We start from the raw sequence: 114,330 nt of genomic DNA on the forward strand, positions 1-114,330 counted from the left end.
GTAGCTGGCCGGGATGCCGCGGTCGCCGAACAGCCAGGTCACCTGGTGGGTGGCCTCGGGCGACAGGCCCCAGAAGTCCCAGACGTTGTCGGCCTCCTGCGACCCGGTGTACGGGTCGCGCTTCTGGGTGTGGATGAAGTCCGGGAACTTGATGGCGTCCTTGATGAAGAACACCGGGGTGTTGTTGCCGACGAGGTCGTAGTTGCCCTCCTCGGTGTAGAACTTCAGCGCGAAGCCGCGCGGGTCGCGCACCGCGTCGGCCGCGCCGAGATTGCCGGCCACGGTGGAGAAGCGCAGGAAGACCTCGGTCTGCTTGCCGACCTCGGACAGGAAGGCCGCGCGCGTCCAGGGGGTCACGTCGGCGGTCACCGTGAAGGTCCCGTACGCGCCCGCGCCGCGGGCGTGCACCACGCGCTCCGGGATCCGCTCGCGGTTGAAGTGCGCGAGCTTCTCGAACAGCAGCTGGTCCTGGATCAGGGCCGGGCCGCCGACACCGGCGGTCTCGGTGTTCTGGTTGTCGGCGACGGGGGCGCCGGCCTCCGTGGTGAGCGTCGGGCGCAGCTCGTCCTGCGTGGTCATTACGGGTTGCCTCCGAGGAATCCGGTCGTGATGACACGATCCTAACTTGGACTTTGTCTAAGTCAATACTGGAACCAATCTCAGAGCGTGACTTACTCTGGTGTCATGAGTGACCTGCTGGAGAGACTGCGCGGACGCGGCTGGCGGCTGACCTCGCAGCGCCGGGTGGTGGCCGAGGTCCTCGACGGCGAGCACGTCCACCTCACCGCGGACGAGGTGCACGCCCGCGCCGCCGGCCGCCTGCCCGAGATCAGCCGCGCCACCGTCTACAACACGCTCGGCGAACTCGTCGCCCTCGGCGAAGTGCTGGAGGTCGCCACCGACGGGCGCGCCAAGCGCTACGACCCCAACGCCCACCGCGCCCACCAGCACCTGGTCTGCTCCGGCTGCGGCGCGGTCCGCGACGTCCACCCCCACGGCGACCCGCTCGCGGCCCTGCCCGCCGCCGAACGCTTCGGCTTCGCCGTCACCACCGCCGAGGTCACCTACCGCGGCCTGTGCCCCGACTGCCGGCCCTGACCTGCCGGCCCTGCCCCGCCGGCCGCCTGACCGCCGTTCCCGACGCCCCGCTCCGGGGGAACGACTACGCGCTCAGCTCCGCGTGCAGCGCGCCCAGCAGGCGCCCGGCCCGCTCCGCGACCTCGGCCGGCCCGTAGTCGATCGCCCGCCGGCACCAGTTCTCGGCCTGCACCGGCTCGCCCCGGCGCAGCGCCAGCAGCGCCAGGCGCAGCGCCGCCCGCCCGTGCCCGGCGTCGGCGGCCCGGGTGTACCAGAGCATCGCCTCCGCCTCGCTGTCCTGCCGGGCCAGCAGCAGCCCCAGGTTGAACGCGGCGCTGCGGCTGCCCGCCTCGGCGGCCCTCCGGTACCAGCTCTCGGCGATCTCCAGCGCCCCGCGCTCGGCCGCCCGCACGCCCATCCGCACCTGCGCCCGGCGGTGACCGGCGTCGGCCGCCAGCGCGTACCAGTGCTCGGCCTCGGCGTCCGCGTCCCCGCGCCGGTCCAGCACCGAGGCCAGCCGGAACGCGCCCTCCGCCGAACCGCCGGCCGCGGCCTGCCGGTAGCGCTCCAGGGCGCCCGGCAGGTTGCCGCGCTGCTCCTGGGCGACCGCCAGCTGCAGCGCCGCCTCGCCGTGGCCCTCGGCGGCCGCCCGCGCGTACCACTCCTGGGCCTGCCGCGCCTCGCCGCGCCCGGCGTGCAGCACGCCCAGGTTGAAGGCGCCGTCCACGCTGCCGGCCTCGGCCGCCTTGGAGAACCACGGCTCGGCGCCGGACTCGTCGCCGCGCTGCAGCAGCACCACGGCCAGCGCGTTGCAGGCCTCCCGGTGCCCGGCGTACGCGGCCCGGCGGTACCACTGCTCGGCCTGCTGGTCGCGGCCGGTCCCGGCGCAGAGCAGGCCGAGGTTGAAGGCGCCGTTCTGGTCGCCCGCATCGAGGGCGGTGCGGTACCAGTGCTCGGCCTCCTTGGCCTCGCCGCGGCTCGCGTGCAGGGCGCCGAGCGCGTTGGCGGCATTTCCGTCGCCGGCCTCGGCGGCCTCCTGCCACCACTCGGCGGCGGCGGCGACGTCCCCGGAGTCGCGCAGCAGGAAGCCGAGCGCGCAGGCCGCTCGGGGCTCGCCGTTCTGGGCGGCCTGCCGGTACCAGCGGGCCGCCTCCTCCAGCAGCGACCGGTCGGTGCGGGCGCGCTCCTCCAGCAGCACGCCCAGGCGCAGCGCGGCGCGGGCGTGGCTGCGGGCCGCCGCGGTGCGGTACCAGGCCTCGGCGGTCTCCTTGTCCCCGGCGGCCTCGCGCATCCGGGCCAGCCGGTAGGCGGCCTCCCGGTGCCCGGCGTCGGCGGACACCTTGAACCAGCGCTCGGCCCGCACGTCGCGCCGGTGCTCCATCAGGTCGCCGAGCGCGTAGGCGCCCAGCGGGTGGCCGTGGTCGGCGGCGAAGTGCAGCCAGTACTCGGCGGCCTCCTCCTCGCCCTGGTCGCGCAGCTGGAGCCCGAGCGCGTGCGCGGCGGGGGCGCTGCCCGCCACCGCCGCCTGGCGCCACCACTGGCCGGCCTCGGCGCGGTGGCCCTGCTGGTGCAGCAGGACGCCAAGGTTGTTGGCGGCGGCCCGCACCCCGGCGGCCGCGGCGGCGCGCAGGTAGGGCTCGGCGTCCTCCAGGTCGCCGCGGCGCAGCAGCAGGGCGCCGAGCCGGCTGGCGGCCTCCGCGTCCCCGCCGTCGGCGGCCTGCCGGTGCCGGGCCTCCAGGGCGGCGGACTCCTGGGCGGCCAGCGCGGTCTCGAAGCTGGTCGGGTCCAGCCCGGCCGGGTCCAGCGCGGCGCCGGAGGGCGCTTCCTCGACGGCCGCCCCGTACGCGCCGACGGCTGGAGCGAACTGACGGGTGGACACGTGGACGAGGCTGTCGGGGCCGAAGCCGCCGGCCGCGGGACGCTCGGACAGTCCGCTGGTGCGCTGGGCGGGCAGGGCCCCGGGGCGGTCGTCGGGGCTCTCGGCGCTCTCCGCCCAGGCGTCGGTGTCCGCCTCGACGGCCGCACCGGACTTGGTGCCTGACTTGCCGATCAGCCTCATGCCGACTCCCGCTCCCCCAGAGTGTCGCGGCATCGTGCCCCGGCCGACGGCCGGGGGGACTTCTCCCAGGAGAGGCGCCGGACCCGACGGCCCATCAGCGGCCGTGCACCGTCCCCCGTGTGTCCCATCGTCGCATCACCCGCTACCCGCGTACACCTGCCCCGGCCGAATTCGGGCGAGGCAGCCCTGAAGCCGACGAAATTGCTTCGGCGCTTTGTCGATTTCCCGACACTTCAACCCCACAAACCCCGGTGCCGTCCCCGTTGGCGACGGTCGATAGTACCGGAGCGGTTCCCCCCGCTTCCGGACGGAAACATGACGGGAAACGCCAGAGGCCCGGAGGAATGATCCTCCGGGCCTCTGACACTGAGTAGCGGGGACAGGATTTGAACCTGCGACCTCTGGGTTATGAGCCCAGCGAGCTACCGAGCTGCTCCACCCCGCGTCGGTGACTGAACCGTAGCACGGACACGGGGTGGAACCAAAAACGGTTACCGCAGCTCAGCGGGGGCTAAGGGTGCGGGCTGGGCGCGCCCGACCCGGTCGGCGCCGCCGTCGCCCCCGGCGCCGGGCTCCCGCCGCGGGCCGCGTCGGCCGCCTTCAGGGCGTCCCCGAGCGCCTTCTGGGCGTTGCCGTAGGCCACCCAGTCGCCGTTCTTGAACGCGGCCTGGCTGTCGCTGTACGCCTTCGCCGCGTCCGACAGCGCCTTCTGCAGCTCCGGCGAGATCGTCCCGCCCGGCGCCGGGGTGCCCGGCCCGGTCGGCGTGGACGTGGGCGCCGGCGTCCCCGGGGTCGGCGTCGTACCGCCGCCCGGCGTCGCACCGCTCCCCGGGGACGTCCCGTTGCCGGGGGCCGTCCCGCCGCCCGGGCTGGACGGCGCCACCGGAGTGGCCGGCGGGGCCTGCCCGGCGAACAGCTTCTTCAGCGCGTCCTCAAGGGTGTTCTCGAACGCCACGTTGTCGTCCCCGTACACCGCCAGGACCTTCTGCAGCGTCGGGTACTTGGCGCCGCGCCCGCGCACGTACACCGGCTCGACGTTCAGCAGCCCGCCGCCGACCGGCAGGGTCAGCAGGTTGCCGTACTCCAGCTCGGTGTCGCCGCCGGTCTTCAGCGCGTAGATCTGCGAGGCCACCTCCTGGCGGGAGTTGAACTTCGACTGCACCAGGCCGGGGCCGGGGGCTCCGCTCTCGCCCGTCATCTTCAGGATGCGGATCTTCCCGTAGTCGTCGCCCGGATCCGCGTTGACGGACATGAAGGCCGCCAGGTTGGGCCGCTGGTTGGGCACGAAGGTGCTGGTCAGCGAGAAGCTGGCGGCGGCGGCGTCCGGTGTGCGCACCGTCACGTAGTACGGCGGCTGGACCTGCTTGGTGTCACTGGTCGGATCCACCGGGACCTGCCAGATGTCGCTGCCGTTGAAGAAGGAGTTGGCGTCGGTCACGTGGTACTGGCCGAGCAGGTCGCGCTGCACCTTGAACATGTCCTGCGGGTAGCGCAGGTGCGGCAGCAGCGACGCCGGGATGTCCGCCTTCGGCTCGACCGTCCCCGGGAAGGCCTTCATCCAGGTCTTCAGCACCGGGTCCTTCTCGTCCCACTGGTAGAGCTTCACCTCGCCGGTGTAGGCGTCCACCGTGGCCTTGACCGAGTTGCGGATGTAGTTGACCTGGTTGGCGACGGTCAGCAGCTCACCGCGCTGGTTGGTCAGCGAGTCCTTGGTCGCGGTGCCCAGCGTCGTCTTCGACGAGAACGGGAAGCCGTCCGAGGTGGTGTAGCCGTCCACCACCCACACCACGTGGCCGTCCTGCACCACCGGGTACGGGTCGGCGTCGATCGACAGCCACGGCGCGACCTTCTCCACCCGCTCCTTCGGCGTCCGGTCGTAGATCACCTTGGCGCCGTCGGTGATCGCCCCCGCGTACAGGATCTGCGGCTCGACGAAGCGCACCGCGTACGCGGCCCGGGTGATCGGGTTGTCCAGCGAGACGCCGCTGTCACCGGCGTACGTGTACTCCACGTTCTGGCCGGTCTTGACGTCGGTGTAGTCGATCTCCTTGTTCGAGCCGCCGACGATCGAGTACGTCGTCGTCTTCTCGCCGTAGTAGATCCGCTGCTCGTAGCCGCCCAGCGCACCGGTCGTCGGCAGGCCGGACTCGGTGAACACCGGGCCGCCCTTGTCGTCGACCTGGTTGCCCTTGGCGACCGCCGCGCCGTAGCCGTGGGTGTACTTGAAGTGGTCGTTGATCCAGTTGCGCTGCACCCCGTTGAGGTCCAGCTCGCGCAGGCCGATCACGGTGTCCTGCTTGTCCGCGCCGGTGCCGTAGCGGTCCACCGACAGCGTGCTCGGGAACGCGTAGTAGTTGCGCTGCTGCTCCAGCGACTGGAAGGTCTGGGAGACGATGTTCGGGTCCAGCAGCCGCACGTCCGCGATGGTCTGCGCGTCCGGCTTCAGCGCGTCACCCGTGGTCGAGCCCTGCGGGCTGTACGGGGTGGTCCGCGCGTCCGCGATCCCGTACGCCTGCCGGGTCGCGTCGATGTTCTTCTGGATGTACGGCGTCTCCTTGGCCTGCTCGTTCGGCTTGACCTGGAACTGCTGCACGATCGCCGGGTACAGGCCGCCGATCAGCACCGCCGACAGCACCATCAGCCCCAGCCCGATCAGGGCCGGCGCCCAGGTGCGGCGGATCGGCGTCAGGAAGAACAGCACCGCGCAGATGATCGCGACGAAGAAGAGGATCGTCTTGGCCGGCAGGAACGCGTTGGCGTCCACGTAGCGCAGGCCCGTCCAGCCCGACACCCCCTTGTAGGAGCCGGTCTTCACCGCCAGCGCGTACCGGTCCAGCCAGTACGCCACCGCCTTCAGCAGCACGAACACGCCCAGCAGCACCGCCAGGTGCCCCTGCGCGCCCGCGCTCGCCCGCCGGCCCGGGCCCTGCAGCCGCAGCCCCCCGTACAGGTAGTGCACCAGCGCCGAGGTCAGCAGCGAGACGATCACCGCGCTGAACGCGAAGCCCAGCACGAACTCGTAGAACGGCAGGTCGAAGGCGTAGAACGAGACGTCCATGCCGAACTGGGCGTCCTTCTCGCCGAAGGACGTCGCGTTCGTCCACATCAGCCAGGTCCGCCACTGGCCCGACGCCGCCGCGCCCGCCACCAAGCCGATCACCAGCGAGACGCCGATCAGCGCCCAGCGCTTGAACGGCGCCAGCCCCGCCCGGTAGCGGTCCAGGCTCTGCTGCTCCACCGACATCGCCGACAGCGGCGGCCGCAGCCGGTGCGCCAGCCAGACGTTGGAGCCGACGATCACCGCCATCAGCAGGCCGAACACCGCGAACAGCCCGATCTTCGTCCACAGCTGGGTGGTGAAGACCGAGGAGTAGTGGACCGACCTGAACCACAGCCAGTCCGTCCAGAACCCGGCGAACATGACGAACAGCAGGAACAGCACCGCGAGCACGCCCAGGGTCAGCAGGGCCACCCGCGCCCGCCGGGAGGGCGGGCCCACCCTCCGCCGGAAACCCGGCCCTGAGCGTTCCGGCATCTGGAATACCACGGTGGCACCTCAGCTGTGTCGTCTGGATTCGGTCGGTCGTCAGAGAAACTTAACCAGGCTTCGGCCGAGTTCCCACCGTTAGCGGACGGTTACTACGCCGCCCCCACCGCGCCCGCCCGCACCTCCCGCCGGCTGCCCCGGCGAGCGCCCGCCGCCCGGCGTGTGAGGATTGAGTCATGTCCGACGCGTCTGCATTCTTCAACTCCCCCGGCTCTGCCGACGATGTGTCCAAGCTCCCGGCCGCCACCCCGCTCACCCGGGCCGCGCTGGAGATCGACGAGTACGCCGCCACCCTCGGCTGGGACCTCCCGGCCCGACTGTTCGCCCTGGTGGACAGCGCCGCCCTGCTCAAGGCCGACCCCCGGATCGCCAAGCAGCTCGGCCTCTCCGAGGGCGACGAGCCCGGCCTCACCCCGGTCGAGCAGGACGAGATCCCGGCCGGCACGGAGCTCGACAAGTTCCTCGGCACCATCGCCTGGCCCGACTCGGTGGCCGGCTGCGCCCTGGTCGTCGAGCGGCTGATGCTGCCGCCGGGCGCCGAGCAGTCCCGCCCGCGCGGCGCCTCCGACGCCCAGCTCGCCGAGTGGGTCGCCAACCACCCCAAGCGCGAGGAGGTGCGGATCACCGCCGCCGTGCTGCGCGACGGCCGGAAGGAGATCGCCCTGCGGCTGCGCTCCAAGGACGTCGCCCGGGAGGTGCTGACCGGCCCGGACCTGGTGCCCGGCCTGACCGACGCGCTGCTGGCGACCTTCTCCTGACGCCTTACCCGGAGCAGGACGGCAGCGCGGAGGTCTGCCCGGAGCGGATCTGCTCCAGCGACTTCAGCGCGCCGTCCAGGGTGTCCGTCTTGATCAGGGTCAGTCCGGACGGCACGTGCTTGCCGGCCTCGGCGCAGTTCGAGGACGGGGTGAAGAAGTACTCGGCCCCGGCATCCCGGGCGGCGATCAGCTTCATCGATATCCCGCCGATCGGGCCGACCTTGCCGTCGTCGTCGATGGTGCCGGTGCCGGCCACGAACTTGCCGCCGGTGAGGTCGCCGCCGGGGGTGAGCTTGTCGACGATGCCGAGCGAGAACATCAGCCCGGCGCTGGGCCCGCCGACGTCCTGCAGGCCGATGTCGATCTGGAACGGGTAGGTGTGCCGGATCCCGGTGCCGATGCCGACCGCCGCGAGCTCGGCCCGCTCGGCCGGGGCCTTAGGGTCGAGGTCCTTGGCCCGCACGGTCGGGACGGTGACGTCCGTCTTCGTGCCCGGGGTGGCCGAACCGCTGCCGGAGGTGTCCTTGACCCGCGGCACCACGGTGAAGACCACCGACTCGCCGGGCTTGTGCTTGGTGACGCCGGCGACCACCTGGTCGACCGAGTCGACGGCGGTGCCGTCCACCGCGACGATCTGGTCCCCCGCGTGCAGCCGGCCCTCGGCCGGGGCCCCCGCGGTGACCGACTTGACGATCAGTTCGTTGCCGATCGGGACGCCCAGCTGCTTGAGCGCGGCGGTGCGGGCGCTGTCCTCGGAGGAGGCGAACTCCTCGGCGTTCTGCTTCTTGGCGTCCGCGTCCGACTGGCCCTTGGGGTAGACGTTGTCATGCGGCACCACCAGCACGTCGTCGCGCATCCAGCCGATCACCGCGTTGATCAGGCTGGGCTCGTACTTCGCCCCGGTCACCTGCACGGTGGTCATGTTGAGGTGCCCGGAGGTCTTGTACGAGTCGTGGCCGGTGACGGTGATCACCGGCTTGCCCCCCTGGTCGCCGAGCGTGTTGTACGTCGGCCCCGGGCTCATCTCCGTGTACGGCACCTTCATCAGCACCGAGACGCAGAGCAGCGCTATGAGCAGCAGGGTGGCAGCGAGCATCGTCGCGGAGCGGCGTGGCATGCCTCGACAGTACGGGACGCGGGTGACGCGGCGCCCGCCGGGCTACCGACCCGGGCGCTCCCCGGGGGCGGCGGTACCGGCGGTGGTGCGTTCCATCGCGGCCATGAAGCGCCGGTGCTCGGCGAGGGAGGCCGGGTCCCCCGTCGCCTTCGGAGCCCGCTGGGCCCAACCCGCCCAGGCGGCGGCGACCAGGACGGCGACAACCGGAATGATCAACCAGGCGAGCGCACCCATGTCAGTACTCCCAGCTCGTCGTGTCTATGAGCAGATTAACCACTCCGGCGGACAACGCGGCCAGCGCCGTCCGGGTTACGGGACGGCCGATCGGCTCACTTCCAGGGAGTATTCGGCCCATCGCGCCGGACCCTTTCGGGTGAGGCCGCGGCGCGCCTGACCCGAGGGACGCGCTCCGTGTGCGGTCGGTTCCGCCTCACCCGGCCGGCGGCGGTGCCGAGGAGGCTGCGGGGCGCGGGACGCCGGGCGGAGCTCAGCAGCCGCCGGCGCCGACCCACTCCTCCTCGCCGTCGGCGAAGACCTGGTGCTTCCAGATCGGCACCTCGTGCTTGAGGTCGTCGATCAGCCGCCGGGCGGCCGCGAAGGCCTCCCCGCGGTGGGCGCAGGAGACGGCGACGATCACGGCCTTGTCGGTGACCTCCAGCCGGCCCACCCGGTGCACCGCCGCGAGCGCCTTGACCGGGAAGTCGGCGGCGACCTTCTCGGCGACCCGGCGCATCTCCTCCTCGGCGGTGGGGTGGCAGCTGTACTCCAGCGCGGAGACCGACTTGCCGTCGTCGTGGTCCCGGACCGTCCCGACGAAGACGGTGGTGCCGCCGGCCGCGTCGTCGCCGACCGCCTCGTACACCTCGTCCAGGGAGAGCGGGGTGTCGCGGATGGCGAGCAGGCGGATGGGGTCGTGGTTCTCGGACATGAGCCCATGATTGCCCATCCGGGGCCGACTGCGGCAAGGGGCTTCCGCATCACGATTGCGAAATTTCGCATCGCGAGAATCGTGGTGGCCGGTCGCTGCCCGCCCGCCCGGTGACGGCTCGGACCGGATTCGGAAGCCCCCGGATCAGCCCCCCGGATCAGAAGCGGCGCCGCTTGCGGGCCCGGCGCACCAGCGCCGCCGTACCGACCAGCGCCACCGTCGCCCCGGCCGCGCCCAGACTGGTCGCCGCCTCCTTGCCGCCCAGCCGCCGCCCCGCCACCGCGTGCTTGCCGGACACCTGCGCCAGCAGTTCCGCCAGCACCTGCTCGTTGGTGAACCCCGGCCGCCAGCCCGCCTCGTGCAGCCGGCTGCCGGACACCACCCACGGGTACATCGTGTACGCCAGGTCCCCCGCCGGAGCCGGGGTCAGGCCCAGCCGGTGCAGCCGGGCCGCCGTCCCGAGCGCCAGCGCGGCCGGAAGCTCCATCCGCCGGATCCCCGACAGCCGCTCCACGTCCTCCTGCTCCAGCCAGCCGTCGCAGCCGACCGTGACCTCGCCCTCGACCAGGCCCAGCGCCGCGTACTCCAGCGCCGTCGCCAGGTCCTCCACGTGGCAGAACTGCCAGCACGGACGGGAACCGGCCACCACCAGCAGCCGGGGCGCCTCGAAGTGCCGGGTCAGTACGGTGTCCACCCCGGGGCCCACCACCACCGCCGGGCGCAGCACCGTCACCTGCAGCCCCGGGTGGGCCCGCGGCGCCCGCCGGGCCAGCCTCTCGATCTCCAGCAGGTCCCCGACCAGCGAGGCCTCCTCCGTCGCCCGCAGCTCCGAGTCCTCGGCCAGCGGCACCTCGTTGTCGGCCAGCGCGCCGTAGACCATCGCCGAGGTGCACAGCACCACCCGGTGCACCCCGGCGGCCGCGGCCGCGGTCAGCACCGTCTGGGCACCGCGCACGTTGTAGGCGCTGCGGGCCCGCGGGTCGGACTCCATGCCGAAGTCCATCGCCAGGTGCACCACGACGTCGACCCCGGCCAGCCGCTCGGCCACCGCCGGATCCCGCACGTCCAGCACCCGCCACTGCACGCCCGCGACCTCACCGCGCCGGTCGTCCACCGCCAGCACCCTGCGCACGTGCGGCGAGGCCACCAGCCGGGCCGCGACCCGCTCGCCCAGCACGCCCGCGGCGCCGGTGACGGCCACGGTCAGCGGCCGCCCGCCGTAGGCTGGAGGCGGCGACACCGTGGTGTCCGGGTCGTCCTCTCCTGCGGTCAGCCCAGAGCGAACGTCCGAGGGCGGGGAACTCACCGGCCATCCTCCACGGTTAGCTTATGTGCGTACGGACGTGTGTCACGTACGTCCATCCTGCCCGAGGCGAAGGCCCGGCGGTGCACCCGGCGCGGGCCTTGCGCGCGGGAGCCGCCCACGAGTCCCCCGCTCCACCGGACCCCCGGGCGGCAGCACTTCCCGCCACACCCGCATGACGGCCGACCGGATCGAGGACCCCGTGAGCGACCTTCCCTTCGGATTCGGCGTTCCGCCCGAGGAGCCCGAGGACGGCAAGGCCAAGCCCGACGACGCACACAAGAAGGAGCAGGGCCAGGAAGGCACCGGCGGCGCCCAGCCGTTCGGCTTCGGAGCCGGCAACCCCTTCGGTGCGATGTTCGGCATGCCCGGCGCCCCGGGCGGCCCCGGCGGTGCCGGAGCCGACAACCCCTTCGCCGCGATGTTCGGCGGCCTGAACCCCGGCGACCTGGGCGCCGCCTTCCAGCAGCTCGGGCAGATGCTCTCCTTCGAGGGCGGCCCGGTGAACTGGGAGCTCGCCCAGAACATCGCCCGGCAGACCGTCGTCGCCGAACCCGCCGAGGGGAAGAGCAAGGACCGCTCCGTCGGCGCCGCCGAGCGCGCCGCCGTCGAGGAGGCCGTGCGCCTGGCCGACCTGTGGCTCGACGGCGTGACCGAGTTCCCCTCCGGCGCGGGCACCGCCGTCGCCTGGAGCCGCGCCGAGTGGATCGAGGCCACCCTCCCGGTCTGGAAGGACCTCGTCGACCCGGTCGCCGAGCGCGTCGGCACCGCCATGGGCGGCGTCCTGCCCGAGGAGATGCAGGCCGTGGCCGGCCCGCTGATGGGCATGATGCGCTCCATGGGCGGCGCCATGTTCGGCACCCAGATCGGCCAGGCGCTCGGCGCCCTGGCCGGCGAGGTCGTCGGCTCCACCGACGTCGGCCTGCCGCTCGCCCCCGCCGGCAAGGCCGCCCTGCTGCCGCAGAACGTCGCCGAGTTCGGCGAGGGCCTCAACGTGCCCGCCGAGGAGGTCCGGCTCTACCTCGCCCTGCGCGAGGCCGCCCACCAGCGGCTCTTCGCCCACGTGCCGTGGCTGCGGGCCCACCTGCTCGGCGCCGTCGAGGCCTACGCCCACGGCATCAAGGTCGACACCTCCCGCATGGAGGAACTCGTCGGCCAGCTCGACCCGAGCAACCCGGAGGCCCTCCAGGAGGCGCTCGCCGGAGGGCTGCTCCAGCCCGAGGACACCCCCGGGCAGAAGGCCGCGCTCGCCCGCCTGGAGACCGCGCTCGCACTGGTCGAGGGCTGGGTCGACGCGGTCGTCCACGCCGCCGCCGCGCCCCACCTGCCGCAGGCCGGCGCGCTGCGCGAGACCGTCCGCCGCCGTCGCGCCGCCGGCGGCCCCGCCGAGCAGACCTTCGCCACCCTGGTCGGCCTGGAGCTGCGCCCGCGCCGGCTGCGCGACGCCGCCCGGCTGTGGGCGCTGCTCGCCGACGCCCGCGGCGTCGAGGGCCGCGACGCCCTCTGGGAGCACCCCGACATGCTGCCCACCGCCGCCGACCTGGACGACCCGGACGCCTTCGTGCACCGCGGCAGCGGCGACCTGGAGGGCGGCTTCGACTTCGACGCGCTCGACAAGCTGCTCGGCGAGGCCGCGGCCGGCAAGCCCGACCTCACCAAGGACGACCGCCCGGAGGGCGACTCGTCGGGGAGCGACCAGAACGGCACCGACGGGAAGGGCGAGCCCACCGCATGACGGCCACCGGGACGGGCACGTCCGCCCTGCACGCGGACGCCGTCCGCACCCTGACCGACTGGCGGCCCGCCGACCAGGCCCAGGAACAGCTCCGCCTCGACTACCTCGCGCACCTCGCCGAGCAGCCGGAGGGTGTGTACCGGTCCTGCCTGCCCGCCCACCTCACGGCGAGCGCGGCCGTCGTCGACCCGGCGGCGGGGCGGGTGCTGCTCACCCTGCACCCCAAGGTCGGCATGTGGCTGCAGATGGGCGGGCACTGCGAGCCCGGCGACACCGACCTCGCCTCCGCCGCGCTGCGCGAGGCCGTCGAGGAGTCCGGCATCCCCGACCTCACCCTGCTGCGCGAGAACGGCGTCCCCGTCCCCGCCAAGCTGGACCGCCACCGGGTCCGCTGCACCGGCAAGGACCAGCCGGAGAACACCCACCTGGACGTCCAGTACATCGCGCTGGCCCCGGCCGGGGCGCAGGCGCTGATCAGCGAGGAGTCGCTGGACCTGCGCTGGTTCGACTTCGATCGGCTGCCGGAGCTCACCGACCACTCGGTGCGCGACCTGGTCGCCCGGGCACGGCGGCTGACCGCCTGACCGACTGAGGTGAGACGCGCCGAGGGGGCGCGGGCCGATACGGCCCGCGCCCCCTTTTCGGTCGCCCTTCTCCGCACCCCGCACCGCCCCCGCGCTGGCCCGCTCCGCCTTGGCCGCACCGCTCCGCCTCGGGCCTCCTCGGGCCGCCTCAACCGCAGGAGGTCGCCGGCTCCGGACCCGGCCCGCCGTGCCGGGCACCCGGAATGTGCGGCAGCCGGGCGGCGGACACCACTCCCTCCAGATAGCCGCGGGCCCGCTCCGTCCGGGGATAGGCCTCCAGCAGCGCCCAGAACGCCGGGCCGTGGTCCGGCACCAGCAGGTGCGCCAGCTCGTGCAGCAGTACGTAGTCCAGCACGTACTCCGGCATGCCCTGCAGCCGGTGGGACAGCCTGATCGTCCCCTCACCGGGAGTGCACGAGCCCCAGCGCGAGTTCTGGTTGGTCACCCAGCGGACCTGGACAGGCTGGGCACGACCGCCGAGGTAGGCCGCCGACAGCTCCCGGGCCCGGGCCATCAGGGCATCGTCCCCGAGGATCCGGCGGCGCTCCTGGGCGGCGAGCTTCTCCAGCATCTGCGCGACCCAGCGCTGCTCCTCGGCGTGCGACATCCGGGCCGGGATCAGCACGACGGTGCGGTCGCCCTCGCGGTAGGCGGAGACGGTGCGGCTGCGGCGGGCGCTGCGCCGCACCTCGACCCGGCTGCGGTCGTGCGCCTCCGGGGGCACGGCGCCGGAGGACGGGTGCTGCGGCCTCGGCTGCTGCTGCTCGTGCCGGCTCTCGCGCTGCTGCTCGCGCTCCTGCTCGTCCGGGCGCCCGCGCGTGCTCGGCGCCGCCGACTGCGACCCGGTCGCTGCACGGGCACGCCGACGCGACGCCGGTGGATGGGAGTCCCGCTCGGCTGCCATGGCACACGACGTTACCCGGTACAGCTGACAGAAGTCCGGTGCCGTGGCCGAAATCTTTCATGGAGCGATCGGGAACGAAAGGCCGACGAGGGGTGTCCGGAAGCCGACGCCGGGGAGGACGGGCAGTTATCCACAGGGTCCGCGAACAGATGGTGTGATCATGCGCCTGGACCTGTGGATAACTTTCTGCACGCGGTCGGGGCGATGGGGCATGCTGCGGTCAGCCGTCCGGAAACGATCGGAAGGGAGATCGTCGTGCGCCTCGTGTTGAAGCCCGCTCTGTCCCGCAGCTGGCGGGACTCCGAGACCCTGCAGTTCGGCACCGTCACCCGGCACGCCGGGGTGGTCGGCAACGCCGACAAGACGCTGTGCGCGTTCCTCGAACTCGTCGACGGGACGCGCGACCGACCCGAGCTGCTCTCCGCCGGCGAGCGGATCGGGCTCGGTCGCGAACCTGCCGACACGCTGCTGAGCGAACTGGAGGAGACCGGACTGCTGGACGACGCGGAAGCGACCGACCGGGCGCTCTCCCGCTTCCCGCGGCCCCACCGGGACCTCCTCGCGCCCGATCTCGCCTCGCTGTCCCTGGTCCACTCCGGCCCGGGCGCCGCGCCGGCGGTCCTGGCCCGGCGGGCCGATTCGCGGATCGAGGTGCGCGGCGCGGGCCGGGTCGGGGCGGCCGTGGCGGCGGTGCTCGCCGCCGGTGGCACCGGCACCGTCACGGTGGCCGACACCGGGCGCGTCCAGCACGGCGACTGCTCCCCCGCGGGGCTGCCGCCCGCGGACGTCGGACGGCTGCGCTCGACGGTCGCCCGGGAGGCGGTGCAACGGGCCGCGGGCCGACCGCTGGTCCCGGTCCCGCGGCAGAAATCCGACGACCCACCACCCGACTTCGTGGTCCTCGCCCCCAGGGACGGCAGCGCCGCCTTCGCGGGCGGGACGTACGAGGCCCGACTGCTGCTCCGGGCCGGAGTGCCTCACCTCTACGTCGGCGTGGTCGAGGAGTTCGGCATCATCGGACCGCTGGTGATCCCGGGGCGCTCGGCCTGCGGGCACTGCCTGGTACTGCGGCGGGAGGACGAGGACGCGGCCTGGCCGCGCGTCCTCGCCCAGCTGGCGGACGACGGCCCCGGCCGGGCCCGAACCCCGGCCTGTGACACCGCTCTGGCGACGGCCGTCGCCGGCCTGGCGGCACTGCACGTCCAGGTGTACCTGGACGGCGGCCGACCGCCCAGCGTCGACGGCTGGTGCGAGATCTCGGCGGCCGACGGGATGCCCCGCCGCCTGCGGCTACGAGGACACCCGGACTGCGGCTGCCTGTGGCAGCCACTGCCGCCAGGCTGAGGAGGGGGGAGGAATCAGGAAGGCGCGCGGTCCCCGAGGAGCAGCAGGGCGAGATCTCCGGCCTGTCCCGGAGCATCTCCAACCTCGGCTCCTCCTTCGGCACCGCCATCGCCGGCACCATCCTCGTCGCCAACCTCACACAGCACGCCTACGCCGCCGCCATGGCCACCCTCGCCCTCGGCGCCCTCATCGGCCTCGCAACCGCAACCCGCATCCCCCGCTCCACCCCCACCGCACCGACCCCGGCCGGCGCCCGGCCCCGCCCGTGACCCTGGGGTCGACACGGGGCGGAGCGGCCCGGCCGGGCCCAGCTGGCTCCCGCTTCTCCCGGCCCGCGCCCTGCGCCAGGCAGGACGCGGGCCATGCGGGGGCGAGGGCAGGGGGGAAGGGGGCGGCCCCCGAGTCTCGACAATGTGACCGGGATCACTGCCTACGGGGCGATGAGTCTCACCCGGTCCCCCGGTCTCCCTTGCACAACCCCGAACGAGCAAGCCACCGAAGGAGCACCCGTGCGCATCGTGATCAGCGAGTTCATCAGCCTCGACGGCGTCGTCCAGGCCCCTGGCGCCCCGCAGGAGGACACCGACGGCGGCTTCGCCCACGGCGGCTGGTCCCACCCGTTCTTCGACCCGGAGACCATCGGCCCGTTCATCAACGAGGCGATGAGCGGCACCGAAGCCCTGCTCTTCGGCCGCCGCACCTGGCGCACCATGGCCGCCGCCTGGCCCGAGCGGGTCGGTGACCCGTTCGCCGACCGGATGAACTCGATCAAGAAGTACGTCGTCTCCGACACCCTCACCGAAGCCGACCTGACCTGGACGAACAGCACTCTCGTCCCCGGCGCCGGGGCCGTCGAGTGGGTCGGGCGGCAGCGCGCGGCCGACGGCGGGGACCTTCTGATCATGGGCAGCCCGACCCTCGTCCGCACGCTTCTCGGCGAGGACCTGGTGGACGAACTCCGGCTCATGGTGATGCCCGTACTGCTCGGCGGCGGCAAGTCGCTCTTCCCGGCCGACGGCGTGCTGCGCACCCTGGAGCTGACCTCCACCACGATCGCCAAGACCGGCGTCCAGCTGGCCACTTACCGCCGCACCCGCGAAGCCGGGGCCTGAGTTCCCACCCGCGCGGGGAGTCGGCCCGCCGACTCCCTTCGCGCCGCCCGGACAGCACCGCCCCGGGCCCGTCCCGCACCCGATCGCCGACCGAACCACCGACCGCACCACCGGCGACGCCCCGCCGGACCAAGCCGCCCAACTCCCCGCAAAGGGAGGCCACCGCCCGCCGGCCCCCGTGGAATACCGGCGGAAGCAGCCCAGGGACCGGGCACAATGGCCTAGTGATGGTGGGCCGTCCGGTGTCGGGGGGCCAGGGGATTGGAGGCCCGGGTGAGCGATCTTCCGCGCAAGGCAGTGACCCGCACGGCACGGCTCGCCGCCCTGCCGCTGGGGATAGCCGGCCGCGCCACGCTCGGACTGGGCAGGCGCATCGGCGGCCGCTCCGCCGAGGTGGTGACGGCCGAGCTCCAGCAGGCCACCGCCGACCAGCTGTTCAAGGTCCTGGGTGAGCTCAAGGGCGGGGCCATGAAGTTCGGGCAGGTGCTGTCCGTCTTCGAGGCCGCACTGCCCGAGGAGGTCGCCGGGCCGTACCGGGCCGCGCTCACCAAGCTGCAGGACGCCGCTCCCCCGATGCCCGCCGCGAAGGTGCACACCGCGCTCGCCCAGCGGCTCGGGAGCAACTGGCGCGAGCTGTTCCTGGAGTTCGACGACCGCCCGGCGGCGGCCGCCTCGATCGGCCAGGTGCACCGGGCGGTCTGGCACGACGGCAGGCAGGTCGCGGTCAAGGTGCAGTACCCGGGCGCGGGCGACGCACTGCTGGCCGACCTCTCCCAGCTGAGCCGGGTGGCCTGGCTGCTCGGTCCGCTGATCCCCGGGCTGGACATCAAACCGCTGATCACCGAGCTGCGCGAGCGCGTCTCGGAGGAGCTGGACTACGAGCTGGAGGCCCAGGCCCAGCGCCGGCACGCCGAGGAGTTCGCGGGCGACCCGGACATCGTGGTGCCGGTCGTGGTGGCGCAGGCCGACCAGGTGCTGGTCACCGAGTGGATGGGCGGCACCCCGCTGGCGGAGGTGATCGCGAACGGCACCCAGGAGGAGCGTGACCGTGCCGGGCAGCTGCTGGCCCGGTTCCTGTTCGCCGGCCCGTCCCGGACCGGCCTGCTGCACGCGGACCCGCACCCGGGCAACTTCCGGCTGCTGAAGGACGACGGACCGGCCGAGGATTGGCGGCTGGGGGTGCTGGACTTCGGCACGGTGGACCGGCTGCCGGGCGGGCTGCCCGCGCCGATCGGGGCCTCGCTGCGGATGGCGCTGGCCGGGGACGCGGCGGGCGTGCTGAAGATGCTCCGCGAGGAGGGCTTCGTGAAGCCCTCGATCCAACTGGACCCGGACGCGGTGCTGGACTACCTGCTGCCGATCATCGAGCCGGCCGCCGTGGACAGCTTCCACTTCACCCGGGCCTGGATGCGCGCCCAGGCGGCCCGGATCGCCGATCCGCGCTCGCCCGCCTACAACCTCGGCAAGCAGCTGAACCTGCCGCCCGCCTACCTGCTGATCCACCGGGTGACGCTCAGCACCATCGGGGTGCTGTGCCAGCTGGGCGCCAAGGCGCCGTTCCGCGCCGAGATGCTGGAATGGCTGCCCGAGTTCTCCGACGAGCCGTCGGCGGAGCCCGCGAAGGCCGCCAAGACGGCCGATGCGACGAAGACGGTCAAGGCCGGGCTCGCCGGGCGCCCTCCGGCGGCCAGGAAGAGCACCAGGCCTGCCCGCCCCTGAGCCGGCCCGCAACGGCCGCAGGCCGCTCCCCGCGAACGGGGGGCGGCCTGCGGCACGACGGGGGTCAGTCGGATCGGCGGCGGTGCGCCTACATCAGCGCGACGGCGAGCGCCTTGCGGGCCCGCATGGAGGCCCGCTCGGCCCGCTGCCGGAGCTTGCGCGCCCGGACGACCCGGCTGACGAGGCGTTGCTCCTCGGCCTCGTGGAGCCTGTCTTGCATATGGGCACGGGCCAGGGATTCGTGCAGGAGTTGCATTTCGAGGGTCCTGTTCTGGATCTGAAGTTCGGTGGTCTGCTCGGCGCGGACGGTGGGATCGATGGCGGCGGGGGTCATGTGGTGGTCCTGCTCGTGGTGCGTGCTCGGGAATGGGCGGGTGCTGGCCGCTGAGTCGGCCTTGGCGGCGGCGATCCGTACGGACCGGCGGAGGGCGGTATCCAGCGGGGGCTGCTCTCCCCGGCGGACGGCCCTGACGTGGTCGGCGGGGCTCACGCCATGACCTCGGTCTTGCGCGGACGGCCACGCGGCCGCTTGCGGGCCACGACGACACCCTGGACGAACAGCTCGCCGCCCCAGACGCCCCACGGCTCGCGGCGCTCCAGAGCACCGGCAAGGCAGGCCTCCTTCACCGGGCAGGTGCCGCAGAGGGACTTCGCGTACTCGACGTCGGCGGGCGTCTCCGCGAAGAAGACCTCGGGGTCGAAGGCGCGGCAGGGGATGGGGAGACCGAGCGCCTCGGCCTGCTCGATCGAGTTGAGCTGCATGAACGGAACCTCCGGGGGGTCGGCCTGGTCGGCCTTGGTGATCTGGCTTGTCGGCGGTACGGACGGGATGGGCGGCGTGATGACCGTGGACACTGTGGGCGTCTTCCTCGTCTTCTCAGTGGTTCCGGCCCAGTGGACTGGTGGTGCTGGGCCGGAGGCCCCGGGGGGCCTGGATGGTCTTGCGTACCGGACAAAACAGAAGGGCCGCGGATCCCGGTGTGACGGGTTCCGCGGCCCTGGAGGTGCCGACCTGAGGCTGACTCAGGTTCGTTCTCTCCAGGGTTCAGGCCCGCGGAAGGCCCGCATCCGGATGGCCTTGGCGCCGATAAAGGCGGCCGTGGCCTGGTTGATCTGCTGCTCGTTCTGCTTCTGGGCGTTTCCGGCACCGATGACCTGCGCATAGCCGCCATGCATGGCGGCGGCTACGGCCGCCTTCGGTGCCTCGGTCGGTCGCACATCGCACTCGGGGCGCGAAGCGTCGACCGACGCCCAGTCACGGGACAGACCGGTCTCGACAACGGTGCCTTCGACACTCCTGCCGCCCGTGAGGCACAGATCAGTGTGTCCAAGACCACTGACAGCGGAGGCGACGGAGACACCGGTGGCGTCGAGACCCAGACCGGTTCCACCGAGCTCGGCGAGCGCCCGCAGACGGGCGGCACGCAGGGAGGCAGCGACAACGGTCTGGCCAGTCATTTTGGTGATCATGATGTTTCCCACTGTCTTCGCCTCCTCTCGGCGTCTCGCGGAGCCTGGTTCCCCGGGCTTCGAATGTTCGGATGTCTGTCTCGGTAAAGCTGTGGGCGAGGGGGATCGGCACAGGTGTCACCCCGTGCGACCGCGTCCCCTTGACCGCTCCGGCAGGCTATTGCGCTCCCGGTATGCCGCGCAAACTATTTTTCACGCGAGTTCACGCGACGCCGTCCGCGGCACGATCCGCGCAACGTTCCGCAGCGGTTGCGAAGTCCCCCGAGCAGTCCCCTGGACCGCGCCCGTGCCGGCTCACGCCGGATCGACCGGACCGTCGTCCTCGACGCCGTCCGGATCCTCCTCGGGCTCCTCCCCCGCACACAACGAGAGCACGGCGGCCCCGTACTTGTCCAGCTTCATGGCGCCGACCCCCGAGATGAGGGCCAGCTCCCGGCGGCCGGCGGGCACGTCCTCGGCGATCGCCATCAGGGTCGCGTCGGTGAACACCACGTACGCCGGGGCCCCCTGCTTCTTCGCCTGCCGGGCGCGCCACTCGCGCAGCCGCTCGTACAGCGCCTCGTCCATCGCGGACGGGCAGTCCTCGCAGCGGCGCAGCTTGCGTTCGACGGCGTCGGTGAGCGGCTTGTCGCAGACCCGGCACTTGACCGGGCCGCGGACCCGCCGGGCGGCCGAGCGCTCACCGGGCTCGACGCTCCCCCGCCCGCCCCGCGCGCCGGTGCGCGCGCCCGAGGCGGAGGAGCCGGGGCGCAGCCCGTCCATGAAGCGGCTGGGTTTGCGGGAGGCGCGGCCGCCCGGGGAGCGGGAGAGGGCCCAGGAGAGGCTGAGGTGCTTGCGGGCGCGGGTGACGCCGACGTAGAGGAGCCGGCGTTCCTCCTCGATCTGTTCGTCGGTCTTGGCGTAGATGATCGGCAGGGTGCCCTCGGTGAGGCCGACGAGGAAGACGGCGTCCCATTCGAGGCCCTTCGCGGCGTGCAGGGAGGCGAGGGTGACGCCTTCGACGGCGGGGGCGTGCTGGGCGGCGGCGCGGGCGTCGAGTTCGGCGACGTAGGCGGCGAGGTCGGTGCCGAGGCCCTCGGCGGTGCGGGTGCGCTCGAACTCCTCGGCGAGGCGGACGAGGGCGGCGAGGGACTCCCAGCGGTCGCGGACGGCGCCGGAGCCGGCGGGCGGCTCGGGGGTGAAGCCGCGGCTGGCGAGGACGGCGCGGACCTGGCCCGCGAGGTCGGGGGCACCGGCGGTGAGCGGGTCGGCCGCGGCGCGGGCGGCGCCGCGCAGCAGGACACCGGCGTCGCGGACCTCGGGCCGTTCGAAGAACCGTTCGGCGCCCTTGAGCTGGTAGGGGACGCCGAGGTCGGCGAGGGCCTGTTCGTAGACCTCGGACTGGCCGTTGGTGCGGAACAGGACGGCGATCTCGCTGGCGCGCACGCCGGTGGCGAGGAGGTCCTTGATCCGGCGGGCGGTGGTCTCGGCCTCGGTGGGTTCGTCCTCGTACTCGGTGTAGACGGGGTCGGGGCCGGCCTCGCGCTGGGAGACGAGTTCGAGGCGGTGGCGGGCGGCCTCGCCGCGGGCCTGGGCGAGCAGTCCGTTGGCGAGGTGGACGACCTGGGGGGTGGAGCGGTAGTCGCGGACGAGCTTGACGACGGTGGCCTCGGGGTGGCGGCTGCGGAAGTTCAGCAGGTAGTCCGGGGTCGCGCCGGTGAAGGAGTAGATGGTCTGGCTGGCGTCGCCGACGACGCACAGACTGGCGCCGCCGCCGGGGCCGGTCCACTGGTCGAGCAGGCGCTGCTGGAGCGGGGAGACGTCCTGGTACTCGTCGACGGTGAAGTGCCGGTACTGGTTGCGGACCTGCTCGGCGATGTCGGGGCGGTCCTCCAGGATGGCGGCGGTGAGGAGCAGGACGTCCTCGAAGTCGATGTTGCCGCGGCGGCTCTTGGTCTCCTCGTAGACGCGGTAGACCTGGGCGGTCTCGGCGGGGTCGCGGGGGGCTTCGCGGCCGGACTTGGCCACGGCGGCGGGATAGTCCTCGGGGGCGGTCTGGGTGACCTTCGCCCATTCGATCTCGGCGGTGAGGTCACGCAGTTCGGTGCGCTGGACGCGCAGTCCGCAGCGGCCGGCGGCTTCGGCGACGAGCTGGACCTTGCGTTCGAGGAGCTGGGGCACCGGGCCGCCGACGGCGCGGGGCCAGAAGTACTGGAGCTGGCGCAGGGCGGCGGCGTGGAAGGTGCGGGCCTGGACGCCGTCGGCGCCGAGCTGGCGCAGTCGGCCGCGCATCTCGCCGGCGGCTCGGGCGGTGAAGGTGACGGCGAGGACCTGCGCGGGCTGGTAGACGCCGCTGCGCACGCCGTAGGCGATGCGGTGGGTGATGGCGCGGGTCTTGCCGGTTCCGGCACCGGCGAGGACGCAGACGGGGCCGTGCAGGGCGGTGGCGACGGCGCGCTGTTCGGGGTCGAGCCCGGCGAGCACGGCGTCGGGGCCGGTGGCGGCGCCGGGGTCGGCCCAGGGGGAGCCGTGGGGGCCGTCGTACGGGCTGCCGCTCAAGAGGTCTTCCTGCATGCGTTCCATCCTCTCAGCCCGCTGGGACAACGGGGGCGGGGTTGTCCACAGGCCCGGTGTGATCGCAGGATGATCCCTCCGCGCCGCGCTCCGCGTTCCCTCGGTACGGGCGCCGGAATGTCGGCCGCCCCGTGGACGTTGCGGCTGTGAGACCGTACGAACCCCTCTTTCGAAGGAGCCCCCTCGATGTCCGGCACCGTGACGATGTACAGCACGACCTGGTGTGGGTACTGCAACCGACTCAAGAGCCAGCTGGACCGCGAAGGCATCGGCTACACCGAGATCAACATCGAGGAGGACCCGGAGTCGGCGGCCTTCGTGGAGTCGGTGAACAACGGCAACCAGACGGTGCCGACGGTGCTGGTCCAGCCGGTGGGCGGCGGCGAGCAGGTCGTGATGACGAACCCGAGCCTGATCCAGGTCAAGAAGGCCCTGGCCGCCTGACCGGACGCCGGGACGGCCCGCCGGGGTCGGCGCGCCTACGGCGCGTCGGCCCGGGCCGGGTCGACGGGGGCGGCGGGGGCGGGCAGGGTGGTGCGCGCGCCGAGGTCGCCGACGCCGTAGACGAGCCGGCTGCGGTCGGCCGAGTAGCGGGTCTCGATGACCCGGACGGGGCCGCGCCGGTCGTAGGTGACCCGGGTCTGGACCATGAGCGGGACGCCGGGGCCGCCCTGGAACCACTGGGCCTCCTCGGGGCCGGGCATCCGGGCGACGAGGTGGTCGACGGCACCGATCTCGGTGCGGCCGAGGGCGGCGAGGACGGTCTCGTCCCCGCCCTCGACGGGGTCGGGTTCCATCAGCGGGGTGCCGGCGGCGAGGCCGGCCCGGTAGTGGCTCTCCTCGATGGAGTACGGCTCGCGGTCGAGCAGGCGCAGCTGGCGGCGGACGACGATGGCCTCGCCGGGGCGCAGCCCGAGGCGTTCGGCGATGTCGACGCGGGCCCGGACGATCATCATCTCGAAGTCGGTGCCGAGTTCGCGCCCGGCTTCGTCGGCTTCGCCGAGGTAGACGGCGGAGGGTGTGGCGAGGCAGTCACGGGGCGCCGGGGGCAGGGTGGGGCCGTAGGCGTGGTGGTCGAGGACGGGGTGTTCGCGCAAGTAGGTGCCCTTGCCCTGGAGGCGGACGAGGCGGCCTTCGTTGACGAGGACGTCGACGGCGAGCCGGACGGTGTTGCGGGCGACGCCGTACTGGCGCTCCAGTTCGCTCTCGACCGGGAGGGCGGCGTCGGGGGTGAACTCGCCTTCGGCGATCCGGCGGCGCAGGTCGGCGGCGAGGCGCTGGTATTTGGGGGATTGGGCGGTGCCCCGGGGGATTGTCACCCGAGTGAATGTAGCGAGCGCGGTGACGCGGTTTCAGCCGTTTCCGGCAATGTCGTCCGCGCGGGTCGACGGTGGGGGCCCCGAAGTGCCCGGCGGTAGCAGAACTGGCCCGTCCGGCCACGAACAGCCGGTCGTGGCGGATTCGGGAGGGGAGGGAAAAGAAAAGCGGGGGCGCGTGGCATAAGCCGCGCGCCCCCCTGGACGCGGAACTGCCCGGGCGGAACTGCCCGGAACCCGCCGGAGCTGCGCGGCACTCCCCCGCAGGTGCCCGGGAATCCGTGCGGGATTACCAGCGCGCCGCCGACGGCAGCCGCTCGCCGTACCAGAGTTCGACCAGGTGGCGGGCGATCGAGATGCCGGAGGGCGGCAGGATCTCGCCCGCCTCCATCCCGGCGCGCAGCTCCTCCCGGGAGAACCAGCGGGCCTCGGCCAGCTCCTCGCCGTCCACGGTGATGTCGGTGCCGCCGGGCAGGGCCTTGCCCATGAAGCCGAGCATCAGGCTGGACGGGAACGGCCAGGGCTGGCTGGCGACGTAGCGGACCTCGCCGACCCGCACCCCCGCCTCCTCCTGGACCTCGCGGGCCACCGCCTGCTCGATCGACTCCCCCGGCTCGACGAAACCGGCCAGCGTCGACCAGCGGCCCTCCGGCCACAGCGCCTGGCGGCCGAGCAGGCAGCGGTCCTGCTCGTCGGTGATCACCATGATCACCGCCGGGTCGGTGCGCGGGTAGTGCTCGGCCGCGCAGGAGGTGCAGCGCCGCACGTGCCCGGCGCCGGCCTTCTCGGTCGGGTGGCCGCAGCGCGAGCAGAAGCTGTGCAGCCGGTGCCAGTGCTCCAGGGCGACGGCGTGCACCAGCAGGCCGGCGTCGCGGTCGGACAGCAGCGCGCCGACCTCGCGCAGCCCGGCCGGGCGGGCGTCGCCGTCCAGCCGGCCGGGCAGGCTCTCGCCGGCCAGCGCGAAGTAGGAGACGCCGTCCTCGTCCGTGCCGAGGAAGTAGCGGTCGCCGGTCTGCGGCGCCTCGAAGGAGGGCAGCAGGACGAGCTCGGTGCCCTGCGCCGTGTCGACGACGAAGGCCTCGCCGCCGGCGATCGGCAGCACCCGGGTGGCGGGGTGGCTCCAGGCGGCGGCCAGCCAGGGCTCGTCGAACCGGTGCTCGGCGGCCCGGTCCACCCCCGCCCTGGCCAGGGCCAGGGCCTGCGGGCGCTCGGTCTCAGGCACGGTGCTCACTTCGTTCCATCCCCACGTGGTGAATCATTTGGATGAGTGATCTGACTGCGATGTGCGCGGAAGGGCCCGGAGCGGAGGGACCCGCGGCGCACGGGCCCACGGCACACGGGCCCTCAGCCGCGGGTTCACGCGCCGGGCCGGAAGTTCTCGGCCAGGTCGCCCCACAGGTAGGCGGCCGTCTCGACGCCCTTGGCCAGCAGGTCGAGCTCGACCTTCTCGTTCACCGAGTGCCAGCCGTCCGAGGGCACCGAGATGCCGAGGAACAGCACCGGCGCGCCCAGCACGTCCTGCAGGTCGGCGGCGGGGCCGGAGCCGCCCTCGCGGGTGAAGAGGATCTTCTGCCCGAAGGCGCGGCCCATCGCACGGACGGTGGACTGCAGCGCCGGGTGGTCCAGCGGGGTCAGACAGGGCCGGGTCGCGCCCGGGAAGACCAGCTCGTACCGGATGCCCTCGGGCACCTGCTCGGCGACCCAGGCCCGGACGGCCTCGCGGACCTTCTCCACCTCCTGCCCGGCGACCAGCCGGAAGGACAGCTTGAGGTGGGCCGAGGACGGCACGATGGTCTTGCCGCCGGGGCCGGTGTAGCCGCCCCAGATGCCGTTGACCTCGGCGGTCGGCCGGGCCCAGACCCGCTCCAGGGTGGAGTAGCCGGCCTCGCCGCGGGTGCCGTACGACTTGGCGACGCGCAGCCACTGCGCCTCGTCGAAGGGCAGTTCGGCGAAGAGCTCGCGCTCGCGCTCGGTCAGCTCCACGATCCCGTCGTAGAAGCCCGGGATCGCGACCCGGCGGTCCTCGTCGTGCAGGGCGGCGGCCAGTTCGGCCGCGACCTGGGCCGGGTTGGGGACGGCGCCGCCGAAGGAGCCGGAGTGGATGTCGGTGTCCGGCCCGTACAGGTCGAGCTGGGCGTCCGCGAGACCGCGCATGCCGGTGCACACGGTCGGGGTGGTCTCGGACCACATGCCGGTGTCGGAGATGACCACCACGTCGGCGGCCAGCCGCCCGGCCTCGCGCCGCACCAGGTCGGCGAAGTGCGGCGAGCCGGACTCCTCCTCGCCCTCGATCAGCAGCTTGAGGTTGACGGCCGGCGCGGTGCGGCCGGTGGCGGCCAGGTGGGCGCGCACGCCGAGGGTGTGGAAGAAGACCTGGCCCTTGTCGTCGGCCGCGCCGCGCGCGTACAGCCGCTCGCCGACCACGGTCGGGGTGAAGGGCTCGGTGTCCCAGCCGTCCTCCTTGGCGGCGGGCTGCACGTCGTGGTGCCCGTAGACCAGGACGGTCGGGGCGGACGGGTCCCCGGACGGCCACTCGGCGAACACCGCGGGCAGCCCGTCGGTCTCCCACACCTCGGCGACCGGGAAGCCGGTCTCGCCCAGCTTGGCGGCCAGCCACTCGGCGGAGCGGCGCACGTCGCCGGCCCGCTCGGGGTCGGCGGAGACCGAGGGGATGGCCAGCCACTCGGAGAGGTCGGCGAGGAAGGCGGCCTGGTGCTGGTCGATGAAGGAGCGGACGGCGCTGTCCGGGGTTCTCGTCATACCGACGACTGTAGTTCGCCCGTGCGGGTGCCCGCCCCGGCCCTCCGGGTGCCGGACGCCGTAGGGGCTGTAACCTCCGTCACCCCCGAACCTCCGCCACCCCCGCCGCCCGCACCCCCGGCAACCGCCGTCACCCCCGCCGCGGCGACCGCGCGGGCGAGGGTGACCGGGGTGACCGGAGTGACCGGCGTCGCCGGGGAGCGGCCGCCGCACTCAGCCGGTGCGGCGCAGCAGCGAGATCCGCGACCGCGTGAGCAGCGCCGCCAGGGCCGCCGCGAGCAGCGGCAGCACCACGACGGTCGCGGCGATGGTGGGCCAGGGCAGGACCACGGACGACTTGTCGGCGAGTTCCTCGGGGCTGATGCCGGGGTAGTCGGCCGCGAGGCCCTGGACCTTGCGCAGGGCGACGGCCGGCAGGAGGCCGCAGACGGCGCCGAGCAGGGTGCCCATGGCGGCGATGACGCCGCACTGGAAGCCGGACAGCGAGCGGCGGATGCGCGGTTCCGCGCCGACCGCGGCGAGGGTCGTCAGGTCGCGCTGGGAGTCGGCGGCGGCCAGTCCGGTGGCGATGCCGGCCGCGCCGAGGGCGACGAGTCCGGCGAAGCCGGCCAGGCCGAGGCCGACGAGTCCGGCCTTGGACTGGTAGCCGCGTTCGACGCTGAGGACGGTGCGGTCGATCAGCTTGGCGAGGGCGCCGTCGGCCTTCTGCTGCTCTCCGTCGGAGGGGGCGGTCCCGGGGAGCCAGACCGAGCCGGCCGGCGTGGTGGTGAAGCCGAGCCGGGTGGCGGTGTCCGGGGTCATCACGATCTGGCCGGGGGCCGGCATCGCGGAGGGGGCGAGGGCGGCGTCGACGGTGGTCTCGACGGTCCTGGGCTTGCCGGGGGCACCGCCGGCGCCCGTGGTGGCCGGCTCGCTGAACCGCAGGACGACCTTGCCGTCCTTGAAGTAGCGCGGGTCGAAGACCACGGCCTTCCCGGCGGCGAGGGCCTGGCCCGCGGCCGGGTCGGTGACGCCGTACAGGTTGCGCAGCAGGGTGGCGTCGCCGGCCGTGAGGTCGCCGTACTGGCTGCCGCGGCGTTCGTGGACCTGGCAGCGCGGGTCGGTGCTCATCACTCGCTTGGTCTCGCCGGGGTCGACCGGGGTGTCGGTGTCGCGGTCGAAGACCGGGCAGCGCCGTTCCTTGGGCGGCATGACCTGGACGTAGCCGCAGGAGCTGCCGTCCTGGCAGTCGCCCTTGTAGTCGACGTGGGAGACGTCGGCGCGCGGGCCGAGGGCGGAGATGCTGCGTTCGACGGTGTCGCGCATCTGCGGCAGCAGCTTGGTCTCGGTGCTGGTGCCGTAGCCGGCGCTGAGGATGACGGCGCCGGGCGGGCCGGCGGCGACGTACTCGCGGCGGTACTGGTCGTCGTAGCTGGCGAGGTAGACGTTGACGGCGACGGAGCCGGCGACGGCGGCCATCACGGCGGCGACTGCGGGCGCGGTGCGGCCGCGGTGGCGGACGGAGTCGCGCAGGGCGAGCCGGGGGCCGAGCGAGAGCCAGCGGCCGAGCTTGCCGAACAAGCCGACCAGGTACGGGGTGAGGGCGACCATGCCGAGTTCGGCGATGAGCGAGCCGCCGAGGACGGCGAGGGTGCGGCTGGAGAAGCCGCTGGTCGCGCCGACCAGGGCGAGGGCGGTGCCGGCGCCGAGCATCAGCACACCGAGCAGGGCGAGTTTGCGGCTCGGCGGCTTGAGCGAGTCGCGCCCGGTGAGGGCGGAGACGACGTCCTGGCGGGAGGCCTGGACGGCGGGCACGACGGCGGCGAGCAGTCCGGTGACGAGGCCGACCAGGAGCACGCCGAGCAGGTCGAGCGGCTGGAGGTTGAAGTGGCCGAAGCGGGCGCCGGAGTACTCCTCGGCGCGGGTGCGCAGCAGGGCGACCAGGGCGATGCCGAGGCCGAGGCCGATGGCGGCGCCGGTGAGGCCGAGGACGACGCCGCCGCCGAGGACGACCGCGCGGACGTTGGCGCGGTCACCGCCCGCGGCGGCGAGCAGGCCGAGCTGCCGCCGTGAGCGTCGGGCCCCGACGGCGAAGGCGGGGCCCGCGAGGAGGACGATCTCCAGGAGGGCCATGCCGACCACGGTGGCGAGGATGACGACGTAGGTGCGGTCGAGCAGGGCGGTGCCGCTCTCGCCGCGGACGCGGTCCATCTCGACGTAGTAGGGCACGTCGGCGCGGGCCGGCGGGTGGAGGACGACGCTGCGGGAGGCCATGACGAAGCCGTAGCCGTTGAGTTCGGTGACCTTGGCCCAGTCGAGGGTGGCGCCGGCCGGGAGCTTGACCAGCCAGCGGGTGGCGGTGGCGGTGGCGCGGCCGGAGGCGTCGGAGAGCTTCCCGATCAGGGTGCCGGGGCGGGTGATGAGTTCGGTGCCCTTGAGGTCGTCGGGGTACTCGACGACGGCGGTGATGGTGAAGGGGGTGGACTCCAGGCCGCGGACGGTGGTGCGGTCGCCGATCCGCAGGCCTGAGCGCTTGAGGAACTCGCGGGTGACGGCGGCCTGTCGGTCGTCGGCGGGGGCGCTGCCCTCGACCACGTCGAGCCGGCCGTGCCAGACCGGGTCGGTCAGGTCGGCTTCGCTGGTGCGGGTGGTGAGCAGGCCCTCGGTGCTGCTGGCGGCGGTGTCCGGGCCCGGCGATTCGGCCAGCAGGGTGCTGCCGGGCGGCAGCAACTGCTGGGCGAGGCGGGTGGGTTCGGTGTCGCGGGAGCGCTGCTGCTCGGGCGTGTACTGGGGGGCGGCGCCGTCCTTGGCCTCGTACTTGGGGTCGAAGACCATGTAGGAGTGGTCGCCCGGGTCGGGGGCCTGCTTGACGGAGGCGCCGCGTTCGACCATCTCCAGTCGGCCGTCGGCCTGGCCCATGGTCCGGGTGACGCGTTCGGCGGGTTCGAGGGTGGCGCTGCGGAAGAACACGTCGGCGCCGGTGACGCCGAGGACGGGCAGCGCGACCATGGCGATCACCAGGGCGCTGCGGCCCTTGGCGCGCAGGGCGTCGCGGCGGGCGATGCGCAGGGCGAGCCGCCAGGCTCCGGGCTTCACTCGTCCACCTTCCGGCTGTTGGCGGCGGCGCTGACGAGGAGGCTGGCGGCGTCCTGGCTGACGGACTCGTCGACCATGCGGCCGTCGCGCAGGAAGACGACGCGGTCGGCCCAGGCGGCGTGACGGGCTTCGTGGGTGACCATCATGGCGGCGGCGCCGGCGTCGCAGCGGGCGCGCAGGACGGCCAGAACGGCTTCGCCGGTGGTGGAGTCGAGGGCGCCGGTGGGTTCGTCCGCGAGGACGAGGCGGCGGTCGCCGATCAGCGCGCGGGCGATGGCGACGCGCTGCTGCTGGCCGCCGGACATGTCGTCGGGGAAGCGGTCGGCGAGTTCCGGGATGCCGAGCTCCTCCAGGGCGGCCAGGGCCTCGCGGCGGGCGGCGCGGGCGGAGACGCCGTCGAGTTCGCGGGGCAGTGAGATGTTCTCGGCGGCGGTGAGGGCCGGTATCAGGTTGTAGTCCTGGAAGACGTAGCCGACGGAGCGGCGGCGGACCTGGGCGAGCTTCTTGCGGGTGAGGGCGCCGAGGGCGACGCCTTCGACCAGGACCTGGCCGGTGGTCGGGGTGTCGAGGCCGCCGGCGAGGGTGAGCAGGGTTGACTTGCCCGAGCCGGAGGGGCCCATGACGGCGACGAACTCGCCGGGGTGGACCTTGAGGTCGACGCCGCGCAGGGCCTGGACCTCGGCGGCGCCCTGGCCGTGGACGCGGGTGACGTCCTCCAGGTGCAGCACCGGCGCCTGCCGGGACTGGTCGGTGTGGGACACGGTTCCCCCCTTGTACTGGGTGCGGGCCGGGCGCTCGGGGCGCCGGGCCCTGTGGATCGGATGCCCGAGGGCCCGTCTCAGGCGCGGGTCCGGCGGCCGAGTCGGCCGGGCTTCTTGGCGGCGCCGTCGCGCGCGGCCTCGGCGGCACGGGCCTGCTGGAGTTCGGCCTGCTGGGCGAGCCGGGTCTCGCAGTGGTCGAGCCAGCGGATCTCGGCCTCGGTCTGGAAGATCAGCTGGTCTAGGACGAGCAGCCAGGCGAGGTCGTTGCTCTCGGAGGGCACGGTGCCGGGTCTGGTCTCGCCGGCGAGGGCGCGGCCCTTGAGCCGGGTGTAGTCCTGCAGGGCTTTGATGCTGTGCCGGCGCTGACCCTGGACGACGGCGGAGACGTCCACTCCGGGGACGGTCACGGCCATGGCGAGCTTGATCGCCAGTTCGTCGCGGGGCGGGCTGGTCCGGGGCACCGGGGTGTCGAACCAGGCCCGCAGTTCGGCGCGGCCGGCGTCGGTGACGGCGTAGAACTGGTGGCCCTCCTCGTCCTCCCCGGCGGCTTCGACCAGGCCGTCGCGTTCCAGCCGGGACAGTGTGGTGTAGACCTGCCCGACGTTGAGCGGCCAGGTGGCGCCGGTGCGCGCCTCGAACTCGGTGCGCAGCTGGTAGCCGTAGCGGGGGCCCTGGTCGAGCAGGGCGAGCAGGCCGTGGCGGATGGACATACTCAGTATGTATACCCGGTATGCCCTACGGCCTCAAGCCGCGCCCCTCGGGTACCGTCGTGCGGTGTGAGCCAGTTGCGCATCGCCACCTTCAACCTGTTGCACGGTCAGCCGCTCGCCCCGGACGGCGTGCCGCGGCCCTACCCGGCCGACGCGGGGGCCCCGCTGGCCGAGGCGATCGCCGCGCTGGACGCCGACGTACTGGCCCTGCAGGAGGTGGACCGGCACCAGCCGCGCTCGGGCGGCGCCGACCAGGCCGCGGTGGCGGCCGGGGCGATGGGTGCGGGCGACTGGCGCTTCGCCGCCGCGCTGCACGGGCGCCCGGCGCCGGTGGCGGGCTGGGTGCCGGACCCGTCCGGGCCGAACGGCCTGCAGGTGTACGGGCCGGGCGAGGTCGGCGACGGCGCCCCGCCCTCGTACGGGACGGCGCTGCTGACCCGGCTGCCGGTGCGGCACTGGCGGGCCCGGCGCTTCGCCCCGGCGCCGTTCGGGCTGCCGCTGCGGGTGGCCGGGCGGCGCGGGCTGACACCGGTGCCGGACGAACCGCGGGCGGCGCTGGCGGCGGTGCTGGAGGGCGGGCGCGGGCCGTTCACCGTGGTGGCCGCGCACCTGTCCTTCGTGCCCGGCTGGAACATGGCGCAGCTGGCCGGGATCCGGCGCTGGATCGCCGACCTGCCGCAGCCGCACCTGGTGCTGGGGGACTTCAACCTGGTCGGCGCCGTCCCGCGCACGGTGCTCGGCGGGGCGACGGCGCTGGAGCGCACGGCTCCGCGGGTGCGGGTGCGGGAACTGCGGGCGGCCCGGCCGGCCCGGCCGACGGTGGTGGAGCCGCGCCGGCGGCGGGTGCGCGAGCCGCGGGCGCGGCTGCACGGCTGGTACGACCTGGCGCGCACGCCGACCTACCCCTCGCACCGGCCGGCGGTGCAGTTCGACCACGTGCTGGCGGTGGGGGTGCCGCGCGCGGCGGTGGGTCCGGCGGCGGCGCCGCGCGCCACGGTGTCGGACCACCGGCCGCTGCTGGTGCGGGTCTCGCTGTAGAACTGCCGGCGTCCTAGCGGTTGGACAGGACGCCCGCCTGCTGCGGCAGGTGGGCGATGGCGGGCGGCGCGGGGTCGTACTGCAGGAGCAGCATGGCCGCGTCGTCGCCGAGCTGGCGGCCGACGTGGCGCACCACGTCCTCGTGCAGGCGCTGGAGGACGTCGCCGGGGCGGCCGTCGGCGCAGTGCGGGAAGCGTTCGGCGAGCGGGTAGAAGGCGCCGGAGCGGTCGCGGGCCTCGATCACCCCGTCGGTGAACAGCAGCACCCGGTCGTCGCCGTGCAGCGGGACCCGGTGCACCGGGGGGTGGACGTCGGCCGGATCGAGGACGCCCAGCGGAGGTACGGTCTCGGCGAGTTCGAGCGGGCGGACCAGTCCGGCGCGCAGCAGCAGCGGTGAGGGGTGGCCGCAGTTGACGAGTTCGGCGGTGCCGTCGGGCCGCACCCCGATCAGGACGAGGGTGACGAACTCCTCCTCCACGCCGGGGTGGTCGTTCTCGTGCAGGGCGCGGTCGAGGCTGACGGCCAGCCAGCCGGCGACCCGGTCGAGGGCGGGTTCCTGGTGGGCGGCCTCGCGGAAGGCGCCGAGGACGGCGGCGGCGGTCTCGACCGCGCCGAGGCCCTTGCCGCGCACGTCGCCGACCACGGCCCGGACGCCGTGCCGGGTGCTGACGACCTCGTACAGGTCGCCGCCGATGCGGGCGTGGGCGGCGGCGGCCTCGTAGTGGACGGCGGCGCGCACGCTGCCGACCCGTTCGGGAACGGGCCGCAGCAGCACCCGGCGGGCGATCGAGGCGACCAGCTGGGCGTCGGCCAGGGCGCGCTCCTGGCGCAGTCTCAGGGTGGCGCTGACCCAGCCGATCGTGGCGACCAGCAGGATCGCGATGACGCTGGCGGCGTGCACGGACTCGCCGAGCGCGTCGCTGCGGAAGGCCATCAGGAACGCCGCCGCCTCGGTGCACAGGCCGATGGCGAGCGGGTACCAGGTGCGGCGGCTGACCACGGCGGCCAGCGCGGGTACGGCGGTGAGGGCGGGTTCGACCGTCACCTCGGTGCCGCTGAGGTGGTCGAGGACGACGATCAGCACCATGCCGAGGAACGGCAGCGCGAGCGCCGTCCTCGGCCAGGTGCCGGTCGCGCCCGGTGCGGGTCCCGGGGTCGGCCCGGTGAACCGCTCTCTGATCCATCCGGTCGCGCTCAACTTCGGTCTCTCCAGCTGATGGCGCCGATGCCCGGGGGCACCTGCGGTGATGACTGAGGGTCAGGGAATGCGGGCCTCGCTGGCGGCCGGAGCACGGGGGTTGACCGGTTACCGACCCCACAATAGGCACGAAACGTGCACGACGCACAGGTTTCGGGCGTCGGCGCGATGACTTGGATGCTCTGCGTGACTCATTAGTCACTGTTCCCGATCAGGAGCCGTTCCAACTCTTTTCGGTCGGGAAGTCCTTCCGGGCGCACGATCCGTCCGCTGCGGACGTACAGGAACGAAGCCGTGACCTGCTCGGGATCGACGCCCGCCTGCTCGGCCCAGGCGAGCCGGTAGACCGCGAGCTGCAGCGGGTCGGCGGTCTCCTCGCGATGGGTCTTCCAGTCCACCACTTCGTAGCGTGACACACCGCCGGATTCCGTCACCCCGTCACCGTCCCGGTAGACCGCGTCGATCCGGCCGCGCACCACCCGTCCCGCGAGCACCAGTTGGAACGGCGCCTCCACCCGGTGGGGCCTGCGCTGGGCGTACGGGGTGCGCAGGAACGCCTCCTTGAGCCGCTCCAGGTCCTGCTCGTCCTCGATGCCGTCGTCGTCGGCGCCGGGCAGCGCACCGGGCTCGATCAGCAGCAGCGGCTCGATCCGGGACTGCACCCAGGCGTGGAAGCGGGTGCCGCGCCGGGCGGCGGGCTGCGGGGGGCGCGGCATCGGGCGGGCCAGGTCGCGGGCGAAGCCGTCGGGGTCGGCGGCCAGCCGCAGCAGTTGGGTGGCGGACAGCGCGGGCGGCAGCGGCACCTCCCGGGCGGTGCGCCGGGAGCGCTCCAACTCGCCCAGCAGCGCGGTCAGATCGCGGTCCCAGGAGGCGACCTGGCGCTGGTCCTCGGCCGCCATCGGCTCCGGTTCGGGGGCCGGCGCCCCGGCCACCCGGGCGCGCACCACCTCGGCGACCCGGCGGCGGGCGTGCTGGGCGGCCGGGTCCAGCGGCAGCGGCCAGGGGCGTTCGACGGCGGTGGCGAGCGCCGGGTTCACCGCCCCCTTCTCCGGCTGCTCGGCCCAGTGCTCGACCTCGCCGGCGCCGGGCCGCTCGCAGTGCGCGCGCAGCTGCTCCAGGAAGACGGACGGGCCGCGGACGGTCTTCTGGTTCGGCCCCCACCAGTGCCCGGAGGCCAGCAGCAGGGAGCGGGGGCGGGTGAACGCGACGTAGCCCAGGCGCAGTTCCTCGGTGCCGGAGTGCTCGGCCAGCTCCTTCTTGAAGGCGGCCATCGACTTGCTCGTCCAGCCGCCGCGCACGTCGGGCAGGGTGGCGGCGTCGCCACGCAGGGCGTGCGGGAGCACCCGCTTGGTGCTGGTCCAGCGCTCGCGCGCGGTGCCGGACGGGAACACGCCCTTCACCAGGCCGGGGACGGCCACCACGTCCCACTCCAGGCCCTTGGACTTGTGCGCGGTGAGCACCTTCACGGTGTCCTCGCCGCCGGGCAGGCTGCTGTCCAGGCCGCGCTCGTACTCCTGGGCGGCGCGCAGGAAGCCGAGGAAGGCGGCCAGGCCCGGGTCGCCGTCCAGGTCGGCGAAGGAGGCGGCGACGTCCAGGAAGGCGTGCAGGGTCTCCCTGCGCCGGGCCGCCAGCGCCTGCGGGGAGGCGGCGAGCTCGACCTCCAGGCCGGTGACGGTCAGCACCCGGTGCAGCACGTCCATCAGCGGGTCGGCGAGCGAGCGGCGCAGTTCGCGCAGTTCGGCGGCGAGCCGGGCGAAGCGCACCCTGGCCTCGGCGGAGAACGGCAGGTCGTCGCTCCGGTCCCCCTGCTCACCGGTCGAGGAGGTCAGGAAGGTCTCCACCGCGTCGGCGAGCGACACCACCTCGGTCGGGTCGGCCTCGGCGACGGCCGCGGCCAGCGCCTCCACGCCCTCGGGGCGCTCGGTGCGCACCAGTTCGGCGGCCCGGCGGCCGAGCAGGGCGAGGTCGCGCGGGCCGATCCGCCAGCGCGGGCCGATCAGCAGGCGCACCAGGGCGGCGTTGGCGGTCGGGTCCTGCAGCACCTCGCAGACCGCTACCAGGTCAGCCACCTCGGGCAGTTGCAGCAGCCCGCCGAGGCCCACCACCTCGACCGGCACCTCGCGGGCGACCAGCGCGGCGTGGATGTCCGGGAAGGCCGCGCCGCCCCGGCACAGCACGGCGATCCGGCCGGGCGCGGTGCCGGTGCGCACCAGGTGGGCGATCGAGTCGGCGAGCCAGTCGACCTCCTCGGCGTGGGTCGGCAGCAGCGCGGCCCGCACGTAGCCGTCCTGTTCGGCGCCGGGGGCCGGGCGCAGCGCCTCGACGCCCTCGTGCGCGGCCCGCAGCGGTGCGGCGAGTTCGTTGGCGAAGGCGAGCAGGCGTCCGCCGCTGCGGCGGTTCTCGCTGAGCGCGTAGCGGTCGGCGGGGCGGCCGTCGGCCTGCGGGAAGTGCCGGGGGAAGTCGTCGAGGTTGGCGACGGAGGCACCGCGCCATCCGTAGATGGCCTGGCAGGGGTCGCCGACGGCGGTCACCGGGTGGCCGGTGGCACCACCGCCGTCCCGGGAGGCGCCGAAGAGGCCGGCGAGCATGAGCCGCTGGGCGACGGAGGTGTCCTGGTACTCGTCGAGCAGGACGACCCTGAACTGGCCGCGCAGCAGGGCGCCGACCTCGGGGCGCTGCTGGGCGAGGCGGGCGGCGGCGGCTATCTGGTCGCCGAAGTCCATCAGTCCGGCGGCCTGCTTGCGGCGGCGGTACTCCTCGACCAGGCGCAGCAGTTCCAGCCGGGCGCGGGCGGTGACGGGGACGGCCCGCAGGTCGTCGTTGCTCAGCTTGACGGTGGCGAGGGTGTCGAGCAGTTCCTCGTCGTGGGCGCGCAGCGCTGCGGGCTCGACCAGGTGCTCGGCGAGTTCGCCGTCCAGGGCGGTCAGGTCGGCGACGAGGTTGGCGAAGGTGCCGGTGAGGGCGGGGAAGGGGCCGCGGGCGGTGCGCAGCACCTTGGCGGCGAGCTGGAAGCGGGTGGCGTCGGCGAGCAGCCGCACGTCCGGCTCTATGCCGATGCGCAGGCCGTGCTCCTTGAGCAGGCGGCCGGCGAAGGCGTGGTAGGTGGAGATCTCCGGTTCGCCGAGCGGTTCGGTGTGGTCCCGGTCGGCGACGCCGGCGCGCAGCAGGGCGGTGCGGACGCGTTCGGCGAGTTCGCCGGCGGCCTTGTTGGTGAAGGTGAGCCCGAGCACCTCCTCGGGGCGTACGGCGCCGGAGCCGACCAGCCAGACGACCCGGGCGGCCATCACGGTGGTCTTGCCGGAGCCTGCGCCGGCCACGATCACGGCGGGGGCGAGGGGGGCGCCGATGGCCGCCATCTGCTCCCGGTTGAACGGGATGCCCAGCAGCTCCTTGAGCTGGTCGGGATGGCTGAGCACGGCGGTCACCCCGCAACGGTAACGGGCGGGGCGGACACTCCGGGCGCCCGGCCGCCGTGACCCTGGCTACCCCCGCCCCGGGGCGGACGGGTGGGTCACAGCAGCTGTGCCCCGTCGCGCTGGGCGGAGCAGCTGCGGCGGAAGGCGCAGCGGTCGCAGCCGCCGCCGGTCTGCGGGACGAAGCGTTCGGCGAGGACCTTGCCGGCGGCCTGGGCGAGCAGGTCCTCGATCCACGGTTCGCCCTCCGGCGGCTCCTGCCGCTGCACCTTGGGGGCGTCCGGGGCGGTCCTGGCGGCGGCCTCGCGCAGGTGGACGAGTTCGGCGCCGCCGGTGGCCGGCGGGCGTTCGGTGAAGCCGGGCAGCTCGTTGAGGGCGCCGGCCCGGACGGCGAGCTGGTAGACGGCGAGCTGCTTGTGCTCGGGCAGCGACCTGTCGGTGGGGATCTGCTTGCCGGTCTTGAAGTCGACGACGTACGCGCGTCCGGCGTGGTCCTTCTCGACCCGGTCCATGGAGCCGCGGATGCGCACCGAGACGCCGCCGACGTCGAGGGTGACGTCGAAGCCGTGCTCGGTGGCGACGACGTCGCGGCCGCGTTCGAGGACGTGCCAGTTGAGGAAGCGCTCCAGGGCGGCGCGGGCCTCGGTCTTCTCCTGGTGGGACTTCCACGGGGCGTCGAAGGCGAGGGCGTCCCAGACGGTGTCCAGGCGGGCCATGAGGACGGCGAGGTCGGCGGGGGTGCGGCCGGAGCCGACCTCGTCCGCGAGGGCGTGCACCACGTTGCCGAAGCCCTGGGCGGCGGTGCCGACGCCGCGGGCCCCGACCTCCTTGTCGAGGAACCACTGCAGCGAGCAGTTCTCCAGCTGTTCCAGGCCGCTGCCGGACAGCCGTACGGGCGCGTCGGCGCTGCGCAGCGGCTCGGGGGCGGCGGTGGGGTCGTCCAGGCCCCACCAGCGGTCGGGATGGGCGGCGGGCACCAGCGGCAGGCCGTCCTCGTCGGTGGCGGAGGCGAGGACGGCGAGGCGTTCGGCGGCGGCCCGGCGCAGTTCGGGCGAGCGGGCGGGGTCGACGGTGACGGCGCGCAGTTCGGCGACCAGGGCGGCCACGGACAGGGGTCGGCGCGGGCGGTGGGTGACGTCCTCGACGGTGACCGGCGGGGTGCGGCGCACGACCTTGCCGGTGCGCGGGTCGACGTCCTCGCGGTAGAGCTCGCGCAGGAAGCGGGACGGTTCGTCGCCGTCGTCGGCGGGGGCCTTGACGGCGGTGACGATCAGCCGTTCCCTGGCGCGGGTGGCGGCGACGTAGAAGAGGCGGCGTTCCTCGCCCAGCAGGGCGGCCGGGGAGAGCGGTTCGGCGAGGCCGTCGCGGCCGATCCGGTCGGCCTCCAGCAGGGAGCCGCGGCGGCGCAGGTCGGGCCAGAGGCCGTCCTGGACGCCGGCGACGACGACCAGGCGCCATTCCAGGCCCTTGGAGCGGTGGGCGGTCATCAGCCGTACCGCCTCGGGGCGGACGGTGCGGACGGTGAGGGTGTCGGCGGCGATGTCCTGGGCTTCGAGTTCGGCGAGCAGGTCGAGGGCGCTTCGGTGGCCGGTGACCTGCTCCTCGGCGCGGGCGGCGGTCTCGAACAGGGCGCACAGCGCGTCCAGGTCCCGGTCGGCGTTGCGGCCGGCGGCGCCGCCGCGCAGGGCGGCCCGCTCCAGGCGTTCGCGCCAGCGGCGGCTGCCGTCCCACAGTTCCCAGAGGGCCTCCTCGGCGGTGCAGCCGCCGGCCAGCAGTTCGCGGACCTTGCGCAGCAGGGTGCCGAGGTCGCGGGCGCGGCGGGCGGTCGCCGGGTCGAGGGCGATCAGGCGTTCGGGTTCGGCGAGTGCCTCGCGGATCAGCTCGCCGGCCGGGCGCGGGGCGGCGGCGGGGCGGTCTTCGGCACGCAGGGCGGCGCGTTCCTCCTCGCGCAGCGCGCGGCCGAGGCGGCGCAGGTCGGAGCCGTCGAGGCCGCCGAGCGGGCCGGTCAGCAGGGTGTGGGCCAGGTCGGTGGTGAGCGGGTCGGGGGCGTCCGGGTCGCCCTGCTTGTCACGGGCGGCCTGCTCGGCGCAGACCCGCAGGGCGAGCAGCAGCTGGGCGACGGCTGGCTCCTCGCGCAGCGGCAGGTCGTCGCCGTCGATCTCCAGCGGGACGCCGGCCGCGCCGAGGGCCCGGCGCACGCCGGGGATGGAGCGCGCGCCGGCCCGGACGAGGACGGCCATCTCGCCCCAGGGCACGCCGTCCTCCAGGTGGGCGCGGCGCAGCAGGTCGGCGATCGAGTCGAGTTCGGCGCCGGGGGTGGGGTAGGTGTAGACCTCGACCCGGCCGCCCTCGCGGGAGGGCAGCAGGGCGCGGTGCTGGGCGAGTTTGTCGGCGGGCAGCCGGCCCATCGGCATCCGGCGGGCGATTTCGCGGGAGGCGGCGAGCAGGACGGCGCCGGAGCGGCGGGAGACCCGCAGCACCTTGACGTCGGCGGGGCTGCCGTCGGCCTGCCGGAAGGCCTGGGGGAAGTCGAGGATGCCGTTGATGTCGGCGCCGCGGAAGGCGTAGATCGACTGGTCGGGGTCGCCGACGGCGACCAGGTCGCGTCCGCCGCCGGCGAGCTGGCGCAGCAGCCGGACCTGGGAGGGGTCGGTGTCCTGGTACTCGTCGACGAAGACGACCTGGTAGCGCTCGCGGAGCCGTTCGCCGACCTCGGGGCGTTCGGCGAGCAGGACGGCGCGGTGGACGAGTTCGGCGTAGTCGAGGACGCCGCGCAGGTCGAGCACGTCGAGGTAGTCGGCGAGGAAGTGCGCGGCGGCGGCCCAGTCGGGGCGCTGGACGCCCTGGGCGAAGCGTTCGAGTTCGGCCTCGCCGAGGCCGAGTTCGCGGCTGCGGGCGAGGACGGCGCGGACCTCGTCGGCGAAGCCGCGGGTGGTCAGGCAGGCGCGCAGGTCGAGCGGCCACTTGATGCGGGGGCCCGCGGCGGAGCCGCTGGCCGACTCCGTGTGCCTGGCGTCCTCGGCACCGCCGGCCAGCAGTTCGCGGACCATGACGTCCTGTTCGGGGCCCGAGAGCAGCCGCAGCGGTTCGGCGTAGTCCTCCGGCTCCTGGTGGGCGCGCAGCAGGGCGTAGCAGAAGGAGTGGAAGGTGGTGGCCTGCGGAGCGGCGGCGGAGCTGCCGAGCCGGCCGGACATCCGGTCGCGCAGTTCCACGGCGGCCTTGCGGCTGAAGGTGAGGACGAGGATCCGCTCGGGGTCGGTGCCGTCCTGGATGCGCCGGGCGACCGCCTCGACGAGGGTGGTGGTCTTGCCCGTGCCCGGTCCGGCGAGGACGAGCAGCGGGCCGCCGGTGTGCTCGACCACGGCGCGCTGGTAGGCGTCCAGCTCGGGCGGGTCGGGCTGGACGAGCGGGCTGCGCACGAGCCGGAAGGGGGAACTCACGAACAAGGTCCTGGGTGGGGCGGAGGGGCATGGCCGGGCGGGCCCGTCGGGGCCCGCCCGCATCGAGCCTACGATCCTGCCCCGTCAATCCCGTCCGTGCGCGGGGTTCGGTGAAATCTCCTCGCCGTCCCAGCGGGCCCGCCTCAGGTCGACCCGGGGCGGATCGGCGAGTTCGCGCAGCGGGGTGCCCTCCTCGCTGTAGTGGGCGAGGGCGCGGTGTTCGTGCCCGGGCAGGAAGCGGCCGTCGGCGCGGACCACCCGCCACCAGGGCACCGAGCCGCCGTACAGGGCCATCACCCGCCCGACCTGCCGGGGGCCGCCCTGGCCGAGGTACTCGGCGACGTCGCCGTAGGTCATCACCCTGCCGGGTGGAATCCGCTCGGTCAGGTCGAGCACCAGTTCGGCGAACGGTGGTAGGGCGCCCGGGACGCCGTCGTCTGTTACGTCCGTCACCTGCGGCATTCTTCCTTACAGGGGCGCGTGCGAGGCCCCGTACGAACGACCCGCCGCGCCCGATCCGGCCCCTGTCCAGCACGGGGGGTCGGGGCATGCCACCATCTTCGGGGCGGTGAGTGGTGATACGAGGACAAGACCAGATGACCGGGACGGCTGACGTGGGCGTGGACAGGGACTCCGACGAGTCCGGCTCCGCCGTGCCCCCGGCTCCCGGTGACGAGTCCGAAGGGCGGCCCGACGAGGGGCCGACGCCGGAAGTCTCCCTGATCAAGGACCTGACGATCAAGACCCCCACGCCCGAGAAGGCCCCCGAGTCGCAGCCGCGGCCACCCGCCGCGGCGCCGCCCGCCCCGCGGACCGAGTACCACGAGCCGCTGGACGACGCCCCGCACCTGGACGTCGACGAGCCGCTGCTCGCCGCCCGCGCGCACCGCCCGTCCGATCTGATCCGCTTCCTGGCCGGGGTCCTCGGGATAGTCGCCGTCTTCGTCCTGGCCGGCATCGCCACCTCGACGACCACCGGCATCGAGCAGGACATCGCCACCAACGCGCCGCACTTCTCGGCAGTGCTGTCCACCATCACCGGCCTGGTCTCCAGCGTCGCGGTGCTCGCCGTGCCGCTGGCCTTCGCGGTCGAGCGGCTGATCAAACGCGACGGCCTGCGGGTCGCCGACGGCGTGCTCGCCTCGGTGCTCGCGTACGGCGTCTCGCTGGGCATCGACTGGTGGGTGGCCGAGGGCGCCTCCATGCACATCCGGGACGCGCTGACCCGGCTGCCGCTGGACAGCAACAGCACCCTCACCGACCCGGTGCACGGCTACCTCGCCCCGGTGATCGCCTACATGACCGCCGTCGGCATGACGAGCAGACCGCGCTGGCGGGTGGCCCTGTGGGTGGTGGTGATCTTCAGCGGGGTCACCGAGCTGCTCGGCGGCTACACCACCCCGCTGTCGCTGATGCTCACGGTGCTGATCGGCTGGTCCGTCGCGTACGGCACCCTGTACGCGATCGGCTCCCCCAACATCCGGCCCACCGGCCAGCACCTGATGATCGGCCTGCGCAAGGTCGGCTTCACCCCGGACAGCGCCCACCGCGCCCCGGACGCCCCCGGCGGCACCCGGCGCTACTACGTCACCCAGCAGGACGGCCCGCCGCTGGACGTCCACATCATCGACCGCGAGCAGCAGGCCTCCGGCTTCTTCTACCGGGCCTGGCGGCGGCTGCGGCTGCGCTCGGTCGCGGTGCGCCGCAGCCCCCAGTCGCTGCGCCAGGCACTGGAGCAGGAGGCCCTGATCGCGTACGCGGCGGCCGCCTCGGGCGCGCGCGCGCCGCAGCTGGTGGCCACCTCCGAACTGGGCCCGGACGCCGCGATCCTGGTGTACGAGAACGTCGAGGGCCGGACCCTCGACGAGCTCGCCGACGAGGAGGTCACCGACCTGGTGATGGCCTCGCTGTGGCGCTCGGTGGCGGCCCTGCACGAGCGCCGGATCGCCCACCGCCGGCTGACCGGCGAGTCGCTGCTCGTGGTGGACGACAAGTCGGCCTGCCTGGTCAACCTCTCCGGCGGCGACATCGCCGCCACCGACCTGACGCTGCGCATCGACGTCGCCCAGCTGCTGACCACCTTCGCGCTGCGGATCGGCCCCGAGCAGGCCGTCGCCACCGCCAACGCGGTGCTCGGCGCGGACCGGGTCGCCCAGGCGCTGCCGCTGCTCCAGCCGGTCGGGATGAGCCGCTCGACCCGGATCGACCTCGCCAAGCTCACCAAGGAGCGCAAGGCGGCCGCCCGGGCCAAGGCCCTGGAGCAGGTCGCGGCCGGCGAGCGCACCCAGCAGCAGGCCGAGGAGGACATCGCGGCGGCCGGCGAGGACCTGCTCAGCCGCATCCGCGGCCAGATCCTGCAGATCGCCCCCGAGGCGCCGATGGAGCCGGCCAAGCTGGAGCGGCTGAAGCCGAAGAGCCTGATCATGGTGATCGCGCTCACCTTCGCCGCCTACCTGGCGCTGACCACCATCAAGCCCGCCCAGCTCAAGCTCTCCCAGATGAACTGGGCCTGGGCGGCGGCGGCCCTGCTGGCGGCCGCGTTCAGCTACGTCGCCGCCGCGATGAGCCTGACCGGTTTCGTCCCCGAGCGGCTGCCTTTCCGGCGCACCGTCGCGGCCCAGCTGGCCGGCTCCTTCGTGAAGCTGGTCGCCCCCGCCGCGATCGGCGGCATCGCGCTCAACACCCGCTACCTGCAGAAGGCCGGCATCCGCCCCGGCCAGGCGGTCGCCTCGGTCGGCGCCTCCCAGCTGGCGGGCCTGGCCGGGCACCTGCTGCTGCTGTTCAGCTTCGGCCTGATCACCGGCAGCCAGACCAACGGCGACCTCTCCGCCTCCCGGGCGGTGATCATCGGGGTGCTGACCGCCGCGGTGCTCGCCCTGGTGGTGGCCGCGGTCGCGCCGCTGCGCCGCTTCGTCCTGGGCCGGCTGCGCTCGCTGTTCTTCGGCGTGGTGCCGCGCATGCTCGACCTGATGCAGACGCCCAGCAAGCTGGTCACCGGCTTCGGCGGCATCCTGCTGCTGACCCTCTCCTTCACCGCCTGCCTGGACTTCTCGGTGCAGGCCTTCGGCGGCAACGTCAGCTTCTCGGCCGTCGCGGTGGTCTTCCTGACCGCCAACGCGGCCGGCTCTGCGATCCCCACCCCGGGTGGCATCGGCCCGGTCGAGGTCGCCCTGATCGGCGCGCTGACCGTCGCGGACGTCTCCCCCGCGGTCGCCACCCCGGCGGTCTTCCTCTACCGGGCGCTGACCTTCTGGCTGCCGGTGCTTCCGGGCTGGATCGCCTACAACGTGCTGCAGCGCAAGCACGCGCTCTGAGCCACGCAGTCGTACGGAACGAACGGAGGAGGGCCCCACCGCCGAGCGGTGGGGCCCTCCTTCGCGTACCGGCCGCCTAGTAGACCGGCTTGTGCGGCTCGATCTGGTTCACCCAGCCGAGCACGCCGCCGCCCAGGTGGACGGCGTTGGCGAAGCCCGCGGCCTTGACCACGGCCAGCACCTCGGCCGAGCGCACGCCCGACTTGCAGTGCAGCACGATCTTCTTGTCCTGCGGCAGCTTCTCCAGGGCGTCGCCCATGAGGAACTCGTTCTTCGGGATCAGCACCGCGCCGGGGATGTTGACGATCTCGTACTCGCCCGGCTCGCGGACGTCGATGAGGTAGATGTCCTCCTCGTCGTCCTGCCACTGCTTGAGCTGCTGCGAGGTGACGGTCGAACCGGCGGCGGCGGCCTGCGCCTCCTCCGAGACGACGCCGCAGAAGGCCTCGTAGTCGATCAGCTCGGTGACCGTCGGGTTCTCGCCGCAGACCGCGCAGTTCGGGTCCTTGCGGACCTTCACCTGGCGGTAGTTCATCTCCAGGGCGTCGTAGATCATCAGCCGGCCGACCAGCGGGTCGCCGATGCCGGCCAGCAGCTTGATCGCCTCGTTCACCTGGATCGAGCCGATGGACGCGCACAGCACGCCCAGCACGCCGCCCTCGGCGCAGGACGGGACCATGCCCGGCGGCGGGGCCTCCGGGTAGAGGCAGCGGTAGCAGGGGCCGTGCTCGGCCCAGAACACGCTGGCCTGGCCGTCGAAGCGGTAGATCGAGCCCCACACGTACGGCTTGCCGAGCAGCACCGCAGCGTCGTTCACCAGGTAGCGGGTGGCGAAGTTGTCGGTGCCGTCCACGATCAGGTCGTAGCCGGAGAAGATCTCCATCACGTTGGAGTTGTCGAGGCGCTCCTCGTGCAGCACCACGTCGACGTAGGGGTTGATCTCCTTGACCGAGTCGCGGGCCGACTCCGCCTTGGAGCGGCCGACGTCCGACTGGCCGTGGATGACCTGCCGCTGCAGGTTCGACTCGTCGACCACGTCGAACTCGACGATGCCCAGCGTGCCGACACCGGCGGCGGCCAGGTACAGCAGCGCGGGCGAGCCCAAGCCACCGGCGCCGACGCACAGCACCTTGGCGTTCTTCAGCCGCTTCTGCCCGGCCATCCCGACCTCCGGGATGATCAGGTGGCGGGAGTACCTGCGGACCTCGTCAACGGTGAGCTCGTCGGCCGGCTCGACCAGGGGTGGCAACGACACGGGGACTCCGATGGGTGTCTTGTTCAGGTGGCCAAGGGCCAGCCTCGGACGGGGTTGCTGCTCCGCCACGCGGGTGGCTCTCTAGGCCAACAGTGTCACGTCCCTCCGGTATTCCGAGACAGCCCGTCCGATGGGCGAGACGGGCCGCGCCGGATCGTGGAACCGGCCACCGGGCCGCTCAGGGCGCCCCGGGCCCGGAATCACGGGCCCGGGAGGCCGCCGGACCGACTCAGACCCGGCAGGCCGTCTCCAGCCAGACGTCCCCGAGCGACTCCTCCAGCGGCACCTGTGTCCGCCAGCCGAGACGGTCCCGGGCGGTGCGCACGTCCGCCTGCCGCCAGGGCACCGGCTCGCCCGGCGCGGGCCGGCCCTCCGGCCGCCGCTCCTCCGCCCGGTGGCCCGGCAGGTGGTGGCCCGGCAGGTGGTCGCCACCCTGCCCGCCGACCTGCGCGGGCAGCAGGACCTGCCGGTTCTCCTCCACGATCGCCCCCTCGAAGCCCGACGCCCGGACCAGCAGCTGGGCCGCGTCCCGGGCCCGCACGGCGTGCCCGCTGCCCACGTTGATCACCCCCGTGGCAGCCGAGACCGCCGCCGCCTGGATCGCCCGCGCGACGTCCCGCACGTCCACGAAATCCCGGTATCCGGACAGGTCCGGCATCCGCACCTGGTTCTCGTCCCGCTCCAGCGCCCGCCGCAGGCCCTCCGCGAGCCGCCCGAACAGCGAGGCCGTCGGCGCCCCCGGGCCCACCACGTCGAACACCCGCAGCACCGCCGCGTCCAGCCCGGAGGCCAGCACCAGTTCCGTCCCGGCCAGCTTGGACACCCCGTACGGGCCGACCGGCCGCGGCTCGGCCTGCTCGGACACCGGCACCCCGCCGGGCACCGGCCCGTACTCGGCGGCCGAGCCGACGTGCACCAGCCGGGCCGGCTCGCGGCTGCGCCGGATCGCCTCGCAGACCGTCGCGACGGCCAGCGTGTTCGACCGGATCAGGGTCCGCGAGCTGCCGTACGTGGCGCCCGCGCAGTTGATCACCACCTGCGGCGCGACCGCGTCCAGGAAGCGGGCCAGCGCGCCCGGACTCCCGGTGGTCAGGTCGAAGCGGATGTCGGCCGAGTCGCGCCGGCCGAGCACCGTCACCTGCAACTCCTGGTCCATCAGCAGACGATCGGTCACCCGGCGGCCGATGAAGCCGTCGGCGCCCAGCAGCAGCACCCTCATCGGGGGCGTCCTTCCACGAAGCGAGGTCGCGGACGACCTGGCGGACTGAAAAACAGCGGGAACAGCGAACGAGATCTGACAGGGCTTCACCGGGCCGGCGCTCAACGGTGCGAGCCCGCCCGGCCGAGCACCGCCCAGCCGTGCACCAGCAGCACCGCCGCGACCGCTCCGCCGCCCAGCAGGACGGCCGACGGCCAGGGGCGGCCCAGGGCCAGCAGCACCGCCGTGGCGGCGGGCCCGGCCGCGGCGCCCAGCGCGGCGGCCGCCGACCGGCCGCAGCGCGCCAGCAGCGCGGGCAGCACCAGCAGCAGGCCCAGCACACCCTGCGCCGCCCACGCGGTGGCGCCGGCCCGCTCGGCGGCCAGTTGCAGCAGCCCGCCGCCGTGGCCGGGCCCGGGCCGCGGGGCGACGACCGCGATCACGGCCAGCGCGGCGTAGGTCAGCACCCCGAGCACCGCCAGGTGCAGCGCCACCGCGACCGGCAGTACCGGCCGCATCCGGGCCCGGAAATCGGCCAGCGTGCGGGCCGCCCCGAGGTGCTCCCGGCCGACCCGCCGGTACCAGCGGGCCGCCCGCTCGGCCGCGCCCGTCGACACCGCGGCGGCCAGCACCAGTGCGGCGGCCAGCGGCCGGTCCGCGCCCGGTGCCGCCAGCGGGAGCAGCAGCAGCGCGGCCAGGCCCAGCCCGTACCCGAGCGCGGCCGGGCGCCACCGGGAGCCGGCCGGCCCGACCGGCGCGCGCACCGGGCCGAACTCCGCCGGACGGGCCGCTCCGCACGGCGGCGGGCCGGACCCGGCCGGGGGCGGCGCGGTCAGCGCGGGCAGCAGCACCAGCGGGACGGCGGCGGGTAGCAGCACCGGCCAGCCGGCGCCCAGCGCCACCACCCCGGCGCAGGGCAGCACGGCCAGCACGGCCGCGGCCGGCGCCGCCCGTCGGGCGTCCCCGCCCGGCCGCTCGCCGGCTGGCTCCGGCCCCGGCGGCCGCCGGGGCACCCGCGCGTACAGCTCCTCGGCCAGCGAGAACAGGTCGGCGTGCCGGCAGCGCGCGGCGGCCTCCGGGCCGAGCCCGGCCTCCTCCAGCCCGGCGGCGATATCCAGCGGGTCGACGGCGCGCTCGCACAGCTCCCGGTACTCGGCCATCACCTCGCGCACCGGGTCGGCGCTGGAACCGCCGACCGCCGAGCCGGGCATCAGACGGCCTCCACGAGGGCCGGCCCGGCGGGTCTCGCCGGCTCGGGCAGCACCTCGGCGGGGGGTGTACGGGCGGCGAGTCGCCCGTGCCTGTCCTCGGGAGCCCCCGAGTCCTCGCCCTCGGCCTCCGGGTCGGCCTGGTCGGCCCGCTCAACCCACCCATCCTGCCCGTCCCGGCCGTCCTGCCCGTCCCGGCCGTTCCGCCCATCCTGGCCGCGCGGACCGTCGGCGAGCCAGTACTCGGCGGGGCGGGCGAACGGGCGCGGTGCGCGGCCGCCCTCGCCGGCGCCGCCGCCCTCGGGGAAGGCGGGGTACTGCGAGACCAGCTCCAGGTAGATCTCCCGGAAGGCGCCGATCACCGGCTCGACGGCGAAGCGTTCCTGCGCCCGCAGCCGTCCCGCCAGGCCGAGCCGGGAGCGCCGCTCCTCGTCGCGCAGCAGGGCCAGGCAGGCCCCGGCCAGGGCGCGCGGGTCGCGGGCGGGCACCAGCAGTCCGGTCGGGCCGACCACCTCGCGGGCCACCCCGACGTCGGTCGCGACCACCGCGCGGCCGCTGAGCATGGCGTCGGCGAGCAACCGGGGGCTGCGCTGGGAGAGCGCGGAGAAGACGGCGAGGGTGCCCCCCTGCCAGGCCTCGGCGAGCGAGCCGGGCCGCCCGGCGAAGTCCACCGCCCCGGCCACCCCGAGCCGCTCGGCGACCGCCGCGCAGTGCGCGAGGTAGCCGGGGGCCGCCTCGTCGCCGTGCACCACGAGGCGCGCCGCGGGCAGTTCGGCGCGGACCCCGGCGAAGGCGTGCAGCATGAGTTCGGTGTCGCGCCCGGGCTCCAGCGCGCCCGCCCAGACCAGGGTCGGCCGCGCGGGCTCCGCTCCGGCCGCCGGGCGGTCCACGTCCGGGATGCCCTCGTACACCACCCGGGTGCGCGCCGGATCGGCCCCGCAGCGGCGCTGCCACTGCTGGTCGTGGGCGCTGCCCGGGGTGAGTATCGCGGCCTGCCGGTAGGTCTCCTCGGTGAGCGCCCGGAAGAAGGACAGCAGCAGCGCCCGGACCGGCGTCGAAGGCTGGGGGAGGTACGGCGCCCCGCGGTAGCCGAGGTACTGCTCGCGCAGGTGCAGGCCGTGCTCGGTGACCACGAACGGCACCCCGTGCAGGTGCCGGGCGACCAGGGCGGGGAGCGCGGCCGGGCCGCCGCCGACCACGTGGCACAGGTCGGCGCCGCCGAGGCCGCCGGGTCCGGTGCCGTACCACGGCGCGGACAGCGGGCGCAGGCACTGCTCCAGCAGGTCGGCGGCGACCAGGACGTCGCAGACCAGCGGCTGTCCGGCCGAGGTGTCCGCGCCGGGCAGCCGCCAGGTCCGCTCCAGGACGCCCCGGGCGTGGGCGGAGGCGAGGAAGGCGGGCAGCGCGCCCCCGTCCTCCCGGGCCAGCCCGGCCAGCCGGTACAGCCCGGCCCCGAAGCCGGCCCGCTCCCCCGGCAGCACCAGGGCCCGAACCAGTTCCTCGTACGCCCGGGCGTACTGGCCTCTGCGCAGCGCCCCGGGGGCCCGGCCGCGCGGGCTGCGGGCCCACAGCGCCAGGTGGTGGACGCCCCGCCAGACGGGCGAGAGCCGCCAGACGGGCCCCGGGCCGGGCGGGCCGGACAGCAGGTAGAGCTCGAACCCGTGCTCCGGCAGGCCTTCGGCCAGCCGCTCGCACCAGGCTCCGGCGCCACGGTGCGGATGCGGACGGGCACCCTCGGTGAGCAGGGCGACGCGCACGGGAGACCTCCTCTGGTTGCTACCCCTCCGAGGGGCTACCGGAGCCGCGGGGCCGTACGCCGGGACCCATGCTGTTGCCCGCCACCCACCGAGTGGTCCGGTGCCTGCGGCTCTCCCCCACACCTGTTCGGTCCGGCAGCAGAACGGTAGGACCGGCCTCCGGTCACCCATCGCTCACATGCCTGCGTGCCACCTGAACGAGTGAACCGCCGTGACCTCGCCCGGAACCAGGGCGTTAGCGGGCGCTATACGGCGGGCCCCGCCCGCCCCGGGCCGCCGGACGGCCCCTCAGCGGGCGGTGGCCGCGATCAGCTCGCGCACGGCCCGGGCGACCGCGTCAGGGTGCTCCAACATCGCCACGTGCCCGGACTCCGGCAGCACCAGCAGCCGGGCGTCGGCGAAGGCCGCGCAGGCCCGGCGGGCGGAGCGGTAGGCGACCAGCTTGTCGCGCAGCCCGTACACCAGCAGCACCGGCGCGGCCACCTGCTCGGCCTGGCGCCACAGCGCCTGGTCGCCGCGCTCGGTGTACGCGGAGACGATCCCGCGGGCCGAACCGACCAGGGCCGTCATGGCGTGCGGCAGCTCCATCCGGCGCCGGTACTCGGCCACCGCCTCGGCCCGGGCTACCGGGCTCAGGCCGGCCGGGTCGCCGTAGACCAGGCGCAGCAGGTCCTCGGTGGCCGCCTCGGCGTCGCGTCGGCCGCCGGGCAGCCGGCGCAGCAGTGCGGGCACGCCGGGCAGGGCGAGCAGGCCGGTGGACCAGGCGGAGCGCTGCGGGGGCAGTTCGGGCAGGGCGGGCGAGACCAGGGTGAGGGAGCGGACGAGGTCGGGGCGCAGCGCGGCGAGGCGGACGGCGACGGCGCCGCCGAGCGAGTTGCCGAACAGGTGGACCGGGCCCCGGCCCGAGGCCTCCAGGTAGCCGATGACGGCGCGGACGTGGCCGGAGAGGCCGAGGTTGCCGTCGGTGGGCGGCTCTGAGCGGCCGAAGCCGGGCAGGTCGACGGCCTCCCCGTCGACGAGGCCGGAGAGCCGGTCCATCAGGGCGGTCCAGTTGGCGGCCGAGCCGCCGAGTCCGTGCACGAAGAGCCCGGGCTCCCGCCCGTCGGCGCCGCCGGCTGCAATCTGGGGCGCCTCGGCAGGCCGGTGCACCGCGAGCACCGCGCCGGGGACCTCGACCGTACGTACCTGCTGCTCAGCGCTGCTCATGGTGGACGATGGTAGTGAGCCCCTGGCCGGGGGCGGCGGGGGGTGGTGCGGCTGTCCCATCCCTCGTCACACCACTGCCGAGGCCGAGGTCAGCGCCGTATTGTGGGCTCCTGACAAGGGGATCGGGCACCTTTTCTCGCCTTCGCCGAACGCGGGCGCGGTTACCGAAAAGTAGAATCGGCCCTCTTGCCAGCCCCGAAACAAGCCCGAAGTGAGGAGCGCCGTGACGGCCATCCAGGAGGCGCAGGAGCGCCCGCGCGGTGCCCGCCTGCCGCGAAGCGCCCGCCGTGAACAACTGCTCGGTGCCGCCCAGGAGGTGTTCGTCGCGCAGGGCTACCACGCGGCCGCCATGGACGACATCGCCGACCGCGCCGGGGTGAGCAAGCCGGTGCTGTACCAGCACTTCCCCGGGAAGCTGGAGCTCTACCTGGCGCTGCTGGACAAGCACTGCGACGCCCTGGTCGAGTCGACCCGCGAGGCGCTGGGCACGACCACCGACAACAAGCTGCGGGTGGCCGCGACGATGGAGGCGTACTTCAACTACGTCTCCAGCGAGTCGGGCGCCTTCCGGCTGGTGTTCGAGTCGGACCTGACGAACGAGCCGGCCGTGCGCGAGCGGGTGGAGCGGGCCTCCGAGGCGAGCGCGACGCTGGTCAGCAAGGTGATCCAGGAGGACACCGACCTGCCGGAGGCGGAGTCCAAGCTGCTGGCCGCCGGGGTCTGCGGCCTGGCCCAGATCACCGCCCGCTACTGGCTGTCGCAGGGCCGGGAGATCCCGCGCGACGAGGCGGTGCGGCTGGTCGCCAGTCTGGCCTGGCGGGGCCTGAAGGGCTTCCCGATGCACCCGGGCGACGCCGCCGCGGAGGGTTCCGCCCAGCGCTGACGATCCACTGACCTTCGCCGGAGCGGTGATCCGGTGCTCTATGGTGAAGCCGTACGGCGCGGTCGCCGCGAACGCTTGTTCCAGGCGGTCCGGTGCCCGCGCGTGGAGGCTGCAACCCCGGAGGGACGGAAGCCGTGGAGGTCAAGATCGGCGTGCAGAACGCGCCGCGCGAGATCGTGATCGAGAGCTCGCAGACTGCCGATGAGGTCGAGAGCGCGGTCGCGAAGGCGCTGGAGGGCTCCACCAAGCTCTTCTCGCTCACCGACGAGCACGGCCGCCGCGTCATCGTCCCGGCCGAGCGCCTGGCGTACGTGGAGATCGGCGAGCAGGCCGCCCGCAAGGTCGGTTTCGGCACCCTCTGAGGCGCCGCCGCTCATCCTTCGGTGCCCCGTCCCCTTCCGGGAGCGGGGCACCGTCGTGTGTACGGGCGGATCGGCCGGGGTACGGCGACAGGGACGGCACCGGTGCCGTACGTCCGCCCCCGGGAGGCCCCGCCTTGCTGGTCGAATCGATCGTCTTCGCGCTGATCGGCCTGGTCGCGGCCGCGGCCGCCCTGCTGGGCCTGCCGGCGTACTTCCGGGCCTCCCGCCGGACGGTGGCGGGGACGGCGCTGGCGGCGGCGCTGCTCGGCGGGGCGGTCGCGCACTTCTGCCTGAACGGGCGCTACCCGGTGGTCGCGGTGGCGTTCTCGGCGCTGGCCGCGGGCGTGCTCACCTCGCTGCTGGCCCGGCCGGACCTCGCCGCCGGGCGCGCCCCGGCGCACCGGCACCGCCCGCACCGGGCCGGCGCCCACCGCACGCCGCGGCGGCACCGGCCGGCCTGAGGCCCGTGCCACCGGCCGGCCTGAGGCCCTGCCGCTGCCGAAGGCCCGTCGCCCAGGAGGCCGTCGCTCTGAAGGCCGTCGCTCTGAAGGCCGTCGCTCAGGAAGCCAGGCCGAGGGCGGCCATCCGCTTGGTGTGCGCCTCGGTGATCCGGTTGAACATCTTGCCGACCTCGACCAGGTCGAAGCCCTGCACGTGGACGCCGCCGACCAGCAGGTTGGACAGCGCGTCCCGCTCGGCGACGACCCGCTGGGCCTGGCTGAGCGCCTCGCCCATCAACCGCCGGCCCCACAGGGCGAGCCGGCCGCCGGCCCGCGGGTCGGCCTCGATGGCCTGGCGGACCTTGTCGACGGCGAACTGGCCGTGACCGGTGTCCGACATGACGCCGAGGACCAGCTCGCGGGTGTCGTCGTCCAGCCGGACGGCCACCTCGCGGTAGAAGTCGGTCGCGATGGCGTCGCCGACGTAGGCCTTGACCAGGCCCTCCAGCCAGTCCGAGGGTGCCGTCATCCGGTGGAACAGCTCCAGCGGCTCGACGAAGGGGCGCATCGCCTCCTGCGGGTCGGCTCCGATCTCGGCGAGCCGGTCGTGCAGCCGCTGGTAGTGCTGGAACTCGGCGGAGGCCATCCGGGCCAGGGCCGCCTTGTCGGCGAGGTCGGGCGCCAGCTTGGCGTCCTCGGCGAGCCGCTCGAAGGCGCTCAGCTCGCCGTACGCGAGCGCGCCGAGCAGATCCAGCACCGCCGCGCGGTAGCCCGGCTCGGCCGAGCACGTGGCCCAGTCGCCGATCGAGCCGGCGCCGTCCTGCGTCTCACCATGGGTCTCCATGACCCGCCACCTTAGTCCCGCCCGGCCACCGGCCCCACCACCCGGCGCGACCGGGTGACCTGCCGGATCGGCCGGTCGCGGGCCGGTCGCCGGGGGCGGTGTCAGACGCGTCACGTGTTCGAGTCGTCGCCTGACTGTATGGTGGTACGGAGCCCCGTCGTGTTCGCACGGTGTCGCCGCCGTCTCGGTGACCCGCACGAGCCCGCTCCGTAGCGGCGCCGTCCCCCTCGGACGTGTCCGCACCGGAGGCACGGGTACTCACGTACGCGGATGCCCGGTCGGAGAGCCGATCGGCTCCGACCATGGCTTGGACTTCAAGCCTTGGCACCGCATCAGTGGCCGAGCGAGGGCCGCCGAGACCACGCCCACCTGGCGCAGGTCCCGCGCAGGTCCCTCACGGGAACCCTCCCCGACGCCGCCGGCGACGCGCCCCGCCATCGGGCCGCGCGCACCGGCCGGCCGCAGGGACCGGCGCGGTTGTGCGTCCGCGCAGCTGTAATCGGGGCCGCCCAGGCCCGTACGCAGCCGCGCGGCTGCCCGCCCGCCGCTCGCTCTCGGCCCCTCCGAAAACGGAAGAGGCAGCACCCTGTCCACCACCGCTGAAACCATCAAGACGACCTTCCGGGAACTGGGGATCCTCCCGGAGACCGCCGAGGCACTCGAATCCGTCGGCATCGTCCATCCCTTCCCGATCCAGGAGATGACCCTCCCGGTCGCGCTGACCGGCCACGACGTCATCGGCCAGGCCAAGACCGGCACCGGCAAGACCCTCGGCTTCGGCCTCCCGCTGATCGAGCGGGTCACCGTGCGCGCCGACGTGGACGCCGGCCGGGCCACCGAGGAGCAGCTCTCCGACTTCCCGCAGGCGCTGATCGTCGTCCCGACCCGCGAGCTCTGCACCCAGGTCACCAACGACCTGCAGACCGCCGGCAAGGTCCGCAACGTCCGCGTGCTCGCGGTCTACGGCGGCCGGGCGTACGAGCCGCAGGTCGAGGCGCTCACCAAGGGCGTCGACATCGTGGTCGGCACCCCGGGCCGCCTGCTGGACCTGGCCGGGCAGAAGAAGCTGAACCTGTCCAAGGTCCGCGCGCTGGTCCTGGACGAGGCCGACGAGATGCTCGACCTGGGCTTCCTGCCCGACGTCGAGAAGATCATCACCATGCTGCCGGCCAAGCGGCAGACCCTGCTGTTCTCGGCCACCATGCCGGGCCAGGTCATCAGCCTCGCCCGCCGGTACATGAGCCAGCCGACCCACATCCGGGCCACCGCCCCGGACGACACCGGCACGACCGTCGCCAACATCGAGCAGCACATCTTCCGTGCGCACTCGCTGGACAAGGTCGAGATGGTCTCGCGCATCCTGCAGGCCGACGGCCGCGGGCTGGCGATGATCTTCTGCCGCACCAAGCGCACCGCCGCCGACGTCTCCGACCAGCTGACCCAGCGCGGGTTCGCGGCCGGCGCCGTCCACGGCGACCTCGGCCAGGGCGCCCGCGAGCAGGCGCTGCGCGCCTTCCGCAACGGCAAGGTCGACGTGCTGGTCTGCACCGACGTGGCCGCCCGCGGCATCGACGTCGAGGGCGTCACCCACGTCATCAACTACCAGTGCCCCGAGGACGAGAAGACCTACCTGCACCGGATCGGCCGCACCGGCCGGGCCGGCGCCTCCGGTACCGCCGTCACCCTGGTCGACTGGGACGACATCCCGCGCTGGCAGCTGATCAACAAGGCGCTGGACCTGCCGTTCAACGAGCCGGAGGAGACCTACTCCACCTCGGCGCACCTGTACGAGCTGCTGAAGATCGCACCGGGCACCAAGGGTGTGCTGCCGCGCTCGGAGCGCACCCGGGCCGGGCTCGGCGCCGAGGAGATCGAGGACCTCGGCGAGACCGGCGGACGGGGCTCCCGCTCCGCTCGCGGCGCCCGTGGTGGGCGCGGCGGCTCGGGCCGCCCGGCCGTCGAGGCCCCGGCGGCGGAGGAGAAGCCGCGCCGCACCCGTGAGCGCCGCCGCACCCGCCGTGGTGCGGAGGTCGCCGAGGGCGCGGCCGCCGTGACCGCCGCGGTGACCGAGGCGGCCCCGGCCGTCGAGGGTGCCGAGGGCGACAGCGCTCCGCGCCGCCGTCGCCGCCGCTCGCGCGGTGGTGCCGCAGTGGGCGAGACCGCCGCGGTGGCGGCCGAGGCCGTGGCGGCGGAGGCCGTGGTCGAGGCCGCCGCGGTCGTCGAGGCCGCCGTGGTCGCGGCGGAGCCGGTGGCCGAGGAGAAGCCGCGCCGGACCCGCACCCGCAAGCCCAAGGCGGAGGCCCCGGCGGAGGCCGTCGAGGCGGCCGCGGTCGTCGAGGCTCCCGTCGAGGCCCCGGCCGAGAAGAAGGCCACCCGGACCCGCACCCGCAAGCCCAAGGCGGAGGCCCCGGCGGAGGCCGTCGAGGCGACCGCCGTGGCCGAGGCTCCCGCCGAGGCCCCGGCCGAGAAGAAGGCCACGCGCACCCGGACCCGCAAGCCCAAGGCCGAGGCTGTCGAGGCCGCCGCGGCGACCGAGGCCCCGGCCGAGGAGAAGCCGGCCACCCGGACCCGCACCCGCAAGCCCAAGGCCGTCGCCGAGGCCGCCCCGGAGGCCCCGGCCGCCGAGGCGCCGGCCGCCGAGGTGCCGGCCCCGCGCAAGCGCACCCGCGCCCGCAAGGCCGCGGCCACCCCGGAGGCCACTCCGGAGGGCTGACACACCCCACCCCCGAGGGGGCGGACCGGGCCACCCGAGCCCGGCCCGCCCCCTCGGGCGTTCCCGCCCCGGTCGCGCCACTGGGCTGCGACGCACCCGCGACACGCCCCCGGCAGGGGCGTCCCGGCTGGTGGGGCGCGGTGCCGGGACGGCATAGGCTCGGGGCGTCGCCTGTCGCGGGAGGGAAGCCGTCCATGAGTACTCCGCCGTTCCTGACCCTGCCCGAGTGCGCCCGGGCGGAGCGCGTGGTGACGGCGCGCGGCGAGTTCGCGGCCTTGCGGGCGGAGCCGGCCGGGCCGGTGCGCGGCTCGGCACTGCTGGTGCCGGGGTTCACGGGCAGCAAGGAGGACTTCATCGCGCTGCTCGAACCGCTGGCGGCCGCCGGGTACCGGGTGACGGCGGTGGACCAGCGGGGCCAGTACGAGACCGGCGGGCCGGACGACGCCGCGGCGTACACCGTCGACGCGCTGGGCGCCGACGTCCGGGCGCTGACCGACGTGCTGGCGCAGGACGGGCCGCTGCACCTGCTGGGCCACTCCTTCGGCGGCCAGGTGGTCCGGGAGGCGGTTCTCGCGGCGGCCGCCGAGGGCCCGCTGCCGTGGCGTTCGCTGACCCTGATGGCCACCGGCCCGGGCCCGATCGACCCGGCCGAGGCGGCCCGGACGAAGCTGCTGCTGGACGTCCTGCCGGTGATGAGCCTGGAGGAGATCTGGCAGGTGATGCGGCAGATGGACGAGAGCGGAGGGGAGCCGAAGCCCGTCCTGGAGCCGGCCGTCGCGCAGTTCCTGCACCGCCGGTGGGTGGCCAACGTGCCGCGCGCGCTGGCCGTCACCGGCGGGCACCTGGTGGCCGCGCCGGACCGGGTGGACGAGCTGGCCGCGGCGACGGCCGGGACGCTGCCGGTGCTGGTGCTGTCCGGAGAGCGGGACTACGCCTGGCCGGTGACGGAGCAGAGCGGGATGGCGGAGCGGCTGGGTGCCCGCCGGGTGGTCGTCGCGGCCGCGGGCCACTCCCCCAACGCCGAGCAGCCGGCCGCCACGGCCCGGGCGCTGGCCTCGTTCTGGGCCTGAGCCGCGTCGCCGGGCGGCAGCCCCGGCGGAGTGGTCTCTACCACTTTCGGCAGTCCGACCGGTCCCGGCACGGGACAAAATTCGTTAGTTACGGTAATCTTTGATTCTGTCCGGGAATCATCGCCGGCCCGCGCACGGGCACCGATCAGCCGAAACCTGGACGTTACGGACGGGCAACGGCCCAGTAGCACCGCCACGACACCGTGGTTCACGAGGCATTGGACGCACCAGGCAAGCAGGGGGAGCCCTTGCCGCAGCAGACCGCCGCACGTACGACCCGCCCGGTCCGGCTCCAGCGCCGGATCCGCAAGACCCCGAAAGGGCTGATACCCACTCAGCCGCAACCGCCCCGCACGCCGGGGCCCGGAAAGGAGACGCCCATGACCAAGCCCATGCGCTTCGAGATCCTCCGACTGGACGACGCCGACGGCTCCGCGACCGACCGCGTGATCGCCGACGCCGAGACCGTCCGCGAGTTCGTCCAGGACGCCGCCCGCACCGGCGAACGCCTGCTCATCCGCCCGTGCCCGACCGTCTGACCCAGCGCGGCGCCTCCGACCGGGAGGCCTCACCCGCCGCCGACGAGCCGGACGCGTCCGATCCGGACGTACCGATACCCGACTGACGCCCCGTCACCGCGATCGCCGATGACGGGGCGTCAGTGCGTCCGCCCCGGGCCCCGACCCGACCCCCGGGACGTTTGCCGCCACCCGCCACGGGACATCCCCCAACGGGAACCGCCGCCCGCGCCGCACCCCGCCCGCACCGGCAGGGCGTCCAGCACCGGCAGGTGCCGCCGAGCCGTCCGTACGGGTGATCGTCCTTGACGCGGCGGTCCGGAGGGAGGAGCGTTGTCGGCTATGAGGGGCGAGCCAAGCTGCCCGAGGTGCGCCGGTCGGGTCCGCGCCCCCGGTCTTTTTTCGGACACCTGGCAGTGCGACCGGCACGGAGCCGTGCACCCGATGCAGCCCGTGCTGCCCCCGAGTGTGGAAGCCCTGGGTGTCGCCGTCGCCCGCTCGCAGGTCCCCGTCTGGCTGCCCTGGCCGCTCCCGGTCGGCTGGCTCTACACCGGCATCGCCCACGTCGGCGACGACGTCTCGGGCGCCCGGGCCACCGCCGTCGCGTGCTCCGGGCCCGCGCCGCTCGGCGGCTTCGGCGAACTGGTGCTGGTCGCCGAGGAGCTCGGGGTCGGGCTCGGCGCCCGGTACTCCGGACTCCCGGGGCCGGACCCGGGCGACTCGGTCGGCCTGTACAAGCCCGCCGACGCCAAGCTGATGGCCGCCGGGCGGCCCACCCCGATGTTCCACGTCCCCGACGCCCCGGCCGACCGCGCGGTGTTCGTCGGCGAGGCCCGCGGGCTCTGGCTCTGGGCGGTCGCCTGGCCCGAGCAGTCCGCCCTGGTGATGTACGACGAACTGGTGCTCACCGACCTGCGCGAGGCCGGCGCCGAACTGGACCTGCTGCCCTGCGGGGCGCTCTCCCCCCGGCTGCTGGGCTGACCGCGGGACGACCGGACGGCCTATCCTGGGCGGCACCCACGAGCTTCCAGGAGTCCGCCCCGTGCGCATCGACCTGCACGCCCACAGCAACGCCTCCGACGGCACGGACAGCCCGGCCGAGCTGGTCGCGGCGGCGGTCGCCGCCGGCCTCGACGTGGTCGCGCTGACCGACCACGACACCGTCGCCGGCCACGCCGAGGCCGCCGACGCGGTGCGCGCGCTGGCGGACCGCGCCCGGCTGACCGTCGTTCCGGGTGCCGAGCTGTCCTGCGTGGTGGACGACGTCAGCATGCACCTGCTGGCGTACCTGTTCGACCCGGAGGAGCCGGAGTTCGCGCGCGAACGCGAGCTGGTGCGCACCGACCGGTTCCGGCGCGGCCGGGCGGTCGTCGAGCGCTGCCGGGAGCTCGGGGCGGACATCAGCTGGGAGCAGGTGCAGCGGATCGCCGGGGCCGGCTCGGTCGGGCGCCCGCACGTCGCCAGCGCGCTGGTCGAGGCGGGCGTGGTCTCCACCGTCTCGGACGCCTTCACCCCGGACTGGCTGGCCAACGGGGGCCGGGCGGACGTCCGCAAGCACGAGACCGACCCGGTGGAGGCGGTCCGGCTGGTCCGGGCGGCCGGCGGGGTGCCGGTGTTCGCCCACCCCGGCGCGGTCAAGCGCGGCCGGACGGTCCCGGACCAGGTGATCGCCGACCTCGCGGCGGCCGGGCTGGCCGCGCTGGAGGTGGACCACACCGACCACGACGAGGAGACCAGGAAGCGGCTGCGCGGTCTGGCGGGCGAACTCGGCCTGCTGGTCACCGGCTCCAGCGACTACCACGGCGGCCGCAAGACCGTCCGGCTCGGCGAGCACACCACCGACCCGGAGGTGTACGAGGCGCTGCTGGCCCAGGCCACCGGGGCGAAGCCAATCGCGCGCTGACGGCGTGTGAGGCCGCGCTCCGGCGTACCGGAGCGCGGCGAGGGCGTGCGGGCGAAGCTGTACGCCCCACCTCGGACGGGCCCCAGGGGGTCAGTCGAGCTTGACGCCCCGCCGCCGCGGGTCGCGCAGGTCGGTGCCCTGGTCCAGCCAGCGCTCCTGGAGCGCGGCCGCGCCGTGCACCCGCTTCCACCCCGCCTCGTTGGGCGTCATCGGCAGCAACGGCAGGAAGCGCACCGGCTCGGCGGGCTCGGCCAGTTCCAGGTCCTCGACCAGGCCGCCCGGTTCGGCGGCCAGCACCGAGGTGAAGGGGGCGCCCTCCCACAGCGGGGCGCCGAGGTCCAGCGAACCGCCCGGGGCCACCACCAGTCCCTCGACCTGCGGGGTCGCGGCGAAGGTGGCGAGGCTGCGCAGCACGCCGTCGCGTCCGCCGCGCACCGTCAGCACCAGTTCGGCGCGCGGTCCGCGCAGCTGGTCGGCGACCAGCGCGGTCGGGTCGGCCATCGGGGCCGCGGACATCCCGAGCGTCGCGTAGCGGACCAGGCCCTCGGCGTCCGGGCCGAAGCGCAGCACCTCGATCCGGTCGGTGCCGAGGAAGGTGACGGCGGCGCGTCCGCTCGGCTCGCCGAAGGTGGTGGTCAGCCGGGCCTCGACGGCGGCCAGCACCGCCTCCCGGGAGAGTTCCGGAGAGCTGCCGCCGTGGGGGTCGCCGAAGGACGGGAAGTCGTGCGCCATGCCGGTGAGCGTAACCCGCGCGGTCCCCGCGTCCACGCGGGGGCGTACGGGCGAAGCGCGGGGGCGTACGGGCAAAGGTCCGGGAAACCCGTGGGCACCGATGCTCGGTCAGATGTTAGGGTGAGCGACTGGCCACCGGGATCGTTCGTCCCGGGGCGGCGGCGCGAAGGAGGTGGTTGCGGTGGATACCGGCCGACCATGCAGTACCGGCAGCTCTGCCCGGCCCCGACTTCCCCGCATTCCACACCCCGCAGGCCTCGGCGGCTGATCCAGCCGTAGTGGCCCGGGGCGGCTCGGCGGCGGACGGACCGGCCGGGAGAGCACCCCTCATCCCCTTCACCGGTGTTACGCGCCGTCGCACCACGGCCCTGCCCCGCGGCCCTTCCGCGCCGCCGTGCGACGGCTCCTTCCCAGGGAGCCTGCCATGTCGATGATCAACAGCCTGCGTGCCGCCGTCCGCACCAACCGCCGCCGGGGTGCCACCGGGGCGTACGACGCCGTGCCGGAAGGCAGCGGCTCGGCGGTCGTGGACTGCGCGGTGTACCAGCACGGCCGGCGCAACGGGGAGATCTGCAGCCCGCGCGAGGCCGCTCGACGCGTCAAGGCGGCCCACCAACTCCCGGACAGCGAGGGGTCGTTCAGCTGGATCGGGCTGCACGAGCCGACCGAGGCCGAGTTCGAGGGCATCGCCCAGCGCTTCGGCCTGCACCCGCTCGCGGTGGAGGACGCGGTGCACGCGCACCAGCGGCCCAAGGTGGAGCGCTACGACGACGTCCTGTTCGCCGTCTTCAAGACCATCCGCTACGTCGAGCACGACCAACTCACGCCCACCAGCGAGGTGGTGGAGACCGGCGAGCTGATGGTCTTCGCCGGGCGGGACTTCGTGATCACCGTGCGGCACGGCGGCCACGGCTCGCTGCAGGAGCTGCGGCACCGGCTGGAGGCGGACGCGGACGAGGCCGGGCTGCTCGCCAAGGGCCCGGCCGCGGTGCTGCACGCGATCGCCGACCACGTGGTGGACAACTACCTGCTGGTCGCCGAGCGGCTGCAGAACGACGTGGACGAGATCGAGTACGGCGTCTTCTCGGCCAAGGGCGCGCGCAGCGCGGACGTCGGCCGGGTGTACCAACTCAAGCGCGAGGTGCTGGAGTTCAAGCGCGCGGTGGTCCCGCTGCTGCGTCCGATGCAGCAGCTGTCCGAGCCGCTGCAGCGGCTGGTGGACCCGGACATGCAGAAGTACTTCCGGGACGTCGCCGACCACCTGGCCCGGGTCACCGAGCAGGTGCACGGCTTCGACGAGCTGCTGAACTCGCTGCTGCAGGCGAACCTGGCGCAGGTGTCGGTGGCGCAGAACGAGGACATGCGCAAGATCACCGCCTGGGCGGCGATCTTCGCGGTGCCGACCATGATCACCGGCGTGTACGGCATGAACTTCGACTACATGCCCGAGCTGCACCACGCTTACGGCTACCCGATGGTGCTCGGCGCGATCGCGCTGATCTGTGTCGGGATGTACCGGGGCTTCCGCCGCAACGGCTGGCTGTAGCCGGCCGCCGCCTGCGCCACCCGCGCCCGGCTACCGGCGCCCGCCACGGGCGACCAGGACCAGGCCGAGCAGGATCAGCACCACCGCCGGATAGGCGGCCGCCGGGGGCCACTGGCCGAGCCACAGGGCGGCGATCAGGGCCGCGCCCGGGGTCTCCAGCAGGATCGCGGTGGAGGTGATCGACGGGCCGAGGTTGCGCACCACCCGGTTGCTCAGCGAGTGTCCGAGCAGCTGCGCGGTGACCATCAGCAGCACGATCTGCCACCAGGCCCCGGCCGACCAGCCGGACAGCCGCGTCCCGGTGGCCAGGCAGATCACCAGCAGGCCGACCGCCGTCGTGGTGTAGCAGACCAGGGTGTAGGCGGTGGTGCTGACGCTCCTGCGGACCTCGGCGCCCAGCAGCACGTACCCGGCCGCGGCCAGGCCAGCGGCGAGGGCGAGGGCGTCTCCGACCAGCGCGCGCGGGGACATCGAGAGGTCCACGCCGGTCAGCACCAGCACGCCGGCGAAGGCGACGACCGTGCCGAGCCAGACCGTCCGCGGCGCGCGGACGCCGAACAGCCGCATCAGCAGGATCGTCCACAGCGGCGTGGTGGTGACCAGGGCGGTGGCGGAGGCGACCGAGGTCATCCGCAGGCTGGGCATCCAGAGCGCGAAGTGCACCGCGAGCAGCGCCCCGGCGGCGACCGCGAGCAGCAGCGCCCGCCGGCCGATCCCGCGCAGTTCGGCCCGGTGGCGCAGCAGCGCGTACGGGCCGAGGGCGCCGACCGACATGACGTTGCGCCAGAAGGCGATCGCCAGTGCGGGCGCGGCGGTGGCGGAGATCAGCGGGCCGGACAAGGAGATGCCGCCGATCGAGACGGCGAGCAGCAGCAGGTCGAGGGTGGGGAGCGGCTGCGCGGGCCGCGAGTCGGCGGCGCTGGCGGGGGCGGGGGCGGGGGCGGTCGCGGGCCGGGCGGCGGGCACGGCGCTCCTTCGCTGGTCGCGGGGATGGGCGAACATAAGGTAAGGCCCGTGGCCCGCCAATGGAACTGTCTCCCGGAGGCTGAGACATCCGCCGGGGCTCCGACGGAGGTCCGTCCGGCGCCCGGCGGACCTCCGCGGACATCCGCCCGACGGACGGGGGCCGGAAGCCCGTACGCTGTGCGCCATGGACCGCAACTCCGCCGCCACGCCCGCCGACGACTTCCTCGACCAGGCCCTGCTGGAGGAGGCCGCGAAGAAGTCCGGCCTGCTGTGGGTGCGCGCGGACGGCGAGTCCCAGGCCCGCCCGCTGTGGCACGCCTGGCACGACGGTGCGGTGGTGGTGGTCGGCGGGGGCGCCGAGCAGCCGCTGCACGGCCTGACCGCGGGCGCCGGGGCCCTGGTCACCGTGCGCAGCAAGGACAAGGGCGGCCGGCTGACCGGCTGGAACGCCGAGGTCGTCGAGCTGGCGCCGAACGGCGAGGCCTGGCTGGGCGCCGTCGAGGAGCTCAAGGGCAAGCGGCTGAACGCACCCGACACCGACGCGATCGCCGAGCGCTGGGCGCGCGAGTGCCGGGTCCTGCGGCTGCAGCCGGCCGGTGCGCTGACCGAGCGTCCGGGCGCGATGCCGGACGGCTCGCACGCCGCCCGGCCGATGCCCACTCCGGCCACCACCCGCCGGCCGGTCCCGGCCGGGCTGCCCAAACTGCTCTTCAAGCGCCGCTAAAGGTTCACGCCCGGGGCGCCTGCGGCCGCTAACGTGCCCCACCGGGCCGTGCGTACCCCGCGCGGGTAGCCTTGGCCGAACGTGCGCCCCGGCGCGCGCCGGACGGAGTCGAGCGAGTCGAGGGAGTTCATGGCAGGGCCAGGCACCCGGGTCTTCATCTCCCATCTCTCCGCCATCGCGGTCTTCGACCCGAACGGTGACCAGGTCGGGCGGGTCCGGGACGTGGTCATCTCGCTGCGCCTGGGCGGCCACCCGCCGCGGGTGCTCGGCCTGGTGGTCGAGGTCGTCGCCCGGCGCCGGATCTTCCTGCCGATGACCAGGGTGACCAGCCTGGAGTCCGGCCAGGTGCTCACCACCGGCCTGATCAACCTGCGCCGCTTCGAGCAGCGCCCCTCCGAGACCCTGGTGCTGGCCGAGCTGCTGGACCGCACCGTCACCTGGTCCAAGACCGGGGAGGAGGTCACCGTGCTGGACGTCGGCATGGTGCAGACCCGGCTGCGCGAGTGGGAGGTCAACAAGGTCTTCGTCCAGGTCGGTCGGGCCTCCCGGCTGCGCAAGGGCAAGGGCGAGCGGCTCACCCTGGACTGGCAGGACGTCACCGGCTTCGCGCTGCCCGAGCAGGACCAGGGCGCGGCCAACCTGCTCGCCACCTTCGAACAGCTGCGCCCGGCCGACCTCGCCAGCGTGATGCACCACCTGTCCGCCAAGCGCCGCGCCGAGGTGGCCGCCGCGCTGCCCGACGAGCGGCTCGCGGACGTCCTGGAGGAGCTGCCCGAGGACGACCAGGTCGAGATCATCGGCAAGCTCCAGGAGGAGCGGGCGGCGGACGTCCTGGAGGCGATGGACCCGGACGACGCCGCCGACCTGCTCTCCGAGCTGCCCGGCGACGAGGCCGAACGGCTGCTCGGGCTGATGGAGCCCGAGGAGGCCGCGCCGGTCCGCCGCCTGCTGTCCTACGAGGAGGACACCGCCGGCGGTCTGATGACCACCGAGCCGATCGTCCTGGAGCCGGACGCCACGGTCGCCGAGGCGCTGGCCCGGATCCGGATCCGCGACCACAAGCCCGCGCTGGCCGCCCAGGTGTACGTCTGCCGGCCGCCGAACGAGACCCCGACCGGCAAGTACCTGGGCACGGTGCACTTCCAGCGGCTGCTGCGCGAGCCCCCGTACGTCCTGGTCGGCGAGCTGGTGGACGACGACCTGGACGCGCTGCCGCCGGACACCCCGCTGTCGCTGGTCACCAGCTACCTTGCGACGTACAACCTGGTGGCCGCACCGGTCGTGGACGAGGCCGACCACCTGCTCGGCGCGGTGACCGTCGACGACGTGCTCGACCACCTGCTGCCCGACGACTGGCGCGACGCCGCGCTGCACGACGGGGACGAGGACGGAGAGGAGCCGCACGGTGGACAGTGACCGCAACGCACGGCCGAGCGACTCCGCGCGCCGGCGCCTGCAGGGTGAGCTGCGCGAGCTGCGCCAGCTGCGCGAACTGCGCACCCGCGAGCGCGGCGGCAGCCGGGACCGCCTGGAGACCTCCCCCATCACCGGCTCCAACCGCATCCGGCTCGACCAGCCGCGCACCGCCCGCCCCGGCCTGCTCACCCTGCCCTCCTACGACCCCGAGGCCTTCGGCGTGCTGTCGGAGCGGATCGCCCGCTTCCTCGGCACCGGGCGGTTCATCGTCTGGATGACGGTGTTCGTCGTCGTCTGGATAGGGTGGAACACCCTGCTGCCGCCCGGCGTGCGCTTCGACGAGTACCCGTTCATCTTCCTGACGCTGGCGCTGTCGCTGCAGGCCTCGTACGCGGCGCCGCTGATCCTGCTGGCGCAGAACCGGCAGGACAACCGGGACCGGGTCAACATGGAGCAGGACCGGGCCCGCAGCGACCGCAACATCGCCGACACCGAGTACCTGGCCCGCGAGGTCGCGGCCCTGCGGCACGGGCTCGGCGAGGTGGCGACCCGCGACTTCATCCGCTCCGAGCTGCAGTCGCTGCTCAAGGAGATCGACGAACGACGCGACGCCGCCGGGTCCTTGTGACCGGCGGCACGCTACCGGCCGGTTAAGCGGTTCGCCCGGCGCCGTACCATCAAGGCATGGCCAACGAGACAGAGGTCGCGGCCGGCGTCACGGAGGACTCCGTACGCCAGGCGCTGGCGACCGTCAACGACCCGGAGATCAACCGCCCGATCACCGAGATCGGCATGGTGAAATCGGTCGAGATCGCCGAGGACGGCGCGGTGCGCGTCGCGGTCTACCTGACCGTCTCCGGCTGTCCGATGCGCGACACCATCGTCACCCGGGTCCGCGAGGCGGTCGGCAGGGTCGCCGGTGTGACCGGCGTCGAGGTCGAACTCGACGTGATGAGCGACGAACAGCGCAAGGAGCTCTCCCAGCTGCTGCGCGGCGGCGCCCCCGAGCGGGAGATCCCGTTCGCCAAGCCGGGCACGCTGACCCGGGTCTACGCCGTCGCCTCCGGCAAGGGCGGTGTCGGCAAGTCCTCGGTGACGGTCAACCTGGCCGCCGCCATGGCCGCGGACGGGCTGAAGGTCGCCGTCGTGGACGCCGACATCTACGGCCACAGCGTGCCCCGCATGCTGGGCGTCGAGGGCCGGCCCACCCAGGTCCAGGACATGATCATGCCGCCGCAGGCGAACGGCGTGAAGGTCATCTCGATCGGCATGTTCACCCCGGGCAACGCCCCGGTGGTCTGGCGCGGCCCGATGCTGCACCGCGCGCTCCAGCAGTTCCTCGCCGACGTGTGGTGGGGCGACCTGGACGTGCTGCTGCTGGACCTGCCGCCCGGCACCGGCGACATCGCGATCTCGGTGGCGCAGCTGGTACCCAACGCGGAGATCCTGATCGTCACCACCCCGCAGATGGCCGCCGCCGAGGTGGCCGAGCGGGCCGGCACCATCGCGGTGCAGACCCACCAGAAGATCGTCGGCGTGATCGAGAACATGTCCGGCATGCCGTGCCCGCACTGCGACGAGATGATCGACGTGTTCGGCACCGGCGGCGGCCAGACCGTCGCCGACGCGCTGACCCGCACCGTAGGCGCGACCGTGCCGGTGCTCGGCTCGATCCCGATCGACGTCCGGCTGCGCGAGGGCGGCGACGACGGCCGCCCGGTCGTGCTCGCCGCCCCGGACTCCCCGGCCGGCGCCGCCCTGCGCGCCGTGGCCGGCAAGCTCGGCGGCCGCCAGCGCGGGCTGTCGGGGATGTCGCTCGGACTGACGCCCAAGAACAAGTTCTGACCGCACGCGCCCCGGGCCGAAGGGGCGCGCCGGTGCCGAAGGGGAGAAGCGACCGGCGCGGAACGGGCGCCGGAGCGACGACCGTCGGCACCGGGCCGGGAGCGCCCCGGAGACGAGCGGGCGGGTAGCGGCCGAGGGGCCGGGTGGTGACCACCCGGCCCCTCGGTGCGTCCGCAGGCGGGAGGGCGGGTCCGACGGTTCCCGCCGGGCGTGCGACGCGAATCGTCCGGCACGCCCTACGGCCGGGTGTAGCCGCCCAGGTCCGGGACGGTGGAGAAGCCGATGCCGTAGGCACTGACACCCCGGCCGAAGGCACCGAGCAGCACGCCGGGGGCCTCGCCCGCGAGCACCCAGCCGTACTCGGACTCGCGGTAGCGGAAGGGCTGCGGCAGGCCGTTGACCGGCAGGCTCAGGGTGGACCAGCCGGGGCCGGCCAGGTCGTCCGCGAGGTCCCACGCGAGGGCGCTCTGCTGCTCCAGCCAGTCCTGGCGCAGCGTCCGGTCCAGCTGGCCGGGCCAGGTCGCGGCGAGCAGGCCGGAGCCGGCCAGCCAGGCGGCGGAGGAGGCGGAGGTCGCCTCCAGGGTGCCGGTGTTGTCGGCGCTGCGGCGGCTGTCCCTGCGGGCCACGGTGACCACGACGGCGAACTTCCGCACGTCGCGCGGCTCGAACTGCTTGGCCGGCTCGTCGCCGTGGCCGAGGGTCCCGTAGTCGACGCCGCCCGCCCCGGCGCGGCGGCCGCCGACGCCGGCCTGCATCAGGAAGCGGCGGCCGGTCCAGCCCTCGTCCAGGCCGTACCAGGGGAAGTCGGCGGACAGGTAGGGCAGCAGCGGGTCCGCCGGGCCGGCCTGCCCGCCGACCACCGGGCCGCCGGCCGTGGCCGTCGCCCCTCCCGCCTGACTCGTCGCGTCCATCCCCGGGCCTCCTCAAACGCACGTGTGCCTGCCGTGGCGCGCTCCCATGGTGGCGCACCTCGGCGTTCCCGGGGGCCGTTCCTGATCCGCGCGGACGCGGATGTGACGGACGGCTCAGCGGGAACAATCAGCACAATAGCGGCGCACGCGCCGCCGCCCCGCTCAGCCGGGCGGCCGGGCGGGGCGGTGGCGCCGGGTGCGCACCCGGTGCGCTCAGGTGGCGTCGGGGTCGAACGGGGGCCGCTCGCCGGGCTGCAGGGGGGCGCCGGCGGAGGCGGGCGCCGGGGCACCCTTGTCGAAACTCACGCTGCCCGCACGGCCGTTCACCGGCGCCGCGGGCTTGTCGTCCAGGACGGAGCGGATGTCGAGCGACTCCTTCATGCCCTTCAGGCCCAGCGGGTCCTGCTCGTCGCCCATCAGCTGCTTGCGGACGAAGGTCTTGGGGTTGAGGTCCTCGAACTCGAAGTCCTTGAACTCCGGGCCCAGCTCGCTGCGGATGTCCTCCTTCGCGTTGTCGGCGAAGGAGCGGATCTTCCGGATGAAACCCATCGTGTCCTGGATCAGCTTCGGCAGCTTGTCGGGGCCGAAGATGATGATCGCCATCACGATCAGGGTCAGGATCTCCAGCCCACCTACGTCGCTGAACAACCTCTGCTCCCTAGCTCGTCGGACGACGGTCCCTACAGCGTAATGGCCACCGGCTGGTCCCAGGTCCACGACGGGATGAAGCCGTGGTAAAGACCGGCCGATGGCCCGGGGCGAACGCTGTTCTAGCGGATCTGCTGGCGCAGGGCGGCGATGTTGCCCGGGAAGCGCTCCGGCGACGAGGACGGGTTCGCCTCACGGGTGGCGGCCACCGGGCGGGCCGGGAAGTCCACCGGGACCTGCGCGGTCATCGGGACCAGTCCGGTGCGGCCGCTGCCGCCCACCGGGCTGACCGTGGTGCCGTGCTGCTCCTCGCCCTGGGTGAGCCCGCCGACGCCGCCGAGGGTCACGGCGGCGACCGAGAAGGCGCCCGCGGCGGCGAACACCAGCCGGCGTCCGCGGGCCGCCGAGGGGCGGACGGCGGCCGCGGCGGGCTGCGGCCCGGCCGCGACCTGGGGGCGGGCGGTGCGCCGCCCCATCAGCGGCCGCAGCACCGAACCGCGGCCGAAGGCGCGCGGGTCGACCCCGGGCACCGGGGAGTCCGCGCCGAGCGCGCCCGCGCCGAAGGAGGCGCCGGCGCCGCGGCCGAAGGAACCGCCGGTGAGCCGGCTGCCGCCGAAGGTCCCGGCGGAGGGGACTCCGCCGCCGGGCAGGTCGTCGTCGTCGCGGCCGCGCCGGGGCGGCCAGCCGGCGTCCGCGGGGGCGTCCTCGGGCAGGTTGCCGACGGCCATCAGCCGGGCCATCAGCGCCGAGGAGGGGCCGGGGGTGTCGGTGCGGGTCAGCAGGTGCTTGACGGACCGGCTCTCGTCGGCCTCGGCCTTGCACTGCGGGCAGGTCGCCAGGTGGGCCAGCACCCGCTCGCGGGAGTCGTGGCCGAGTTCGCCGTCCAGGAAGGACGACAGCCGGTCGCCGAGGTGGTGCTCCTCGGCCGCGGGTTCGGCGGGCCGTACGGGCACCGCGCGCAGTGCCGTGTCGGCGGGCAGCGGGACGGCGGGCAGCACGGGGTCACCGGGTTCGCCACCCGCCGGGTCCCCGGCGCCGCGGCGGCCCGGCAGGGCCCAGCCCCGCCAGGTCGAGGACCGTTCGGACGCATCCGAACGGTCCGGACCGGACCGGCTGGTTCCGCTCACGATCGCCTCCGTCCGCGCCCGCCCGGTGCGGCCGCGACCTCGGCGACGGCGCCCACCGGCACCGGCTCCTCCGAGCCGCCGCGGCGCTCGCGGCCCGGCGCCGAGCCGGGGGCCCGGTGCTTGAGCGCGGCGCGCAGGTGGGAGCGGCCGCGGTGGATGCGGCTGCGGACGGTGCCGAGCTTGACGCCCAGCGTGGCGGCGATCTCCTCGTAGGACAGGCCCTCGATGTCGCAGAGCACCACGGCGGCGCGGAACTCCGGGGCGAGGGTGTCCAGGGCCTGCTGCACGTCGGCGTCGAAGTGGGTGTCGCTGAAGTGCTGGGCCGGGCTGGGCTCGCGGGAGGGGAGCCGCTCGGCCGCGTCCTCGCCGAGCGCGTCGAAGCGGATGCGCTGGCGGCGGCGGACCATGTCCAGGAACAGGTTGGTGGTGATCCGGTGCAGCCAGCCCTCGAACGTGCCGGGGGTGTAGGTCGACAGCGAACGGAACACCCGGACGAAGACCTCCTGGGTGAGGTCCTCGGCGTCGTGCTGGTTGCCCGTCAGACGGTAGGCGAGGCGGTAGACGCGGGCGCTGTGGGCCTCGACGATCTCCGCCCACGAGGGCGGAGTCCAGGTCTGCGCGTCGGGACCCTCGGCGAAGGTCGCGAGGACAGGGGCCTCGGTGGTACCGGCGGCCGGCGTCCCGGCGGCGGGCTGGTCCAGGTCGGAGTGCGCAGGCTGGTTCATCACGGGCTTCGGCGTACGGGCCGACGCGGTGCCGCGGAAGTGCCGCCGCACAGGGACGTCGCCCTCGGCCACACCTCCTCGGTCGGCTCTTCTGCCCAGCAGGGCCACCACCATATCCACCTCACCCGTCAAGCCCGGATAAAAGTGCCCGGGAGGCCTTGTGCACCCGGTCCTGAGTGACAACGGCCCGCCGCCGTACGCGGTTCCCGCCCGGCCAGTAATCTGTGGCAGGAAATATCGACATCCCTCCGCGCCGGGCCGCCGCCCGGGGTTCCGAAAGAGGCAGCCATCAGCGAGTTCGGGCCCGCGCGAGCGGCCCTCGCCGACACCTACGTGGGCGAGGACGCGGTGCTGACCTACGCCCGGGCGCAGTCCGCGCGCACCGGCATACGGGCCATCGGGCCGAGCGGCGGGGCGTGCCTGCGGCTGCTGGCCGCGGCGCTGGACGCCAAGGCGGTGGCCGAGATCGGCACCGGCACCGGGGTGTCCGGGGTCTACCTGCTGCGCGGGATGCGGCCTGACGGCGTGCTCACCACGGTGGACTCGGAGCCGGTGCGCCAGCAGCTGGCCCGCGAGGCCTACCAGGCGGCCGGGTTCGCGGCCAACCGCTCGCGGTTCATACCGGGCCGGGCCCTGGAGGTGCTCCCCCGGCTCGCCGACGGCCAGTACGACCTGGTGTTCTGCGACGGGGATCCGGCCGAGTCGCGCGAGTACCTGCTGGAGTCGCTGCGACTGCTGCGGCCCGGCGGGATGGTCTGCTTCGAGGGGGTCTTCCAGGAGGGCCGCCTCGCCGAACCGGAGCTGCAGGACCCGCAGACCGGCGCGGTACGGGACCTGGTCCGGGACGTGCGGGAGAGCGAGGCGCTGCTGCCCGCGCTGCTCCCGGTCTCGGACGGGCTGCTCTGCGCCGTCAAGCGCTAGGCGCGCCGACCGCGGAGAACGCGCGGGCCCGGGCCGACATGACGTCGTACCCGGGCCCGGCGGTACGTCTCCAGGAGACGACGAGCACCCGCTGCGGTCAGCCGGTGACCTCCATCAGGGCATCGCCCAGGGCTTTGGCCTCGTCAGGCGTGAGCTCCACCACGAGGCGTCCGCCGCCTTCGAGCGGAACGCGCATGATGATGCCCCGCCCCTCTTTGGTGACTTCGAGCGGGCCGTCACCCGTCCGCGGCTTCATGGCCGCCATGCTCGTTCCCCTTCCTGCAACCGCTCAGCTACGCACCGGCAGTCCGTCCACCGCCGGTATCGAACGCATTGATCGGAAGCCATTATCCCGCATGCCACGGCCTGATGACCAACATCACTCTCGGTGCAACCACGGCCGGACCGGCCGCAACCGCCGCAATTGGCGTCATAAGCCCCGGCGTGGCGGTGGTCCCGGGACGGCCGGAAGGTGCGATACCTCACACTCCCCAGGCCGCCCCGCCCTCCGGCATCCTGGCACCACCACCCACGCGACGATCACCGAGGGAGCCCTCGCCCATGTCGGATTCCGTGCTGTACGAGCTGGACGGCGGCCTGGCCGTCATCACCATCAACCGACCGGAGGCGATGAACGCCCTCGACGTCGCCACCAAGGTGGCGCTGCGCGACACCGTGACCGAGGCGGCCGAGGACCCTGGGGTGCGCGCGGTGCTGCTGACCGGCGCGGGCGAGCGGGCCTTCTGCGTCGGGCAGGACCTCAACGAGCACCTGGCGCTGCTGAAGCGCTTCGAGGAGACCGGCGAGGGCGCGCTGGGCACCGTCGCCGAGCACTACAACCCGCTGACCCGCGCGCTGGCCGGGATGCGCAAGCCGACCGTCGCCGCGGTCGGCGGGGTGGCGGCCGGGGCGGGCGCCTCGCTCGCCTTCGCCTGCGACTTCCGGATCCTCTCCGACCGGGCCGGCTTCAACACCGCCTTCACCGGGATCGGCCTGACCGCCGACTCCGGCGCGTCCTGGACGCTGCCCCGGCTGGTCGGGCACGCCAAGGCCACCGAGCTGCTGATGCTGCCCCGGACGGTCAAGGCCGCCGAGGCGATGGAGCTGGGCCTGGCCACCAAGGTCGTGCCGGCCGACGAACTCGCGGCCACCGCACGGGTCTTCGCCCGCGAGCTGGCCGAGGGCCCGACGGTGGCCTACGGCGCCGTCAAGGAGTCGCTGGCGTACGGCGCTTCGCACTCGCTGGACGAACTGCTCGACAAGGAGGACGAGCTGCAGACCCTGGCCGGGCAGAGCGAGGACCACAGGATCGCGGTGCGCGCCTTCATCGCCAAGGAGAAGCCGAAGTACGTCGGGCGCTGACGCCCGGCGCCACCGCCTCCTACCGCTTCCCGCCGCCGGTGCGGACGTGGCAGTCCGCCAGGTGGTCGTCGACCAGGCCGCAGGCCTGCATCAGGGCGTAGGCGGTGGTCGGGCCGACGAAGCGGAAGCCGGCCTTCTTCAACGCCTTCGCCAGCGCCGTCGACTCGGGGGTGATGGCCGGCACCTCGCCCAGCGTGCGGGGGGCCGGCCGGGCCGGGTCGGCGGCGAACTGCCAGATCAGCGCGTCCAGTCCGCCGTCCAGGTCGCGGGCGGCCCTGGCGTTGGCGATCGCCGCCTCGATCTTGGCCCGGTTGCGGATGATGCCGGTGTCGGCGAGCAGCCGCTCCTTGTCGGCCTCGCCGAACTCGGCGACCTTGCCGATCTCGAAGCCGGCGAACGCGGCCCGGAAGCCCTCCCGGCGACGCAGGATGGTCAGCCAGGACAGGCCGGACTGGAAGGCCTCCAGGCAGACCCGCTCGAACAGGGCGTCGTCGCCGTGCACCGGGCGGCCCCACTCGGTGTCGTGGTAGACGCGGTAGTCGTCGGTGGAGTCGCCCCAGCCACAGCGGCGCAGGCCGTCCGCGCCGAGCACGGCTCCTGCGGAGACCCCGGTCACCGGTCCTCCACCGGCTTCGCGTCCTCGGCGGCCGGCTCCTTGCCGAGCACGACGGTCGGCTTGACCACCTCGGCGAAGGACTCCAGGCCGGGCAGCGGCTCGGCGGCCGGGTCGGGGGCGGTGGTGGCCTCGACCGCGCCGCGCAGGTGGGCGGCGGCCTCCAGCTCGGCGATCCGCGAGTCGCGGTAGGCGAGTTCGGCGCCGAGGCGGTCCAGGACGTCGTCCACCTCGTCCATCCGGTAGCCGCGCACGGCCATCGGCAGGCGCAGGTCGTCGACGTCCGCCTTGTTCAGCGGTCGGTCCTGCGGCAGCCGCGCGGCGATGCGGTCGGGCACCGCCTCCGGCATCGAGCCGCCCCCGCCGAGCGCCACCAGCGCGGCGCCGCCGACCACCACGGCCATGGCGACCACGATCACCCAGAACACGAGCTGTCCTCCCGAACTCCCGGTCGGCCTCCTCCGAGGTGCCAGGGAACCGGGCCGATCATGACAGCATGGTCCCTGGTGAGGCCGGGGGCCATCATCGCACCCGTGGGAGCTGTGGAGGAGACATCGGTGGCACTGCGCCTGGGACCGCGCGAATTCGGTGACGACGAGCTGGTGATCATGGCCATCGTGAACCGGACGCCGGACTCGTTCTTCGACAAGGGCGCGACCTTCGCCGACGAGGCCGCGTTCGCCGCCGCCGACCGCGCGATGGCCGAGGGCGCGGCGATCCTGGACATCGGCGGGGTGAAGGCCGGCCCCGGCGACGAGGTCACGGTCGAGGAGGAGCTGCGGCGCACCGTGCCCTTCGTGGCCGAGCTGCGCAAGCGCCACCCCGGGGCGGTGATCAGCGTGGACACCTGGCGGCACGAGGTCGGCGAGGCGGTCTGCGAGGCGGGCGCGGACCTGCTGAACGACGCCTGGGGCGGGGTGGACCCGAAGCTCGCCGAGGTGGCCGCCCGCCACGGCGTCGGGCTGGTCTGCACCCACGCGGGCGGCGCCGAGCCGCGCACCCGGCCGCACCGGGTCGGGTACGAGGACGTGATGGCGGACATCCTGCGGGTCACCGTGGGGCTCGCCGAGCGGGCGGTGGAGCTGGGCGTGCGCCGGGACGCGGTGATCATCGACCCGGGCCACGACTTCGGCAAGAACACCCGGCACTCGCTGGAGGCCACCCGGCGGCTGCCGGAGATGACCGCGACCGGCTTCCCGGTGCTGGTCTCGCTCTCCAACAAGGACTTCGTCGGCGAGACCCTGGACCGGCCGGTGAACGAGCGGCTGCTCGGCACCCTGGCCACCACCGCGGTCTCGGCCTGGCTGGGCGCCCGGGTCTACCGGGTGCACCAGGTCGAGGAGACCCGCCAGGTGCTGGACATGGTCGCCTCGATCCGGGGCACCCGCCCCCCGGCGGTCGCCCGCCGGGGGCTGGCGTAGCGGCCCCCTCGACGGCGCTCGGCCCGCCTCCGGGGCGCTCGCGGCCAGGGCTCCGACACGCCTCAGATCCCGTTCACGGGCCGACGGGCCTCGGCGAGGATCTTGAGGACCTCGTCGGTCTCGTCGGTGATGTGGAACAGTTCCAGGTCCTGCGCGGCCGCCTTGCCCTGCGCGACCAGGGTGTTCTTCAGCCACTCGTAGAGGCCGCCCCAGTAGGCGCTGCCGTAGAGGATCACCGGGAAGCGGGTGACCTTCTTCGTCTGCACCAGGGTGAGCGCCTCGAACAGCTCGTCCAGCGTGCCGAGTCCGCCGGGCAGGACGACGAAGCCCTGCGCGTACTTGACGAACATCGTCTTGCGGACGAAGAAGTAACGGAAGTTCAGCCCGAGGTCGACGAACTCGTTGAGGCCCTGTTCGAAGGGCAGCTCGATGCCGAGCCCGACGCTGAGGCCGCCGGCCTCCGTGGCGCCGCGGTTGGCGGCCTCCATCGCGCCCGGGCCGCCGCCGGTGATCACCGCGTAGCCGGCCTCGGCGAGGGCCCGGCCGATGGCGATCCCGGCCTCGTACTCGGGCGAGCCGGCCGGGGTCCGGGCCGAGCCGAAGACGCTGATCGCGGGCGGGAGTTCGGCGAGGGCGCCGAAGCCCTCGACGAACTCGGAGGTGATCCGCAGCACCCGCCAGGGATCGGTGTGCAGCCAGTCGGTGGGCCCCGTGGTGTCCAGCAGGCGCTGGTCCGTGGTGCTGGTTCCGACCTGGTCCCGGCGCACCAGCACCGGGCCCTTCTGCTTCTCGGGCCAGGCCTTCTTCTTCCGCGGCACGCCGACCTGCTCGGGGCCGTGTCCGTAGTGCTTGTCGTCTCCTGTGCCTGTCATGACGAAACCCTACGCCCGCCCTCCCCCGTTTTCAGGCAACGGGGGAAGGTCGGTTGGGCAACCGGAAGGTGGAGTTCGACCGTCGGTCCGACCGGTCCCGAACGCTTTCGGTTCAGCTGGTCAGCCAGGCGCGCAGCCGGTCCTCGGTCTCGGCGATGGCGGCCAGCGAGCAGTGCTCGTCCCGCTTGTGCGCGAAGTTCGGGTCGCCCGGGCCGTAGTTGACCGCCGGGATACCGAGGGCGCTGAACCGGGCGACGTCGGTCCAGCCGAACTTGGCGCGGGCCCGGCCTCCGGTGGCCGCCAGGAAGGCCTTCGCGGCGGGCTGGGAGAGACCGGGGAGGGCGCCGGGGGCGAAGTCGGTGACGGTCAGCTCGAAGCCGTCGAAGACCTCGCGGACGTGCTTCTCCGCGTCGGCCTCGCTGCGGTCGGGCGCGAAGCGGAAGTTGACGGTGATCACGCACTCGTCCGGGATCACGTTGCCGGCCACGCCGCCGTCGATCCGCACCGCGTTGAGGCCCTCGCGGTACTCCAGGCCGTCGATCTCCACCCGGCGGGGCTCGTACGTCGCGAGCCGGGTGAGCGCCTCGGCGGCGCGGTGGATGGCGTTGTCGCCGAGCCAGCTGCGGGCCGAGTGGGCGCGCACGCCGGTCAGCCGGACCTGCGCCCGCAGGGTGCCCTGGCAGCCGCCCTCGACCGTGGCCTCGCTGGGCTCCATCAGCACCGCGAAGTCGGCGGCCAGCCACGCCGGGCGGTCCCTGGCGAGGTGGCCGAGGCCGTTGCGGTGGGCCTCCACCTCCTCGCAGTCGTAGAACACGTAGGTCAGGTCGCGGTTGGGCTCGGTCAGGGTGGCGGCGAGCCGCAGCGCGACGGCCACGCCGGACTTCATGTCCGAGGTGCCGCAGCCGTAGAGCAGGTCTCCCTCGACGTACGACGGCAGGTTGTCGGCGATCGGTACGGTGTCCAGGTGCCCGGCCAGCACGACGCGCTCGGCGCGGCCCAGGTCGGTCCGGGCCACCACGTTGTTGCCGTAACGGTCCACGGTCAGGTGCGGGTGTCCGCGCAGGGCCACCTCGACGGCGTCGGCGAGCGCCTGCTCGTCGCCGCTCACCGAGGGGAAGTCGACGAGGCGGGCGGTCAGCGCGCCACCGTCGAGGGTCAGGTCCAGGGGCGTCGGGTTCGGGCTGCTCATGGCGTCAGCCTAGTCCCGCGGCCGTGTGCCCTGTGTGGTCGCGCTGTGACACGGAACGCCCGCGGATCGGCAACCGGAGTGCGCCGTACACCCGTCCGAGTGGGTACGGTGTCGGATCAAGATGCCGGGCACGAGAGGGGCGAGGGTGGCCAGGAGAAGGCACGGCGAGGAGCTGGGCGAGGAGCCGGGCGACGAAGTGGCGCCCCGCCGCCGCGGTCCGGTGCGCGCGCTGCTGCTCGTGCTGGTCGGACTGCTCGGCCTGGCGATGGTCGCCGGCCTGGCCGTGGTCGGGATCTGGTGGTTCGGGTTCCGGCAGGGCGCCTCGGAGGAGTGCACGGTGAAGACCGCGGCGGGCAGCGGCACGCTGGAGCTGCCGCAGGCCGCCAACGCCGCGACGATCGCCGCGGTGGCGCGCTCGCGCGGGCTGCCGGACCGGGCGACCTCGATCTCGCTGGCGACCGCGATGCAGGAGTCCAAGCTGCGCAACCTCGCGGGCGGCGACCGGGACTCGATCGGCCTGTTCCAGCAGCGGCCCTCGATGGGCTGGGGCACCCCGGAGCAGATCGCGGACCCGGTGTACGCGACGAACAAGTTCCTGGACGGTCTGATCAAGGTCCCGGGCTACACCCGGATGCCGCTGACCGACGCGGCCCAGGCGGTGCAGAAGAGCGGCTACCCGCAGGCGTACGCCAAGCACGAGACCAAGGCGACGCTGCTCACGGCGGCGCTGGCCGGCCGTGAGCCCGCCTCGTTCAGCTGCGTGGTGCACGACTACGCCAAGCCGGACCCGGCCGACTCGACGTCGCCGACCGCGGGCGCCACGGCGACCCCGGTCGCGCTGCCGGACCGCACCCAGGTGCTGTCGGACCGGGTGCGCCGGGAGTTCGGCCGTACCGTCACCCCGGCCACCGGCTACGCCTCGACCATCAAGGGCGCCGAGAACGCCGTCGCGCTGACCCCGGACCCGGCCACCGCCGCACTGACCTCCTCGGCGGACTCCGGGGCCGACGCCGGGGCGAGCGCCGAGCGGGCCAGCGGCTGGGAGGTGGCCCACTGGGCGGTCGCCCAGGCTCAGCAGCTGGGCATCGCGACGGTCGCCTACGACGGGAAGATCTGGCGCAAGACCGAGTCCGAGGACGGCTGGCAGACCCAGACCTCGGGGACGTCGACCAAGCTCGTCCAGGTCACCCTGGCGACGTCCGACAAGGGCTGACGCACAGTCGTTCGGGTTGCCGCCGGACGGGTGATTCCGGTCAACTCCGGTGGACCGACCCCCCGTTCCGGCGAACCCCGGTGGCGAACCGTCACTTCCCTTGTCCGGCGGCGGTCGGACGGTGCCGACGGGGGCCAGGGAACGCCCCTGCTGCAGTCGTACGATCCGATGATCGGCCAGACGCTTTGCCGCCCAGGCCGAAACCTTCTGGCTCCTCAAGCGGTAACAACGTCGTCCGCCAGGTCCCGTCCGCGCTCGGATCGTCCACCCGGCGGACGGGACGGACCCAGACCCCTTCGAGGAGCCCCATGTCTCACCCCCTCACGCGCCGGATCGCCCAGGCCGCGCTCGTCGTGGCGGCCGGAGCGACCCCGCTGGTCGCGGCCGGCTCCGCGTCCGCTCTGGGCGGGGACGCCCTGCTTCCCAAGAGCGACCTCGCGGCGCCGCTGGGCCAGCTGACCAACACCGACACCGGTTCCACCCTGCAGCACACCACCCACCAGCTCGGCCAGGCGGCCGGCACCACCGGCGCGGCCACCGTCGCCGCGGGCGTGCCGGCCTCCGCCGACGCCGCGGGCAACATCGTCGCCCAGCAGCTCCCCGAGGCGAACGAGAAGGCCAGCTCGCTCACCGCGCCGGTCGACCAGACCGCCGCCACCACCGGCCAGCTCTCCGGCGTCACCCCGAAGGTCGCCTCGACCCTGGCCGGCAAGCTCGGCGAGGCCGTCACCGGCAAGGGCATGGGCACCCGCAGCGCCACCGCCGGCACCGGCGCGATCGGCGGCCTCTCCCGGACCGGCGCCCTCACCCAGGGGCTGCCCGGCGCCGACAAGCTCTCCAGCGCCGTACCCGGCACCAACGCCGTCACCGACGCCCTGCCGACCAGCGCGGTGGAGCGCGCCCTGCCGCTCGGCCCGGTGGAGCACGCGCTGCCCGACGGCCTGCCCGCCACCGACGTCCTGGGCCTCGCGGAGCACGGCTCGGCCAACCGGCTCGGCGGCGCCGACCTCGGCCCGAACAGCCCGCTGTCCGGCCTGTCGGGCCTGACCGGCGCGCTCGGCCCGGTCGGCGGCCTGCTGCACGGCGTCAACGGCGGCGACATCAACGGCCTGCCGCTGTAACCCTTCCGGGTGAGCCGAAGGGGCCGGCGCTCGAAGCGCCGGCCCCTTCGGTGTGTCGTCAGCGCGCCGCGGCCAACCGCTCCACGGCCGCGGCGACCCGCTCGTCGGTCGCGGTGAACGCGACCCGGACGAAGCGGTCGCCGGACGGCCCGTAGAAGTCACCGGGCGCCACCAGGATGCCCATCGAGGCCAGTTCGGCCACGGTCTCCCAGCACGGGCGGTCCTGGGTCGCCCACAGGTACAGGCTCGCCTCGGAGTGCTCGATCCGGAAGCCGTACGCCTCCAGCGCCGCCCGCAGCGCCGAGCGCCGGGCCGCGTACCGCTCCCGCTGCTCGGCCACGTGGGCGTCGTCCGTCAGCGCCGCGACCGTCGCCGCCTGGACGGGTGCCGGCACGATCATGCCGCCGTGCTTGCGCAGCCCCAGCAGCTCCGCCACGACGACCGGGTCGCCCGCCACGAAGGACGCGCGGTAGCCGGCCAGGTTGGAGCGCTTGGAGAGCGAGTGGACGGCCAGCAGGCCCTCGTGCTGCGTTCCGTCGGCAGGGCCCCCGCAGACATCCGGGTGCAGCACGGAGACCGGCTCGGCCTCCCAGCCCAGCTCGAAGTAGCACTCGTCGCTGACCAGCAGCACCCGGTGCTCCCGGGCCCACTCGACGGCGCGGCGCAGCTCGTCGCCGCCGAGCACCCGGCCGGTCGGGTTGGACGGCGAGTTCACCCAGAGCAGGCGCACCCGGGAGCCGTCCAGCTCCTCCACCGAGTCGTACTCGACCGGCTCGGCGCCGCACAGCCGTGCGCCCACCTCGTAGGTCGGGTAGGCCAGCCGCGGGTAGGCGACCTGGTCGCCGGGGCCGAGGCCGAGCTGGGTGGGCAGCGAGGCCACCAGCTCCTTGGAACCGACGGTCGGCAGGACGGCCCGGGGGCCGATGTCGGCGCCGCAGCGGCGGTGCAGCCAGCCGGCGATCGCCTCGCGCAGCTCCAGCGGGCCCCAGACGGTCGGGTAGCCGGGGGTGTCGGTGTGGGCGGCCAGCGCCTTCTGGATCACCTCGGGGACCGGGTCGACGGGGGTGCCGACGGAGAAGTCGCAGAGGCCACCGGGATGGGCGAGGGCGGTGGCCTTGTAGGGCTCCAGCTTGTCCCAGGGGAAGACGGGCAGCCGGTCGGAAACGCGGCGCGCCGCCCCCGGGTGGCCCGGGAACGGCGCGCGCGTGCTGTTCGTGCTCACAGCTCAGTAGCCACCGATCGTCAGTGGTCGGCGTTCTGCGGCGGCAGGGCCGCGATGAACGGGTGGTCCCGCTCGATCAGGCCGAGCTTCGAGGCGCCACCGGGCGAACCCAGGTCGTCGAAGAACTCGACGTTCGCCTTGTAGTAGTCCTTCCACTCCTCCGGAGTGTCGTCCTCGTAGAAGATCGCCTCGACCGGGCAGACCGGCTCGCAAGCGCCACAGTCGACACACTCATCCGGGTGGATGTAGAGGGAACGCTGGCCCTCGTAGATGCAGTCAACCGGGCACTCTTCGATGCACGCCTTGTCCTTCACGTCGACACAAGGCTGCGCGATGACGTAGGTCACGCTGTCGTTCCTCCTCGGAAGGGCCTGGCGGCCCGTTCTGTTCTGCTCGCGTGCGCGGTGAGCGCGGCGTCGTCGATGCCCGCCCCTAGTATCGCGGGTCGAGGACCGCAAATGCACAGGAGGTGGCCGGATCATGACCCGAGACCCGCTGGAGAGCCGTCCAGAAGTCCGGATAGATCGCTCTGACGTGGGACTTCGCGTCTCCGCGCGCCGCCTCTCGGAGTTCGCGGACGACCGGCCGGTCTTCCGCGATGTGATCGGCGTTCTCACATCGTGGGACGACGACGGGCTGGTGATCGAGCCGCGCTCGGGCGGGCCGGTCGCCTTCCCGGAGAAGCTGCTGGTCGCGGGCAAGGTCGTGCCGCCGTTCCCGGCCCGGCGGGCGCCGCTGCCCGCCACCACTCCGGTCGAGCTGCAGCGGATCGCCGGGCGGGGCTGGCCGGCCGTCGAGCAGGAGCAGCTCGGCGAGTGGACGCTGCGCGCCGCGGCCGGCTTCACCCGGCGGGCCAACTCCGTCCAGGCGCTCGGCGACCCGGGACTGCCGCTGCCCCGGGCGCTGGCCGCCCTGCGGGCCTGGTACGCGGCGCGCGGACTGCCCGCGTACGTCGAGGTGATCACCCCCGGGTCGCCCGGGGACCTGCGTGCCGAACTCGACCGGCTGGGCGCCGGCTACGCGCCCACCCTGGTGCTGACCGCGCCGCTGGCCGCGGTCTCCCGGGCCGGCACCGGGCACGAGAGGGTACGGCTCTCCCGGACGGCGGACGCCGACTGGATGTCGCTGTACCGCCGGGTGGGAGCCGACCCGGCCGTGGAGGAGACCGCCCGGCAGGTCCTGCACGGCGGCCCCTCGGTCTGGTTCGCCGCCGTCCCCGGCGCCGAGGGGCAGCCCCCGCTGGCGATCGGACGCTGCGTCATCGACGGCCCGTGGGCCTGCTTCGGCGCGATCGAGGTCCAGCCGTACGCCCGGCGGGCCGGACTGGCGACGGCGGTCATGGCGGTGCTCGCCGCCCGCGCGGCGGAGGAGGGCGCGAGCGGCGCGTATCTGCAGGTCGAGGCGGAGAACGGCGGTGCGATCGCGCTCTATGACGGACTCGGCTTCACGACCAGTCACACTTACCACTACGCGCTCCTTCCCCAGGAGTAGCCGCCCGACCGTTCCGCCCTGGTATGTCCGCTTGTCCGTCCGTCGTACGAAGGCCGCCGCCGTCACCGTGACCGAGCAGAGCAGAGACCGCTTCCGGACCGCCGCCCGCGCCGAGCAGCCCGACCCGGTGCTGCTCTGCCTACTCGCCGCCGCCGAGCACGACCCCGTCCTCGACCCGGGTGATCCGGGCGAGCCGCCCGGCGTGGACGCCCTGCTGGCCGCCTGCGCGGCCGCCTTCGACCGGCACGCCACGGCCGTCCGGGTCGCCGTCGCCGAACGCTCGCCCTCCGGGCCGGAGGAGACCGCCGCCCTGCTCGCCGCCGTGCTCGGCGGGCGGGAGCGGTTCCACGGGCGCCAGTCCGACTACCGGCGGTTGGAGTCCTCGCTGCTGCCCGACGTGCTGCGACGGCGGCGCGGACTGCCGATCATGCTCTCGCTGGTGTGGATGGAGGTCGGGCGGCGCGCCGGGCTCACCGTCCACGGCATCGCGCTGCCCGGCCACTTCATCGTCGCGGTCGGCGGCCCGGCCGGCGGCGAGGAGTACGTCCTCGCTGACCCCTTCCACGGCGGACGGCTTCTCGACCCGGCCGACGTCGAACGCCTGGTCGCCGCCGCCGGGCAGGACTTCACCCCGGCCCTGCTCACCCCGGCCCAGCCGCTGGACATCGTGCTGCGGGTGCTCGGCAACATCCGGATCTGGGCCGCCGACCGGCCCGAGCACGCCCGCACCCAGCTGTGGGCCACCGAACTCGCCCTGCTGCTCCCCCGCCACCCGGCCCAGCTCCGGCTGGAACGGGCCGAACTCCTGGTGCGGATGGGCGACTTCCTCCGCGGCTCGGCGGAGATGGACTCCTACGCCCAGATCCTGGACGCCTTCGACCCGGACACCGCCGCCAAGGTCCGCCAGGAGGCCCGGGCGGCCCGCCACCGGCTCAACTAGAGCCAGCCCTTCTCGCGGGCGATCCGGACCGCCTCGGTGCGGTTGCGCGCCTCGGTCTTCTGGATCGCCATCGAGAGGTAGTTGCGGACCGTTCCCTCCGACAGGTGCAGCCGCCTGGCGATGTCCGCGTTCACCGCGCCGTCCGCGGCCGCGCCCAGCACGTCCCGCTCGCGCGCGGTCAGCGGGTTGGCACCCTCAGCCAGCGCGGCCGCCGCCAGCGCCGGGTCGATCACCCGCTCGCCGCGCAGCACCCGGCGGATCGCCTCGGCCAGTTCGGAGGCGGGCGCGTCCTTCACCAGGAAGGCGTCCGCCCCGGACTCCATCGCCCGGCGCAGGTAGCCGGGACGCCCGAAGGTCGTCGCGATGACCACCCTCGTCCCGGGCGCCTGCCGGTGCAGCTCGGCGGCCGCCTCGATGCCCGTCATGCCCGGCATCTCGATGTCCAGCACGGCGACCTGCACGTCGTTCGCCAGCACCGCCGCCACCACCTCGTCCCCGCGGCCCACCTGCGCGACGACGTCGATGTCCCCCTCCAGTCCGAGCAGCGCCGCCAGCGCCTCCCGGACCATCCCCTGGTCCTCGGCGAGCAGCACGCGGATCGAGGGACCGTTCTCTGCGTTACCCATGGCGACGACCTTAGAGCCGAGCGGGCCTGACCATCCGCCAGGGGCGGAGGTCGGTCCGCGGGAGGAATTCGGTGGTCCACCGGGGCGGTGGACACCAGACTGGCCGGATGCCGATCCTGGAGCCGCTGCGCCCCGACCACGCCGACGCCGTGCTCGCCTTCGAACTCGCAAACCGGGCCTGGTTCGCCCGTACCGTGCCCGACCGCGGCGACGCCTACTTCGCCCGGTTCGACGAGCGCCACGCCGCACTGCTCGCCGAGCAGGCCGCGGGCATCTGCCGGTTCCACGTGATCCTCGATCCGACCGGAGCCCTGGTCGGCCGCGTCAACCTGATGGACCTCGTCGACGGCAGCGCCGAACTCGGCTACCGGATCGCCGAGTCCGCAGCCGGCCGGGGCCTCGCCAAGGCGGCCGTCGCCCAGCTCCTCCCACTGGCCGCCCGCACCTACGGCCTGCGGTCGCTGACCGCCGCCACCACCCTCGACAACCCCGCCTCGATGGCCGTCCTCGCCCACAACGGCTTCGCCGTCACCGGCGAGTGCGTGCTGGACGGCCGCCCGGCCGTCCGCTACCACCGCGACCTGGACGGCGGTTGAGCGGTCAGGGTCAGGAGGCCACCTTGGACGGCCCGGTGGTCGCCGGCGCCGTCCGCAGTGGCACGGAGGCCCGGAGCCGGAAGCCCTTGCCGCGCTCACCGGGGCCGGTCGCCAGGCGGCCGCCGACCAGGGCGAGGCGCTCCTCCAGGCCCGAGAGGCCGTTGCCCGGCTGGGACTTGCCCGGTCCGCGCCCGTCATCGGTGATCTCCAGGACGGCGTAGCGCTCGCCACTGCCCTCCCAGGTCTCGTCCGCCGTCACCGTGCAGACGGTGGCGCCCTCGCCGTGCCGGACGATGTTGGTGACGGCCTCGCGCAGCGCCCAGGCCAGCGCGCCCGCCTCCTCGTCGGCCAGCGACGGCCAGGCGTCCACCAGATCCGGCGCGGCCTCCAGCCGGACCTGCGCCGCGGACAGGGCGGTCCGGGCGGCGGCGAGCTCGACCGGCAGGGTGGGGCGGCGGAAGCCGGTCACGGCCTCCCGCACGTCGATCAGCGACTGCCGGGCGACCTGCTCGATGTCGGCCACCTGCGCCCGCGCCGCCTCGTCCTTGCCGGCGTCCATGAACCGCCCGGCCAGCTCGCTCTTCAGGGTGATCAGCGAGAGCGAGTGCCCGAGCAGGTCGTGCAGGTCGCGGGCGAGCCGCAGCCGCTCCTCGGAGGCGGCCAGGTGGGCCACCGCGGCCCGGGCCTCGCGCAGCTCCTTCATGGTGGCGACCAGTCGCTGCAGGCCGGCCATCGCGACGCCGGAGAGGAAGGCGGTGAGGGCGAAGGTGGAGATGTTGTCGTTCCCGGCGTGGATCACCAGACCGGTCGCCGCGGTCAGTGCGGCCATGCCGACCAGCGCGCGCAGCGCGAGGTTCGGCGGGGTGATGACCGCCAGGCACACCGAGGCGTAGATGAACATGGTCAGGAAGGCGCCGCCGAGCGCGAAGGAGGAGGCCACGGCGAGCACGATCATCGCCCCGACGACCACCTGGCAGGCCCGCGGCCTCATCCCCGCCTGCGAGCGGAAGATCACCAGCAGCACGTAGGCGACCACGAAGACCGCCAGGCAGGCCCAGCCGAACACCTGGCCGGCCGGGCTGTGGCCACCGTTGACCAGGTTGCCCGCCGGGTAGGCCAGGTAGGTCATCCAGAGCAGCATCCAGGCGACCTTGACCAGCATCTGCCGCCTGGTCTCCACCGGGGTGCCGGGGACGCTCATGAACCCGGCGCGCGCCGCGCCCGCCTCCGGCTGCTCGTCGGAACGGTGGGTCTGGCGCGCGTCACTCATGTCGATCATCATGCCTGCCGGGTGTCACGCCGGTACAGCGCCGCTGCGGCGGCGGCGAACACCGCGAAGAAGGCGGCCAGACCGGCGACCGCGACCAGGTCCAGGGAGCGCCCGGGCTGGGTGAAGGTGGCCAGCTTGTTGTACAGGAACACCGGGTTGAACCTGGCGAACTTCTCCAGCGAGCCGCTCACCGGGAACCAGGTGCCGCCGAGCAGCGCCATCGCCATGTAGGTGATCATCACGATCGGCTGAACCGCGTCCGGCGCCGCCGCGTAGCCGAGCGCCACCCCGAGCGCGGCGAAGACGAAACTCCCCAGCCACAGCGCGGCCGCGAGCCCGATCCACTGCGCGACGCCCAGCGAGACGCCCTGCGCGGCGCCGACCGCGAAGACCACCAGGATCGCCGGCAGCGTGGTCACCGCGGTCGCCGCGATCTTGCCGACGGTGTACGCCCGGCCCGGCAGGGCGGTCAGCCGCAGCTGGCGGGTCCAGCCGCTCTTGCGCTCCAGCGAGATCCGCTGGGCGTTGCCGGTGAGCACCGCGCCGACCGCGCCGAAGGTGGCCATCGAGACCATGAAGTAGGTCTTCACCGGCAGCCCGCCGGCCTGGTTGCCCGCGCCGTAGGCGTTGATGAAGAAGACGTACATCAGTGCCGGGTAGACGACGGTGAAGAACAGGTAGCGCCGGTTGCGGAGGGTCCGCAGGATCTCCAGCTTGATCAGGGTGGTCATCGCGCGCTCTCCTCTGCCAGGTCCTGCTTGTCCAGCTCGCCCGTGATGGTCAGGAAGGCCTGCTCCAGGCCGACCCCGGTGACCTCCAGGCCGCGCGGGTACAGGCCCGCCCGGTAGATCCCGGCCACACCCGCGTCGGCGTCGGCGGTCCGGATCCGCACCGTCCGCACCCCCGGGACGCGGGCGGTGACGTCCAGCGACTGCACGCCGGGCAGGGCGCGCAGCACGGCCTCGTCGAACGGGGCGGCCGAGGAGAGGTCGACGTCGTGGATCTCGAAGGCGATCCGGCGGGTACCGGCCCGCGCCTTGATCTCCGCGGAACTGCCGTCGGCGATCAGCCGGCCCCGGTGCAGCACCAGGACGCGGTCGGCGATCGAGTCGGCCTCCTCCAGGTAGTGGGTGGCGAACAGGACCGTGCGGCCGGCGTCGGCCTGGGCGCGCATGCTCGCCCAGAACCCCTGCCGGACGCTGACGTCCATGCCGGTGGTGGGCTCGTCCAGCACGATCAGGTCGCTGTCGCCGGCGATCGCCAGGGCGAAGCGGACCCGCTGCTCCTGGCCGCCGGACAGCTTGTCCACCCGGCGTTCGGCGATCTCGGTGATCCCGGCGTCGGTCAGCACCCCCGTGACCGACCGACCGCGCGGGTGCACCTTGCAGGCGAGCTCGACCAGCTCGCGGACCTTGACGTCGGTCATCAGCCCGCCGCTCTGCAGCATCGCGCCGACCCGCCCGTCGGCGATCGCCGCCCGCGGGGTGCCGCCGAACAGCGTGACGCTGCCCTGGTCGGGCTCGCGCAGGCCGAGCAGCAGGTCCAGGCTGGTGGACTTGCCGGCGCCGTTCGGGCCGAGCAGGGCGACGGTCTCGCCCGGCCGCAGCACCAGGTCCAGCCCGTCCACGGCGCGCACCCGTCCGTAGCTCTTGCCGACGCCGCGGAAGGCGGCCACCTCGGAGACCATCGCCCGGCTCCTCTCCCCTGACGGTTGTCGCGTGCGGTCCTGTCCGCACCACCTCAGAGTCCCGCGCGGGCGGGGGACGGCGGCAGTGTCGGCCGTCGTGCCTTCGGCATGACGGATGTCATGCCGGCGGCCGGCACCCCGCACGGGGGTACCGGCCGCGGATCGCGCTGGTCGGAACGGGTTACCGGCCCAGCGAGCGCTTCACGAAGTCGACCTGGAGCAGCAGCAGGTTCTCCGCGACCTCCTCCTGCGGGGTCATGTGCGTGACGCCGGACAGCGGCAGCACGGTGTGCGGGCGCCCGGCGGCCAGCAGGGCCGAGGAGAGCCGCAGGGTGTGGGCGGCCACCACGTTGTCGTCCGCGAGCCCGTGGATGATCATCAGCGGGCGCTCCAGCCCGGCCGCGTACCCGGTCAGCGAGTTGGCCTCGTACACCTCCGGCCACTCGGCCGGGTGGCCCAGGTAGCGCTCGGTGTAGTGGGTGTCGTACAGCTCCCACTCGGTCACCGGCGCCCCGGCCACCGCCGCGTGGAACACGTCGGGGCGGCGCAGCACGGCGAGCGCGGCGAGGTAGCCGCCGTACGACCAGCCGCGGATGGCGACCCGGTCGAGGTCCAGCGGGAACTCCTCCGCGAGCGCCCGCAGCGCCTCGACCTGGTCGTCCAGGGTGGCCCCGGCGAAGTCGAAGGCGACGGACTTCTCCCAGGCCGGACCGCGCCCCGGGGTTCCGCGCCCGTCGGCGACGACCACCGCGAAGCCCTGGTCGGCGAACCACTGCGAGTTGAGGTGCGGGTTGTGCGCCTGGACGACGCGCTGGCCGTGCGGACCGCCGTACGGGTCCATCAGGACGGGCAGCAGGCCGTCGCGCTCGCGCTCGTAGCCGGTGGGCAGGAAGACGGCGGAGGGGATGCGGCGCTCGCCGGCGAAGCGGAAGACCGGCCGGGCGGTGATCACCGGGGTCTCGGCGTACGAGGCGATGGTGGCGACGTCGTCGACCACCACGCCCTCCGGCAGGTCGCGGGCGACCTGCACGAGGGTGCCGGGCAGGTCGGGCTCGGCGGTGGCCCGGACGGTGATGCCGCCGGCGTGCACCGCGCTGGTGACGGAGGTGAACGGGCGGCCGTTGGCGGACTCCCAGGCCAGCTGCTTGCCGTCGTGGCTGATCCGGCCGACGGCGATCCAGCCGGGCTCGGGGTCGGTCTCCCCGGCGCCGCCGGAGGCGCTGAAGAACACCTCCCGCTCGGTGACCGCGACGACCGAGCGGACGTGCAGGTCGGCTCCGGTGACGGCCTGGTCGCCGACCACCAGCGCCCGCACTCCTCCCTCGTCGGAGATCCGCACCAGCTTGCCGTCCGGGGTCCAGGCCGGCACGCCCGGGAAGGCCTCCAGCCAGGCCTCGTCGCGCTCCTCGAACAGCACCTCGGTACCGCCGGTGGCCGTGTCCAGGCCGAGCACCTGCTGGGCGCGCTGGTCGCGGGACTGGACCAGCAGCAGCGGGACGCCGCCCTCGGTCCAGTGCACCCGGGCCAGGTACGGGAAGGCCTCCTGGTCCCAGGAGACCTCGGTGCGCCCGCCCTGCAGGTCGATCAGCCAGAGGCCGACCTCGGCGTTGGCGGTGCCGGCGGCCGGGTAGGCGACCTCGGCGGGCTCCCGGCCCGGGTTGGCCGGGTCGGCGATCCACCAGCGGCGCACCGGGCTGTCGTCGGCGCGCTCGACCAGCAGCCGCTCGCCGTCCGGGGACCACCAGAAGCCGCGGTCGCGGTCGATCTCCTCCTGGGCGATGAACTCGGCCTGCCCCCAGGTGACGTTGGGGCCGTCCGGCTCGGCGAGCGCCCGGTCGCCGGTGCCGTCGGTACGGGTCAGCCGCAGTTCTCCGGCGGTGTTGGCGTAGGCGACGTGGGTGCCGTCCGGGGAGAGCCGCGGATCCAGCAGCGGGCCCCGGGCGGGGAGTTCGCGGGCGTCGCCGGTGAGCAGGTCGGCGGTGAACAGCCGGCCGGACAGCGCGAAGGCGGCCAGCCGGCCCTCCGCGTCCAGGGCGTAGCCGACGATGCCGGCCGAGCCCTCCCGGCTGCGCTCGCGGCGGGCCTTCTCCGCCGGGGAGAGGTCCTCCTCGCCGCCGCCGAGCAGGACGGCCGGGTCGGCGGCGATCCGCTCCTCGCCGGTGGCGGTGTCGAGGGTCCAGAGCAGGTTGGCCCGGTCGCTGCCGGAGCGCGAGCGCAGGAAGACGACCCGCGAGCCGTCCGGTGCGACGGAGAAGGAGCGGGGGGCGCCGACCGTGTAGCGCAGGGTCCGCGCGTACTGCCGGGGGAAGGTGTCCGCAGGGGTGTGGGAGGTCATGGCACCAGACCCTATGACGGCTGACTCCGACTGCCGGGTGACTGACGATCACTCGTTCGGAGCATCGTCCCCAGGTACGCCCCAAAGAGGCGCAAACCCCCTCCGACCGGCCCACGCGCCCCTCGGCTGCCCGGGTACTCCGGCACGCGCGGACTCACTGAATGTAATGCTCCCCTTACTCATCGGGTATGACTGGTGGGCGAGTGACCGTCGGCCCCGTCCCGGGCCCCGGTCACCCGACCCCCGTTCCCGTACGCTCCCACCGCCGCCCTCCCCAAGGGGCGGCGCCCGAGAAGGGGTATGAGCCGACATGGCCATGAACGTCTCCGCAGCCGTGCTGATGCTCGTCATCGTGGTGGTGCTGATCCGCCGCTCCAGCCTCAAGCTCGCGCACGCCATCGTCTGCGCACTGCTGGGCTTCTACCTGGCCTCCAGTTCGATCGCCCCGTCGATCAGCCAGGTCACCACCAACCTCGCCGGGATGATCAACGGCCTGAAGCTCTGACCCCCCGGCCGCGGTCGTTAGGCTTCCTCCCATGACCGCGACTACCGGCCGCCGCCTCCTCCTGGTGCACGCCCATCCCGACGACGAGTCGATCGGCAACGGCGCCACGATGGCCCGGTACGCCGCCGAGGGCGCCCAGGTCACGCTGGTGACCTGCACCCTCGGCGAGGGCGGCGAGGTGATCCCTCCGGAGCTGGCCCACCTGACGGCCGATCGGGACGACACCCTCGGCGCGCACCGGATCGGCGAGCTGGCCGAGGCGATGCGCGCCCTCGGCGTCACCGACTTCCGCTTCCTCGGCGGCCCGGGGCGCTACCGCGACTCCGGGATGATGGGCGTGCCCGACAACGACGCCCCCGGCTGCTTCTGGCGGGCCGACGTGGACGAGGCGGCGGACCACCTGGTCGCGGTGGTCCGCGAGGTGCGGCCGCAGGTGCTGGTCACGTACGACGAGAACGGCGGCTACGGGCACCCGGACCACATCCAGGCGCACCGGGTCGCGATGCGCGCCCACGAGTTGGCCGCGGACCCGGCGCACCGCCCGGAGCTGGGCGCCCCCTGGCGGATCGCCAAGGTGTACTGGAACCGGATGCCCCGCTCGGTGCTCGACGCCGGGCTGGCCGCGACCGCCGCCGAGGCGGCCTTCCCGGGCACCGCCCAACCCGCCGACGTGCCGGGGGTGGTGGACGACGAGGTGGTTACCACCGTGCTGGACGGCACCGCGCACGCCGGGCGCAAGGCCGCCGCGATGGCCGCGCACGCCACCCAGATCACCGTGGACGGCTCCTCCTTCGCGCTCTCCAACCACCTCGGCCAGCCGCTGTTCGCCACCGAGTACTACCAGCTGGTACACGGCCAGGCCGGCCCGGAGCGGCCCGAACGCGACCTGTTCGCGGGCCTCGACACCACCGACCCGACTCCCAGCGAGGGGAACGCCCGATGACCGCGCCCGCCGCCAAGCCGAAGCGCCGTTCGATCGCGGTGGCTGTCCTCGGCACCCGCGAGCAGCGCCTGGCGGAGCCCCAACCCCCGCGCTTCGCCCGGATCGCGGCGTATGTCCTGTTCTTCCTGCTGGGCATCGCGGTGTCCGTCTGCGGATCCTTTGTGCAGGCCCTGTGGCCGCCCGTGGGAATTCTGCTGGCGCTCGCCGCCACCGCCGCGACCTTCTACGCGGGCCTGCGGGTCACCGGCACCCGGCTGGGCGCCGCGGCGCCCGCGGCCGGCTGGTTCCTGGCGATGCTGCTGCTGATGGTGCCCCGGCCGGAGGGCGACAACGTGCTGTGGTCGAACGCCACCTCGCTGGCCTGGCTGTTCGTCGGCTCGATCCTGGGCGTGATCTGCGCCACCCTGCCCACCCGCACCAGCTGGTTCCCCGGAGTGCCCAACCCCCCTCGCTGACCCCGCCGGGCAGCCGCGTACGGTAGCGCACACAACGCGCAGTCAGGACCACTCCGCCGTACTCTCATACCGGAGGAACCGGACGTATCAGGATCTGTCCGAAGCCGTTCACCGCTCAGTTCTTCCCAGTATGGTGGTCCCGCAGTACGTCGTACCCGACCGCCGTTTGCCCCAGGCCCGGCGACCACGAACCGCGGTCGCGCCGCACGGCCCGCCCGCGAACCCGGAGCAGAGCAGCATTGAGCAGCCGCGAATCTGACAACGCCAACCCGACGCCCCGGCGCACGGGTCCGGACGCGTACCCGTCGGGCACGCCGCCCTACGGCACCCCGGGCCTCCCCGGCGGCGAGCGGGCCGCGGCCGGCACCGACGCCGGGTCGGGCGGCGAGGACGACGGTCCGAAGACCGAGACCACCCTGACCACCCGGGTCCGGATCAACATCCCCGGCTCGCGACCGATCCCGCCGGTCGTCGTCCGCAGCACCGTCAAGAACGAGACCGCCAGGACCGACGAGGGCCCGGCCGAGCAGGCGCCCACCGCCGAGCCGGGCGGCTCGCGGCACCGCTCCGCGCCCGCGTCGCCCGTCCTCGGCGTGATGGAGGGCGGCCGCGCGGCCACCCCGCCCGACCTGCCGCCGGAGTGGCAGATCCCGCCGATCCCGCCGGCCACCTCGGAGTCCGAGTCCACCGGCGCCTGGTTCCGGCCGCGGCAGAAGAAGGCCCCGGCCGCCGAGCCCGCCCCGGCCGCGGTGCCGGCCGGCGCCCCGAGCGCGCCGGAGGCCCGGGCCGTGCCCGGCACCGCCGCCGAGGCCCGTTCGCAGGCCGCCCCGAGCGGCGCCCGCCCGGCCCCGGCCGCCGGCGCGGCCCGTCCCAACGGCCGTACGGTGCCCGCCCAGGGCAAGGCGCCCTCCCCCGCCGCCCCCGCGGCGCCGTTCGGCGCCGGAAACCCGGGCGAGGAGCCCGGGGTGTACGAGGCGGCCGACCCGTTCGCGCCCGTCTCCGACCCGTTCGCGCCGGCCGCCGACCCGTTCGCCACGGCTGGCCCCGACACCGGTGCCCGGGCTCCGCGCGGCAACCGCCCGCAGCGGCAGGCGCCGCAGCAGGGCGCGCCCCGGGCGAACGGCGCCCGTCCGAACCGCCCCCAGCAGGGCGCCCCGCAGCAGGGCCGGGCCCACCAGGCCGACCCGCAGGCCGGGTCGAACCCGGAGGACACCTCGGTGGACGGCTTCGCGCCGGTCCGCGAGAACACCCCGCCGCCTGGCGCCATACCCGGCGCGCCCAGGAACGGTGCCCCGCGCGGTGCCGGCGACCGTCCGCAGCCGGGCCTGTTCGCCTCGGCCCCGACCGGTGCCGACCCGTTCGCCACCCAGCGCCCGGCCACCCCCGGCCAGGACCCCTTCGCCACCCCGGCGGCCGCCGGCGGGCTCTTCCCGGGCGCGCCCCAGCCGGGCCCGCAACCCGTCGCCGGCGGGCCCCGGCAGGCCGGCCGCGATCCCGAGGCCACCGAGGCCACCCCGCTGCCGACCCCGCCCTCCGGCCCCGGCTCCCCGGCCGCTCCCGGCGCCCCGGGTGCGCCGGGCGGTCCCGCCGCCGCGTCCGTCCCCGGATCCGGCCCCGGGCCCGTTCCCGCCCCCGGCCCGGCGCCCGCCAAGGCCAAGGCCGAGCCCGCCGCCCCGGCCAAGGCCAAGCGCGGCGGCGCGAAGAAGCTCGTCAAGCTCGGCGTCTACGCCTTCGGCGGCGTGCTGTTCCTCGGCGCCGCCGCGTACGGCACCGGCCTGATGCTCAACCAGTCCGACGTCCCCAAGGGCACCGTGGTGCTCGGCACGGACATCGGCGGCAACAGCCGCGACCAGGCCATCCACGCGCTGGACGCGTCGGTCGGCAAGGCCGGCCAGCAGCCGCTGAAGCTGAAGATCGGCGACCAGACGGTCGACCTCGACCCGACGGTCGCCGGGCTGACCTTCGACACCACGGCCACTGTGGACGGCCTCGCCGCGCACGACTACAACCCGGTCGACGTGATCAAGTCGATCCAGGGCGGCACCAAGGCCGTCGCCCCGGAGGTCCGGGTCGACCGCGCCAAGCTCAAGGCCGCGCTGGACTCGCTGGCGACCGGCTCGGGCCAGGGCCTCCAGGAGGGCTACGTCAAGTTCGCCGACAACGGCGACCCGGTCGTCGTCCCCGGCAAGGCCGGCCAGGCGGTGGACTCCAACGCCGCCTTGGACGTCGTCGAGCAGGCCTACCGGGACCGCGCCGCGGGCAAGCCCGACCAGCCGATCGCGCTCGCCGTCACGGCCGCCCAGCCGAAGGTCTCCACCCAGGCCCTGCAGGCCGCCGCGGACAGCCTCGGCAAGCAGGTGACCAGCGGGAAGATCCACATCGTGGCCGGCGCCAAGTCCTGGGACTTCGGCCCGAAGACGGCCGCCAAGGCGCTCACGCTGGCCCCGGACGCCTCCGGCAAGATCGCGCCCAAGTGGGACCTCGACGTGCTGGGCTCCCAGCTGAACGGCCTGTTCGACAAGGTGAAGGTCAAGAAGAACGGCCAGACCGCGACGATCACCCCGCAGGACGTCGCGGACGCCGTCAGCTCGCTGTTCGACAAGACCGGCGACAAGGAACGCACCTACAAGTTCACCGTGGCCTGACGAACCGGGCACGAACGAGGGGGCGGGCCCCGCACCGAACGGATGCAGCGGTCCCGCCCCCTCGACAACTCCGCCTCCCGGTCAGCAAGATGTGTCGCCACACCATCCGTCACAGTCACCCCGGGAGCCACGCCGATGGGCCGCCGCCTCCAGCACCACCGGACGGCGCTGCTCGCCGGTCTCACCGTCCTGACGCTCTCGCTCGCGCTCTGCTCCTGCTCCTCCGGGCAGGACGGCGCCGCCTCGGACGCGCTGCCGAGCGCCGCCGCCGGGGTGCCCAAGCTCACCTCGGTCGACACCAACGCCCACGACCGCGGCCAGCTGCGCCAGGGCGGCACCCTGAACCTGGCGATCGCCCAGTTCTCCCACCAGTGGTCGCCGATCCACACCGACGGCACCGAGTCCTCCACCGTCGCGGTCAGCAAGCCGCTGCTGCCGACCTTCTTCCGCTCGGACGCCGCCGGCACTCAGACCGTCAACCCGGCCTACCTCCAGGAGGCCCACGCCGAAGCCAGGGACGGCCACCAGGTGGTCACCTGGACGCTCAACCCGAAGGCCCACTGGTCCGACGGCACCCCGATCACCTGGCGCGACATCGAGGCCAACTGGCGCGCCTTGAACGGCAAGGACCCGGCCTACCGACCGTCCAGCACCTCCGGTTTCGAGCTGGTCACCTCGGTCGAGCGCGGCAAGGACGACTTCCAGGCCGTGATGACCTTCGACCGGCCGTTCTCCGAGTGGCAGTCGATGTTCAACGGCGCCGCCAACGCCCCGCTGCTGCCCGCGAGCAAGCTCTCCACCCCGGACCTGTTCAACACGGCCTACCTGGACGCGATCCCGCTCACCGCCGGTCCGTTCAAGGTCGAGCGGCTGGACCCGGCCGCGCAGACCGTCACGCTGGTCGCCGACCCGACCTGGTGGGGCGACAAGCCGATGCTGGACCGGATCGTCTTCCACGCCATGCTGCCCGACCAGATGGGCGCCGCCTTCGCCAAGGGCCAGATCGACCTCTTCAACAACGGCCCGGACCTGGCCGGCTACCAGGTCATCAAGAACACCAAGGGCGCCGCCGTCCGCCGGGCCGGCGGACCGGACTTCCGGCAGCTCACCCTGAACGCCCGCAGCCCGCTGCTCAACGACGCGACCGTGCGCCAGGCCGTGTTCCAGGCGATCGACCGGGACACCCTGATCCGCGCCGACCTCAACGGCCTGGACTGGCCCGCCGTCCCGCTCAACAACCACCTGCTGGTCGCCAACCAGAACGGCTACCGCGACAACTCCCTCGGCCTGTCCCGCTTCGACCCGGCCGAGGCCGCCCGCAAGCTGGACTCGGCCGGCTGGAAACTCGACGGCGACGTGCGGAAGAAGGACGGCCACGAGCTGAACCTGCGGATGGTCGTCCCGGCGGGGGTCGCCGTGGCCCAGGGCGAGACGGCGTCCGTCTCCAGGATGCTCAAGGACGTCGGCATCAAGGTCACCCCGGTGACGGCCGCCCCCAACGAGTTCTTCGACAAGTACGTCAACCACAACGACTTCGACATCGCCGTCTACGCCCTGCTCGGCACCCCGTTCCCGGCCAGCGGCAGCCGCGCCTCGTACGCCCAGAACAGCGCCGCCAACCGCGCCGGCGCGGGCAGCGCGGCGGCGGACGCCGCACTCGACCGGGCGGGCGCCGCACCCGACGCGGGCACCGCCTCCGAGGCGATCAACCAGGCCGACGCCGAACTCTGGAAGGTGGCCGGCGTGCTGCCGCTCTACCAGCGCCCCCAGCTGTACGGCGCCCGCGCCGACCTCGCCAACATCGGCGCCCAGGGCCTGTCCGACATCGTCTGGGAGAACGTGGGCTTCACCAGGTAGGCCTCCGGGCCGGCGCCGCCAGGGCCTGTCCGGCGGATCCCGCCGGACTGGCGGCAGGCCCTAGCCGTGCAGGGTCTCCCGCCAGTAGTGGCAGGCGCTGCGGCGGCCCGGCAGCTCGGCGCCCTCCTCGTCCGCGACCGGAACCAGGGGCGGGAGTTCGGTCAGGCAGACGTCCTGCACCCGGTCGCAGCGGGGGTTGAAGGCGCAGCCCTGGGGGATGCGCAGGAGGCTGGGCGGCAGGCCCTTGATGGCGTGCAGGTTCTGGCCCTTCTGGTCCAGCCGCGGGATGGAGTCCAGCAGGCCCCGGGTGTACGGGTGGGCCGGGCGCGCGTAGAGCTCGTGCACCGGGGCGGTCTCGACGATCCGGCCCGCGTACATCACCGCGATCTTGTCGGCCACGTCGGCGACCACGCCCAGGTCGTGGGTGATCAGGATCAGCCCCATGTTGAACTCGGCCTGCAGGTCCGCCAGCAGGTCCATCACCTGGGCCTGGACGGTCACGTCCAGGGCGGTGGTGGGCTCGTCGGCGATGATCAGATCGGGCTCCAGGGCCAGCGCCATGGCGATCATGATGCGCTGGCGCATGCCGCCGGAGAACTGGTGCGGGAAGTCGCCGACGCGCTGCCCGGCCGCCGGGATGCGCACCCGGTCCATCAGCTCCACGGCCTTCGCCCGGGCCTCGGTGCGGGAGAGCCCCTGGTGGACCCGGAACATCTCGCCGAGCTGGTAGCCCACGCTGAGCACCGGGTTGAGGGCGGACAGCGCGTCCTGGAAGATCATCGCGATCCTCTGCCCGCGGACCGTCCGCCGGAGCTTGGGGCTCATGGTCAGCAGGTCCTCGCCGCGGAACAGGATCCGTCCGGCGGTGATCTTCCCGGGCGGCGTGTCCAGGATGCCCATGACGGCCTGCGCGGTCACCGACTTCCCGGAGCCGGACTCGCCCAGCACCGCCAGCGTCTCCCCCGCCGCCACCGAGTAGCTCACCCCGTTGACGGCCTTGGCGACGCCGTCCCGGGTGTGGAACTCGATGTGCAGGTCCTCGACCTCCAGCAGCGGGGTCCCGGGCACCAGGTTCTCCCGACCGCCGCCGGTCACCTCCACCATGTCCATCCGGGCAGCCCTCCTCGGCACAGCGGCGAGCATCGACAGGCGCAGTGCAACTATCAAGGAACGGCGTGCACTTGGGGAGCCCGCGGGAGATCTCGGTTCCATCACGGCGAAGGGCGCGCCCCCCGGTGGGGGAACGCGCCCGGGCTGCGGCACCGACCGCTACGACGGGTCGGCGGCGCCCTGCCCGTTGTCCCGCTCGGCCGCGAAGTGACAGGCGGAGTCGTGGCGCGCCGGCCCGCTCAGCCAGCTCGGCGAGGCCAGCAGCGGCACCTCCACCACGCACCGCTCCTGCGCCTTCCAGCACCGGGTGCGGAACCGGCACCCTGAGGGCGGGTTGGCCGGTGAGGGCACGTCCCCGGTGAGCACGATCCGGTCCCGCGACTCGCGCGCCGTCGGGTCCGGCACCGGCACCGCCGAGAGCAGTGCCTGGGTGTACGGGTGGGTCGCGTGGTCGTAGATCTGCTCGTCGGAGCCGATCTCGACCATCTTCCCGAGGTACATCACCCCCACCCGGTCGGAGATGTGCCGGACGATGGAGAGGTCGTGGGCGATGAACATGTACGACAGGTTGAACTCGCCCTGCAGCTGCTCCAGCAGGTTGATCACCTGCGCCTGCACCGACACGTCCAGCGCCGAGACCGGCTCGTCGCAGATGATGATCTCCGGCTTGAGCGCCAACCCCCGCGCGATGCCGATGCGCTGGCGCTGACCGCCGGAGAACTGGTGCGGGTACCGGTTGATGTACTCCGGGTTGAGCCCGACCACGTCCAGCAGGTCCTGGACGGCCTTGCGGCGGTTCCCCCTGGGCGCCACCTCGGGGTGGATCTCGAACGGCTCCCCGATGATGTCGCCGACCGTCATCCGCGGGTTCAGCGAGGTGTACGGGTCCTGGAACACCATCTGGATGTTGCGCCGGACGGCCTTGAGCGCGCTTCCGGACAGCCGGGAGATCTCCTCCCCCTTGTAGCGGACGGACCCTCCGGTGGCCGGTTCCAGGTTCATCAGCACCTTGGCCAGCGTGGACTTCCCGCAGCCGGACTCGCCGACGATGCCGAGCGTCTCGCCCTGCATCAGGTCGAAGCTGACCCCGTCCACCGCCTTGACCGCGCCGACCTGCTTCTTGAGCAGCACGCCCCGGGTGAGCGGGAAGTGCTTGACCAGGTCCCGGACCTCCAGGATCGGCTCGCCGGGCGGCACCTCCCGGCCGAAGGAGGCCTCCTCCGGTACCGCCGCGCCCATCGCGCTGGCCCCGTCAGCGGTCATGGAGGGTCTCCTTCCAGAAGAAGCAGGCGCTGCCGCGCCCCTCCAGCGGCGTGCCGTCGTCCTCGGTGACCGGGAACAGGTCCGGCACCTCGGCCCGGCAGACGTCCTGCGCCCGGGGGCAGCGGGGGTTGAAGGCGCAGCCCGGGGGGATCCGCAGCAGGTTGGGCGGCAGGCCCTTGATGGCGTAGAGCTCCTGGCCCTTCTGGTCCAGCCGCGGGATGGAGTCCAGCAGGCCCCGGGTGTACGGGTGGGCCGGGCGCGCGTAGAGCTCGTGCACCGGGGCGGTCTCGACGATCCGACCCGCGTACATCACCGCGATCTTGTCCGCGACGTCGGCGACCACACCGAGGTCGTGGGTGATCAGGATCAGGCCCATGTGGAACTCGGCCTGGAGCTCCGCCAGCAGGTCCATCACCTGGGCCTGGACGGTCACGTCCAGGGCGGTGGTGGGCTCGTCGGCGATGATCAGGTCGGGCTCCAGGGCCAGCGCCATGGCGATCATGATGCGCTGGCGCATGCCGCCGGAGAATTGGTGCGGGTAGTCGTTCACCCGCTGCCCGGCCGCCGGGATGCGCACCCGGTCCATCAGCTCCACGGCCTTGGCCTTGGCCTCCGCCCGGGAGGCGCCGTGGTGGGCCCGGAACATCTCGCCGAGCTGGAAACCGACGCTGAGCACCGGGTTGAGGGCGGACAGCGCGTCCTGGAAGATCATCGCGATCTTCTGCCCGCGGATCCTGCGCCGCTCGTCCTTGCCCATCTTGAGCATGTCCCGGCCCCGGAAGCGGATCTCCCCGCGCGGGATCCGGGCCGGCGGCATGTCCAGGATGCCCATGATCGCCTGCGCGGTCACCGACTTGCCGGAGCCGGACTCGCCCAGCACCGCCAGCGTCTCGCCCGCTCGGACGCTGTAGTCGACCCCGTTGACGGCCTTGGCCACGCCGTCCCGGGTGACGAATTCGACGTGCAGGTCCCGTACGTCGAGCAGCGGCCCCTGGTACGGCGCCTCCACCTCGCGATCGGCACTGTCCACAGCGGTGTTCACGACGCGCTCCCCTCGCTCAGCGAAGCTTCGGGTCGAGGGCGTCGCGCACCGCGTCGCCCATCATGATGAAGGCCAGCACGGTGACGGAGAGTGCCGCCGCCGGGAAGAACAGCACGTACGGCGCCGTCCGGATCACCTTCTGGGCCGAGGAGATGTCGATGCCCCAGGAGATGGTCGGGTCCTGCAGACCGATGCCGAGGAAGCTCAGCGTCGCCTCGGTGGCGATGTAGCCGCCGAGGGCGATGGTGGCGACGACGATCACCGGGGCGATCGCGTTCGGCAGGATGTGCCGGAACATCAGCCGTCCCGTGCCGGCGCCGAGGGCCCGGCCGGCCACCACGTAGTCCGACTGTTTGACGGTCAGCACCGCACCTCTCATGACGCGGGCGATCTGGGTCCAGCCGAGGACGGCCAGGGCCAGCACCACGGTCCACACCGTGCGGACGGTGAAGGCGTTCAGCAGCACCAGGGCGCCGAGCAGCAGCGGGATGCCGAAGAAGATGTCCACGATCCGGGAGATCACCGCGTCGACGGCCCCGCCGTAGTACCCGGCGACCATGCCGGTCAGCCCGCCGAGCACGGTGACCGCGGCGGTCACGAAGATGCCGACGGTGATCGAGGCGCGGGCGCCGTAGACGACCCGGGCGTAGATGGACCGGCCCTGGGCGTCGTAGCCGAACCAGCCCGCGCCGAAGAAGTCCGTCCAGTCCGGCCGCCTGAGGTAGTCGTGCACCAGGTCGGCCTTGCGCGGGTTGGCGTCGGTGAACGCCCAGGGGAAGAGCGCCATGACCACCAGCAGCAGGATCAGCACGACCGAGAGCAGGAAGATCGGCCGTCGGCGCAGGTCCCGCCAGGCGTCGCCCCAGAGGCTGCGGGCATCCTCCCGCTTCTCGACGTCGGGTTCGACCAATGTCTCCTGCTCGACCGCCATGCCCTGCTCGCCCGCGTAGTCGAGACGCGAGACCCCCGGCTTGGGGTGGGGCTCGAACGAGTCCTCGTCGTGGATGTCAGGCATAGCGGATCCTCGGGTCCAGGACCGCGTAGAGCAGGTCGACGAGCAGGCTGGCGACCAGGTAGATGATCACCAGGACGGTCACGATGCCGACCACGGTGGGGCCTTCCTTGGTGTTGATCGCCCGGTACAGGACGTTGCCGATGCCCTGCACGTTGAAGATGCCCTCGGTCACGATCGCGCCGCCCATCAGCGCGCCGAGGTCGGTGCCGAGGAAGGTGACCACCGGGATCAGCGAGTTGCGCAGCAGGTGCCGCAGAACGACGGTGCGCCGGGGCAGTCCCTTGGCGACGGCCGTGCGCATGTAGTCGGCGCGCAGGTTCTCGCCGATCGAGGTGCGGGTCAGCCGGGCCACGTACGCGAGCGAGAGCGACCCCAGCACGATGGCGGGCAGGATGAGTTGGGAGAGGTCGTAGCTGTCCTGAACGGTCGGGGTGACCCAGCCGAGGTTGGTGGCGAAGACGGTCTGCGCGATGTACGCCAGCACGAAGACCGGGATCGAGATCACCACCAGGGTCAGGACCAGCACCAGGGTGTCCGACATGCTGCCGCGCCTCAGCCCGGAGAGCACCCCGAGCGCCAGGCCCAGCACCATCTCGAAGACGAAGGCCAGCAGCGCCAGCCGGATGGTGACCGGGAAGGCGTCGGCCATGATGTCCGAGACCGGCCGGCCGGTGAAGCTGGTGCCGAAGTCGCCCTGGAACAGGTTCCCCATGTAGTGCAGGTACTGCTTCCAGAGCGGCTGGTCCAGGAAGTACTTGTGCTTGATGCTGGCCACCACCGCCGGGTCGGCCGCCTTCTCGCCGAAGAGCGCCGTCACCGGGTCGCCCGGCAGCGTGTAGACCATCACGAAGATCAGCAGCGTGGTGCCGAAGAACACCGGGATCATCTGCAGCACCCGCCGCAGCACGTAACTGCCCATCCGAGCCCCCTTCCAGGGCGTGACCGACCGGGGCCGGTCGGCCGAGAGGACCGGGCCCCGCCCTCCGTGCGGGGAGGACGGGGCCGGCGTGGGGGGCTGGGCACCTCCTGCCCGATGGCGGGCGAGGAGGGCATCAGCCCTTGACCTCGACCTGGGTCCAGGCGGGGTTGCCGAAGGAGTCGAACTTCACGTTCTGCACCTTGGTCGAGTAACCCGAGTTGGTGCGGTAGTACCAGAGCGGGATGGCCGGCATGCCGCTCGGCAGCACGGCCTCGGCCTGCTGGTAGCCCGTCACCGTGTCGGCGACGCTGGCGGCCTCGTCGGCCTTGGTGGCCGCGCCGTCGAACTGCGGGTTGCTGTAGCCGAAGTCGTTGGAGGCCGCTCCGGTGCGGTACACGTCGGACAGGAAGTTGGCGTTCAGCGGGTAGTCCTGCACCCAGCCGGTGCGGAAGGCGCCGTTGAGCTGGTGCGAGGTGATCGCCGCACGGGCGGTCTTGAAGTCGGGCTTCGGGTCGCCCAGGCAGTCGACGCCGGTGTTCTGCCGGATCGAGTTGCAGACCGCGTCGACCCACTCCTTGTGACCGCCGTCCGCGTTGTAGGTGATCAGCAGCTTGTTGCCGGGGACGCCGCCGCCGTCCTGGATCAGCTGCTTGGCCTTTGCCGGGTCGAACTTGCAGTAGTCGCCGCAGGCGCCGTCCTTGTAGCCCTCGACGCCCTCGGCGACCCAGGCGGTGGCCGGCTTGCGGGAGCCCTGCAGCACGGTCTTGGTGATGATGTCGCGGTCGATCGCCATCGACAGGCCCTGGCGCACCTTGGCCTTGTCCGGCGAGGACCAGTCGGCCTGGTAGAGCGTGAAGCCGATGTTCTGGATCGCGCCCTGCGGGGCGTCGATCGCCCGGTCGCCGAGGTCGTTCTTGTACGTCGCCAGAGCCGACGGCGGCACCTGGTCCATCACGTCCAGGTTGCTGGACTGCAGGTCCGCGTAGGCGGCCTCGGACGTGGTGTACATCTTGAAGACGATGCCGCCGTTCTTCGGCTTGTCCACGCCCCGGTAGTCCGGGAAGGTCTTGGTGACCACCTCGGTGTTGTGCGACCAGCTGACGAACTGGTACGGGCCGTTGCCGACCGGCTTCTGCCCGTACCCGGCCGGGTCGTTGAAGAAGCCGTCCGGCAGCGGCGAGAAGGCGATGTAGCCGAGCTTGTACTCGAAGTACGAGACCTTGTGGCTCAGCTTGACCGTGAAGTGCAGGTCGTCGGTGACGGTCAGTCCGGACATCTTGTCCGTGGTGGGCTTCCCGCTGGCCGGGTGGACGTCCTGGTAGCCCTCGATGTCGGAGAACCAGGAGCTGTTGATCTGGCCGTTGGCCGGGTTGGCGCCCCAGTTCCAGGCGTCCACGAAGTTCTTGGCGTGCACCGGGGTGCCGTCGTGGAACTTCCAGCCGTCCTTCAGCGTGACGTTGAAGGTCTGCGAGTCGCTGGTGTCGATCTTGTCCGCGACCTGCATGCGGATCTTGGCGGTGCTGGGGTCGTAGTCCACCAGCCCCTTGAAGAGGTTCTGGATGATGCGGCCACCGCCGACCTCGTTCGCGTTGGCGGGCTGCAGCGGGTTCTGCGGCTCACTGCTCTGGTAGCTGAAGGACTTGCCGGCGTCCGACGGGCCACTGCCGCCTCCTCCGCCGCCGCTGCACCCGGTGGCCACCAGGACCACGGACGTCGCAGCGGCGAGGACCAGGCGAGCACGGGCGGCTACGGGCATGGAGGTCCCTCCTCAGGGCGTGTGTGTCGCATCACAACCCATGAGAAGCGCGCCCCGGCGACGGCGCGAGCCAGGTGCACCCGGACGGGTGCGGAAAGCCGCTGCGGAGTTGACGCGGCGCCGGACCCCGGAAACGCCGGAAGGGCCCGCGGCGGGGAGCCACGGGCCCTTCCGGGCTTACGGGCGTCAGGCCGCGGCCGACTCCCGGACCTCGGCGAAGTGGCAGGCCGACTCGTGCGCGGCCGGGCCCTCCAGCGTGGTCGGGATCGCCAGCAGCGGGATCTCCTCCGCGCAGCGGGCCTCCGCCTTCCAGCAGCGGGTGCGGAAGCGGCAGCCGGACGGCGGGTTGGCCGGCGAGGGGATGTCCCCGCTGAGGATGATCCGCTCGCGGGACTCGCGCGCCGTCGGGTCCGGCACCGGCACCGCGGACAGCAGCGCCTGGGTGTACGGGTGGGTGGCGTTCTCGTAGATCTGCTCGTCGGAGCCGATCTCGACCATCTTGCCCAGGTACATCACGCCGACGCGGTCGGAGATGTGCCGGACGATGGAGAGGTCGTGCGCGATGAACATGTACGACAGGCCGAACTCGCCCTGCAGCTGCTCCAGCAGGTTGATCACCTGTGCCTGGACGGACACGTCCAGCGCCGAGACCGGCTCGTCGCAGATGATGATCTCCGGCTTGAGCGCGAGGCCGCGGGCGATGCCGATGCGCTGGCGCTGGCCGCCGGAGAACTGGTGCGGGTACCGGTTGATGTACTCCGGGTTCAGACCCACGACGTCCAGCAGGTCCTGGACGGCCTTGCGGCGGTCGCCCTTGGGCGCCACCTCGGGGTGGATCTCGAACGGCTCCCCGATGATGTCGCCGACCGTCATCCGCGGGTTCAGCGAGGTGTACGGGTCCTGGAACACCATCTGGATGTTGCGCCGGACGGCCTTGAGGGCCGTGCCCGACAGCTGGGAGATGTCCTCGCCCTTGAACAGCACCTGGCCGGAGGTGGCCCGCTCCAGGTTCATCAGCACCTTGGCCAGCGTGGACTTGCCACAGCCGGACTCGCCCACGATGCCGAGGGTCTCACCCTTCTTCAGGTCGAAGGAGATGCCGTCGACGGCCTTGACGGCGCCGACGTGCTTCTTGAACAGGATGCCCTGGGTCAGCGGGTAGTGCTTGACCAGGTCCTTGACCTCCAGGATGTTCTCAGCCATGGAGGGTCTCCTTCCAGAGGTGGCACGCGCTGCGGCGGCCGGTGAGCTCCTTGCCGTCCTTGTCCGTCACGTGGTGCAGCTCCGGGATCTCCGTGCGGCACAGGTCGGTGGCGACATCGCAGCGGGGGTTGAACGCGCAGCCGGCCGGAACCTTCAGCAGGTTCGGGGGCAGGCCCTTGATCGCGTACAGCTCCTGGCCCTTCTGGTCCAGTCGCGGGATCGAGCGCAGCAGGCCCTTGGTGTACGGGTGCGCGGGGCTCGCGTACAGCTCGTGCACCGGGGCGGTCTCGACGATCCGGCCCGCGTACATCACCGCGATCTTGTCCGCGACGTCGGCGACCACACCGAGGTCGTGGGTGATCAGGATCAGGCCCATGTTGTACTCGGCCTGGAGCTCCGCCAGCAGGTCCATCACCTGGGCCTGGACGGTCACGTCCAGGGCGGTGGTGGGCTCGTCGGCGATGATCAGGTCGGGCTGGAGCGACAGCGCCATGGCGATCATGATGCGCTGGCGCATGCCGCCGGAGAACTGGTGCGGGTAGTCGTTGACCCGCTCCTTGGCGGCCGGGATGCGCACCCGGTCCATCAGCTCCACGGCCTTGGCCTTGGCCTCGGCCTTGGAGGCGCCCTGGTGCACCCGGAACATCTCGCCGAGCTGGTAGCCCACGCTGAGCACCGGGTTGAGGGCGGACAGCGCGTCCTGGAAGATCATCGCGATCTTCTGCCCGCGGATCCTGCGCCGCTCCTCGTTGCTCATCTTGAGCATGTCCTGGCCGCGGTACAGGATCTCGCCCTGGGTCACCTTGCCCGGGGGCATGTCCAGGATGCCCATGATGGTCTGGGCCGTCACGGACTTGCCGGAGCCGGACTCGCCGAGCACGGCGAGGGTCTCGCCGGCCGCGACGGAGTAGTTGACGCCGTTCACGGCCTTCGCGATGCCGTCCCGGGTGTGGAACTCCACGTGGAGGTTCTTGACCTCCAGGAGCGGGGTTCCGACTTCGAGTCGGCCGGTCTTCTGGTTGTTGTTCTCGATCACGGTGGTCATCGGGTCGTCACCTCTTCTCTCAGCGGAGCTTCGGGTCGAGGGCGTCGCGCACCGCGTCGCCGAGCATGATGAAGGCCAGCACGGTGATGCTCAGCATGCCTGCCGGGAAGAACAGGGCGAAGGGTGCCGTACGGATCAGCTTCTGGGCCGAGTTGATGTCGATGCCCCAGGAGATGGTCGGGTCCTGCAGGCCGATGCCCAGGAAGCTCAGCGTCGCCTCCAGGGCGATGTAGCCGCCGAGGGAGATGGTGGCGACCACGATCACCGGGGCGATCGCGTTCGGCAGGATGTGCTTGAACATGATCCGGCCGGTGCCGGCGCCGAGCGCCTTGGCCGCCGTCACGAAGTCGGCCTGCTTGACCGTGATCACCGAACCGCGCATGACACGGGTCATCTGCGTCCAGCCCAGGGCGACCAGGGCGAAGACCACGCTCCAGATGGTGCGCGAGGTGAAGGCGTTGAGGATCACCAGCGAGCCGAGCAGCAGCGGGATGCCGAAGAAGATGTCGGTGACACGGGAGATGATCGTGTCGAGCCAGCCGCCGAAGTAGCCGGCGAGCATGCCGAAGATGCCACCGAGGATGGTCGTACCGACGGTGACGCAGATGCCGACCACGACCGAGGCGCGGGCGCCGTAGATGATGCGGGCGTAGATGCTGCGGCCCTGACCGTCGTAACCGAACCAGTCCCCCTCGAAGAAGTGGCTGTAGTTCGGCGGCGTGTGGAAGTGGCTGCGCAGGTCACCGGCCCGCGGGTCCACCGAGGTGAACAGGCCCGGCGCGATCGCGATGACGATCAGCAGCAGGATGAGCAGCGCGGAGATCACGAAGATCGGCTTGCGGCGCAGGTCGTGCCAGGCGTCCGAGCCGAGGCTGCGGGCCTTCTCGGGCTTGGCGGCCGCCGCGACGGCAGCCGGGGCCGGGGTCTCCTCGGCCGTCTTGGTCAGGTCAGGCATAACGGATCCTCGGGTCCAGGACCGCGTAAAGCAGGTCGACGATCAGGCCGGCGGCCAGGTACACGATCACGAGGAAGGCGACGAAGCCGGAGACGGTCGCGCCCTCCTTCATGTTGATCGCTTGGTAGAGCGCGTGGCCGACACCCTGGACGTTGAAGATGCCCTCGGTGACGATCGCACCGCCCATCAGGGCGCCGAGGTCGGTGCCGAGGAAGGTGACCACCGGGATCAGCGAGTTGCGCAGCAGGTGGGTGCCGATGACCTTGCGGCGCGGCAGGCCCTTGGCCACCGCGGTGCGGACGTAGTCGGCCTTGATGTTCTCGGCGATGGAGGTACGGGTGAGGCGCGCGACGTAAGCCAGCGACAGCGAGCCGAGCACGACGGCCGGCAGCACCAGCTGAGTGATGTCGTTGCTGTCCTGGACGGTCGGGGTGACCCACTTGAGGTTGATGCCGAAGATGGTCTGGAAGAGGAAGCCCAGGACCGGGACCGGGATCGAGATCAGCAGCAGGGTGAAGATCAGGGCGCTCTTGTCGAACACCTTGCCGCGACGCAGACCGGCGAACAGACCGATGCCGATGCCGAGCACGATCTCGATGCCGAACGCGAGCAACGCCAGCTGGACCGTGACCGGCAGCGCCTCGGTGATCTTGTCGAGCACCGGACGTCCGTCCAGGGCCTTGCCGAAGTCGCCGGTGAGCAGCCCCGCCATGTAGTCGAGGTACTGCTGGACCAACGGCTCGTCAAAGTGCTGCTGGTGCTTCAGCGCGGCGAGCTGCACCGGGTCCGGCGCCTTGTCGCCCCACAGCGCTGCCAGCGGGTCACCGGGCAGCAAGTGCACCATGAAAAAGATGAGTGCGGTCGTTCCGAGGAACACCGGGATCATCTGGAGCAGTCGCCTCGCGACAAAGCGCCCCATCGTGCCTCCATGTATGGCTCTGCCGGGCCCGTCAACCCGGCAAGAGATAAGTCGGCGTGCCAACGGCCGGTGCCAGTCCTCGCCCTTGTGGGGATGGACGGGCACCGGCCGTTGTCACCGGGTCAGGCGGTGCCGACCGATTACTTCTTCTTGACCTCGACGTCGGTGTAGACCGGGTCGCCGAAGGAGTTGAACTTCACGTTCTGGACGTTCTTGGAGTAGCCGGAGTTGGTCTTGTAGTACCAGAGCGGGATCGCCGGCATGTCCTTGGCCAGAACGGCCTCGGCCTGCTGGTAGAGCTCCGCGGTCTTCTCGACCGAGGTGGCCGCGTCGGCCTCGTGCGCCAGCTTGTCGAACTCGGGGCTGGAGTAGGCGGCGTCGTTCGCGGCGGCACCGGTGCCGTAGACGTCACGCAGGAAGTTGGCGTTCAGCGGGTAGTCCTGCACCCAGCCGGTACGCATCATGCTCTGGACCTGCTTCTTGGTGACGATGTCACGCGAGGTCTTGAAGTCCGGCTTCGGGTCGCCGAGGCACTCGACGCCGGTGGCCTGGCGGATCGAGTTGCAGACCGCGTCCACCCACTCCTTGTGACCGCCGTCGGAGTTGTAGAGGATGGTGATCTTGTTGCCGGGAACGCCGCCGCCCTCGGTGACGAGCTGCTTGGCCTTGGCCGGGTCGTACTTGCAGGCGTCGCCGCAGGTGCCGGCCTTGTAGCCCATGACGCCCGGCGCCACGAACGAGTCGGCGGGCTGACGGCTGTTGTTCAGGACCGTCTTGGTGATGGTGTCGCGGTCGATCGCCATCGACAGGCCCTGGCGGACCTTGGCCTTGTCCTGGCCGCTCCACTCCGCGTTGTACAGCGCGAAGGAGATGTTCTGGATGGCGCCCTGGGCCTGGTCGATCGCGCGGCTGCCCAGGTCGTCCTTGTACTTCGGCAGGTCGGTCGAGTCGACCTGGTCCAGGACGTCCAGGGTGTCGGACATGAGGTCCTTGTAAGCGGCCTCGGGCGAGGTGTAGCTGCGGAAGACGATTCCGCCGTTCTTCGCCTTGTTGCTGCCCTGGTACTTGTCGTAGGCCTTCAGGGTGATGGCCTTGTTGTGCTCCCACGAGACGAACTGGTAGGGGCCGTTGCCGACCGGCTTCTCACCGTAGCCCTTCGGGTCCGCGAAGAACCCGGTGGGGAGCGGGAAGAAGGCCGAGTAGCCGAGCTTGTACGTGAAGTACGAGACGGGCTGCGTCAGTTCGATGGTGAAGTGGGTGTCGTCGACGACCTTGAGGCCGGCCATCTCCTTGGCGGTCGGGTCGCCCTTGTCCGGGTGGACGGCGTCGTAGCCGACGATGTCCGAGAACCAGTCGGAGTTGATCTGGTTGTTGGCCGGGTTGGCGGACCAGTTCCAGGAGTCCACGAAGGACTTGGAGGTGACCGGGGTGCCGTCGTGGAAGGTCCAGCCGGACTTCAGCGTGACGGTGTAGTTCTTGGCGTCGGTGGTCTCGATCTTGTCGGCCACCTGGTTGCGCAGCGCGCCGGTCGCGGGGTCGTAGTCGACCAGGCCCGTGAAGAGCTGCTTGACGATGCGGCCGCCCTGGTTCTCCATCGCGTTGGCCGGCTGCAGCGGACGCTGCGGCTCGGCGCTCTGGAAGCTGAAGGTGCCGTTCGGGTCGACCGCGGCGCTGTTCGAGCTCCCGCCGGAGGAGTCGCTGCTGCCACTACTGCTACAAGCAGTCGCGGCGAGCGCGACAGCGACAGCTGCGACAACCCACTTGGCCTGGCTCACACCACGCATCGGTGTGCCTCCTGAATTCGACGTTACGACGAGGAGGGCACCACGGAACGGTTGTCACCGGGCCCGCAATGCCGTCCGCGCTCGTGGTTTCGGCGCGCACCCCTGCGCGTTAACCCTTGACCCGAGCCTGACTGGCTCCACTATCCGTCACGCACGGACACGAAAGTGACCAGTGACGATCTCAATTAGGTCACATGAACAGTCGGTAAGTTTCGAAAACCGGACATTTGAGACATAGCCAGACAGGCACCAAACGGACAGTCGTCACGGATGACGAACTGTCACGTTCGCTCAGCGGACACCCTGGTGTGATGAGCGCTATTCCGTTAATAGCGGCTCCGACAACTTGGAGTAGTTGAAAAAGTTCGCCCCCCTCTCCATCGGAAAGGGGGGCGAAGCATTCCGGCCAAAGGCCGATCAAGCCGTCCGGATCACGCCTTCTTGGCGCGCGAGGCAGTGCGTCCGCGGTCCTTCTGGTCCAGCACGACCTTACGGATGCGAACCGTCTCCGGGGTCACCTCGATGCACTCGTCCTCGCGGCAGAACTCCAGCGACTGCTCCAGCGAGAGCTTGCGCGGCGGGACGATCGACTCGGCCACGTCGGCGGTCGAGGACCGCATGTTGGTGAGCTTCTTCTCCTTGGTGATGTTCACGTCCATGTCGTCGGAGCGCGAGTTCTCGCCGACGATCATGCCCTCGTACACCTCGGTGCCCGGCTCGCAGAAGAGCACGCCGCGCTCCTGCAGGTTGGTCATCGCGAAGGCGGTGACCACACCGGCCCGGTCGGCGACCAGCGAGCCGTTGTTGCGGGTGGTCAGCTGGCCGAACCACGGCTCGTGGCCCTCGTGGATCGAGTGGGCGATGCCGGTGCCGCGGGTGCTGGTGAGGAACTCGGTGCGGAAGCCGATCAGGCCGCGGGACGGCACGACGAACTCCATCCGGACCCAGCCCGAGCCGTGGTTGGACATGTTGTCCATCCGGCCCTTGCGGACGCCCATGAGCTGGGTGACGGCACCCATGTGCTCCTCCGGCACGTCCACCGTGAGGCGCTCGACCGGCTCGTGGACCTTGCCGTTGACCTCCTTGGTGACCACCTGCGGCTTGCCGACGGTCAGCTCGAAGCCCTCGCGGCGCATGGTCTCGATCAGGATGGCCAGCGCCAGCTCGCCGCGGCCCTGCACCTCCCACGCGTCCGGGCGCTCGGTGTCCAGCACGCGCAGCGAGACGTTACCGATCAGCTCGCGGTCCAGGCGGTCCTTCACCTGGCGGGCGGTGACCTTGCGGTCCACCTTGACGCCGGACTTGGCGTCCGCGCCCTTGCCGGAGCCGCCGCGGCCGACCAGCGGGGAGGTGTTGGTGCCGATGGTCATCGAGATGGCCGGCTCGTCCACCGTGATCAGCGGCAGCGCGACCGGGTTCTCCGGGTCGGCCAGGGTCTCGCCGATCATGATGTCGGAGATGCCGGCGACGGCGCAGATGTCACCGGGGCCCGCCACCTCGGCCGGCTTGCGGGTGAGCGCCTCGGTCATCAGCAGCTCGGAGATGCGGACGTTCTGGATCGAGCCGTCGCGCTTGATCCAGGCCACGGTCTGGCCCTTGCGCAGCTCGCCCTGCTCGACGCGCAGCAGCGCGATGCGGCCGAGGAAGTTGTCGGCGTCCAGGTTGGTGACGTGGGCCTGGAGCGGCGCGTCCTCGTCGTAGCTGGGGGCCGGGACGTGCTCCAGCAGGGTGGAGAAGAACGGCTCCAGGTTGGTGCTGTCCGCGGGAACGGTGCCGTTCTCCGGCTTGGTCAGCGAGGCGACGCCGTCACGGGCGCAGGCGTAGACGATCGGGAACTCGATCTGGTCCTCGTCCGCGTCCAGGTCGAGGAACAGGTCGTAGGTCTCGTTGATGACCTCGTCGATCCGGGAGTCCGGGCGGTCCGTCTTGTTGATGCACAGGATGACGGGCAGACGGGCGGAGAGCGCCTTGCGCAGCACGAAGCGGGTCTGCGGCAGCGGACCCTCGGAGGCGTCGACCAGCAGGACGACCGCGTCCACCATCGACAGACCGCGCTCGACCTCGCCACCGAAGTCGGCGTGGCCCGGGGTGTCGATGATGTTGATCGTGATCGGCGCGCCACCGTCCTTGGGGTGGTACTTGACCGCGGTGTTCTTCGCGAGAATGGTGATGCCCTTCTCGCGCTCCAGGTCGTTCGAGTCCATCATGCGGTCGTCGAGCTGCTGGTGGGCGGCGAAGGCGCCGGCCTGCTTCAGCATGGCGTCGACCAGCGTGGTCTTGCCGTGGTCGACGTGGGCGACGATGGCGACGTTACGGATGTCGTTGCGCGTGGGCATGCCTAGCGGATTCTCCCGGAATCGTGGGTTACGGCGGGCCCGGCCGCGAGACGCGCATCCGCGGCCCCTCGGCCGCCGTCACCCGTTCCGCCTGCTACTAGCGGTCCACCCGCCGGGCATCTGGACATGCCTCGGCTTTTCCCTATGGTACGGGGAAGCGCCCAAGGGGGCAGAAACGAGCAGGTCGGGCGGGACCAAGATCACAGCTGGGTCACACCACGTCCACCTGCCGGTCGCCCTCCGGTACTGGTCCGACCGCTCGACCGGGCCCGCGCGCGGTGCCCCGAGGCGGCCCGGATCGCCACCCTGGAACGCATACCGGAGCCGGCGCCCGCCCGTCGAACCGTGGCTAGAGCCTCCAGCCCAGGTCCTGGAAGCGCGGCCACCCGAAGCCCCAGGCGCCGACCCCGGCCAGTCCGGTCCGGACGGCGACCAGGTCGGGCCGCTGGTAGAGCGGGACGGAGTGGCCGAGCTGCCAGATCCGTACGTCCGCCTCCTGGAGCAGGTCCAGCCGGGCGGCCGGGTCGAGTTCGGCGGCCGCCCGGTCGAACAGCCGGTCGATCTCCTCGGTGCCGCTGCGGCCGTAGTTGCCGCCGGAGGCGAGCGCGCCTTCGGCGTCCGGCCGGGGCTTGGCGTACGCGGCGCGCTGCTCGGCGGCCGGGCTGGGGCCGGCCGGCCAGGAGAAGAGCGCCAGGTCGAAGTCCCCGACGGCTAGGTGGGCCTGGACGAAGGACTCCGCGGGTACGGTCCGCGGCTTCACCGCGATGCCGGTCTCGGCGAGGTCGGCGGTGAGCGCGTCGGCGGTGCGCTGGGTCGTCACCGAACCGGCCGGGACGAGCAGGGTGAGGGCGAGCTCCTTGCCGTCCTTGGTCCGGGTGCCGCCGGCCGGCCGCTTCCAGCCGGCCCGGTCCAGCAGCTGGGCGGCGTCGGCCGGCCCGGCCGCACCGCTGTCGTCGCGGTAGCCCTCCTGGTCCCCGGCGAGCAGGTGGCTGCCGAGCGGGACGCCGGGCAGCCCGAGCGGGCCGAGCGCGGCCTCGGCGATCCGCCGCCGGTCGACCGCCCGGCCGACCGCCCGCCGGACCTCCGGATCGGTGAGCGGGCCGCGGTCGGCGTTGAGGGTGAGCTGGGTGAGCGAGGCGGCGGCCGCCCGGTGGAGGGTGATCCCGCGCAGCGACTCGGCCCGCCGCAGGGTGAGCGCGGCCGCCTCGGGCGCGGCTGCGGGCGGGGCGGCGGCCGCCGAGGCGCCGGCCGTGGGCGATGGCGGTGCGGCGGACGGGGCGGCTAGCGCCGAGGCACCGGCCGTGGACGATGGCGGTGCGGCGGGCGGGACGGCGGCCGCCGAGGCACTGGCCGTGGGCGCGGGCGGCACCGCCCGGTCGACCGCCGCGGTGAGTGCGGCGACGTCCAGCCGGTCCTGGTCCAACGCGTCCAGCCGCCCCTCGGGCGGCGTGGCCAGGAAGTCGATCCGGTCGGTCTTGGCGACGTCCCCCCACCAGAGCGGGTTGCGCTCCAGGGTGACCCGCCCGCCGTCGGTGTCGTACCGGGTGAGGCTGTACGGCCCGGCGCTCAGGTGGCCGGTGCCGGTCAGCGCCCGGTTGAAGGCGGTCGCCCCGCCCGTCTCGGCGGCCGGGTAGAGCGGCCCGAACAGCGCGCGCCACTCTCCGCACGGCCGCCGGAACGTCACCTTGACCTCGTGCGGGTCGGTGCCCTGGGTGATCGCTTCGACGGCGTCGTAGCCCACCGCCCGGGTGCTCTGGTAGGCCGGGTCCCGCCCGGACAGGGCGGCCTGCTGGGCGGCCAGGTCGGCGGCCGACAGCGGGGTGCCGTCGCTCCAGACGGCGTGCGGGTTGAGCCGGTAGGTGACCACCTGGGGCTGCTGCCCGGGCGGGGTGGACTCGGCGCCGACCAGGTAGTCCGGGTCGGGGACGAGCCGGCCGCGCTCGTCGGGCCGGAACAGCGAGGGGTACAGCGCGTGCGCGAGCAGCGCCGAGTCGGCGTTCGCCCCGCGCTGGTAGACGTTGAGCGTGGCCGGGACGCCGTCCAGCGCCCAGCGCAGCACGCCGCCGTCCTGGACGTCGTCCCGGTCGACGGGCCGGACGTCGCCGGTGCCGACGGTGGGGGCGGCCGGGGCCGGGGCGGGCTCGGGGCCGCGGGCCGGCTCCGGGTCGTCGGAACAGCCGCCGAGACCGGCGGCGAGCAGCAGCGCGACGGCTGCGGCGGTGAGCTGGCGGACACGCATGGCGGCCATCGAACGCCGCCCGCCCGGCCCGGGCCCCGCCGACACGGCGGGCCGCCGGGCTAGTGCACCCGTACGGCCCAGGGCCCGGTCACCGCTACAGGCCGAGCTCGAACCAGACGATCTTGCCCTTGGGCGTGCGCCGGCTCCCCCAGCGCTCCGCCAGCAGGCTGACCAGCTGCAGGCCGCGCCCGCCCTCGTCGGTCTCCTGGGCGCGCCGCTGCCGGGGCTGGGCGTAGCCGTCGTCCCAGACCTCGCAGACCATGCTGCGCTCGCGCAGCAGCCGCAGCCGGATCTCGCCCCGTCCGTGCTTGAGCGCGTTCGTGACCAGCTCGCTGACCAGCAGCTCGGTGGTGTCGACCAGCTCCTCCAGGCCGCGGGCGAGCAGCCAGCTGCAGGCCAGCTCGCGCGCCTTGGCGACGGAGGTCGGCTCGGGCGGCAGGAACCAGTTGCCGACGGCGTCCTCGGGGAAGGCGTGCACCTTCGCCATCAGCAGTGCGATGTCGTCCTCGCCGTGGTGCGGGTCGAGCTCGCCGAGGACGTGGTCGCAGAGGTCCTCCAGACCCTTGCCCCGGTCGGCGAGCGCGGCCCGGAAGGCGCGCAGGCCCTCGTCCAGCTGGTGCTTGCGGCTCTCCACCAGGCCGTCGGTGTAGAGGCCGAGCACGGCGCCGTCCGGGAGGGTCAGCTCGACCTCCTCGAAGGGCTCGCCTCCGACGCCGAGCGGCAGGCCGGGCGGCACGTCGAGCATCCGGGCGGGCTCGCCCGGGCTGAGCAGGACGGGCGGCAGGTGGCCGGCGTTGGCGAAGACGCAGCGGCGGGTGACGGCGTCGTAGACGGCGTAGACGCAGGTGGCCAGGTAGACCTCGCGGGCCTCCTCGTCGGCCGTCGAGGTGAGCCGGCCGTACGGGGTGGGCGGGCCCACCGGGACGGAGTCGTCGCCGAGGCCCCGGGCGATCTCGTCCAGCGCGCCGAGCACCTCGGCCGGGTCCAGGTCCAGCATCGCCAGGGTCCGTACCGCGGTGCGGAGCTGGCCCATGGCGACGGCGGCGCGCAGGCCGCGGCCCATCACGTCGCCGATGACCAGGGCGGTGCGGTTGCCGGGCAGCGGGATGACGTCGAACCAGTCGCCGCCGACCTCGGTGTTGTTGTTGCTGGGCAGGTAGCGGCAGGCGATCTCCAGGCCGCTGGCGGCCGGGTTGCCCGGGGGCAGCAGGCTGCGCTGGAGGATCAGCGCCCGCTCGTGCTCGCGGCGGTAGAGCCGGGCGTTGTCGATGCAGACGGCGGCGCGGGCGACGAGTTCCTCGGCGATCGCCACGTCGCGGGCGTCGAAGGGCTCGCTGCCGATCGCCCGGGAGAGCTGGACCAGGCCCAGCACCTGGTCGCGGGCGACCAGCGGGACGATCAGGGTGGAGCGCAGCAGCGGGTCGCGGCCGGGCTCGGGGACGACGCTGCGGCCGGTGCGCAGCGCCCGGGCGTGCGGGGAGCGGCGGGGGTAGCAGAGGGTGCCGCCGGCCTCGGCGATCGGCAGGCCGGTGACGGAGCCGAGCACCGAGGAGGCGCCGCCGAGCACGCTGGAGACGGCGACCCGGCGCAGTTCGCCGCTGCCGTCGGTGAGCACGGTGTCGCCCGGCCGGCCGGCGCTCGGGACGGTCTCGCCGGAGAGCAGCGCGGTGTACAGGTCGACGGTGGCGAGGTCGCAGAACGGCGGGACGACGACGTCGAGGAGTTCCTTGGCGGTGGTCTCCAGGTCGAGGGTGGAGCCGATGTGGGCGCTGGCCTCGTTGAGCAGGGCGAGGTTGCGGCGCACGCCGTCGGCCTCGCGCTCGGCGACGTGCCGGCTGGTGACGTCGGAGACCTGCCCGGCCACGCCCATCGGCTGCCCGGCGGTGCCGTTGAGCCGGTACAGCGAGACGGCCCACAGCCGGTTGCCCTCGCGGGTCGGGACGACGCCGTGGAAGCGCAGGTCGAAGACGGGTTCGCCGGTGGCGAGGACCTTGCGCAGGGCGGCGGTGAGCCGGTCGGCCTCGGAGGTCGGGAAGAGGTCGTGCGGGGTGAGGCCCTCCAGGTCGGTGGGGACGAGGCCCATGCCGGAGGCGAAGGCGTCGTTGACCCGCTGGAGCCGCAGCCGGTCGTCGAAGAGCACGAAGCCGGTGGGCGTCTGGCCGAAGACGGCCTCGGAGGCGGCGAGGTCGGTCTCGATCCGGCGCAGTCGGCCGAGGTCGACGGCCAGA

97 protein-coding genes and 1 tRNA gene (2 of these 98 running past the window's edge) are annotated in these 114,330 nt (G+C 73.4%); 37 read left to right on the forward strand and 61 right to left on the reverse strand.

Annotated features, from left to right (window positions below; all coding sequences use genetic code 11):
• Positions 1-579: the start of a catalase gene (locus ACFV1W_RS01910; protein WP_380412035.1), read on the reverse strand. Its footprint begins 897 nt before the window's first position; 579 of the gene's 1,476 nt are visible here — the first part of the coding sequence; the start codon lies at positions 577-579; the stop codon falls past the left edge of the window.
• 105 nt (positions 580-684) lie between these two features.
• On the opposite strand from ACFV1W_RS01910, the gene ACFV1W_RS01915 reads away from it, so the two are divergent.
• Entirely contained in the window at positions 685-1,098 is a 414-nt protein-coding gene (locus ACFV1W_RS01915; protein WP_380412038.1) for a Fur family transcriptional regulator, read from the forward strand.
• A 64-nt stretch (positions 1,099-1,162) separates the two neighbouring features.
• On the opposite strand, the gene ACFV1W_RS01920 is transcribed toward ACFV1W_RS01915, so the two are convergent.
• The 3 genes from ACFV1W_RS01920 to ACFV1W_RS01930 all read right to left on the reverse strand — a co-directional run bounded on the left by ACFV1W_RS01920 (position 1,163) and on the right by ACFV1W_RS01930 (position 6,671).
• Positions 1,163-3,136, reverse strand: coding sequence for a tetratricopeptide repeat protein (locus ACFV1W_RS01920; RefSeq protein ID WP_380412041.1), 1,974 nt, complete (start codon positions 3,134-3,136; stop codon positions 1,163-1,165).
• A gap of 371 nt (positions 3,137-3,507) precedes the next feature.
• Positions 3,508-3,581: transfer RNA gene (locus tag ACFV1W_RS01925), tRNA-Met, on the reverse strand.
• A 66-nt stretch (positions 3,582-3,647) separates the two neighbouring features.
• Entirely contained in the window at positions 3,648-6,671 is a 3,024-nt protein-coding gene (locus ACFV1W_RS01930) for a UPF0182 family protein (RefSeq protein ID WP_380412044.1), read from the reverse strand.
• 188 nt (positions 6,672-6,859) lie between these two features.
• On the opposite strand from ACFV1W_RS01930, the gene ACFV1W_RS01935 reads away from it, so the two are divergent.
• Positions 6,860-7,441 (forward strand): PPA1309 family protein, encoded by a 582-nt coding sequence (locus tag ACFV1W_RS01935; RefSeq protein WP_380412046.1) that lies wholly within the window; start codon positions 6,860-6,862, stop codon positions 7,439-7,441.
• 4 nt (positions 7,442-7,445) lie between these two features.
• Here the strand turns inward: ACFV1W_RS01935 and ACFV1W_RS01940 are convergent, their stop codons facing one another.
• The 4 genes from ACFV1W_RS01940 to ACFV1W_RS01955 form a co-directional block, all read right to left on the reverse strand.
• On the reverse strand, positions 7,446-8,558 hold the full coding sequence (locus tag ACFV1W_RS01940) for a PDZ domain-containing protein (protein ID WP_380412049.1): 1,113 nt from the start codon (positions 8,556-8,558) through the stop codon (positions 7,446-7,448).
• 42 nt (positions 8,559-8,600) lie between these two features.
• Entirely contained in the window at positions 8,601-8,792 is a 192-nt protein-coding gene (locus ACFV1W_RS01945) for a hypothetical protein (protein ID WP_380412052.1), read from the reverse strand.
• A 253-nt stretch (positions 8,793-9,045) separates the two neighbouring features.
• Positions 9,046-9,486 (reverse strand): molybdenum cofactor biosynthesis protein MoaE, encoded by a 441-nt coding sequence (locus tag ACFV1W_RS01950; protein ID WP_380412055.1) that lies wholly within the window; start codon positions 9,484-9,486, stop codon positions 9,046-9,048.
• Between the two features lie 157 nt (positions 9,487-9,643).
• Entirely contained in the window at positions 9,644-10,792 is a 1,149-nt protein-coding gene (locus ACFV1W_RS01955) for an NAD-dependent epimerase/dehydratase family protein (protein ID WP_380412058.1), read from the reverse strand.
• A 199-nt stretch (positions 10,793-10,991) separates the two neighbouring features.
• Between ACFV1W_RS01955 and ACFV1W_RS01960 the strand changes: the two genes are divergently transcribed.
• Together ACFV1W_RS01960 and ACFV1W_RS01965 are read left to right on the forward strand one after the other, a co-directional pair.
• Complete coding sequence (locus tag ACFV1W_RS01960) at positions 10,992-12,524, forward strand: zinc-dependent metalloprotease (RefSeq protein ID WP_380412061.1); 1,533 nt, start codon at positions 10,992-10,994, stop codon at positions 12,522-12,524.
• A complete protein-coding gene (locus tag ACFV1W_RS01965; protein WP_380412064.1) occupies positions 12,521-13,108 on the forward strand; it encodes an NUDIX hydrolase in 588 nt (195 codons plus the stop codon). The genes ACFV1W_RS01960 and ACFV1W_RS01965 overlap by 4 nt, the downstream gene beginning before the upstream one ends.
• A gap of 148 nt (positions 13,109-13,256) precedes the next feature.
• On the opposite strand, the gene ACFV1W_RS01970 is transcribed toward ACFV1W_RS01965, so the two are convergent.
• Positions 13,257-14,012 (reverse strand): M48 family metallopeptidase, encoded by a 756-nt coding sequence (locus ACFV1W_RS01970; protein WP_380412067.1) that lies wholly within the window; start codon positions 14,010-14,012, stop codon positions 13,257-13,259.
• A gap of 255 nt (positions 14,013-14,267) precedes the next feature.
• Between ACFV1W_RS01970 and ACFV1W_RS01975 the strand changes: the two genes are divergently transcribed.
• The 4 genes from ACFV1W_RS01975 to ACFV1W_RS01990 all read left to right on the forward strand — a co-directional run bounded on the left by ACFV1W_RS01975 (position 14,268) and on the right by ACFV1W_RS01990 (position 18,187).
• Positions 14,268-15,356: a TOMM precursor leader peptide-binding protein gene (locus ACFV1W_RS01975; protein WP_380412070.1), complete on the forward strand. Its 1,089-nt coding sequence runs from the start codon at positions 14,268-14,270 to the stop codon at positions 15,354-15,356.
• Positions 15,332-15,625 (forward strand): hypothetical protein, encoded by a 294-nt coding sequence (locus ACFV1W_RS01980; protein WP_380412073.1) that lies wholly within the window; start codon positions 15,332-15,334, stop codon positions 15,623-15,625. The genes ACFV1W_RS01975 and ACFV1W_RS01980 overlap by 25 nt, the downstream gene beginning before the upstream one ends.
• 240 nt (positions 15,626-15,865) lie before the next feature.
• Positions 15,866-16,468, forward strand: a complete 603-nt coding sequence (locus tag ACFV1W_RS01985; protein ID WP_380412076.1) for a dihydrofolate reductase family protein — start codon at positions 15,866-15,868, stop codon at positions 16,466-16,468.
• Positions 16,469-16,741: 273 nt separating this feature from the next.
• Positions 16,742-18,187 (forward strand): ABC1 kinase family protein, encoded by a 1,446-nt coding sequence (locus tag ACFV1W_RS01990; RefSeq protein WP_380412078.1) that lies wholly within the window; start codon positions 16,742-16,744, stop codon positions 18,185-18,187.
• 88 nt (positions 18,188-18,275) lie between these two features.
• On the opposite strand, the gene ACFV1W_RS01995 is transcribed toward ACFV1W_RS01990, so the two are convergent.
• The 4 genes from ACFV1W_RS01995 to ACFV1W_RS02010 form a co-directional block, all read right to left on the reverse strand.
• Positions 18,276-18,677, reverse strand: a complete 402-nt coding sequence (locus ACFV1W_RS01995; RefSeq protein WP_380412080.1) for a hypothetical protein — start codon at positions 18,675-18,677, stop codon at positions 18,276-18,278.
• Positions 18,674-19,042, reverse strand: a complete 369-nt coding sequence (locus ACFV1W_RS02000) for a WhiB family transcriptional regulator (protein ID WP_370863281.1) — start codon at positions 19,040-19,042, stop codon at positions 18,674-18,676. The genes ACFV1W_RS01995 and ACFV1W_RS02000 overlap by 4 nt, the downstream gene beginning before the upstream one ends.
• 168 nt (positions 19,043-19,210) lie before the next feature.
• Positions 19,211-19,669: a hypothetical protein gene (locus ACFV1W_RS02005; protein WP_380412083.1), complete on the reverse strand. Its 459-nt coding sequence runs from the start codon at positions 19,667-19,669 to the stop codon at positions 19,211-19,213.
• A 282-nt stretch (positions 19,670-19,951) separates the two neighbouring features.
• Positions 19,952-22,219 carry an ATP-dependent DNA helicase UvrD2 gene (locus ACFV1W_RS02010; protein WP_380412086.1) on the reverse strand — a complete coding sequence of 756 codons (2,268 nt, stop codon included), beginning with the start codon at positions 22,217-22,219 and terminating at the stop codon, positions 19,952-19,954.
• 177 nt (positions 22,220-22,396) lie between these two features.
• On the opposite strand from ACFV1W_RS02010, the gene ACFV1W_RS02015 reads away from it, so the two are divergent.
• The gene (locus tag ACFV1W_RS02015) at positions 22,397-22,654 is read left to right on the forward strand and encodes a mycoredoxin (protein ID WP_380412089.1); all 258 of its coding nucleotides are present in this window, start codon (positions 22,397-22,399) and stop codon (positions 22,652-22,654) included.
• 35 nt (positions 22,655-22,689) lie between these two features.
• Here ACFV1W_RS02015 and ACFV1W_RS02020 read toward each other — a convergent pair whose 3' ends face one another.
• The 6 genes from ACFV1W_RS02020 to ACFV1W_RS02045 form a co-directional block, all read right to left on the reverse strand.
• Positions 22,690-23,529 (reverse strand): GntR family transcriptional regulator, encoded by an 840-nt coding sequence (locus tag ACFV1W_RS02020; protein WP_380412092.1) that lies wholly within the window; start codon positions 23,527-23,529, stop codon positions 22,690-22,692.
• 286 nt (positions 23,530-23,815) lie between these two features.
• Complete coding sequence (gene nudC, locus ACFV1W_RS02025; RefSeq protein WP_380412095.1) at positions 23,816-24,757, reverse strand: NAD(+) diphosphatase; 942 nt, start codon at positions 24,755-24,757, stop codon at positions 23,816-23,818.
• A gap of 125 nt (positions 24,758-24,882) precedes the next feature.
• A complete protein-coding gene (locus ACFV1W_RS02030) occupies positions 24,883-26,286 on the reverse strand; it encodes a dipeptidase (protein WP_380412098.1) in 1,404 nt (467 codons plus the stop codon).
• 213 nt (positions 26,287-26,499) lie between these two features.
• The gene (locus tag ACFV1W_RS02035; RefSeq protein WP_380412100.1) at positions 26,500-29,361 is read right to left on the reverse strand and encodes an FtsX-like permease family protein; all 2,862 of its coding nucleotides are present in this window, start codon (positions 29,359-29,361) and stop codon (positions 26,500-26,502) included.
• Positions 29,358-30,122, reverse strand: a complete 765-nt coding sequence (locus ACFV1W_RS02040) for an ABC transporter ATP-binding protein (RefSeq protein ID WP_380412103.1) — start codon at positions 30,120-30,122, stop codon at positions 29,358-29,360. Before ACFV1W_RS02040 ends, ACFV1W_RS02035 begins: the two co-directional genes overlap by 4 nt.
• 77 nt (positions 30,123-30,199) lie before the next feature.
• The gene (locus ACFV1W_RS02045; protein ID WP_380412106.1) at positions 30,200-30,832 is read right to left on the reverse strand and encodes a PadR family transcriptional regulator; all 633 of its coding nucleotides are present in this window, start codon (positions 30,830-30,832) and stop codon (positions 30,200-30,202) included.
• Between the two features lie 66 nt (positions 30,833-30,898).
• Between ACFV1W_RS02045 and ACFV1W_RS02050 the strand changes: the two genes are divergently transcribed.
• Positions 30,899-31,870, forward strand: a complete 972-nt coding sequence (locus ACFV1W_RS02050) for an endonuclease/exonuclease/phosphatase family protein (protein ID WP_380412109.1) — start codon at positions 30,899-30,901, stop codon at positions 31,868-31,870.
• Between the two features lie 13 nt (positions 31,871-31,883).
• On the opposite strand, the gene ACFV1W_RS02055 is transcribed toward ACFV1W_RS02050, so the two are convergent.
• The 4 genes from ACFV1W_RS02055 to ACFV1W_RS02070 form a co-directional block, all read right to left on the reverse strand.
• Positions 31,884-33,068: a PP2C family protein-serine/threonine phosphatase gene (locus tag ACFV1W_RS02055; RefSeq protein ID WP_380412112.1), complete on the reverse strand. Its 1,185-nt coding sequence runs from the start codon at positions 33,066-33,068 to the stop codon at positions 31,884-31,886.
• 194 nt (positions 33,069-33,262) lie between these two features.
• Positions 33,263-36,493, reverse strand: a complete 3,231-nt coding sequence (locus ACFV1W_RS02060; protein ID WP_380412115.1) for a UvrD-helicase domain-containing protein — start codon at positions 36,491-36,493, stop codon at positions 33,263-33,265.
• Positions 36,494-36,579: 86 nt separating this feature from the next.
• Positions 36,580-39,921 (reverse strand): ATP-dependent helicase, encoded by a 3,342-nt coding sequence (locus tag ACFV1W_RS02065; RefSeq protein ID WP_380412118.1) that lies wholly within the window; start codon positions 39,919-39,921, stop codon positions 36,580-36,582.
• Between the two features lie 84 nt (positions 39,922-40,005).
• A complete protein-coding gene (locus ACFV1W_RS02070) occupies positions 40,006-40,383 on the reverse strand; it encodes an MGMT family protein (RefSeq protein ID WP_380412121.1) in 378 nt (125 codons plus the stop codon).
• A 134-nt stretch (positions 40,384-40,517) separates the two neighbouring features.
• Here ACFV1W_RS02070 and ACFV1W_RS02075 point away from each other — a divergent pair, with 134 nt between their 5' ends.
• Complete coding sequence (locus ACFV1W_RS02075) at positions 40,518-43,235, forward strand: flippase-like domain-containing protein (protein WP_380412124.1); 2,718 nt, start codon at positions 40,518-40,520, stop codon at positions 43,233-43,235.
• 76 nt (positions 43,236-43,311) lie between these two features.
• Here ACFV1W_RS02075 and moeZ read toward each other — a convergent pair whose 3' ends face one another.
• The 5 genes from moeZ to ACFV1W_RS02100 form a co-directional block, all read right to left on the reverse strand.
• The gene (gene moeZ, locus ACFV1W_RS02080) at positions 43,312-44,490 is read right to left on the reverse strand and encodes an adenylyltransferase/sulfurtransferase MoeZ (RefSeq protein ID WP_380412127.1); all 1,179 of its coding nucleotides are present in this window, start codon (positions 44,488-44,490) and stop codon (positions 43,312-43,314) included.
• A gap of 229 nt (positions 44,491-44,719) precedes the next feature.
• Positions 44,720-45,709, reverse strand: coding sequence for an NAD-dependent epimerase/dehydratase family protein (locus tag ACFV1W_RS02085; RefSeq protein WP_380412130.1), 990 nt, complete (start codon positions 45,707-45,709; stop codon positions 44,720-44,722).
• A gap of 101 nt (positions 45,710-45,810) precedes the next feature.
• Positions 45,811-46,899 carry a hypothetical protein gene (locus ACFV1W_RS02090; protein WP_380412133.1) on the reverse strand — a complete coding sequence of 363 codons (1,089 nt, stop codon included), beginning with the start codon at positions 46,897-46,899 and terminating at the stop codon, positions 45,811-45,813.
• Entirely contained in the window at positions 46,899-48,653 is a 1,755-nt protein-coding gene (locus ACFV1W_RS02095) for a DUF3492 domain-containing protein (RefSeq protein ID WP_380412136.1), read from the reverse strand. The genes ACFV1W_RS02090 and ACFV1W_RS02095 overlap by 1 nt, the downstream gene beginning before the upstream one ends.
• Positions 48,654-48,941: 288 nt before the next feature.
• Complete coding sequence (locus tag ACFV1W_RS02100) at positions 48,942-49,859, reverse strand: alpha/beta fold hydrolase (protein WP_380412138.1); 918 nt, start codon at positions 49,857-49,859, stop codon at positions 48,942-48,944.
• Positions 49,860-50,082: 223 nt separating this feature from the next.
• On the opposite strand from ACFV1W_RS02100, the gene ACFV1W_RS02105 reads away from it, so the two are divergent.
• The 3 genes from ACFV1W_RS02105 (at position 50,083) to ACFV1W_RS02115 (ending at position 51,565) form a co-directional block, all read left to right on the forward strand.
• Positions 50,083-50,742: a TetR/AcrR family transcriptional regulator gene (locus tag ACFV1W_RS02105; protein ID WP_380412141.1), complete on the forward strand. Its 660-nt coding sequence runs from the start codon at positions 50,083-50,085 to the stop codon at positions 50,740-50,742.
• 134 nt (positions 50,743-50,876) lie between these two features.
• Positions 50,877-51,104, forward strand: a complete 228-nt coding sequence (locus ACFV1W_RS02110; protein WP_270144341.1) for a DUF3107 domain-containing protein — start codon at positions 50,877-50,879, stop codon at positions 51,102-51,104.
• Positions 51,105-51,238: 134 nt separating this feature from the next.
• The gene (locus ACFV1W_RS02115) at positions 51,239-51,565 is read left to right on the forward strand and encodes a hypothetical protein (RefSeq protein WP_380412143.1); all 327 of its coding nucleotides are present in this window, start codon (positions 51,239-51,241) and stop codon (positions 51,563-51,565) included.
• 97 nt (positions 51,566-51,662) lie between these two features.
• On the opposite strand, the gene ACFV1W_RS02120 is transcribed toward ACFV1W_RS02115, so the two are convergent.
• Positions 51,663-52,388, reverse strand: a complete 726-nt coding sequence (locus ACFV1W_RS02120; RefSeq protein WP_380412146.1) for a ferritin-like fold-containing protein — start codon at positions 52,386-52,388, stop codon at positions 51,663-51,665.
• Positions 52,389-53,088: 700 nt separating this feature from the next.
• Here ACFV1W_RS02120 and ACFV1W_RS02125 point away from each other — a divergent pair.
• The 5 genes from ACFV1W_RS02125 to ACFV1W_RS02145 all read left to right on the forward strand — a co-directional run bounded on the left by ACFV1W_RS02125 (position 53,089) and on the right by ACFV1W_RS02145 (position 58,592).
• Entirely contained in the window at positions 53,089-55,101 is a 2,013-nt protein-coding gene (locus ACFV1W_RS02125) for a DEAD/DEAH box helicase (protein WP_380412149.1), read from the forward strand.
• A gap of 194 nt (positions 55,102-55,295) precedes the next feature.
• Positions 55,296-56,171, forward strand: a complete 876-nt coding sequence (locus ACFV1W_RS02130) for an alpha/beta fold hydrolase (protein ID WP_380412151.1) — start codon at positions 55,296-55,298, stop codon at positions 56,169-56,171.
• Between the two features lie 380 nt (positions 56,172-56,551).
• Complete coding sequence (locus ACFV1W_RS02135; protein WP_380412455.1) at positions 56,552-56,710, forward strand: hypothetical protein; 159 nt, start codon at positions 56,552-56,554, stop codon at positions 56,708-56,710.
• A 321-nt stretch (positions 56,711-57,031) separates the two neighbouring features.
• Entirely contained in the window at positions 57,032-57,670 is a 639-nt protein-coding gene (locus tag ACFV1W_RS02140; RefSeq protein ID WP_380412154.1) for a DUF6758 family protein, read from the forward strand.
• 61 nt (positions 57,671-57,731) lie between these two features.
• The gene (locus tag ACFV1W_RS02145) at positions 57,732-58,592 is read left to right on the forward strand and encodes a PHP domain-containing protein (protein ID WP_380412157.1); all 861 of its coding nucleotides are present in this window, start codon (positions 57,732-57,734) and stop codon (positions 58,590-58,592) included.
• Between the two features lie 90 nt (positions 58,593-58,682).
• Here the strand turns inward: ACFV1W_RS02145 and ACFV1W_RS02150 are convergent, their stop codons facing one another.
• Positions 58,683-59,324, reverse strand: a complete 642-nt coding sequence (locus ACFV1W_RS02150; protein WP_380412159.1) for a suppressor of fused domain protein — start codon at positions 59,322-59,324, stop codon at positions 58,683-58,685.
• A 424-nt stretch (positions 59,325-59,748) separates the two neighbouring features.
• Here ACFV1W_RS02150 and corA point away from each other — a divergent pair, with 424 nt between their 5' ends.
• On the forward strand, positions 59,749-60,870 hold the full coding sequence (gene corA / locus ACFV1W_RS02155) for a magnesium/cobalt transporter CorA (protein ID WP_380412162.1): 1,122 nt from the start codon (positions 59,749-59,751) through the stop codon (positions 60,868-60,870).
• Positions 60,871-60,900: 30 nt separating this feature from the next.
• Here corA and ACFV1W_RS02160 read toward each other — a convergent pair whose 3' ends face one another.
• Complete coding sequence (locus ACFV1W_RS02160) at positions 60,901-61,836, reverse strand: DMT family transporter (protein WP_380412165.1); 936 nt, start codon at positions 61,834-61,836, stop codon at positions 60,901-60,903.
• A gap of 184 nt (positions 61,837-62,020) precedes the next feature.
• Between ACFV1W_RS02160 and ACFV1W_RS02165 the strand changes: the two genes are divergently transcribed.
• The 4 genes from ACFV1W_RS02165 to ACFV1W_RS02180 all read left to right on the forward strand — a co-directional run bounded on the left by ACFV1W_RS02165 (position 62,021) and on the right by ACFV1W_RS02180 (position 65,821).
• Complete coding sequence (locus tag ACFV1W_RS02165) at positions 62,021-62,560, forward strand: hypothetical protein (protein WP_380412168.1); 540 nt, start codon at positions 62,021-62,023, stop codon at positions 62,558-62,560.
• A 129-nt stretch (positions 62,561-62,689) separates the two neighbouring features.
• The gene (locus ACFV1W_RS02170; protein ID WP_380412171.1) at positions 62,690-63,976 is read left to right on the forward strand and encodes a magnesium transporter MgtE N-terminal domain-containing protein; all 1,287 of its coding nucleotides are present in this window, start codon (positions 62,690-62,692) and stop codon (positions 63,974-63,976) included.
• A gap of 37 nt (positions 63,977-64,013) precedes the next feature.
• On the forward strand, positions 64,014-64,604 hold the full coding sequence (locus tag ACFV1W_RS02175; protein ID WP_380412441.1) for a DUF1003 domain-containing protein: 591 nt from the start codon (positions 64,014-64,016) through the stop codon (positions 64,602-64,604).
• Between the two features lie 56 nt (positions 64,605-64,660).
• Entirely contained in the window at positions 64,661-65,821 is a 1,161-nt protein-coding gene (locus ACFV1W_RS02180) for an Mrp/NBP35 family ATP-binding protein (protein ID WP_270144365.1), read from the forward strand.
• A gap of 236 nt (positions 65,822-66,057) precedes the next feature.
• Here ACFV1W_RS02180 and ACFV1W_RS02185 read toward each other — a convergent pair whose 3' ends face one another.
• From ACFV1W_RS02185 to sigE, 4 genes are all read right to left on the reverse strand, one after another.
• A complete protein-coding gene (locus ACFV1W_RS02185) occupies positions 66,058-66,732 on the reverse strand; it encodes a hypothetical protein (protein WP_380412174.1) in 675 nt (224 codons plus the stop codon).
• Between the two features lie 213 nt (positions 66,733-66,945).
• Positions 66,946-67,380, reverse strand: a complete 435-nt coding sequence (locus ACFV1W_RS02190) for a sec-independent translocase (protein WP_380412177.1) — start codon at positions 67,378-67,380, stop codon at positions 66,946-66,948.
• A gap of 122 nt (positions 67,381-67,502) precedes the next feature.
• Positions 67,503-68,507, reverse strand: coding sequence for a zf-HC2 domain-containing protein (locus ACFV1W_RS02195; protein WP_380412180.1), 1,005 nt, complete (start codon positions 68,505-68,507; stop codon positions 67,503-67,505).
• Positions 68,504-69,232, reverse strand: a complete 729-nt coding sequence (gene sigE / locus ACFV1W_RS02200) for an RNA polymerase sigma factor SigE (protein ID WP_380412443.1) — start codon at positions 69,230-69,232, stop codon at positions 68,504-68,506. The genes ACFV1W_RS02195 and sigE overlap by 4 nt, the downstream gene beginning before the upstream one ends.
• A 288-nt stretch (positions 69,233-69,520) precedes the next feature.
• Here sigE and ACFV1W_RS02205 point away from each other — a divergent pair, with 288 nt between their 5' ends.
• Positions 69,521-70,153 carry an O-methyltransferase gene (locus ACFV1W_RS02205; protein WP_207809516.1) on the forward strand — a complete coding sequence of 211 codons (633 nt, stop codon included), beginning with the start codon at positions 69,521-69,523 and terminating at the stop codon, positions 70,151-70,153.
• Between the two features lie 97 nt (positions 70,154-70,250).
• On the opposite strand, the gene ACFV1W_RS02210 is transcribed toward ACFV1W_RS02205, so the two are convergent.
• Complete coding sequence (locus tag ACFV1W_RS02210) at positions 70,251-70,418, reverse strand: DUF3117 domain-containing protein (RefSeq protein WP_070043274.1); 168 nt, start codon at positions 70,416-70,418, stop codon at positions 70,251-70,253.
• A 296-nt stretch (positions 70,419-70,714) separates the two neighbouring features.
• Between ACFV1W_RS02210 and ACFV1W_RS02215 the strand changes: the two genes are divergently transcribed.
• Positions 70,715-71,515: an enoyl-CoA hydratase-related protein gene (locus tag ACFV1W_RS02215; protein ID WP_380412183.1), complete on the forward strand. Its 801-nt coding sequence runs from the start codon at positions 70,715-70,717 to the stop codon at positions 71,513-71,515.
• A 19-nt stretch (positions 71,516-71,534) separates the two neighbouring features.
• On the opposite strand, the gene ACFV1W_RS02220 is transcribed toward ACFV1W_RS02215, so the two are convergent.
• A complete protein-coding gene (locus tag ACFV1W_RS02220) occupies positions 71,535-72,131 on the reverse strand; it encodes a DNA-3-methyladenine glycosylase I (protein ID WP_380412186.1) in 597 nt (198 codons plus the stop codon).
• Positions 72,128-72,556: a DivIVA domain-containing protein gene (locus tag ACFV1W_RS02225; protein ID WP_380412189.1), complete on the reverse strand. Its 429-nt coding sequence runs from the start codon at positions 72,554-72,556 to the stop codon at positions 72,128-72,130. Before ACFV1W_RS02225 ends, ACFV1W_RS02220 begins: the two co-directional genes overlap by 4 nt.
• A 180-nt stretch (positions 72,557-72,736) precedes the next feature.
• On the opposite strand from ACFV1W_RS02225, the gene folP reads away from it, so the two are divergent.
• Complete coding sequence (gene folP / locus ACFV1W_RS02230) at positions 72,737-73,549, forward strand: dihydropteroate synthase (protein WP_380412445.1); 813 nt, start codon at positions 72,737-72,739, stop codon at positions 73,547-73,549.
• Between the two features lie 62 nt (positions 73,550-73,611).
• Here the strand turns inward: folP and ACFV1W_RS02235 are convergent, their stop codons facing one another.
• Positions 73,612-74,421: a TIGR00730 family Rossman fold protein gene (locus tag ACFV1W_RS02235; protein WP_380412192.1), complete on the reverse strand. Its 810-nt coding sequence runs from the start codon at positions 74,419-74,421 to the stop codon at positions 73,612-73,614.
• Positions 74,422-74,533: 112 nt separating this feature from the next.
• A complete protein-coding gene (gene dapE, locus ACFV1W_RS02240; protein ID WP_380412195.1) occupies positions 74,534-75,610 on the reverse strand; it encodes a succinyl-diaminopimelate desuccinylase in 1,077 nt (358 codons plus the stop codon).
• Between the two features lie 145 nt (positions 75,611-75,755).
• Between dapE and ACFV1W_RS02245 the strand changes: the two genes are divergently transcribed.
• Positions 75,756-76,823 carry a hypothetical protein gene (locus tag ACFV1W_RS02245; protein WP_380412198.1) on the forward strand — a complete coding sequence of 356 codons (1,068 nt, stop codon included), beginning with the start codon at positions 75,756-75,758 and terminating at the stop codon, positions 76,821-76,823.
• 308 nt (positions 76,824-77,131) lie between these two features.
• Positions 77,132-77,944: a hypothetical protein gene (locus ACFV1W_RS02250; RefSeq protein WP_380412200.1), complete on the forward strand. Its 813-nt coding sequence runs from the start codon at positions 77,132-77,134 to the stop codon at positions 77,942-77,944.
• Positions 77,945-78,002: 58 nt separating this feature from the next.
• Here the strand turns inward: ACFV1W_RS02250 and dapC are convergent, their stop codons facing one another.
• Both dapC and fdxA read right to left on the reverse strand, forming a co-directional pair.
• Complete coding sequence (gene dapC / locus ACFV1W_RS02255) at positions 78,003-79,166, reverse strand: succinyldiaminopimelate transaminase (protein ID WP_380412203.1); 1,164 nt, start codon at positions 79,164-79,166, stop codon at positions 78,003-78,005.
• Between the two features lie 20 nt (positions 79,167-79,186).
• Positions 79,187-79,513, reverse strand: a complete 327-nt coding sequence (gene fdxA / locus ACFV1W_RS02260; protein WP_030287402.1) for a ferredoxin — start codon at positions 79,511-79,513, stop codon at positions 79,187-79,189.
• Between the two features lie 187 nt (positions 79,514-79,700).
• On the opposite strand from fdxA, the gene ACFV1W_RS02265 reads away from it, so the two are divergent.
• Together ACFV1W_RS02265 and ACFV1W_RS02270 are read left to right on the forward strand one after the other, a co-directional pair.
• Complete coding sequence (locus ACFV1W_RS02265; protein WP_380412206.1) at positions 79,701-80,657, forward strand: GNAT family N-acetyltransferase; 957 nt, start codon at positions 79,701-79,703, stop codon at positions 80,655-80,657.
• A 31-nt stretch (positions 80,658-80,688) separates the two neighbouring features.
• The gene (locus tag ACFV1W_RS02270) at positions 80,689-81,597 is read left to right on the forward strand and encodes a transglutaminase family protein (RefSeq protein WP_380412209.1); all 909 of its coding nucleotides are present in this window, start codon (positions 80,689-80,691) and stop codon (positions 81,595-81,597) included.
• Here ACFV1W_RS02270 and ACFV1W_RS02275 read toward each other — a convergent pair.
• Positions 81,594-82,223 (reverse strand): response regulator, encoded by a 630-nt coding sequence (locus ACFV1W_RS02275; RefSeq protein WP_380412212.1) that lies wholly within the window; start codon positions 82,221-82,223, stop codon positions 81,594-81,596. The genes ACFV1W_RS02270 and ACFV1W_RS02275 overlap by 4 nt on opposite strands.
• 107 nt (positions 82,224-82,330) lie before the next feature.
• Here ACFV1W_RS02275 and ACFV1W_RS02280 point away from each other — a divergent pair, with 107 nt between their 5' ends.
• Positions 82,331-82,819: a GNAT family N-acetyltransferase gene (locus ACFV1W_RS02280; RefSeq protein ID WP_380412215.1), complete on the forward strand. Its 489-nt coding sequence runs from the start codon at positions 82,331-82,333 to the stop codon at positions 82,817-82,819.
• Positions 82,820-82,829: 10 nt separating this feature from the next.
• Here the strand turns inward: ACFV1W_RS02280 and ACFV1W_RS02285 are convergent, their stop codons facing one another.
• From ACFV1W_RS02285 to ACFV1W_RS02300, 4 genes are all read right to left on the reverse strand, one after another.
• Positions 82,830-84,089, reverse strand: a complete 1,260-nt coding sequence (locus ACFV1W_RS02285; RefSeq protein WP_380412218.1) for a sensor histidine kinase — start codon at positions 84,087-84,089, stop codon at positions 82,830-82,832.
• Between the two features lie 8 nt (positions 84,090-84,097).
• A complete protein-coding gene (locus ACFV1W_RS02290) occupies positions 84,098-84,820 on the reverse strand; it encodes an ABC transporter permease (RefSeq protein ID WP_380412221.1) in 723 nt (240 codons plus the stop codon).
• Positions 84,817-85,776, reverse strand: a complete 960-nt coding sequence (locus ACFV1W_RS02295; protein WP_380412224.1) for an ABC transporter ATP-binding protein — start codon at positions 85,774-85,776, stop codon at positions 84,817-84,819. The genes ACFV1W_RS02290 and ACFV1W_RS02295 overlap by 4 nt, the downstream gene beginning before the upstream one ends.
• Positions 85,777-85,957: 181 nt before the next feature.
• The gene (locus tag ACFV1W_RS02300) at positions 85,958-88,111 is read right to left on the reverse strand and encodes a prolyl oligopeptidase family serine peptidase (RefSeq protein ID WP_380412227.1); all 2,154 of its coding nucleotides are present in this window, start codon (positions 88,109-88,111) and stop codon (positions 85,958-85,960) included.
• A 310-nt stretch (positions 88,112-88,421) separates the two neighbouring features.
• On the opposite strand from ACFV1W_RS02300, the gene ACFV1W_RS02305 reads away from it, so the two are divergent.
• The 5 genes from ACFV1W_RS02305 (at position 88,422) to ACFV1W_RS02325 (ending at position 94,516) form a co-directional block, all read left to right on the forward strand.
• The gene (locus ACFV1W_RS02305; protein WP_380412230.1) at positions 88,422-88,616 is read left to right on the forward strand and encodes a DUF2304 domain-containing protein; all 195 of its coding nucleotides are present in this window, start codon (positions 88,422-88,424) and stop codon (positions 88,614-88,616) included.
• 31 nt (positions 88,617-88,647) lie between these two features.
• A complete protein-coding gene (mshB, locus tag ACFV1W_RS02310; RefSeq protein ID WP_380412233.1) occupies positions 88,648-89,559 on the forward strand; it encodes an N-acetyl-1-D-myo-inositol-2-amino-2-deoxy-alpha-D-glucopyranoside deacetylase in 912 nt (303 codons plus the stop codon).
• A complete protein-coding gene (locus ACFV1W_RS02315) occupies positions 89,556-90,014 on the forward strand; it encodes a DUF6113 family protein (RefSeq protein WP_380412236.1) in 459 nt (152 codons plus the stop codon). Before mshB ends, ACFV1W_RS02315 begins: the two co-directional genes overlap by 4 nt.
• 239 nt (positions 90,015-90,253) lie before the next feature.
• Positions 90,254-92,659 (forward strand): peptidoglycan binding domain-containing protein, encoded by a 2,406-nt coding sequence (locus ACFV1W_RS02320; RefSeq protein WP_380412239.1) that lies wholly within the window; start codon positions 90,254-90,256, stop codon positions 92,657-92,659.
• Between the two features lie 135 nt (positions 92,660-92,794).
• Positions 92,795-94,516 carry an ABC transporter family substrate-binding protein gene (locus tag ACFV1W_RS02325; protein WP_380412242.1) on the forward strand — a complete coding sequence of 574 codons (1,722 nt, stop codon included), beginning with the start codon at positions 92,795-92,797 and terminating at the stop codon, positions 94,514-94,516.
• 60 nt (positions 94,517-94,576) lie between these two features.
• On the opposite strand, the gene ACFV1W_RS02330 is transcribed toward ACFV1W_RS02325, so the two are convergent.
• From ACFV1W_RS02330 to ACFV1W_RS02395, 14 genes are all read right to left on the reverse strand, one after another.
• Positions 94,577-95,626 (reverse strand): ABC transporter ATP-binding protein, encoded by a 1,050-nt coding sequence (locus ACFV1W_RS02330; RefSeq protein ID WP_380412245.1) that lies wholly within the window; start codon positions 95,624-95,626, stop codon positions 94,577-94,579.
• Positions 95,627-95,785: 159 nt separating this feature from the next.
• Positions 95,786-96,865 carry an ABC transporter ATP-binding protein gene (locus ACFV1W_RS02335; RefSeq protein WP_380412447.1) on the reverse strand — a complete coding sequence of 360 codons (1,080 nt, stop codon included), beginning with the start codon at positions 96,863-96,865 and terminating at the stop codon, positions 95,786-95,788.
• Between the two features lie 13 nt (positions 96,866-96,878).
• A complete protein-coding gene (locus ACFV1W_RS02340) occupies positions 96,879-97,931 on the reverse strand; it encodes an ABC transporter ATP-binding protein (RefSeq protein WP_380412248.1) in 1,053 nt (350 codons plus the stop codon).
• A 16-nt stretch (positions 97,932-97,947) separates the two neighbouring features.
• Positions 97,948-98,862, reverse strand: coding sequence for an ABC transporter permease (locus ACFV1W_RS02345; protein ID WP_380412449.1), 915 nt, complete (start codon positions 98,860-98,862; stop codon positions 97,948-97,950).
• A gap of 76 nt (positions 98,863-98,938) precedes the next feature.
• Entirely contained in the window at positions 98,939-99,865 is a 927-nt protein-coding gene (locus tag ACFV1W_RS02350; RefSeq protein WP_380412251.1) for an ABC transporter permease, read from the reverse strand.
• Positions 99,866-99,998: 133 nt separating this feature from the next.
• A complete protein-coding gene (locus ACFV1W_RS02355) occupies positions 99,999-101,621 on the reverse strand; it encodes an ABC transporter substrate-binding protein (protein WP_380412253.1) in 1,623 nt (540 codons plus the stop codon).
• Positions 101,622-101,807: 186 nt separating this feature from the next.
• Positions 101,808-102,824: an ABC transporter ATP-binding protein gene (locus ACFV1W_RS02360; protein WP_380412256.1), complete on the reverse strand. Its 1,017-nt coding sequence runs from the start codon at positions 102,822-102,824 to the stop codon at positions 101,808-101,810.
• Positions 102,817-103,869: an ABC transporter ATP-binding protein gene (locus tag ACFV1W_RS02365; RefSeq protein WP_380412259.1), complete on the reverse strand. Its 1,053-nt coding sequence runs from the start codon at positions 103,867-103,869 to the stop codon at positions 102,817-102,819. Before ACFV1W_RS02365 ends, ACFV1W_RS02360 begins: the two co-directional genes overlap by 8 nt.
• Before the next feature lie 19 nt (positions 103,870-103,888).
• On the reverse strand, positions 103,889-104,824 hold the full coding sequence (locus ACFV1W_RS02370; protein WP_380412262.1) for an ABC transporter permease: 936 nt from the start codon (positions 104,822-104,824) through the stop codon (positions 103,889-103,891).
• Positions 104,817-105,743, reverse strand: coding sequence for an ABC transporter permease (locus ACFV1W_RS02375; RefSeq protein ID WP_380412264.1), 927 nt, complete (start codon positions 105,741-105,743; stop codon positions 104,817-104,819). The genes ACFV1W_RS02370 and ACFV1W_RS02375 overlap by 8 nt, the downstream gene beginning before the upstream one ends.
• 140 nt (positions 105,744-105,883) lie before the next feature.
• Positions 105,884-107,527 carry an ABC transporter substrate-binding protein gene (locus tag ACFV1W_RS02380; RefSeq protein ID WP_380412267.1) on the reverse strand — a complete coding sequence of 548 codons (1,644 nt, stop codon included), beginning with the start codon at positions 107,525-107,527 and terminating at the stop codon, positions 105,884-105,886.
• A 431-nt stretch (positions 107,528-107,958) separates the two neighbouring features.
• Complete coding sequence (gene typA, locus ACFV1W_RS02385; protein WP_380412270.1) at positions 107,959-109,863, reverse strand: translational GTPase TypA; 1,905 nt, start codon at positions 109,861-109,863, stop codon at positions 107,959-107,961.
• Between the two features lie 349 nt (positions 109,864-110,212).
• Complete coding sequence (locus ACFV1W_RS02390) at positions 110,213-112,102, reverse strand: ABC transporter family substrate-binding protein (RefSeq protein ID WP_380412273.1); 1,890 nt, start codon at positions 112,100-112,102, stop codon at positions 110,213-110,215.
• A gap of 94 nt (positions 112,103-112,196) precedes the next feature.
• Positions 112,197-114,330, reverse strand: the 3' portion of a protein-coding gene (locus tag ACFV1W_RS02395; protein WP_380412276.1) for a SpoIIE family protein phosphatase. 482 nt of this gene lie beyond the right edge of the window; only the last 2,134 of its 2,616 coding nucleotides appear in the window; the start codon falls outside the window, past its right edge — the gene reads right to left on this strand; it ends in the stop codon at positions 112,197-112,199.

It is taken from the genome of Kitasatospora sp. NPDC059648 (assembly GCF_042734825.1).
Taxonomy (GTDB): Bacteria; Actinomycetota; Actinomycetes; order Streptomycetales; family Streptomycetaceae; genus Kitasatospora.

What these genes read in the sequence shown, in the direction of transcription:
- ACFV1W_RS02010 (WP_380412086.1), bottom strand. Translation starts at nt 22,219, where the DNA reads ATGGAACGCATGCAGGAAGACCTCTTGAGCGGCAGCCCGTACGACGGC.
- ACFV1W_RS02290 (WP_380412221.1), bottom strand. Translation starts at nt 84,820, where the DNA reads ATGACCACCCTGATCAAGCTGGAGATCCTGCGGACCCTCCGCAACCGG.
- ACFV1W_RS01970 (WP_380412067.1), bottom strand. Translation starts at nt 14,012, where the DNA reads ATGGCAGCCGAGCGGGACTCCCATCCACCGGCGTCGCGTCGGCGTGCC.
- ACFV1W_RS02390 (WP_380412273.1), bottom strand. Translation starts at nt 112,102, where the DNA reads ATGCGTGTCCGCCAGCTCACCGCCGCAGCCGTCGCGCTGCTGCTCGCC.
- ACFV1W_RS01945 (WP_380412052.1), bottom strand. Translation starts at nt 8,792, where the DNA reads ATGGGTGCGCTCGCCTGGTTGATCATTCCGGTTGTCGCCGTCCTGGTC.
- ACFV1W_RS02280 (WP_380412215.1), top strand. Translation starts at nt 82,331, where the DNA reads ATGCCGATCCTGGAGCCGCTGCGCCCCGACCACGCCGACGCCGTGCTC.
- ACFV1W_RS01935 (WP_380412046.1), top strand. Translation starts at nt 6,860, where the DNA reads ATGTCCGACGCGTCTGCATTCTTCAACTCCCCCGGCTCTGCCGACGAT.
- ACFV1W_RS02315 (WP_380412236.1), top strand. Translation starts at nt 89,556, where the DNA reads ATGACCGCGCCCGCCGCCAAGCCGAAGCGCCGTTCGATCGCGGTGGCT.
- ACFV1W_RS02215 (WP_380412183.1), top strand. Translation starts at nt 70,715, where the DNA reads ATGTCGGATTCCGTGCTGTACGAGCTGGACGGCGGCCTGGCCGTCATC.
- mshB (WP_380412233.1), top strand. Translation starts at nt 88,648, where the DNA reads ATGACCGCGACTACCGGCCGCCGCCTCCTCCTGGTGCACGCCCATCCC.
- ACFV1W_RS01920 (WP_380412041.1), bottom strand. Translation starts at nt 3,136, where the DNA reads ATGAGGCTGATCGGCAAGTCAGGCACCAAGTCCGGTGCGGCCGTCGAG.
- ACFV1W_RS02125 (WP_380412149.1), top strand. Translation starts at nt 53,089, where the DNA reads ATGACCCTCCCGGTCGCGCTGACCGGCCACGACGTCATCGGCCAGGCC.
- corA (WP_380412162.1), top strand. Translation starts at nt 59,749, where the DNA reads ATGTCGATGATCAACAGCCTGCGTGCCGCCGTCCGCACCAACCGCCGC.
- ACFV1W_RS02350 (WP_380412251.1), bottom strand. Translation starts at nt 99,865, where the DNA reads ATGGGCAGTTACGTGCTGCGGCGGGTGCTGCAGATGATCCCGGTGTTC.
- ACFV1W_RS02335 (WP_380412447.1), bottom strand. Translation starts at nt 96,865, where the DNA reads ATGGGCGCGGCGGTACCGGAGGAGGCCTCCTTCGGCCGGGAGGTGCCG.
- ACFV1W_RS02100 (WP_380412138.1), bottom strand. Translation starts at nt 49,859, where the DNA reads ATGAGCAGCGCTGAGCAGCAGGTACGTACGGTCGAGGTCCCCGGCGCG.
- ACFV1W_RS02090 (WP_380412133.1), bottom strand. Translation starts at nt 46,899, where the DNA reads ATGCCCGGCTCGGCGGTCGGCGGTTCCAGCGCCGACCCGGTGCGCGAG.
- ACFV1W_RS02150 (WP_380412159.1), bottom strand. Translation starts at nt 59,324, where the DNA reads ATGGCGCACGACTTCCCGTCCTTCGGCGACCCCCACGGCGGCAGCTCT.
- ACFV1W_RS02355 (WP_380412253.1), bottom strand. Translation starts at nt 101,621, where the DNA reads ATGCCCGTAGCCGCCCGTGCTCGCCTGGTCCTCGCCGCTGCGACGTCC.
- ACFV1W_RS02140 (WP_380412154.1), top strand. Translation starts at nt 57,032, where the DNA reads ATGAGGGGCGAGCCAAGCTGCCCGAGGTGCGCCGGTCGGGTCCGCGCC.
- ACFV1W_RS02185 (WP_380412174.1), bottom strand. Translation starts at nt 66,732, where the DNA reads ATGGACGCGACGAGTCAGGCGGGAGGGGCGACGGCCACGGCCGGCGGC.
- ACFV1W_RS02030 (WP_380412098.1), bottom strand. Translation starts at nt 26,286, where the DNA reads ATGACGAGAACCCCGGACAGCGCCGTCCGCTCCTTCATCGACCAGCAC.
- ACFV1W_RS02300 (WP_380412227.1), bottom strand. Translation starts at nt 88,111, where the DNA reads ATGACCTCCCACACCCCTGCGGACACCTTCCCCCGGCAGTACGCGCGG.
- sigE (WP_380412443.1), bottom strand. Translation starts at nt 69,232, where the DNA reads ATGAACCAGCCTGCGCACTCCGACCTGGACCAGCCCGCCGCCGGGACG.
- ACFV1W_RS02325 (WP_380412242.1), top strand. Translation starts at nt 92,795, where the DNA reads ATGGGCCGCCGCCTCCAGCACCACCGGACGGCGCTGCTCGCCGGTCTC.
- ACFV1W_RS02130 (WP_380412151.1), top strand. Translation starts at nt 55,296, where the DNA reads ATGAGTACTCCGCCGTTCCTGACCCTGCCCGAGTGCGCCCGGGCGGAG.
- ACFV1W_RS01930 (WP_380412044.1), bottom strand. Translation starts at nt 6,671, where the DNA reads ATGCCGGAACGCTCAGGGCCGGGTTTCCGGCGGAGGGTGGGCCCGCCC.
- ACFV1W_RS02285 (WP_380412218.1), bottom strand. Translation starts at nt 84,089, where the DNA reads ATGAGTGACGCGCGCCAGACCCACCGTTCCGACGAGCAGCCGGAGGCG.
- ACFV1W_RS02380 (WP_380412267.1), bottom strand. Translation starts at nt 107,527, where the DNA reads ATGCGTGGTGTGAGCCAGGCCAAGTGGGTTGTCGCAGCTGTCGCTGTC.
- ACFV1W_RS02210 (WP_070043274.1), bottom strand. Translation starts at nt 70,418, where the DNA reads ATGGCGGCCATGAAGCCGCGGACGGGTGACGGCCCGCTCGAAGTCACC.
- ACFV1W_RS02180 (WP_270144365.1), top strand. Translation starts at nt 64,661, where the DNA reads ATGGCCAACGAGACAGAGGTCGCGGCCGGCGTCACGGAGGACTCCGTA.
- ACFV1W_RS01915 (WP_380412038.1), top strand. Translation starts at nt 685, where the DNA reads ATGAGTGACCTGCTGGAGAGACTGCGCGGACGCGGCTGGCGGCTGACC.
- ACFV1W_RS02235 (WP_380412192.1), bottom strand. Translation starts at nt 74,421, where the DNA reads ATGACAGGCACAGGAGACGACAAGCACTACGGACACGGCCCCGAGCAG.
- ACFV1W_RS02045 (WP_380412106.1), bottom strand. Translation starts at nt 30,832, where the DNA reads ATGTCCATCCGCCACGGCCTGCTCGCCCTGCTCGACCAGGGCCCCCGC.
- ACFV1W_RS02120 (WP_380412146.1), bottom strand. Translation starts at nt 52,388, where the DNA reads ATGGAGACCCATGGTGAGACGCAGGACGGCGCCGGCTCGATCGGCGAC.
- folP (WP_380412445.1), top strand. Translation starts at nt 72,737, where the DNA reads ATGGCCATCGTGAACCGGACGCCGGACTCGTTCTTCGACAAGGGCGCG.
- ACFV1W_RS02330 (WP_380412245.1), bottom strand. Translation starts at nt 95,626, where the DNA reads ATGGACATGGTGGAGGTGACCGGCGGCGGTCGGGAGAACCTGGTGCCC.
- ACFV1W_RS02305 (WP_380412230.1), top strand. Translation starts at nt 88,422, where the DNA reads ATGGCCATGAACGTCTCCGCAGCCGTGCTGATGCTCGTCATCGTGGTG.
- ACFV1W_RS01940 (WP_380412049.1), bottom strand. Translation starts at nt 8,558, where the DNA reads ATGCCACGCCGCTCCGCGACGATGCTCGCTGCCACCCTGCTGCTCATA.
- ACFV1W_RS02165 (WP_380412168.1), top strand. Translation starts at nt 62,021, where the DNA reads ATGGACCGCAACTCCGCCGCCACGCCCGCCGACGACTTCCTCGACCAG.
- ACFV1W_RS02365 (WP_380412259.1), bottom strand. Translation starts at nt 103,869, where the DNA reads ATGACCACCGTGATCGAGAACAACAACCAGAAGACCGGCCGACTCGAA.
- ACFV1W_RS02135 (WP_380412455.1), top strand. Translation starts at nt 56,552, where the DNA reads ATGACCAAGCCCATGCGCTTCGAGATCCTCCGACTGGACGACGCCGAC.
- dapE (WP_380412195.1), bottom strand. Translation starts at nt 75,610, where the DNA reads ATGAGCAGCCCGAACCCGACGCCCCTGGACCTGACCCTCGACGGTGGC.
- ACFV1W_RS02075 (WP_380412124.1), top strand. Translation starts at nt 40,518, where the DNA reads ATGACCGGGACGGCTGACGTGGGCGTGGACAGGGACTCCGACGAGTCC.
- ACFV1W_RS02295 (WP_380412224.1), bottom strand. Translation starts at nt 85,776, where the DNA reads ATGGTCTCCGAGGTGGCCGCCTTCCGCGGCGTCGGCAAGAGCTACGGA.
- typA (WP_380412270.1), bottom strand. Translation starts at nt 109,863, where the DNA reads ATGCCCACGCGCAACGACATCCGTAACGTCGCCATCGTCGCCCACGTC.
- ACFV1W_RS01965 (WP_380412064.1), top strand. Translation starts at nt 12,521, where the DNA reads ATGACGGCCACCGGGACGGGCACGTCCGCCCTGCACGCGGACGCCGTC.
- ACFV1W_RS02275 (WP_380412212.1), bottom strand. Translation starts at nt 82,223, where the DNA reads ATGGGTAACGCAGAGAACGGTCCCTCGATCCGCGTGCTGCTCGCCGAG.
- ACFV1W_RS02015 (WP_380412089.1), top strand. Translation starts at nt 22,397, where the DNA reads ATGTCCGGCACCGTGACGATGTACAGCACGACCTGGTGTGGGTACTGC.
- ACFV1W_RS02375 (WP_380412264.1), bottom strand. Translation starts at nt 105,743, where the DNA reads ATGGGGCGCTTTGTCGCGAGGCGACTGCTCCAGATGATCCCGGTGTTC.
- ACFV1W_RS02250 (WP_380412200.1), top strand. Translation starts at nt 77,132, where the DNA reads ATGTCTCACCCCCTCACGCGCCGGATCGCCCAGGCCGCGCTCGTCGTG.
- ACFV1W_RS02370 (WP_380412262.1), bottom strand. Translation starts at nt 104,824, where the DNA reads ATGCCTGACCTGACCAAGACGGCCGAGGAGACCCCGGCCCCGGCTGCC.
- ACFV1W_RS02360 (WP_380412256.1), bottom strand. Translation starts at nt 102,824, where the DNA reads ATGGCTGAGAACATCCTGGAGGTCAAGGACCTGGTCAAGCACTACCCG.
- ACFV1W_RS02170 (WP_380412171.1), top strand. Translation starts at nt 62,690, where the DNA reads ATGGCAGGGCCAGGCACCCGGGTCTTCATCTCCCATCTCTCCGCCATC.
- ACFV1W_RS02085 (WP_380412130.1), bottom strand. Translation starts at nt 45,709, where the DNA reads ATGAGGGTGCTGCTGCTGGGCGCCGACGGCTTCATCGGCCGCCGGGTG.
- ACFV1W_RS01950 (WP_380412055.1), bottom strand. Translation starts at nt 9,486, where the DNA reads ATGTCCGAGAACCACGACCCCATCCGCCTGCTCGCCATCCGCGACACC.
- ACFV1W_RS02345 (WP_380412449.1), bottom strand. Translation starts at nt 98,862, where the DNA reads ATGGCGGTCGAGCAGGAGACATTGGTCGAACCCGACGTCGAGAAGCGG.
- ACFV1W_RS02070 (WP_380412121.1), bottom strand. Translation starts at nt 40,383, where the DNA reads ATGCCGCAGGTGACGGACGTAACAGACGACGGCGTCCCGGGCGCCCTA.